At 32.9% G+C, this 115,343-nt stretch carries 103 protein-coding genes and 1 tRNA gene (2 of these 104 only partly in view); 56 read left to right on the top strand and 48 right to left on the bottom strand.

Annotated elements, in window-relative coordinates:
• The 6 genes from LJY17_RS09390 to LJY17_RS09365 all read right to left on the bottom strand — a co-directional run.
• Positions 1 to 370: the beginning of a DUF4249 domain-containing protein gene (locus LJY17_RS09390; RefSeq protein ID WP_264543573.1), read on the bottom strand. The gene continues 860 nt to the left of window position 1, outside the view; 370 of the gene's 1,230 nt are visible here — the first part of the coding sequence; the start codon lies at positions 368 to 370; the stop codon falls past the left edge of the window.
• 2 nt (positions 371 to 372) lie between these two features.
• Positions 373 to 3,126, bottom strand: a complete 2,754-nt coding sequence (locus LJY17_RS09385) for a TonB-dependent receptor (RefSeq protein WP_264543572.1) — start codon at positions 3,124 to 3,126, stop codon at positions 373 to 375.
• Positions 3,127 to 3,358: 232 nt separating this feature from the next.
• Entirely contained in the window at positions 3,359 to 3,829 is a 471-nt protein-coding gene (locus LJY17_RS09380; protein WP_264543571.1) for a hypothetical protein, read from the bottom strand.
• A gap of 234 nt (positions 3,830 to 4,063) precedes the next feature.
• Positions 4,064 to 6,232, bottom strand: a complete 2,169-nt coding sequence (locus tag LJY17_RS09375) for a polyribonucleotide nucleotidyltransferase (protein WP_264543570.1) — start codon at positions 6,230 to 6,232, stop codon at positions 4,064 to 4,066.
• A gap of 146 nt (positions 6,233 to 6,378) precedes the next feature.
• Positions 6,379 to 6,648: a 30S ribosomal protein S15 gene (gene rpsO / locus LJY17_RS09370; RefSeq protein ID WP_073310129.1), complete on the bottom strand. Its 270-nt coding sequence runs from the start codon at positions 6,646 to 6,648 to the stop codon at positions 6,379 to 6,381.
• Between the two features lie 99 nt (positions 6,649 to 6,747).
• The gene (locus LJY17_RS09365) at positions 6,748 to 7,200 is read right to left on the bottom strand and encodes a GAF domain-containing protein (RefSeq protein ID WP_264543569.1); all 453 of its coding nucleotides are present in this window, start codon (positions 7,198 to 7,200) and stop codon (positions 6,748 to 6,750) included.
• A 71-nt stretch (positions 7,201 to 7,271) separates the two neighbouring features.
• On the opposite strand from LJY17_RS09365, the gene xrtF reads away from it, so the two are divergent.
• From xrtF to LJY17_RS09300, 13 genes are all read left to right on the top strand, one after another.
• Positions 7,272 to 7,820, top strand: coding sequence for an exosortase family protein XrtF (gene xrtF, locus LJY17_RS09360; RefSeq protein WP_264543568.1), 549 nt, complete (start codon positions 7,272 to 7,274; stop codon positions 7,818 to 7,820).
• Complete coding sequence (locus tag LJY17_RS09355) at positions 7,798 to 8,241, top strand: exosortase F system-associated membrane protein (protein WP_264543567.1); 444 nt, start codon at positions 7,798 to 7,800, stop codon at positions 8,239 to 8,241. The genes xrtF and LJY17_RS09355 overlap by 23 nt, the downstream gene beginning before the upstream one ends.
• A 36-nt stretch (positions 8,242 to 8,277) precedes the next feature.
• Positions 8,278 to 9,102, top strand: coding sequence for an ATP cone domain-containing protein (locus tag LJY17_RS09350; protein WP_264543566.1), 825 nt, complete (start codon positions 8,278 to 8,280; stop codon positions 9,100 to 9,102).
• A 12-nt stretch (positions 9,103 to 9,114) separates the two neighbouring features.
• Entirely contained in the window at positions 9,115 to 10,473 is a 1,359-nt protein-coding gene (locus LJY17_RS09345) for an MBL fold metallo-hydrolase (protein WP_264543565.1), read from the top strand.
• Positions 10,474 to 10,529: 56 nt separating this feature from the next.
• Positions 10,530 to 10,958 carry an HYC_CC_PP family protein gene (locus LJY17_RS09340; protein ID WP_264543564.1) on the top strand — a complete coding sequence of 143 codons (429 nt, stop codon included), beginning with the start codon at positions 10,530 to 10,532 and terminating at the stop codon, positions 10,956 to 10,958.
• 74 nt (positions 10,959 to 11,032) lie between these two features.
• A complete protein-coding gene (locus LJY17_RS09335) occupies positions 11,033 to 13,030 on the top strand; it encodes a TonB-dependent receptor plug domain-containing protein (protein ID WP_264543563.1) in 1,998 nt (665 codons plus the stop codon).
• A gap of 11 nt (positions 13,031 to 13,041) precedes the next feature.
• Positions 13,042 to 13,383 (top strand): heavy-metal-associated domain-containing protein, encoded by a 342-nt coding sequence (locus LJY17_RS09330; protein ID WP_264543562.1) that lies wholly within the window; start codon positions 13,042 to 13,044, stop codon positions 13,381 to 13,383.
• A gap of 93 nt (positions 13,384 to 13,476) precedes the next feature.
• On the top strand, positions 13,477 to 13,767 hold the full coding sequence (locus tag LJY17_RS09325; protein WP_264543561.1) for a hypothetical protein: 291 nt from the start codon (positions 13,477 to 13,479) through the stop codon (positions 13,765 to 13,767).
• Between the two features lie 61 nt (positions 13,768 to 13,828).
• A complete protein-coding gene (locus LJY17_RS09320; RefSeq protein WP_264543560.1) occupies positions 13,829 to 15,430 on the top strand; it encodes a SulP family inorganic anion transporter in 1,602 nt (533 codons plus the stop codon).
• Positions 15,431 to 15,434: 4 nt separating this feature from the next.
• On the top strand, positions 15,435 to 16,076 hold the full coding sequence (locus LJY17_RS09315; protein ID WP_264543559.1) for a carbonic anhydrase family protein: 642 nt from the start codon (positions 15,435 to 15,437) through the stop codon (positions 16,074 to 16,076).
• Between the two features lie 29 nt (positions 16,077 to 16,105).
• Complete coding sequence (gene can, locus LJY17_RS09310; RefSeq protein WP_264543558.1) at positions 16,106 to 16,741, top strand: carbonate dehydratase; 636 nt, start codon at positions 16,106 to 16,108, stop codon at positions 16,739 to 16,741.
• A 78-nt stretch (positions 16,742 to 16,819) separates the two neighbouring features.
• A complete protein-coding gene (locus LJY17_RS09305; protein WP_264543557.1) occupies positions 16,820 to 17,497 on the top strand; it encodes a DedA family protein in 678 nt (225 codons plus the stop codon).
• Between the two features lie 11 nt (positions 17,498 to 17,508).
• Positions 17,509 to 18,270: a DUF2490 domain-containing protein gene (locus tag LJY17_RS09300; RefSeq protein WP_264543556.1), complete on the top strand. Its 762-nt coding sequence runs from the start codon at positions 17,509 to 17,511 to the stop codon at positions 18,268 to 18,270.
• A gap of 55 nt (positions 18,271 to 18,325) precedes the next feature.
• Here the strand turns inward: LJY17_RS09300 and LJY17_RS09295 are convergent, their stop codons facing one another.
• From LJY17_RS09295 to miaB, 11 genes are all read right to left on the bottom strand, one after another.
• A complete protein-coding gene (locus LJY17_RS09295) occupies positions 18,326 to 20,698 on the bottom strand; it encodes a hypothetical protein (RefSeq protein ID WP_264543555.1) in 2,373 nt (790 codons plus the stop codon).
• A gap of 136 nt (positions 20,699 to 20,834) precedes the next feature.
• Positions 20,835 to 21,128, bottom strand: coding sequence for a hypothetical protein (locus LJY17_RS09290; protein WP_264543554.1), 294 nt, complete (start codon positions 21,126 to 21,128; stop codon positions 20,835 to 20,837).
• Positions 21,129 to 21,392: 264 nt separating this feature from the next.
• Positions 21,393 to 21,887: an STM3941 family protein gene (locus tag LJY17_RS09285; protein WP_264543553.1), complete on the bottom strand. Its 495-nt coding sequence runs from the start codon at positions 21,885 to 21,887 to the stop codon at positions 21,393 to 21,395.
• A 109-nt stretch (positions 21,888 to 21,996) separates the two neighbouring features.
• A complete protein-coding gene (groL, locus tag LJY17_RS09280) occupies positions 21,997 to 23,625 on the bottom strand; it encodes a chaperonin GroEL (protein ID WP_264543552.1) in 1,629 nt (542 codons plus the stop codon).
• Between the two features lie 46 nt (positions 23,626 to 23,671).
• Positions 23,672 to 23,947, bottom strand: coding sequence for a co-chaperone GroES (locus LJY17_RS09275; protein ID WP_073310092.1), 276 nt, complete (start codon positions 23,945 to 23,947; stop codon positions 23,672 to 23,674).
• A 141-nt stretch (positions 23,948 to 24,088) separates the two neighbouring features.
• A complete protein-coding gene (secG, locus tag LJY17_RS09270) occupies positions 24,089 to 24,460 on the bottom strand; it encodes a preprotein translocase subunit SecG (RefSeq protein WP_264543551.1) in 372 nt (123 codons plus the stop codon).
• Between the two features lie 6 nt (positions 24,461 to 24,466).
• Entirely contained in the window at positions 24,467 to 25,489 is a 1,023-nt protein-coding gene (locus LJY17_RS09265; RefSeq protein ID WP_264543550.1) for a tetratricopeptide repeat protein, read from the bottom strand.
• 3 nt (positions 25,490 to 25,492) lie between these two features.
• The gene (locus LJY17_RS09260) at positions 25,493 to 25,996 is read right to left on the bottom strand and encodes an LptE family protein (RefSeq protein WP_264543549.1); all 504 of its coding nucleotides are present in this window, start codon (positions 25,994 to 25,996) and stop codon (positions 25,493 to 25,495) included.
• A gap of 29 nt (positions 25,997 to 26,025) precedes the next feature.
• Positions 26,026 to 27,285, bottom strand: coding sequence for a sigma-54 interaction domain-containing protein (locus LJY17_RS09255; RefSeq protein ID WP_264543548.1), 1,260 nt, complete (start codon positions 27,283 to 27,285; stop codon positions 26,026 to 26,028).
• A gap of 16 nt (positions 27,286 to 27,301) precedes the next feature.
• Positions 27,302 to 27,826, bottom strand: coding sequence for a YcxB family protein (locus tag LJY17_RS09250; protein WP_264543547.1), 525 nt, complete (start codon positions 27,824 to 27,826; stop codon positions 27,302 to 27,304).
• Between the two features lie 32 nt (positions 27,827 to 27,858).
• Positions 27,859 to 29,313 carry a tRNA (N6-isopentenyl adenosine(37)-C2)-methylthiotransferase MiaB gene (gene miaB / locus LJY17_RS09245; protein ID WP_264543546.1) on the bottom strand — a complete coding sequence of 485 codons (1,455 nt, stop codon included), beginning with the start codon at positions 29,311 to 29,313 and terminating at the stop codon, positions 27,859 to 27,861.
• A 210-nt stretch (positions 29,314 to 29,523) separates the two neighbouring features.
• On the opposite strand from miaB, the gene topA reads away from it, so the two are divergent.
• The 7 genes from topA (at position 29,524) to LJY17_RS09210 (ending at position 39,162) form a co-directional block, all read left to right on the top strand.
• Entirely contained in the window at positions 29,524 to 32,010 is a 2,487-nt protein-coding gene (gene topA, locus LJY17_RS09240; protein ID WP_264543545.1) for a type I DNA topoisomerase, read from the top strand.
• A 3-nt stretch (positions 32,011 to 32,013) separates the two neighbouring features.
• Positions 32,014 to 33,159, top strand: a complete 1,146-nt coding sequence (locus LJY17_RS09235; protein ID WP_264543544.1) for a formimidoylglutamase — start codon at positions 32,014 to 32,016, stop codon at positions 33,157 to 33,159.
• 146 nt (positions 33,160 to 33,305) lie between these two features.
• Positions 33,306 to 34,694, top strand: a complete 1,389-nt coding sequence (gene gldK / locus LJY17_RS09230; protein ID WP_264543543.1) for a gliding motility lipoprotein GldK — start codon at positions 33,306 to 33,308, stop codon at positions 34,692 to 34,694.
• A gap of 50 nt (positions 34,695 to 34,744) precedes the next feature.
• Positions 34,745 to 35,392, top strand: coding sequence for a gliding motility protein GldL (gene gldL, locus LJY17_RS09225; protein ID WP_264543542.1), 648 nt, complete (start codon positions 34,745 to 34,747; stop codon positions 35,390 to 35,392).
• A 56-nt stretch (positions 35,393 to 35,448) separates the two neighbouring features.
• Positions 35,449 to 36,981, top strand: a complete 1,533-nt coding sequence (gene gldM, locus LJY17_RS09220; RefSeq protein ID WP_264543541.1) for a gliding motility protein GldM — start codon at positions 35,449 to 35,451, stop codon at positions 36,979 to 36,981.
• Between the two features lie 48 nt (positions 36,982 to 37,029).
• Positions 37,030 to 38,055: a gliding motility protein GldN gene (gene gldN / locus LJY17_RS09215; RefSeq protein WP_264543540.1), complete on the top strand. Its 1,026-nt coding sequence runs from the start codon at positions 37,030 to 37,032 to the stop codon at positions 38,053 to 38,055.
• Positions 38,056 to 38,121: 66 nt separating this feature from the next.
• Entirely contained in the window at positions 38,122 to 39,162 is a 1,041-nt protein-coding gene (locus LJY17_RS09210; RefSeq protein ID WP_264544896.1) for an NAD(P)/FAD-dependent oxidoreductase, read from the top strand.
• 5 nt (positions 39,163 to 39,167) lie between these two features.
• On the opposite strand, the gene LJY17_RS09205 is transcribed toward LJY17_RS09210, so the two are convergent.
• On the bottom strand, positions 39,168 to 39,557 hold the full coding sequence (locus tag LJY17_RS09205; protein WP_264543539.1) for a DUF983 domain-containing protein: 390 nt from the start codon (positions 39,555 to 39,557) through the stop codon (positions 39,168 to 39,170).
• Positions 39,558 to 39,621: 64 nt separating this feature from the next.
• Here LJY17_RS09205 and LJY17_RS09200 point away from each other — a divergent pair, with 64 nt between their 5' ends.
• Positions 39,622 to 41,526 carry an ABC-F family ATP-binding cassette domain-containing protein gene (locus tag LJY17_RS09200; RefSeq protein ID WP_264543538.1) on the top strand — a complete coding sequence of 635 codons (1,905 nt, stop codon included), beginning with the start codon at positions 39,622 to 39,624 and terminating at the stop codon, positions 41,524 to 41,526.
• A gap of 31 nt (positions 41,527 to 41,557) precedes the next feature.
• Here LJY17_RS09200 and LJY17_RS09195 read toward each other — a convergent pair whose 3' ends face one another.
• The 5 genes from LJY17_RS09195 to LJY17_RS09175 form a co-directional block, all read right to left on the bottom strand.
• Positions 41,558 to 42,703 carry a GNAT family N-acetyltransferase gene (locus LJY17_RS09195; protein ID WP_264543537.1) on the bottom strand — a complete coding sequence of 382 codons (1,146 nt, stop codon included), beginning with the start codon at positions 42,701 to 42,703 and terminating at the stop codon, positions 41,558 to 41,560.
• A 60-nt stretch (positions 42,704 to 42,763) separates the two neighbouring features.
• Positions 42,764 to 43,240 (bottom strand): DUF1761 domain-containing protein, encoded by a 477-nt coding sequence (locus tag LJY17_RS09190; protein ID WP_264543536.1) that lies wholly within the window; start codon positions 43,238 to 43,240, stop codon positions 42,764 to 42,766.
• Between the two features lie 99 nt (positions 43,241 to 43,339).
• A complete protein-coding gene (locus LJY17_RS09185) occupies positions 43,340 to 43,786 on the bottom strand; it encodes a KTSC domain-containing protein (protein WP_264543535.1) in 447 nt (148 codons plus the stop codon).
• Positions 43,787 to 43,908: 122 nt separating this feature from the next.
• On the bottom strand, positions 43,909 to 45,522 hold the full coding sequence (locus tag LJY17_RS09180; RefSeq protein ID WP_264543534.1) for a S8 family peptidase: 1,614 nt from the start codon (positions 45,520 to 45,522) through the stop codon (positions 43,909 to 43,911).
• Positions 45,523 to 45,657: 135 nt separating this feature from the next.
• On the bottom strand, positions 45,658 to 46,086 hold the full coding sequence (locus tag LJY17_RS09175) for a MarR family winged helix-turn-helix transcriptional regulator (protein WP_264543533.1): 429 nt from the start codon (positions 46,084 to 46,086) through the stop codon (positions 45,658 to 45,660).
• 123 nt (positions 46,087 to 46,209) lie between these two features.
• On the opposite strand from LJY17_RS09175, the gene LJY17_RS09170 reads away from it, so the two are divergent.
• The 3 genes from LJY17_RS09170 (at position 46,210) to der (ending at position 48,589) form a co-directional block, all read left to right on the top strand.
• Positions 46,210 to 46,282, top strand: a tRNA-Met gene (locus LJY17_RS09170).
• A gap of 60 nt (positions 46,283 to 46,342) precedes the next feature.
• Positions 46,343 to 47,227 (top strand): GTPase Era, encoded by an 885-nt coding sequence (gene era, locus LJY17_RS09165; protein ID WP_264543532.1) that lies wholly within the window; start codon positions 46,343 to 46,345, stop codon positions 47,225 to 47,227.
• A gap of 51 nt (positions 47,228 to 47,278) precedes the next feature.
• Positions 47,279 to 48,589 carry a ribosome biogenesis GTPase Der gene (gene der, locus LJY17_RS09160; protein WP_264543531.1) on the top strand — a complete coding sequence of 437 codons (1,311 nt, stop codon included), beginning with the start codon at positions 47,279 to 47,281 and terminating at the stop codon, positions 48,587 to 48,589.
• A gap of 38 nt (positions 48,590 to 48,627) precedes the next feature.
• Here the strand turns inward: der and LJY17_RS09155 are convergent, their stop codons facing one another.
• Together LJY17_RS09155 and LJY17_RS09150 are read right to left on the bottom strand one after the other, a co-directional pair.
• Positions 48,628 to 49,158 (bottom strand): hypothetical protein, encoded by a 531-nt coding sequence (locus LJY17_RS09155; RefSeq protein ID WP_264543530.1) that lies wholly within the window; start codon positions 49,156 to 49,158, stop codon positions 48,628 to 48,630.
• 205 nt (positions 49,159 to 49,363) lie between these two features.
• Positions 49,364 to 51,241 carry a transthyretin-like family protein gene (locus tag LJY17_RS09150; RefSeq protein WP_264543529.1) on the bottom strand — a complete coding sequence of 626 codons (1,878 nt, stop codon included), beginning with the start codon at positions 51,239 to 51,241 and terminating at the stop codon, positions 49,364 to 49,366.
• 172 nt (positions 51,242 to 51,413) lie between these two features.
• Between LJY17_RS09150 and LJY17_RS09145 the strand changes: the two genes are divergently transcribed.
• The gene (locus LJY17_RS09145) at positions 51,414 to 52,199 is read left to right on the top strand and encodes an SDR family oxidoreductase (RefSeq protein ID WP_264543528.1); all 786 of its coding nucleotides are present in this window, start codon (positions 51,414 to 51,416) and stop codon (positions 52,197 to 52,199) included.
• Positions 52,200 to 52,210: 11 nt separating this feature from the next.
• Here the strand turns inward: LJY17_RS09145 and LJY17_RS09140 are convergent, their stop codons facing one another.
• The 6 genes from LJY17_RS09140 to LJY17_RS09115 form a co-directional block, all read right to left on the bottom strand.
• Positions 52,211 to 52,699 (bottom strand): TPM domain-containing protein, encoded by a 489-nt coding sequence (locus LJY17_RS09140; protein WP_264543527.1) that lies wholly within the window; start codon positions 52,697 to 52,699, stop codon positions 52,211 to 52,213.
• Between the two features lie 16 nt (positions 52,700 to 52,715).
• Positions 52,716 to 53,519, bottom strand: a complete 804-nt coding sequence (locus LJY17_RS09135) for a TPM domain-containing protein (RefSeq protein WP_264543526.1) — start codon at positions 53,517 to 53,519, stop codon at positions 52,716 to 52,718.
• Positions 53,520 to 53,957 (bottom strand): TPM domain-containing protein, encoded by a 438-nt coding sequence (locus LJY17_RS09130; RefSeq protein ID WP_264543525.1) that lies wholly within the window; start codon positions 53,955 to 53,957, stop codon positions 53,520 to 53,522.
• On the bottom strand, positions 53,957 to 54,574 hold the full coding sequence (locus LJY17_RS09125; RefSeq protein WP_264543524.1) for a LemA family protein: 618 nt from the start codon (positions 54,572 to 54,574) through the stop codon (positions 53,957 to 53,959). Before LJY17_RS09125 ends, LJY17_RS09130 begins: the two co-directional genes overlap by 1 nt.
• Before the next feature lie 64 nt (positions 54,575 to 54,638).
• Complete coding sequence (locus LJY17_RS09120) at positions 54,639 to 54,968, bottom strand: MerR family transcriptional regulator (RefSeq protein ID WP_264543523.1); 330 nt, start codon at positions 54,966 to 54,968, stop codon at positions 54,639 to 54,641.
• Entirely contained in the window at positions 54,968 to 55,939 is a 972-nt protein-coding gene (locus LJY17_RS09115) for a M23 family metallopeptidase (protein ID WP_264543522.1), read from the bottom strand. Before LJY17_RS09115 ends, LJY17_RS09120 begins: the two co-directional genes overlap by 1 nt.
• Positions 55,940 to 56,002: 63 nt before the next feature.
• Between LJY17_RS09115 and alaS the strand changes: the two genes are divergently transcribed.
• The 5 genes from alaS to LJY17_RS09090 all read left to right on the top strand — a co-directional run bounded on the left by alaS (position 56,003) and on the right by LJY17_RS09090 (position 61,340).
• Entirely contained in the window at positions 56,003 to 58,639 is a 2,637-nt protein-coding gene (alaS, locus tag LJY17_RS09110; protein WP_264543521.1) for an alanine--tRNA ligase, read from the top strand.
• Positions 58,640 to 58,657: 18 nt separating this feature from the next.
• The gene (locus LJY17_RS09105) at positions 58,658 to 59,158 is read left to right on the top strand and encodes a hypothetical protein (RefSeq protein WP_264543520.1); all 501 of its coding nucleotides are present in this window, start codon (positions 58,658 to 58,660) and stop codon (positions 59,156 to 59,158) included.
• Positions 59,159 to 59,296: 138 nt separating this feature from the next.
• The gene (locus LJY17_RS09100) at positions 59,297 to 59,503 is read left to right on the top strand and encodes a DHHA1 domain-containing protein (protein WP_319800139.1); all 207 of its coding nucleotides are present in this window, start codon (positions 59,297 to 59,299) and stop codon (positions 59,501 to 59,503) included.
• Between the two features lie 88 nt (positions 59,504 to 59,591).
• Positions 59,592 to 60,428, top strand: a complete 837-nt coding sequence (locus tag LJY17_RS09095) for a hypothetical protein (RefSeq protein ID WP_264543519.1) — start codon at positions 59,592 to 59,594, stop codon at positions 60,426 to 60,428.
• Between the two features lie 111 nt (positions 60,429 to 60,539).
• Entirely contained in the window at positions 60,540 to 61,340 is an 801-nt protein-coding gene (locus tag LJY17_RS09090; RefSeq protein WP_264543518.1) for a hypothetical protein, read from the top strand.
• Between the two features lie 52 nt (positions 61,341 to 61,392).
• Here the strand turns inward: LJY17_RS09090 and LJY17_RS09085 are convergent, their stop codons facing one another.
• Complete coding sequence (locus LJY17_RS09085) at positions 61,393 to 63,153, bottom strand: ABC transporter ATP-binding protein (protein WP_264543517.1); 1,761 nt, start codon at positions 63,151 to 63,153, stop codon at positions 61,393 to 61,395.
• A gap of 225 nt (positions 63,154 to 63,378) precedes the next feature.
• On the opposite strand from LJY17_RS09085, the gene LJY17_RS09080 reads away from it, so the two are divergent.
• The 11 genes from LJY17_RS09080 to LJY17_RS09030 all read left to right on the top strand — a co-directional run bounded on the left by LJY17_RS09080 (position 63,379) and on the right by LJY17_RS09030 (position 74,831).
• Positions 63,379 to 64,329, top strand: a complete 951-nt coding sequence (locus LJY17_RS09080) for a GSCFA domain-containing protein (RefSeq protein WP_264543516.1) — start codon at positions 63,379 to 63,381, stop codon at positions 64,327 to 64,329.
• Between the two features lie 10 nt (positions 64,330 to 64,339).
• Positions 64,340 to 64,954: a DUF4230 domain-containing protein gene (locus LJY17_RS09075; protein WP_264543515.1), complete on the top strand. Its 615-nt coding sequence runs from the start codon at positions 64,340 to 64,342 to the stop codon at positions 64,952 to 64,954.
• A 79-nt stretch (positions 64,955 to 65,033) separates the two neighbouring features.
• The gene (locus LJY17_RS09070) at positions 65,034 to 65,306 is read left to right on the top strand and encodes a hypothetical protein (protein WP_264543514.1); all 273 of its coding nucleotides are present in this window, start codon (positions 65,034 to 65,036) and stop codon (positions 65,304 to 65,306) included.
• Between the two features lie 39 nt (positions 65,307 to 65,345).
• Positions 65,346 to 67,265 carry a tetratricopeptide repeat-containing sensor histidine kinase gene (locus tag LJY17_RS09065; RefSeq protein WP_264543513.1) on the top strand — a complete coding sequence of 640 codons (1,920 nt, stop codon included), beginning with the start codon at positions 65,346 to 65,348 and terminating at the stop codon, positions 67,263 to 67,265.
• 3 nt (positions 67,266 to 67,268) lie between these two features.
• Positions 67,269 to 67,916, top strand: coding sequence for a response regulator (locus tag LJY17_RS09060; RefSeq protein WP_264543512.1), 648 nt, complete (start codon positions 67,269 to 67,271; stop codon positions 67,914 to 67,916).
• Positions 67,917 to 68,014: 98 nt separating this feature from the next.
• Positions 68,015 to 68,719, top strand: coding sequence for a hypothetical protein (locus LJY17_RS09055; protein WP_264543511.1), 705 nt, complete (start codon positions 68,015 to 68,017; stop codon positions 68,717 to 68,719).
• Between the two features lie 11 nt (positions 68,720 to 68,730).
• Positions 68,731 to 70,026, top strand: a complete 1,296-nt coding sequence (locus tag LJY17_RS09050; protein ID WP_264543510.1) for a hypothetical protein — start codon at positions 68,731 to 68,733, stop codon at positions 70,024 to 70,026.
• A 4-nt stretch (positions 70,027 to 70,030) separates the two neighbouring features.
• Positions 70,031 to 71,389: a hypothetical protein gene (locus LJY17_RS09045; protein WP_264543509.1), complete on the top strand. Its 1,359-nt coding sequence runs from the start codon at positions 70,031 to 70,033 to the stop codon at positions 71,387 to 71,389.
• 2 nt (positions 71,390 to 71,391) lie between these two features.
• On the top strand, positions 71,392 to 72,699 hold the full coding sequence (locus tag LJY17_RS09040; RefSeq protein WP_264543508.1) for a hypothetical protein: 1,308 nt from the start codon (positions 71,392 to 71,394) through the stop codon (positions 72,697 to 72,699).
• A complete protein-coding gene (locus tag LJY17_RS09035) occupies positions 72,699 to 74,021 on the top strand; it encodes a hypothetical protein (RefSeq protein ID WP_264543507.1) in 1,323 nt (440 codons plus the stop codon). Before LJY17_RS09040 ends, LJY17_RS09035 begins: the two co-directional genes overlap by 1 nt.
• 3 nt (positions 74,022 to 74,024) lie before the next feature.
• Entirely contained in the window at positions 74,025 to 74,831 is an 807-nt protein-coding gene (locus LJY17_RS09030) for a hypothetical protein (RefSeq protein WP_264543506.1), read from the top strand.
• A gap of 27 nt (positions 74,832 to 74,858) precedes the next feature.
• Here the strand turns inward: LJY17_RS09030 and LJY17_RS09025 are convergent, their stop codons facing one another.
• The 6 genes from LJY17_RS09025 to LJY17_RS09000 all read right to left on the bottom strand — a co-directional run bounded on the left by LJY17_RS09025 (position 74,859) and on the right by LJY17_RS09000 (position 81,217).
• Entirely contained in the window at positions 74,859 to 75,167 is a 309-nt protein-coding gene (locus LJY17_RS09025) for a rhodanese-like domain-containing protein (RefSeq protein ID WP_264543505.1), read from the bottom strand.
• A gap of 62 nt (positions 75,168 to 75,229) precedes the next feature.
• A complete protein-coding gene (locus LJY17_RS09020) occupies positions 75,230 to 76,987 on the bottom strand; it encodes an aromatic amino acid hydroxylase (protein WP_264543504.1) in 1,758 nt (585 codons plus the stop codon).
• 118 nt (positions 76,988 to 77,105) lie between these two features.
• Positions 77,106 to 78,149: a DUF6340 family protein gene (locus LJY17_RS09015; protein ID WP_264543503.1), complete on the bottom strand. Its 1,044-nt coding sequence runs from the start codon at positions 78,147 to 78,149 to the stop codon at positions 77,106 to 77,108.
• Between the two features lie 71 nt (positions 78,150 to 78,220).
• The gene (locus LJY17_RS09010) at positions 78,221 to 78,754 is read right to left on the bottom strand and encodes a DUF4136 domain-containing protein (protein ID WP_264543502.1); all 534 of its coding nucleotides are present in this window, start codon (positions 78,752 to 78,754) and stop codon (positions 78,221 to 78,223) included.
• A 77-nt stretch (positions 78,755 to 78,831) separates the two neighbouring features.
• Positions 78,832 to 80,823, bottom strand: coding sequence for a urocanate hydratase (locus tag LJY17_RS09005; protein ID WP_264543501.1), 1,992 nt, complete (start codon positions 80,821 to 80,823; stop codon positions 78,832 to 78,834).
• A gap of 211 nt (positions 80,824 to 81,034) precedes the next feature.
• Positions 81,035 to 81,217: a DUF5522 domain-containing protein gene (locus tag LJY17_RS09000; RefSeq protein WP_264543500.1), complete on the bottom strand. Its 183-nt coding sequence runs from the start codon at positions 81,215 to 81,217 to the stop codon at positions 81,035 to 81,037.
• A gap of 27 nt (positions 81,218 to 81,244) precedes the next feature.
• Between LJY17_RS09000 and LJY17_RS08995 the strand changes: the two genes are divergently transcribed.
• Positions 81,245 to 81,571, top strand: coding sequence for a hypothetical protein (locus LJY17_RS08995; protein WP_264543499.1), 327 nt, complete (start codon positions 81,245 to 81,247; stop codon positions 81,569 to 81,571).
• Here the strand turns inward: LJY17_RS08995 and LJY17_RS08990 are convergent.
• The 5 genes from LJY17_RS08990 to LJY17_RS08970 form a co-directional block, all read right to left on the bottom strand.
• The gene (locus LJY17_RS08990) at positions 81,568 to 86,796 is read right to left on the bottom strand and encodes a GEVED domain-containing protein (protein ID WP_264543498.1); all 5,229 of its coding nucleotides are present in this window, start codon (positions 86,794 to 86,796) and stop codon (positions 81,568 to 81,570) included. The two genes, LJY17_RS08995 and LJY17_RS08990, sit on opposite strands and share 4 nt — an antisense overlap.
• Before the next feature lie 1,329 nt (positions 86,797 to 88,125).
• Entirely contained in the window at positions 88,126 to 90,900 is a 2,775-nt protein-coding gene (locus tag LJY17_RS08985) for a T9SS sorting signal type C domain-containing protein (RefSeq protein WP_264543497.1), read from the bottom strand.
• Between the two features lie 485 nt (positions 90,901 to 91,385).
• Positions 91,386 to 91,574: a hypothetical protein gene (locus LJY17_RS08980; RefSeq protein WP_264543496.1), complete on the bottom strand. Its 189-nt coding sequence runs from the start codon at positions 91,572 to 91,574 to the stop codon at positions 91,386 to 91,388.
• A gap of 39 nt (positions 91,575 to 91,613) precedes the next feature.
• Positions 91,614 to 92,117 (bottom strand): hypothetical protein, encoded by a 504-nt coding sequence (locus tag LJY17_RS08975; protein ID WP_264543495.1) that lies wholly within the window; start codon positions 92,115 to 92,117, stop codon positions 91,614 to 91,616.
• Between the two features lie 964 nt (positions 92,118 to 93,081).
• Positions 93,082 to 97,863, bottom strand: a complete 4,782-nt coding sequence (locus LJY17_RS08970; protein WP_264543494.1) for a GEVED domain-containing protein — start codon at positions 97,861 to 97,863, stop codon at positions 93,082 to 93,084.
• A gap of 535 nt (positions 97,864 to 98,398) precedes the next feature.
• On the opposite strand from LJY17_RS08970, the gene LJY17_RS08965 reads away from it, so the two are divergent.
• The 3 genes from LJY17_RS08965 to hemL all read left to right on the top strand — a co-directional run bounded on the left by LJY17_RS08965 (position 98,399) and on the right by hemL (position 101,537).
• The gene (locus LJY17_RS08965) at positions 98,399 to 99,304 is read left to right on the top strand and encodes a 1-aminocyclopropane-1-carboxylate deaminase/D-cysteine desulfhydrase (RefSeq protein ID WP_264543493.1); all 906 of its coding nucleotides are present in this window, start codon (positions 98,399 to 98,401) and stop codon (positions 99,302 to 99,304) included.
• Complete coding sequence (locus LJY17_RS08960) at positions 99,297 to 100,184, top strand: glucosaminidase domain-containing protein (RefSeq protein WP_264543492.1); 888 nt, start codon at positions 99,297 to 99,299, stop codon at positions 100,182 to 100,184. Before LJY17_RS08965 ends, LJY17_RS08960 begins: the two co-directional genes overlap by 8 nt.
• Positions 100,185 to 100,247: 63 nt before the next feature.
• Entirely contained in the window at positions 100,248 to 101,537 is a 1,290-nt protein-coding gene (hemL, locus tag LJY17_RS08955; protein ID WP_264543491.1) for a glutamate-1-semialdehyde 2,1-aminomutase, read from the top strand.
• A gap of 51 nt (positions 101,538 to 101,588) precedes the next feature.
• Here hemL and LJY17_RS08950 read toward each other — a convergent pair whose 3' ends face one another.
• Together LJY17_RS08950 and LJY17_RS08945 are read right to left on the bottom strand one after the other, a co-directional pair.
• Positions 101,589 to 101,927, bottom strand: a complete 339-nt coding sequence (locus LJY17_RS08950; protein ID WP_264543490.1) for a hypothetical protein — start codon at positions 101,925 to 101,927, stop codon at positions 101,589 to 101,591.
• Positions 101,928 to 101,991: 64 nt separating this feature from the next.
• Positions 101,992 to 102,438, bottom strand: coding sequence for a hypothetical protein (locus LJY17_RS08945; RefSeq protein ID WP_264543489.1), 447 nt, complete (start codon positions 102,436 to 102,438; stop codon positions 101,992 to 101,994).
• Between the two features lie 148 nt (positions 102,439 to 102,586).
• Here LJY17_RS08945 and LJY17_RS08940 point away from each other — a divergent pair, with 148 nt between their 5' ends.
• From LJY17_RS08940 to LJY17_RS08905, 8 genes are all read left to right on the top strand, one after another.
• Complete coding sequence (locus LJY17_RS08940; protein WP_264543488.1) at positions 102,587 to 103,084, top strand: c-type cytochrome; 498 nt, start codon at positions 102,587 to 102,589, stop codon at positions 103,082 to 103,084.
• A 10-nt stretch (positions 103,085 to 103,094) separates the two neighbouring features.
• Positions 103,095 to 105,077 (top strand): Sec-dependent nitrous-oxide reductase, encoded by a 1,983-nt coding sequence (gene nosZ / locus LJY17_RS08935; protein ID WP_264543487.1) that lies wholly within the window; start codon positions 103,095 to 103,097, stop codon positions 105,075 to 105,077.
• 117 nt (positions 105,078 to 105,194) lie between these two features.
• Positions 105,195 to 105,788 carry a hypothetical protein gene (locus tag LJY17_RS08930; protein ID WP_264543486.1) on the top strand — a complete coding sequence of 198 codons (594 nt, stop codon included), beginning with the start codon at positions 105,195 to 105,197 and terminating at the stop codon, positions 105,786 to 105,788.
• Positions 105,789 to 105,820: 32 nt separating this feature from the next.
• Positions 105,821 to 106,246, top strand: coding sequence for a nitrous oxide reductase accessory protein NosL (locus LJY17_RS08925; protein WP_264543485.1), 426 nt, complete (start codon positions 105,821 to 105,823; stop codon positions 106,244 to 106,246).
• A 41-nt stretch (positions 106,247 to 106,287) separates the two neighbouring features.
• Entirely contained in the window at positions 106,288 to 107,478 is a 1,191-nt protein-coding gene (locus tag LJY17_RS08920; protein ID WP_264543484.1) for a nitrous oxide reductase family maturation protein NosD, read from the top strand.
• Positions 107,475 to 108,197 (top strand): ABC transporter ATP-binding protein, encoded by a 723-nt coding sequence (locus tag LJY17_RS08915; RefSeq protein WP_264543483.1) that lies wholly within the window; start codon positions 107,475 to 107,477, stop codon positions 108,195 to 108,197. Before LJY17_RS08920 ends, LJY17_RS08915 begins: the two co-directional genes overlap by 4 nt.
• Positions 108,181 to 108,948: an ABC transporter permease gene (locus LJY17_RS08910; protein ID WP_264543482.1), complete on the top strand. Its 768-nt coding sequence runs from the start codon at positions 108,181 to 108,183 to the stop codon at positions 108,946 to 108,948. Before LJY17_RS08915 ends, LJY17_RS08910 begins: the two co-directional genes overlap by 17 nt.
• Before the next feature lie 57 nt (positions 108,949 to 109,005).
• Entirely contained in the window at positions 109,006 to 109,380 is a 375-nt protein-coding gene (locus LJY17_RS08905) for a group III truncated hemoglobin (protein ID WP_264543481.1), read from the top strand.
• 65 nt (positions 109,381 to 109,445) lie between these two features.
• Here LJY17_RS08905 and LJY17_RS08900 read toward each other — a convergent pair whose 3' ends face one another.
• The 3 genes from LJY17_RS08900 to LJY17_RS08890 form a co-directional block, all read right to left on the bottom strand.
• Positions 109,446 to 110,000, bottom strand: a complete 555-nt coding sequence (locus LJY17_RS08900) for a fasciclin domain-containing protein (protein WP_264543480.1) — start codon at positions 109,998 to 110,000, stop codon at positions 109,446 to 109,448.
• A gap of 78 nt (positions 110,001 to 110,078) precedes the next feature.
• On the bottom strand, positions 110,079 to 111,284 hold the full coding sequence (locus LJY17_RS08895) for a hypothetical protein (protein WP_264543479.1): 1,206 nt from the start codon (positions 111,282 to 111,284) through the stop codon (positions 110,079 to 110,081).
• Complete coding sequence (locus LJY17_RS08890) at positions 111,284 to 111,874, bottom strand: Crp/Fnr family transcriptional regulator (RefSeq protein ID WP_264543478.1); 591 nt, start codon at positions 111,872 to 111,874, stop codon at positions 111,284 to 111,286. Before LJY17_RS08890 ends, LJY17_RS08895 begins: the two co-directional genes overlap by 1 nt.
• 127 nt (positions 111,875 to 112,001) lie before the next feature.
• Between LJY17_RS08890 and LJY17_RS08885 the strand changes: the two genes are divergently transcribed.
• From LJY17_RS08885 to LJY17_RS08875, 3 genes are all read left to right on the top strand, one after another.
• A complete protein-coding gene (locus LJY17_RS08885; protein WP_264543477.1) occupies positions 112,002 to 112,370 on the top strand; it encodes a hypothetical protein in 369 nt (122 codons plus the stop codon).
• Between the two features lie 94 nt (positions 112,371 to 112,464).
• Positions 112,465 to 114,600 carry a TonB-dependent receptor gene (locus tag LJY17_RS08880; protein ID WP_264543476.1) on the top strand — a complete coding sequence of 712 codons (2,136 nt, stop codon included), beginning with the start codon at positions 112,465 to 112,467 and terminating at the stop codon, positions 114,598 to 114,600.
• A 2-nt stretch (positions 114,601 to 114,602) separates the two neighbouring features.
• Positions 114,603 to 115,343, top strand: the beginning of a protein-coding gene (locus LJY17_RS08875) for a PepSY domain-containing protein (protein WP_264543475.1). Its footprint extends 828 nt past the window's final position; 741 of the gene's 1,569 nt are visible here — the first part of the coding sequence; it begins with the start codon at positions 114,603 to 114,605; its stop codon lies off the right edge, out of view.

The following is a 115,343-nucleotide window of genomic DNA, read 5'->3' as shown; positions in this document are numbered from 1 at the left end:
TAGATGTTATTTTTTCATCTCTTGATTTATAAGTTTTCCCGTCAGATGTAATTACAGTCAACTTGTAATTAACATTTTGTTGAGCTTCAAATTTGCTAGTGGAAATATAAACATTGTTGCTTTCTACAAAGTCATATTGAGTTCCATTACTATCTGTAACAAAAACTGTAGCACCTTTTTCAAATTTGGGTTCTGTTTCTTCTAAGCGAAATGTTCTTGAAATCTTAACTTCTTGATTCTTGTATTCATTAGTTAAGGTTGCTTCTACAACAATTATATCTTCAAAATTTTCTGTTTGTAAGGCATAAGGTTCAGTGCAACCTTGCATAATTACAACCAATAGCATTAAATAGAAATATATTTTTTTCATAATTAAAATTTGAAGTTATAGGTTACAGTTGGAACAGGAACATTGAAAATGGTTGTTTTATATCCTTTTATTTCACCATTTTTGGTTACAAAGTATACAGAATAAGGGTTGTTTCTTCCTAGAACATTGTAAACCGATATATTCCAGAAGCTATGTGCTAATTTTTTTATTTTATGATTTCCTTCAATGTTGATTCCTAGGTCAAGTCTATAATAATCAGGAATTCTGAATGCGTTTCTGTCGCTATAGACTGGGTATTCATTACCATTATAAGTATATTTTCCTACTGGATATGTAACTGGTCTTCCTGTTTGATATGTAAAGTTTCCAGAAAAACTATATCTCATTGTTAATTTATAATTTAAAATTAAATTTAAATCATGAGGTTTGTCAAAATTGGTTGGAAAAAATTTACCATTATTTACTTTTTCCTCATCAAATTGTCCGTCAAGCTTAATGAAAGATCTCGAGTAAGTGTAGCTTAACCATCCGTTTAATCGTCCTTCTTTTTTTTTAATTAATAATTCAGCTCCATATGATTTTCCATTGCCTTGTAGTAGTTCCGTTTCTAGGTATTCATTCATGACCAGATTAGCACCAACTTTATAATCTAAAATATTTTTAGATTTTTTATAATAAAACTCAGTACTTATTTCGATGTTATTTGGGTCTAGATTTTTAAATATTCCAACCGAAAACTGCTCTCCACTTTGAGGCTTTATATTATTGTTTGATAACTTCCATGTATCTGTAGGGGATTGGGTAGTATTTGTTGAAAGCAAATGGATATATTGGAATGTTTTGTCGTAACTTCCTTTAATAGATAGACTGCTATTTATAGAATATCTTAGGGCTAAACGAGGCTCAAAACCGTGGTATGTTTTAAAAAACTCATTGTTTTTGTATGTTGTCTCTCCTGTTTGGGTTCCTTGTCCTCTAGGTTGATCTTGGGCATAGCTTTTTTGGATACTTGGTCCAAGGGCATTATAAATCGAATATCTTACTCCTATATCAAAAAGTAATTTGTCGGATATTTTGTAATTGTCACTAATGTACAAAGCACTCTCAAGGCCTTTTTCAGTATTTATATTTTTAGATTGGATATTTGAATTTTCAGTATTTCCAAAAATATAACCAGGTTCTATTTTATATATTTTAGATTGGATGCCATAACTAAGCCTATTTTTTTCATTTAGTGTTTTTATTAGCTTAATCTGAAACTGCGTTTCATTATTAGTATATCCAAATTTAAATGAGTTTTGCGGAATACCTGAGTAATTAATTGTAAAGTTATACTTTGAATTTGTCAATGTGATTTCACTTGCATTTTTGTCATTAAATTTGTGCTTCCAGTTTAAAGTTACTAATCTGTTATTGTATGAAAATAATGAATCTGCAGTTATGTTAAATTTGTCATTACTGTAGTAAATTGTTGATTCAATAGAATTGTTGTCATTTATTTTATGAGAATATCTTGTTGAAAAATCATAGAAAGATGCTTTGCTATTTTTTAATTTTTCCTCATCTAAACTTTTAAGAATCCAACCAGAATACGTTCCTCGACCTCCAATTAAAAGACTTGCTTTGTTTTTGATGACTGGAATTGATACTGCTAAATTACTCGTTACCGGGCCAATACCTCCTTCGCCTGATAATTTTTCAACATTACCATTTTTAGAAGAAATGTCAAAAACTGATGATAAACGTCCTCCAAACTCAGTTGGTATACTCCCTTTGTAAATATCAACCTTTTTGACAATGTATGGGTTTAATGCAGAGAATAGGCCAAAGAAGTGTGAAGGATTGTATATAGTTCCTTTGTCAAGTATAAATAAATTTTGATCTTCTTTTCCTCCTCTTACATTATAACCTGCTGATCCTTCTCCAGCAGTTTTAATACCTGGTGTTGTTGTGGCTATTTTAAGAACATCTCTTTCTCCAAAAACTAACGGGACAGTTTTTACCCCTTCAGCTTCTATTGTGGTAACACCGGTAATAGCTGTACGTAACTTTTGTTTATTTTTTCCTTTTATTACAACCTCACTCAAAAGTGTGGCGCTTTCTGTCAAATTAATATTTAATTTACCGTTATTATAAACAATTATTTTCTTTGTGTTGGATTTAAAGCCTTGAATTGAAAATGAAACCGTGTGAATTCCAGGAGGGAGATTTAATTCGAAATTACCCTGATCATCTGAAATTGTATTTATGCCTAATTTTTTTATTGAAATATTTACGTCAGGGATGAATTCATTGCTTTTTTTGTTTTTTATAGTTCCAGTGAGTTTGAAATTCGATCCTTTTGAATAGTTGTCTTTAGATTCTTTGCCTATTAAAGAAATTGAATCTAGTTGAGTTTTTGAACTGTTATATTCTTGATAAAAAACGGGAGATGGTTTGCTAGATAACTGTTTGTCATTGTTTTCTTTTTTGTAGAATGAATCAGCTAATTTATCATGAATTAGAATTTTTTGAGTTAAAATAATTCTGTTTGAATCAATAAAGAAATTTATATCTGAGTCTTCAAAAATTTGATTTAAAATTTGATCTATAGATTTGTTTTTAAATTCGTTGCTAAAGTACTTAGTGTCGTCTATCCATCTATCGTCATAAAAAAACCTATAAGGGCTTGCTTGCTCTATTTTTTGAATTATACTTCTGTAGTTTTGATTTGAATATTCTAAAGAAATTTTATTTTCTTGTGAGTAAGTTAAATTGAAAAATAGAAGAATGAGTAAAAGCTGAAATTTATTCATGGTAATTATTTCTGTAGACTTTTTATTTTAAAAATTAGATTTTCCATGAATTTAATTTTTTCATCTTTTAGAAGATGATTATTCATTTTGTAAAAATCATTTATTTCGGTTTTTAATTCAGGAAATTGATTTACTATGCTTTTTTTGGAATCAATTTGTGAAATCTTTCCTTGTTTTTTTAAAAAAAATGATACTTCCTCTGTATAGAAAGGTTTTATGACATTGTCAGATATTATTTCTTTTTTCTTTTTTGGTATTTTATGTAGAAAGTAAATGAGGAAGAAATCAAATTTTCTTCACAATACCAATTTTCATTGTTGGGTAATTCAATTAGAACAAAGTTTTTATTTTCAATAGTGAAAGATTCGACTTCATTTTTACTAAGCTCCACAAATAATCTTTTTGATTGGTTGCTTGGATTTACAATAAGAATGTTTTGAAAAATGTCATACTTTACATTATTGTTATAATAAATTTGCTTGTTGTGTTTTATATTGGATATAAAGGTTGCATCATTAAATAAGTATCTATGGTTGTTTTTTACATTAACATCTTTATTAATGTAAATTTTTCCTTTTTCCAAATTCAAGTTTCCAATACTTAACTCTTTGTCAATTTTAGTATAAATATCCTTATAATCTTGTGTCTGTGAAATAAGTAGTGAAGAGTAAAGTATTCCCAATAATGTTAAAGCTGATTTCAATATTTTCTTTTTTTACGAAAATACATCATTTTTTCATTTTTATTCAATTCTAAGCAGTATTTTTTTTATTTGACTGAAGATATCTCATTGTATGGTCATTTTGGATGATTATTTATCAATAAAAAATAAGTAATGCTTTAATTTTCAATTTGTTATATGTGTAATCTTACAGTTTATAACAAAAAAACCCTGCTCTTAGAGCAGGGTTCAACCTATTGAATTAATTTGAATTAATTAACCTTGAGGATTTTCTTTTTTATCATCTTTCTTCTCTTCACGTGGTGGACGAGGAAGAAGTTGTTTTCTTGAAACTTTTTCTTTACGAGTTTTAGGGTCTAAACCTAAGTATTTAACCATAAATACGTCACCCATGTTAACTACGTCAGAAGGTTTTTCAGTACGTTCCCAAGCTAATTCAGAAACGTGTAATAATACTTCGTTTCCAGGAGCTTTAGTGTATTCAACTACTGCTCCAAAGTCAAGCATTTTGATTACTTTCACTTCATAAGATTCTCCTACCTGCGGTTTGAAAATTATAGAGTCGATTTTAGCTAAAACAGTGTCGATGCCTTCCGGACTTGTTCCTAGAATCTCAACAACACCCTGTTCGTCAACTTCGTTAATAACAATAGTTGTTCCTGTTGCTTTTTGTAATTCCTGAATTACTTTTCCGCCAGGGCCAATTAAGGCACCAATAAAGTTTCCAGGAATGGTAACAGTGATGATTTTTGGAGCTTTTGGTTTTACAGTTGCGTTTGGTTTGGCAATAGTTTCTGTTAATTTACCTAATATATGTAAACGTCCATCACGAGCTTGCTCTAACGCTTGCTCCATAATGTCGTAACGTAAACCATCAATTTTAATATCCATCTGACAAGCGGTGATACCATCGGCAGTTCCAGTTACTTTGAAGTCCATATCTCCTAAGTGATCTTCATCTCCTAAGATATCAGATAAAACTGCAAATTTTTCACCATCAGTGATTAATCCCATTGCAATTCCAGAAACTGGTTTGATCATTTGAACACCAGCATCCATTAAAGCTAAAGTTCCTGAACAAACAGTTGCCATAGACGATGAACCATTTGATTCTAATACTTCAGATACTATACGGATTGTGTAAGGGCAATCAGCAGGAATCATGTTTTTTAACGCTCTTTGCGCTAAGTTTCCATGTCCAACTTCTCTTCTTGAAGTTCCTCTTAAAGGTTTAGCTTCACCAGTTGAGAAAGGAGGGAAGTTGTAGTGTAAATAGAAACGCTCTTCACCTTGTTCAGAAGGTAAGTCAATTATGTTTGCTTCTCTTGAAGTTCCTAAAGTTACTGTAGCTAAAGCTTGAGTTTCCCCACGAGTAAAAATAGCTGAACCATGAGCAGATGGTAAATAATCAACTTCTGACCAAATTGGGCGAATTTCTGTTGTTTTACGACCATCTAAGCGAATTCCTTTTTCAAGAACAACGTTTCTTACAGCTTCTTTTTGTGTTTTGTAGATGTATTTAGAAACTAATTCAGCTAAATCTGGGTTTTCAGCATGCTCTTCTTCTGTGAACAATGCTTTTACTTCTTCTTTGATTTCGGCAAATTTCTCACCTCTTTCACTCTTAGCAGAAGCTTCTTGTGCAACTGCATAATATTTATCGTAAGATGCAGCTTTCACTTTTGCATAAACAGCTTCGTCTGATTTGTCGCCTTCGTATTCTCTGTAAGCAGGAGAGCCAACAGCAGCACGTAAACGCTCTTGAGCTTTAATTTGTATTTTGATTGCTTCGTGTGCAAACTTTATTGCTTCAATCATTTCGGCTTCTGAAATTTCTTTCATTTCACCTTCAACCATACAAACTGAATCATCAGAAGCACCAATCATCATGTCGATGTCTGATTGCTCTAATTGTTCTTTACTTGGGTTGATTACTAATTTTCCGTCAACGCGACCTACGCGTACTTCAGAAATTAAGTTGTAAAAAGGAATGTCAGATACAGCAAGACACGCAGAGGCTGCTAGTCCTGCTAATGCATCAGGCATTACATTTTCGTCATGAGACATTAACTGAATCATAACTTGTGTCTCTGCGTGATAGTCATCTGGGAATAGTGGACGCAATACACGGTCAACTAAACGCATTGTTAATACTTCGCTGTCGCTTGGACGTGCTTCTCTTTTAAAGAAACCTCCAGGGAAACGACCTGCTGCTGCAAATTTTTCGCGATAATCTACTGTTAATGGTAAAAAATCTACGCCAGGGTTTGCAGTTCTTGCAGATACTGCGGTTGCTAAAAGCATTGCATCGCCCATTCTAACAACCACAGATCCGTCAGCTTGTTTGGCTAATTTTCCAGTCTCGATTGTGATACTTCTTCCGTCACCTAAATCGATAACTTCTTGGAACACTTTTGGAATCATAAAAATCTAATTCTAAATTAAACAAAGGGTTTTAGTTGTGTTGTTGTGTGTTGTGTAGTTGTCTGAAACCCAATGAAAAACCAAACTTTTTCTGTAACAAATATATAAAACAAAAAGAGGCGCGCAGGCACCTCTTTTTATCTTGATTATTTTCTGATGTTTAATTCTTTGATAATCGCACGGTATCTGTTGATTTCCGTATTTTTCAAGTAGTCAAGAAGACTTCTTCTTTTACCTACTAATTTCACTAACGAACGCTCAGTGTTGTAATCGTGACGATTTCTTTTCAAGTGCTCAGTTAAGTGGTTGATTCTGAAAGTGAATAAAGCGATTTGCCCTTCAGCAGAACCAGTGTTTTCAGCTTTTCCTCCGTGTTGAGCGAAGATTTCAGCCTTTTTTTCTTTTGATAAATACATTCTAATATTATTTAAATGATTATTATGTAGATTGAGGTTTTCTCAATACGAGTGCAAAGGTAAACTTATTTTTTGAAGTAGCAAACTTTTATTCTTGTATTAAAATAATTTGGCAACTTCTTGATTTACAAATTCTAAAAAACGTTCGTCTGCTTCTGTAAACGGATCAATTACATGGCTATCAATGTCAATTTGTCCAATGTTTATTCCGTTTACAAATAAAGGAACGACAATTTCAGACTTTACAGTAAAGCTGCAAGCAATATAATTGTCTTGAGCAGAAACATCTGGCACAACAAAGTTTGCATTAGATTCAGCTACTTGACCACATATTCCTTTGCCAAATGGAATCACCGTGTGGTCTGTTTCTGCGCCTACATAGGGCCCTAGGTGTAATGTTTTTGTTTCGTGATTAGCAAAATAAAATCCTACCCAGTTGTAATAACTTATATTGTTTTGTAAAAGTTGACAGATATTTAATAATTTTTCATCTCTCGTTAAAGATGATTTTACTATTTCGGTAACTTTAGGTTGTAAGTCGTTAAAATTCATTTTTAATGTGTTTTGTGCAAAAGTAACTAACGCTAATTTTAATTTTTATATAAATTTGTTAAAAAACTGTTTTGAATAATTATATCCAGCAATACAAACCTTTCTTGCTTTTTCTTGCAAAATTTTTTCTGACTTATTTAGTGTTGACTGTAATTTATCAATTGTATCTTAAAAGTTATGAAGGTAATAGTGTAGATGGAATTACTTCTAACGTTTCTGTGCTTTCAGAGAAATTACTTCAAGTATCTGATGAAAATGCTAAAACGGTAAAGGATGAAAGAGGGGAGTATTACCTTGTTATTTATAACAACAACTACGTAGGTAGAATAATTGAAGGTTGTAATGCAGTTAGTGTTATAATATTGTTCGTTTCCTTTATTGTTGCTTTTTCTACTACTATAAAACCAACTTTGTTATATGTTTTAGCAGGAAGTGTTCTGATTTATGTGCTCAATATTTTGCGAATTGGTTTTATAATAATGATTTTGAATAAGTTTCCAGAGCAAGAACATATAATTCACGGAGTTGTTTTTCCTCTAATCATTTATGGAATTGTTTTTTTGCTTTGGTTTTTATGGATTTATAAATTTTATAAATATGCTTCGGAAGAAACTAAATAGAAGAGCACAAATTACACTCTTTGTTTTTTTGCTGGGTCTTTTGGTTTCGGTGAGAGCTTTTGAAAATGAGTGGTTCTATGATCCTTTTATAAATTATTTCCAATCTGAATTTTCACATTTAAAGTATCCCAATTATAACGAAGTGCTTTTATTTGCAAACTGGATATTTCGTTATTTTTTAAACTCAGTGTTTTCTATTGCAATTATCTACGTGATTTTTCAAGAGATGCAAATGGTTAAATTTTCTGTGGTGCTTTTAATTATATTCTTAATCTTTTTGTTATTAGGAATGTTTGTGTTGCTTCATTTTTTTGATGAAGAACAGAAAATGATTTTATTCTATGTAAGAAGATTTCTTATTCAGCCGTTGTTTTTACTTCTTTTTATCCCAGGATTCCTTTATCAGAAAAAAACTTTATAAATATTTTCTTAACTTTATATAATTAGTCTGTTTAAGATGAAAATTATAAAGCATTCAGGAGATATTGTAAATTTTGAAAAATCCAAGTTGGAAAAGTCTCTCCTTAAATCTGGAGCAAGTAAAGACGTAGTCGAAAATGTATTAAGTCAAATAGACGGAAAACTTTTTGAAGGAATTACGACAAAGAAAATTTATAAAATAGCTTTTGATTTGCTTAAAAAGGGATCAAAAGCAAATGCGGCAAGGTATAATTTAAGAGCCTCTTTAGAATTATTAGGGCCAGCTGGATTTTATTTTGAAAAATATATTTCGTATTTGTTTAGAGAAGAAGGATACACTACCCAAATCAATTTGAATTTGGAAGGAAAATGTGTATCACATGAAGTGGATTTAATTATTCAAAAAGGCAACGAAGTAAAAATGATAGAATGTAAATTTCACGCCAATCGTGATATTGTTTCTGATGTGAAAGTGCCCATGTACATTCTTTCTAGGTTTAATGATCTGAAAAGTCAAACGCATTCCGTTTTTGATCAATCAATATTTATAAACAACTGTCTTATTGCTACAAATAATAGGTTTTCTGATGATGCGGTGAAATTTGCCATTTGCTCAGGTATTGAATTGTTAAGTTGGGAATTCCCTAAAGGAAACAATCTTAGAAATAAAATTGAAAACTCTCATTTGTATCCAATAACTTGTTTAACGACACTTTCTTCTGTAGAAAAAGAGCAATTACTCATGCTTGACATTATAGTTGTAAAACAATTAAAAGAAAATACTGATAGTTTATCATTTATAGGTTTAAGTCAAAATAGAATTAAAAATATCACTAAAGAGGTTTCAGAATTGTGCATTTAAAATAAAGTACTTATGAAAATACAGTTTTTTGGAGGAGTTGGGACTGTTACTGGTTCCAAAACATTAATAGAGTCTAACGGCATCCGAATCCTTATAGATTGTGGATTGTTTCAAGGAAATAAAGAAACAAGACAATTCAATTGGGAGCCATTAGATGTATTGCCGTCAACAATAGATTATGTTTTGCTTACTCACGGTCATTTGGATCATTGTGGTTGGTTACCTCGATTAGTGAACCAAGGTTTTGAAGGTAAAATTTATTGCACAAGCCCTACAAAAGACATTTCGAGGTTGATTTTATTAGATTCTGCTAAAATTCAAGAAGAAGAGGCTGAAAAAGCAAATAAAGAGCATTATTCTAGACATAATCCAGCCGAACCTTTATATACAGTTGAGCAAGCAGAACGTGTTTTGCCTTTTTTTAAAATTATTTCTTTGGATAAAGAATTTAATTTAGATGCTGAAATTTCTGCTAGATATTTTTATGCAGGTCATATTTTAGGTGCTTGTTCAATAGAATTGAAACTTGAAGGAAAAACATTGGTTTTCTCTGGAGATATTGGTCGGGATAATGATGATTTGCTTTTTGAACCAATAAAACCTAAAAAAGCCGATTATGTTTTTTTAGAAAGTACTTATGGTGATCGTTTACATCCAGATAATGACCCAATGGAAGATTTAGAAAAATGTATCAATGAAACTATTTCCAGAGGAGGGAACGTAATTATACCAAGTTTTGCCGTTGAAAGAGCACAAACTATTATGTATCTTATTTGGAAATTGAAAAAACAAGGTAGAATTCCCGAGATACCTTATATTATAGATACCCCAATGGGAATAAAAGTCATTGATTTGTTTACAGAAAATCATTCCTGGCATAAACTTAAATTAAATGAATGTGAGGCTATGTGTGATATGTTTCAACTTATAACCAATTTTGAGGAAACAATAGAGACTATTTATGACGATAGACCCAAAGTGGTTATTGCTGCAAGTGGAATGGTTACTGGAGGAAGAGTTTTGAGTTATTTGGAAAGATATATTATTGATTCTAAAAATACAGTTATTATCGTTGGTTATCAGGCAGAAGGTACTCGCGGACGCAAGTTGATTGAAGGTGCTGATGAAATTAAAATGTATGGAAATTATTATCCGGTAAATGCCCAAATTATAGAAATAGAAGGGCTTTCTGCTCATGGAGATCAAGAAGATTTACTACAATGGTTATCAGAATTAGAAGAAAAACCAAAAACCATTTTCTTGGTTCATGGAGAAACAAAAGCTTTTATTGAACTTAAAACTCAAATTGAATCTAGATACCAAATAACATGTGAAATTCCGTACTTGAAACAAATTATCGAAATCAATTAACAAGATTTTATAATACTTTTTTTAAAAAATGTCTACTTTTGGAGCTCGATAGCATTATGAAAATAAAAGCACACATAGCCATTCTTTTGTCTACGCTTATATTGGTTTCCAATGTAGGATTGGCTTTCAACGTGCATTATTGTGAAGGCAAAATTTCTGGAGTATCATTCAATTATAAAACTGAAGAGCCTTGTGTTGATGAAAAACCAAGTGTAGTTGAAAAATCATGTTGCGCAAAGCAAGATACTCATGATGAATGTTGTAAAAATAACAAAGTAGACATCAAGAAGACTACTTCTGAAAATGTTTTAGTTAAAAACTTCCAATTAGATTTAGCATCATTTATTCCTACTCAGGAATATAATTTTTCTCAATTTGTAGCGTCAAAAGAAGTTATAGTAAAAAGTGAAAATCCTTCTTTTTACTGTGATACTAATGCTCCGCCGCTTTACAAACTTTATTCACAGTATATTTTCTACGCCTAATTTATTTGTTCAATGCAATTAGTCCTAATTGACTATTGTAGAAAGAAGTATTTCTAACAAATAAATTAAATTCAATGAAAAATATAATCATGTTTTTTGTTGTTTTCCTTTCAATCAAGGCTTCTGCACAAGTACAAGATACTTTACAGACAGTAAAAGTAGAAGCAAAACGAGGAAAAGTACAAAAATCATTACTTAAAGCAACAAACACTACAGTTTTAACAAGCAAAGAACTCTTAAAAGCAGCTTGTTGTAATTTGGCCGAAAGTTTTGAAACTAATCCATCAATCGATGTGAATTTTTCTGATGCTTTAACTGGTGCCAAACAAATAAAAATGCTTGGACTTACAAGTCCATACTTATTAATTGCCGAAGAAAACATACCATCTGTACGAGGAGCTTCGCAAGCTTTTGGTTTGTCTTTTACACCCGGAACTTGGGTTGAAAGTATTCAAATCACTAAAGGTGCAGGAAGTGTTATAAATGGTTACGAAAGTATTTCGGGTCAAATTAATACTGAACTTTTAAAACCGCTTAAAGAAATCCCTTTCTATCTTAATGTTTATGGTTCTACCGACTCTCGTTTCGAAGTTAATACACATGTAACTCAAAAAGTGAATGATAAATGGGCTACAAGTTTGTTACTTCATGGAAATATGCGTGTATCAAAAAACGACATGAATAATGATGGTTTTTTGGATAATCCGCTAGGAAATCAAATCAATGTAATGAATCGTTGGCAGTATGCTAACCCTGAAAAAGGTTGGGTGAGTTTTTTGAATTTCAGATATATGAATGACGAAAAACAAACGGGTCAATTAGGGTTTGATCCTAATAAACATAAATTTTCTAATGCATTTTGGGGTTCAGAGATAAATACTCAGCGTTTCGATTTTTCATCAAAAATTGGATACGTTTGGGCAGATATGCCTTATCAAAGTATTGGCTTTCAAAATGCTTTTACATCGCATGAGCAAGATTCTTATTTTGGATTAAGAATGTATGATATTAAGCAAAAGAGTTTTTATTCTAATTTGATTTTCAATTCGATTATCAATAACACGATGAATAAATTCGCAACTGGTTTAAATTTTACTTCAGATGTGTACCAAGAAGTTGTTGACGCTTCAGATGTGGGTAGAAAAGACACTTCTTTAGGAGCTTTTTTTGAGTATACTTATGATAATTCAGATAATTTTAGTTTCATCTTGGGAGGGCGTGCAGATTATCACAATCGTTTAGGTTTTTTTGTAACTCCGCGATTGCATGCTCGTTATAATCCTTGGACTGATGGTGTACTTCGTTTCTCTGTTGGAAGAGGAAAAAGATCAGCCAACATATTTGCAGAAAATCAGCAATTCTTTGGGAGTTCAAGAGCTTTTAATGTTCTAGATAATTCAGGAAAGATTTATGGTTTAGATCCTGAAATTGCTTGGAATTATGGGTTTGGATTTTTACAAAAGTTCGATTTATTTGGAATGAAGTCAGATGCTTCAGTAGATTTTTATAGAACAGATTTCCAAAATCAAGTCGTAGTAGATGCTTTTCAGTCCAATAATCAGGTAAGTTTTTATAATTTAAATGGAAAATCCTTTGCAAATAGCTTGCAAGTTGAATTTAATACCGAAATTATAAAACATCTTAATTTCCGATCTGCTTATAAATATTATGACATTATGACGAGTTATAATTCTGGAGATTTTCAAAGACCTTTACAAGCAAAGCATCGCTTCTTTACAAATTTAGAATTTGAAACTCATATAAAAGAAAAAGGACAACAGTGGCGTTTTGATTATACATTGAACTGGATAGGAAAACAACAATTGCCAAATACAGCTGGAGAATTTTCTCAGTTTTCTCCATCATTTATTGTAATGAATTCGCAAATTACTCGTACTTTTTCATCAGTATTTGAGATGTATGTGGGAGCTGAGAATTTAGGTAATTACAAGCAAGATAAAGCTATTGTTGGTATAGGGAATCCTTTTGGAACAACTTTTGATACTTCTGTAGTATATGCGCCAATTTTTGGTAAAATGTTTTATGCAGGTTTACGATTTAAAGTGAAATAATTATTATAGATATGAAAAATATAATTTTAGTAGTGATGTTGATGATTGGTTTGACATCATTTGCACAAGAGAAAAAAAATAAAAATGCTAAGTATAACATTGAAGTAAATGGGAACTGTGAAATGTGTAAAAAACGTATTGAAAAAGCTGCTTTTTCTGTACCTGGAGTAAAAAGTGCTACATGGCATAATGATGATCATATGCTTCATTTGATTGTTAATGAAGAAAAATGCGACATAAGCAATATAGAAAAAGCTATTGCAAAAGTAGGTCACGATACAAAAAATGTAAAAGCGACAAATGAAGATTATGATAAGCTTCACGGTTGTTGCCAATACGAAAGAATCAAATAGATTTCTGTAAAATCCTCGTGTAGTAACGAGGATTTTTTTTAATAAAATGTTAATCCTTCTTTTTTAAGTGTCATATTTGACTATATTCGCGCCATGAAGTTTTTTACTAAAATAGTATTAGCGGTATTTATTTTCTTCCAGTTTTCAACGGTTATTACTTGTGTAATCAATGAGGCTAGCGGAGCAAAATTCTCTTATACTATTACTGAGGAAGAAGAACATCATCAAAAGACAAAACAGATTATTTCGGAATATATAATAGGACATGAAAATTTCGGAGGCTTATTTGCCGAATCACTATTAAAAGAAATTCCAGACTTTTATTTACTCAAAAACTATCGAGTAAATAAACACATAGACCTTTTGCCACCAGAGCAAGTTTAAAATATTTATGATAGCCATAGGAGTATCTTGTGGTAAAATACTGTTTTAAATTTTTAAGGTTATGACAAAAAAGATAAATATTTTTGGAAACCTAGGTTCTGATTTACCTTCAGGATTAGTGGTTTTCCTTGTAGCTTTGCCTTTATGTTTAGGCATTGCATTGGCGTCTGGGGCGCCTTTATTCGCCGGAATTATTTCAGGAGTTGTAGGAGGAATTGTGGTTGGTTACTTAAGTAAATCACATCTCTCAGTTTCTGGTCCAGCTGCTGGTTTAACAGCAATTGTATTAACAGCTATTACTGATTTAGGAGGCTTTAACGTTTTCTTACTTGCAGTTTTAATTGCGGGCTTATTACAAATTGCTTTAGGATTTTTAAGAGCAGGATCTATTTCAAATTATTTTCCTAATAATGTGATTGAAGGAATGCTTGCAGGTATTGGGGTTATTATATTCCTAAAACAAGTTCCGCACGCTTTTGGTTATGATAAGGATTATGAAGGAGATTTAGCCTTCTTGCAACCTGATGGACAAAATACGTTTTCTGAAATCTTTTCAGTATTAGGAAACATTCACCTGGGAGCGACTATTATTACTATAATTTCTTTGACAATATTAATTGGCTGGAACAAAGTTCCTTTCTTAAAGAATTTGAAGTTAGTTCCTGCTGCATTAGTTGCTGTAATAGTAGGTATTGTTGTTAACCAAATTTTTATAGCTTCTGGATCTTCATTGGCAGTACTCCAAGATCATTTGGTTAAACTACCTGTGCCAACATCTTTCGATGAATTTAAACAAAGTTTTACTCTGCCTGATTTTACAGCTTTCACTAATCAAAAAGTTTGGATTGTTGGAATTACTATTGCTGTAGTGGCATCTATCGAAACATTACTTTGTATTGAAGCAGCAGATAGAATGGACAAATACAAACGCTATACTGATACTAATGTAGAATTAAAAGCACAAGGTATAGGGAATATGGTGAGTGCTTTGTTAGGAGGATTGCCAATGACTTCTGTAGTAGTAAGAACAACTGCAAATGCAAATGCAGGTGCCGAAACTAAAATGTCAGCTATTTTTCATGGTATTTTATTGATAGTTTGTGCTGTGGCAATTCCGTCAATTTTAAATATGATTCCATTGGCAACTCTTGCGGCCGTGCTTTTATTGGTTGGTTATAAATTAGCAAACCCTAGCGTGATTAAGCATTTTTATGGAAGAGGTAAATATCAATTCATTCCTTTCATTGCAACTATGCTGGCAGTAGTTTTTACCGATTTATTAAAAGGAGTTGCTTTAGGATTAATCATCAGTGTGATTTTTATTTTGAAAGGAAACATGCAACGTGCTTATAATTTTAGAAAAGAAGAGTATCAAGATGGTGATGTAATTCATATTGATTTAGCACAAGAAGTTTCTTTCTTGAACAAATCAGCTATCAAAGCAACTTTGGCATCAATTCCAGAAAATTCAAAAGTAATTATAAATGCTTCAGATACAGTGTATATAGCTCATGATGTTCTAGATTTGATAAAAGAATTTAAAAAGATTCGTGCCAAAGAAGAGAATATAAAGATTAAATTAGTGGGCTTTAAAGAGGCTTACGAATTAGAAAATACTGGAGAAGAAGAAAAGCACATTTACGTACAACACACAACAAAATAATAATATGAGAACTTTAAATAAAGAATTACAATCACAAATAACTCCAAAAAAAGCTTTAGAAATCTTAAAAGAAGGAAATCATCGCTTTGTTAATAATCTAAAATTACACAGGGATTTATTAGAGCAAGTGAATGCAACAAGTGAAGGGCAGTGGCCATTTGCTACAATTTTAAGCTGTATTGATAGCCGTACATCAGCAGAATTAATTTTCGATCAGGGATTAGGAGATGTTTTTTCAATTCGTATTGCCGGAAATGTTGTAAATACAGATATCTTAGGAAGTATGGAATTTGCTTGTAAAGTGGCAGGTTCTAAATTAATTGTGGTTTTAGGACATACAAAATGTGGAGCTGTAAAAGGAGCTTGTGATCATGTAGAAATGGGTAACTTAACAGAACTTTTATCTAAATTACAACCTGCTGTTTATGAAGAACAACAAACAAAACAGGAGAGAAGTTCTAAAAATCCAGAATTTGTGGAAAATGTTGCTCAAATTAACGTGAAGAGAACTGTTAAATCTATATTGCAAAGAAGTCATATCTTGGCTGAGATGATAGAAAATGGTGAAATTGGTATCATCGGAGCGATGTATAATGTCGAAACTGGAGATGTTGAATTTTATAACGACACAGAATTTGTAAAATAGGATTTTCAGTTAAAGGTAATAGTAAAAGTATGAGTGATTTTTATAAAAAAATATTAGAAAATAATAAAAAGTGGGTAGAGGATCAATTGGCTATTGATAAAGATTATTTCAAAGATTTATCAAAAGGTCAAACCCCACCTCTTTTATGGATTGGTTGTTCGGACAGCCGTGTTCCAGCAAATGAAATAATTGGAGCTAAACCGGGAGAAGTTTTTGTACATCGCAATATTGCCAACATGGTAGTGCATAGTGACATGAATATGTTGAGCGTTTTAGATTATGCTGTAAATGTTCTAAAAGTTACACATGTTATCGTTTGCGGACATTATGGCTGTGGAGGTGTTAAAGCAGCTATGGGAAATACTTCTTATGGAGTAATTGACAATTGGATTCGTCATATAAAAGATATTTTTAGATTCAATAAAGAAAAATTAACACCTATTGAAAACGAAGAAGAACGTTTTAATAAATTCGTAGAATTGAATGTTAAAGAACAAGTTCTAAATTTGGCTAAAACATCTATCGTACAAACAGCTTGGAAAAACGGGCAAGAGTTGTATTTACACGGATGGGTTTACGGATTAAATTCTGGTTATGTAACAGATTTAGAAGTAAATTTTTCTAAAAACGAAGATTTACACGAACTATATCAGTTAGATATTTAAGAATTATTTATTATTTAAAAAATAAGGCGATTGTGCTAAATGTAGTACCTTCGCCTTTTATAAAATTACATATCACTGATGAACGATTTCAATTGGTTACAATTACTTAATCCAGAGTTTTATATCTTATTAGAATTTGGAGGAATTAAAATAGGTTTACTAGTTGTTTTATTTATAGTTTTTGCCGAAACAGGATTGCTTGCCGGATTCTTTTTACCTGGAGACAGTTTATTGTTTTTAGCTGGAATTTACAGCGAGACTTTAATGCAACAAATTTCTTTAGGAAATGATTTCTTAAATGTTACTGTGTTTGCACTAATGGTTTCAATCATGGGGATTTTAGGTAATATGGCTGGGTACTGGTTTGGAGCTAAAAGCGGGACTTATCTTTATAATCGAAAAGATTCGTTTTTGTTTAAAAAGAAGTATTTATATCAAGCGAAAGAGTTCTTTGAAAAGTACGGTAATAGAGCTATTGTTTTTGCCCGATTTTTACCTATCGTAAGAACATTTGCACCAGTTATCGCTGGGATTGTATCAATGGACAAAAAGAAATTCATGTTCTATAATATTATAGGTTCTTTTTTATGGTCATATTCCATGATTTTTTCTGGTCACTATTTGCACCAATTCTTTTTAGATCAGTATAATATCGATTTAAAACACTATATCGAGTATATTGTTTTAATTATTGTGGCATTTACTACGTTTCCAGTACTTTGGAAAATTTTTAAAAAACGAGTACACATCGAATAAAATTTTAAAATATGTATAAGATTATTAGATTAAGAGCAATAGTTCTTTTTTTAATGATGTTCAGTTCTAGTTATTCTCAACAAATTTCAAATAATACTAATGTTTGGCTACATTATTCAGGAAAGAATAAATTTTCTGAAAAGTTATCACTTACATTAGAAGCCTCATTGAGGTTTGCCAATGGTTTTTCAGAAAAGCAACAATGGTTTATACGGCCATCGTTAGATTATCAGTTTTCAAAATCATTTGTAGCAAGTATAGGGTATACGTATTATGATACCTATGTTTATGGAGAAATTCCAATGAATAAATTAACTACGCCTGAGCATCATGCTTGGATTCAAGGAGTATTTACTCATAATTTGAGGGATTTTAAATTAACGCACCGATTAAGAGACGAAAGTAGATTTGTTGGTATTGCAACAGTAAACAACCAAGGTGATTTAGAAATTTCAAATTTTGAATATAGAAATCGCCTTCGTTATATGTTTTTGGTTAATCATCCATTAATCAAAAAAAATGATAAGACGAAGCTGTTTGCTTTAGCAGGGGATGAAGTTTTTGTGAATTTAGGGGTAAAAGATGCTAAAACAGCAGTACAACAAAACAGAATTATTGCCGGTTTTGGATATAATTTTAATCCAAATCATCAGATTCAGTTGAGTTACATTCATCAAAACATTTGGAATTTAAAAAATACTTTAGTAGAGGATAACCTAACAATTAGAATATCATACATCACCAATTTTGATTGGTACAAGAAGGAAGAATAAAAAAAGAAACCCCGATTATGAAATCGGGGTTTCTTTTTTTAATGTTGTATAATTATTATGGCTTAATCTCAATTGATTTAGATAAAAGCAATCCAGAACTATCAATTCCTTCTATTATTAGTGTTATGTTTTCATCAGTCACTCTCGGTAGTGTAACTTCAAAAGCTCCATTTTCATTAGTATTAGTTTTAGGATTCCAGAAAAATGTACCAAAATCAATAAAACTTTTATTGGTGAAGTTTACAGGTATTGTATTTTTAAACAATAGAGATGGTGTAAATCCACTATCACAAATGAAGTTTTTTGATACAGATTTTTGTGATCCTTTACCCATAAAAGATTTTTTAGTAAAGATGTGTATTACACCGCTAGCACCATTACTTCCCGTTCCATATCCTCTTTTATTAATGTAAATTTCATCAACTTCTTCTAAGCTCATGCCGTAAAGTATGCTTAAATCTATAATAGGGGAATTGTTCATCATTATTGTTGGTTGGTTGTCATTTCTAAAACTTAAATTGGTTCTTGATCTAATGCTTACGTCTGTTCCTGAGGTGTTTATATCATATCCTTTGCTTCTTAAAAAAGTAATTACATCGTTATAGCTTTTTATAATGTCGCTATTAATTTTATAGCCATCGGAAAAGCCGTTCAAATAAGGGGATTTTCTATTATTTACAAGCTTTTGCTTTCTTACTTCTGTTTTATTGATGTGAATTGAATCAAGTAAATGACTGTTTTTGTTTAAAATAGGTAGATTTATTGCGTTTAAATCTTCTTTTTTGAGTATGTTTTCTGGACAATATGACTTTATGTTGATAGGTTTAAAGAATGTGCTTTTTGGTTTAACTAAATTGTAAACAGCAGAAAACTCTTTAGTTTTACCATTTTTATTATACATTGTCAGATGCACAGAAGTAGAATCATCAACAATAAGATTTTTAAAGCTAAACTCATTTTTCTCATTAATATCTGAGAGTATACTTTTTCCAGTTAAAATACTTAAAAGTTGTATTTTATGATCTTTATTGTCAATTTGGGTATTGATTTTTCCATTAAGAGTTAATCCATTTTCTGCTTCGAATTTTTCTACAGGGAAATTCATGTTGTTTATAAAATTGTATTTATACTTTACGGTTTGTAATGCATTGTCAAGCTCAAAATGTCTTAGTCTATTATAATCATTTAAATAGTAAGAGATATTATTTAACTCTTTATTTAAACAATTATTGATTTTTAAGCTAGAATAAATACTGTTTTTTTCTGGTTTTGAAATAGACTTAGATGGTAAAATGCTATAACTAACTTCTCCTAATTTAAAATTACTTTTAAAGGTATATTTAATAGAATCTTTGGTAATTCTTTTGTTAATAATTTCAATACTGTTATTAGAATTTGAATTATGATTGTAGTATAATCTTTCGGATAATATTTCCTTTTTTTCGTTAGTAATTACAAAATTGTTTATTCCGTAATTAAGATCTTTTTTAAAAAAAGCTAATCTTTTTGACGAGTTTCCTTCGTCAAAATTTATTTTAATCAATTCTATATTACCTAAATGCTGTATTCCGAACCAAATTTTTTCTTTTTTGGTTAAAGTTGATGAGTTTGACTTTATTTCAATAAATAATGTTCCAGAATTATAATTGTCGTTAATACTAATAATATATCCTTCTTTAGTAGGTTTTCGTATTGTTTTTTCAGATATAACAGAATTGTTTTTTTGTATTTTTATTTTGTAGTTCGAATCTTTAGTGTTTAAAAGATTAAACTTGCCAATACCTTCTTTATTTGTTGAAAAAGAAGTTATAGTTTTATTTTGATTGTTTTGAACTTGGATGTTTTCAATTACACCTCCTAATCCATTGCAGTCTTTAATATCTACTATAATCGAATTGTCGGTGTCCTCTAGTAATATTCCTGATTCAGGGAAGTAATTAATGTTAACTTTATTAATATCAAATTTAGGTAGTAAATTACTAACGTAGTTCGAAGGATTAATAATGGTGATTTCGTAGGTAGAAGATTCGTCCTCACTAAAATTATTCATATGATTAGTAAAAAAGCGAAAATAATATTTCCCAGATTCGGTTATTTTTTCAGTTTTGTAATGACCAAAAAAAGTGCTGTTTTCAGAATAAAGCAACTTCGAATCTATTTTTTCTTTTTTAGAATTATACAATTCCATTATTATATTCGAAGATTTAATATTTGGTAAGTTACTAACCTTATCTATTACATAGCCTTTGAACCAAATTATTTCTGTTGTTGGGTATACAGTTTTGTCAAATTGAACATGTATGTTTTCTCTTTCTAACTTGAAGTAATTTGCATTGTTTTCAATAATTGATTTCTCATCAAAAGATTCTTGCGCACGAATAGTTACAAAAGACGACAGAAATATTAGGCAAAGTAGGATTTTATTCATTTTTTTGATTTTTTGCAAAAATAAAGATCTTATTATTTCTAGTAGAGTTTTTTATACGAAATTTCGTAAAAGCATTTAATTCGTTTAAGAAAAAGTATTTAGGAAATAGGAGATTTAGACTAACAGAGGTAAAATATTAGTCTACTTTAATACTATAATTATTTGAGGCTATGTTGTCACACATTTCTGTAGAACCGTCAGTACTATAATTTGGCCGAGCTTTTATTTTTACAGTAAATGAATATGTTCCAGTAGTATTAGGAGCTCCATAAAAATTAATTCCGTTACTATTGAATTTCTTATAGTTTATTCCTGGAGGTAAGTTTCCTTCTATTAAAATATCAGATATATAGTAATTATCTGTACTCGTGTTTTCCATCTCGAAAGTAATGTTGTCATTATATTGTTGAAAAGCTACTGCTGTGTTCATTTCTTTTGAAATTAGTTTAGGCCTTATTCCAAGTAGGCAATCCGTTGAGTTTTTATCACAATTGGTAACAGTAATAAGTAGGAATAAAAGATATAATGATCTAAATATTGTTTGTGTTTTCATTGTAATCTATAGATGCTTGAAAATTTTTGTTTTATTAAAACTCGGTTCACTTTTTTATGAAATAAGGATGAGTCTTGTTTGTGACGAGGATTAAAAATTCCCGCTATCTGTTATATAAAAAGAAAAATCTTTTACGTTTTTTTATTTAAACTTAGATAATGTTTCGAGAAGCTCTTTTGGATTAATATCAATTTGATTTAAGTCTATGGCTATTGGGCTACCTTTGTCTTTATTCATTTGAGTTACCATCCCTTTTGTAAACCAAGGTTTGTTTTTAATGAATTTTTCAGGATTTTTGACAAATATGAATAGATGTGGAGAGCCACCACTTTTTAAAACTTCAAAATTTGTTATTTCATTCCATGTAATTAGACCAGCATTAGCAAGGCTAATATTGTCTATTAATCCATCATTGTTAATTATCAAAGCTGGTGATGTTTTGTTGGTTTTTTTTAAAGCATTTATGAAGAATAAAATCATTAATATACAATAAAGAAAAAGTAAAATTGATATAATAATATTTGTTTCTGTATTCTTGATTGCAACTCTTACTACAGGTATAAATGTTAATGGAATAAGTAGTAATAATTTATTAAAAGATTTTTTGTTTCTGGGGATGTTTATGTTTGATGTCATTATTTGAGACTTTCATGGATTTGAATAAAAATACATTAAATAAATTAATGATAGTAAAAAAAGCCGCTCTTGCGAACGGCTTTAAAAATATTTTGGTCAATCTCTTTGATTACATCATTCCTGGCATTCCGCCACCCATTGGCATTCCTGCAGGAGCATCTTCTTTAATGTCGATTAAAGCACACTCTGTAGTTAGAATCATCCCAGAAACTGATGCAGCATTTTCTAAAGCTACACGCGTTACTTTTTTAGGATCAATGATTCCCGCTTCAAGCATGTCTACATACTCATCCGTTTTGGCGTTGTAACCAAAGTTGTCTTTGCCTTCCGCTACTTTTGCCACTACTACAGAACCTTCTAAACCAGCATTTTCAACAATAGTTCTCAAAGGAGATTCGATAGCGCGAGAAACGATTTGTACTCCAGTAGCTTCGTCTGCATTTTCAGTTTTGATATTGGCTAAAGCAGATTTGGCGCGTAATAAAGCGACACCGCCACCAGCAACGATACCTTCTTCAACCGCTGCGCGAGTAGCATGTAAAGCATCATCTACACGGTCTTTTTTCTCTTTCATTTCCACTTCAGAAGCAGCACCAACATAAAGAACAGCAACACCACCAGCTAGTTTAGCCAAACGTTCTTGTAGTTTTTCACGGTCATAATCTGAAGTAGTTGACTCCATTTGTGCTTTGATTTGGTTTACACGATTTTTGATCATTTCGTTTTCACCAGCGCCATTTACTAGAGTTGTATTGTCTTTGTCGATAGCAACTTTTTCAGCAGTTCCTAACATTTCTAATGTAGCGTTTTCAAGAGTGTAACCGCTTTCTTCAGAAATTACAGTACCACCAGTCAAAATAGCGATGTCTTCTAGCATAGCTTTTCTTCTATCACCAAAGCCTGGTGCTTTAACCGCAGCAATTTTTAAGGCACCACGTAATTTGTTTACTACTAAGGTAGATAATGCTTCACCATCAACATCTTCAGCAATAATTAATAGTGGTTTGCTTGATTGTGCAACTGGTTCAAGAATTGGTAATAATTCTTTTAACGAAGACACTTTTTTGTCGTATAATAAAATGTAAGGTCTTTCTAATTCAACCTCCATTTTTTCAGTATTAGTAACGAAGTAAGGAGATAAATATCCTCTGTCAAACTGCATGCCTTCAACAACGTCAACGTAAGTATCTGTACCTTTTGCTTCTTCCACAGTGATTACCCCTTCTTTTCCTACTTTACCAAAAGCAGTAGCAATTAAATCACCAATTACATCATCGTTATTAGCAGAAATTGAAGCTACTTGTTTGATCTTATCGGTAGAAGAACCTACTTCTTTAGCTTGTTTGCCAAGATCTGTAACGATAGCCTCAACAGCTTTGTCGATACCACGTTTTAGATCCATTGGATTTGCACCAGCGGCAACATTTTTCAATCCTTCTTTAACAATAGCTTGTGCTAAAACAGTAGCCGTTGTAGTTCCGTCACCCGCTAAATCGTTGGTTTTTGACGCTACTTCTTTTACCATTTGCGCACCCATGTTTTCAAGAGTGTCTTTCAATTCTACTTCTTTAGCCACAGAAACACCATCTTTAGTTACATGAGGTGCTCCAAAAGATTTAGAGATAATAACGTTACGTCCTTTAGGTCCTAATGTTACTTTTACTGCATTAGCTAATGCATCTACACCGCGTTTTAATCCGTCACGTGCTTCAATATCAAATTTTATATCTTTTGCCATTTTCTTGTTTATTTTTGTGTTTGTTGATTCATTAATTTGTTTTCGATTAGATGATTGCTAAAATATCTTCCTCACGCATAATTAAATAATCTTTTCCTTCAAATTTTAAATCAGTTCCAGCATATTTTCCGTATAAAACAGTGTCGCCAACCTGAACCGTCATAGGTTGGTCTTTTTTTCCGTTTCCTACAGCTACCACAGTTCCTTTTTGAGGTTTTTCTTTGGCTGTATCAGGGATAATAATTCCAGAAGCTGTTTGAGTTTCTGCAGCTGCCGGTTCCACAATAACGCGGTCTGAAAGTGGTTTAATGTTTAATGCCATAATTGTATTATTTATGTTATTATTATTTTGATGTTTGGATTGTTTCAGAAATTATGCCAAGGCAAAAAATCTGTCAAATTTACCAAATAAAAATGCCAGCACTGACAGGCTGGCATTTTTTATCTTTAAATCTAAAAAAAATTATTTTTTCTCTTCGGTTGCTGGTTTAGTAGCATCTGTAGCTGGAGCAGTTTTGTTGTCTGAAGCAGCTGGAGCAGAAGAAGGGATAGCAGGAGCAGTTACAGCGCTCTCATCAATTACTTTTGAACCAGTGTCGCTAGAACTTCCATTGAAGCTTAAGCTTGATAATAAAATTAAAGCAATTAATGCAGCTCCTAAATACCAAGTACTTTTATCTAAGAAGTCAGTTGTTTTTTGTACTCCACCCATCATTTGTGAACTTCCAAAAGTTGAAGATAATCCTCCTCCTTTAGGGTTTTGAACCATAATTACCACGACTAGTAAAAAACAAACTATAGTGATTAAAACTAAAAAAATCGAAAATGTACTCATTGTTAACTATTTGTTATTTTGTTGTAATTCTTTAATGTCTAAAATTCGGTTTGCAAATAAACTACTTTTTTCTGGATATTTCAAAATTAATATTTCATATGCTTGGATTGCTTTTGAATATTTTTTTTGCTCTAAATATATTTTCGCTAAAGTTTCAGTCATTAAATAAGGAGTCTCCTCTTTTTTCGTCAGATAACCTGGTAATGGAAGATTGTCTTTAGGTGCAGGGATTTTAGGGTTTGACTCTATGAACCTATCAATCAAATCCATTTTAGAATTTGATTTTTCTGACTTTTCTTCTTTTTTATCAGTTGTAGAGTTTGTTTCGATAACATTTGAAGTTTCTTCAGCAGTTTCTTCTCTCTCTATAGGTTTAGCTTTAGATAATTGAAGCCATTCTTGAAAAGAATGTGTTTCGTTTTTGCTAAAAGTAACTGGTGTTGGTTGAACTTCTTCAACTTCGACAGTGTCTTCTAACCACGAAATTTTTTCTTTCATTTCCATTAACTCGTTATCTGTTACTTCTAATTCTTCTGGTAAAGCCTCTTTTATTGATTGTAAAATTGATTTTTCTAATATTGATTCTGGTTTCTCTTGCTTTTCTTCGTTGATTATGTTGTCTCTAGTATTTGCTGTTGCAATTTCTATTGATTCTAAAACGGATTGCTCAAGTTTATTTATTGTTGATTCAGATTTTTTTTCTGTTTTTTCAATTGTAATTTCCTTTTCTTCAACCTCTATAGGCTTGATTTGTTCGTCATTTACTTTATTGATTTCTTTTTGAATACTGATAAATTCTTCAGAGGTAATAAAGTTAAAAAGTACAGTTCTGTCAGTTGTGTGTGCTGCCGTTGTTTTTAAAGCTGAATTGTACTTAAAGCTGTCTTGTTTAAAAAGACCTTTTAAATATATGCTCCTTGCACTCTGAAAATAAGGAAACTCATCAAGAATTTTACTTAAATCTTGCGTTTGATTTTCATTGATTGCATCAGGTTTGCTAAGCAAATATGTAAATTCAGCAACGTTCATAATTTACCATTTGGCTAAAGTGTCGTTGAACATGTCTTGAGTAATTCGCTCAAAAATTTCATCTAATGCAGTTCTTAGTTGAGACCCAGTAAGTTGTTGCTCGCCCGGATAATCATAGAAGAACGAAAAACGTTTTTCGAAATCGTCTTCAGATTTGTTTTTATTTGAAAACCTAAGGTTTACAGTTATTGTTAATCTGTTTTGGGCGGCTGTTAAATTGGCAGTAGAGGTCATTGGACTTATTCTGTAATCTACAATTTCTCCTTCATAGACTAGATCCCCGTCTGTGTTTGTAAGGGTTAAATTGGTTTGATTTTGAATTAAATCCTGTAAACGTAATGTAAAGGTTCTTTCAATTCCTGGTTCTATTAACTCAGAAACATTTTGAAAGTAATTTACCTGAAAAGTTTTAGCGTCAATTTTTCCAGTTCCTGTAAAGTTGTAAACAGAACAACCACTCAAAAGGAAAGAAATAGAGGCAAATATTATGTAATAGATTTTTCTCATGTTAAAGCACCAAAGATATTAAAATGGAATTACAAATCGAATTGTTTAATTTTTCTATACAGCGTTCTTTCTGAAATTCCCAATTCATCCGCAGCCGCTTTACGTTTTCCTTTATTACGTTCTAATGCTTTTTTGATGAGCTCGATTTCTTTTTGGTCTAAACGTAATGAATCTTCTTCTTCAATTGTATCGGCAAAAATATAGTTGTCATCGTCATCAATATATTCTTCGTCTACTTGATTGTTTGTACTAGGAATTACAGATACAATTGGTTGTTCCTCGAAAAGAATTCCAGTTTCACTTTCTTTAGTATTTCCGTATACTTTTTGAATCAAGCTTGGATTTATATCCTGTACTTTCGAACCACTTTTCATTAGTTCCAAAGTAAGTTTCTTTAAATCGTTTAAGTCGCTTTTCATGTCAAAAAGGACTTTGTAAAGAATATCTCTTTCGGTAGAAAAATCACTTTCTGGTTTTTTCCCAATTACAGAAGGTAAATTACTTCCTTCGACAGGTAAATATGATGTCAATGTTTGAAGCGAAATATCTCTATTGGTTTCTAATACGGAAATTTGTTCAGCAACATTTCGCAATTGACGAATATTTCCGCTCCAACGGTATTTTAGTAAATATTGTACAGCCTGATCTTCTAATTTGATAGGAGGCATTTTGTATTTATGGGCAAAATCGGAAGCAAACTTTCTGAACAATAAGTGGATGTCCTCTCTGCGTTCACGAAGTGGTGGTAAGCCTATTTCTACTGTACTTAAACGGTAATATAAGTCTTCGCGAAATTTCCCTTTTTCTATCGCTTCAGCCATATTTACGTTAGTAGCAGCTACGATTCTAACATTAGTTTTTTGTACTTGTGATGAACCAACTTTGATGAATTCGCCATTTTCAAGAACACGCAATAAACGTACTTGTGTGGTTAAAGGAAGTTCGCCAACTTCATCAAGGAAGATGGTTCCGCCATCAGCCACTTCAAAATATCCTTCGCGAGTTGCAGTTGCTCCTGTAAATGATCCTTTCTCATGACCAAACAATTCGCTGTCTATTGTTCCTTCTGGAATTGCTCCACAGTTTACCGCAATGTATTTGCCATGCTTACGATGTGATAAAGAATGAATTATTTTTGGAATACTTTCTTTACCAACACCACTTTCACCAGTAACTAATACCGAAATATCTGTAGGAGCTACTTGAATGGCTTTTTCAATAGCACGGTTTAGTTTGGGATCATTACCAATAATCTCAAATTTTTGTTTTGTGGCTTGAACGTTTTCCATTTGTCTTAGTTTAAGTTTATTTTAAACTTTTTTGGATATTTAAAGAATTAAGGAACTTTTTCAGTTCTTCAATTTTTTCTTTTTTTTGTTGGTTTTTGTCTAAAGCGACTGCCTGATAATCGTTTGTAAATATCAAAAACCAATTTTTGGTTTCCTTTATTTTTTTTAACTCATTCCAATTGTATACGTTATTGAAATTTTCGCCTTCTATTTTGAATTCAGTAGTGTCAAAAATGTAATTTACATTTTCAAAAAACCTTCTTTTTTCTAAATGAGCTTTTTGAGCAGATTTTTTTAAAGAGTTCCAAATAAAATATGGGACGAGTATAAGAATTAGTATAGGGAGAAATTCCTTTAAATCTATTTGAGAACTTTCTTTAACACCAAAGGGATTCATTATGTTTACTATCAAGTTAAAAATGATTGCTACCGAAACTAAAATCATGAAGTATTTTAATTTGCTGGTAATAAGAACCAAAATGTTTGCTTTTGCAATTTGATTCGAATCTAAACTTTGATTTATAACTATTCCTTCATTCATATTTGTTAAAGCTTCTAACTCAAAATCTTAAATTAATTTGTTTGCATGTTACTATACCCAATAGCTTCACCTATTAAAGTAGCGGTTGTGCAATCAGTTACTTTTACTAATACGAAATCTCCTGCTTTGTAGTTTTCTTTAGGGAAAACGGTTACCACATTTTCTGAATTTCTTCCTGACCAATGTGTATTTGATTTTTTAGACTCTTTCTCAATCAAGACTTCTACAATTTGATCTTTAAAACGAGCAGTTCGTTTTGCGCTTAATTCTTGTTGTAAATCAACAACTTCTTGTAAGCGACGCATTTTGTCAGATTCAGGAACATCATCTTCCATTTTACGAGCTGCTAAAGTTCCTGGTCTTTCAGAATAAGCAAACATATAACCAAAGTCATATTCTACATATTCCATCAAGCTTAAAGTGTCTTTGTGATCTTCTTCAGTTTCTGTAGGGAAACCAGTAATCATATCTTGCGAAATTGAACAGCCTGGAATAATGCGTTTGATTTTATCAACCAATTCCATATATTCTTCACGTGTGTGTTGACGGTTCATTTCTTTTAAGATTCTCGTGCTTCCAGATTGTACTGGTAAGTGAATGTAGTTACAAACATTGTTATATTTAGCAATTACATGTAACACTTCTTCGTGCATATCCTGAGGATTCGATGTCGAAAAACGGAAACGCATTTTAGGGAATTGAATCGCACACATTTCCAATAATTGAGCAAAGTCAACTGCAGTAGCTTTTTGCATTTCGGTAGCTTTTTCGAAATCTTTTTTCAAGCCACCACCATACCAAAGGTAACTGTCTACATTTTGTCCTAAAAGGCAAATTTCTTTGAAACCTCTATCCCATAAATCCTGAATTTCTTCAATGATAGATTGTGGTTCACGACTACGCTCACGACCTCTTGTAAAAGGTACGACGCAAAATGTACACATATTGTCGCAACCCCTTGTGATAGATACAAAGGCATTAATTCCGTTTGAATTTAAACGCACTGGTGAAATATCTCCATATGTTTCATCTTTTGAAAGAATAACATTAATAGCATCACGACCTTCTTCGACTTCTTTTAAAAGATTTGGTAAATCTTTGTAAGCATCAGGGCCTACTACCATGTCAACAATTTTTTCCTCTTCAAGAAACTGGCTTTTCAAACGTTCTGCCATACAACCTAGAACTCCCACTTTCATTCCAGGATTAATACTGCGTTTTACTGCATTGTATTTTTCTAAACGTTTACGTACGGTTTGTTCTGCTTTATCACGGATTGAACAAGTATTTACTAATACTAAATCGGCTTCTTCCAGTTTTTGTGTAGTATTGTAACCTTGTTCAGTCAAGATTGAAGCTACGATTTCACTATCCGAAAAATTCATAGCACAACCATAACTTTCTATAAAAAGTTTTTTTGTATTTCCTTCTTTTTCCTGTAAAACTAGGCTAGTACCTTGTTTCTTTTCATCAATTTCCTTTTCCATAAATTTCCTTTGCGTAAAATGTGAGTGCAAAGATAATACTAAATTTTATTTTCTGACAAGATGTCAGATTTCTTTAACATTATTTAGGGGCGTTATTGTATATATAATAGGTATGATATCGATAAAACGCTATCTTTTGACCTAAATATTTTTTCAAAAAGGCAATATTTAAAAAAAACCCATACTTTTGCCGGAGAAATAAAATTGTAAATGGCAAAGAATTTAGTCATCGTTGAGTCGCCTGCAAAGGCAAAAACTATTGAAAAATTTTTAGGAAAAGAATTTCAGGTTGAATCAAGTTATGGTCATATCGCTGATTTACCTTCTAAAGAAATAGGAGTAGATGTGGATAATAACTTTAAACCAAAGTATGAAGTCTCTCCTGACAAAAAAGCATTGGTTAAAAAACTCAAGGACTTATCTAAAAATGCCGAAATGGTTTGGTTGGCATCCGATGAAGACCGCGAAGGGGAAGCTATTTCTTGGCACCTAGCGGAAGAATTAAAATTAGATCCTAAAAAAACCAAACGTATTGTTTTTCACGAAATTACTAAATCGGCTATCCAAAAAGCAATTGAAAATCCAAGAGGAATCAATTATGATTTGGTAAATGCTCAACAAGCAAGACGCGTATTAGATCGTTTGGTAGGTTATGAATTATCCCCAGTACTTTGGAAAAAAGTAAAAGGCGGTTTGTCTGCTGGACGTGTGCAATCAGTTTCTGTTCGTTTGATTGTTGAACGTGAGCGTGAAATTCAAAATTTTAAAGCGGAAGCATCTTATAGTATTACTGCCGAATTTACAAATGAAGCAGGGAAAGCATTCAAGGCAAAATTGCCTAAAAACTTTGCAACAAAAGCAGAAGCTGAAAAATTCTTGCAACAAAATATTGGTTCTATATATAAGGTAGCAGATTTAGAAACTAAACCGACTAAAAAATCACCTGCTGCACCTTTTACAACATCTACACTACAACAGGAAGCCGCTCGTAAATTGTATTTGCCAGTTGGAATTACAATGCAAATTGCACAGCGTTTGTATGAGGCCGGATTAATTACTTATATGAGAACAGATAGTGTGAATCTTTCTCAAGAAGCAATGGCTGCTGCTCAAGCAGAAATTACAAGTTACTATGGAGCTGAATATAGTAAGCCAAGAAATTTCAATACAAAATCTAAAGGAGCACAAGAAGCACACGAAGCGATTCGTCCTACTGATATGTCGCGTCATACAATTGATATTGATAGAGATCAAGCTCGTTTATATGATTTGATTTGGAAAAGAACATTGGCTTCGCAAATGAGCGATGCGCAATTAGAGCGTACTAACGTAAAAATAGAAGCAAATAATCATAAAGAAACGTTTACTGCAACAGGTGAGGTTATCAAATTTGAAGGATTTTTAAAAGTATATCTTGAAGGAAATGATGACGATGAAGAGCAAGAAGAAGGAATGTTACCTACATTAAAAGTAAACGAAAATTTAAAAAATAATTATATTACAGCTACTGAGCGTTTTTCAAGAGCTGCTGCACGATACACTGAGGCTTCTTTGGTGAAAAAATTAGAGGAATTGGGAATTGGACGTCCATCTACATACGCACCAACCATTTCTACTATCATCAACAGAAACTATGTTGAAAAAGGAAACTTCGAAGGTCAAGAACGTAAGTATAATCAAATTACTTTAAAAGGTTCTGATGTTACTGCGCAGGTTTTAAAAGAAAACGTAGGTTCTGATAAAGGTAAATTAGTGCCAACAGATATCGGAATCATTGTAAATGATTTCTTAGTTAAAAATTTTGAAACCATTTTAGATTATAATTTCACGGCTAAAGTAGAACAAGATTTTGACGAAATCGCCGAAGGAAATATCGAATGGGCAAAAATGATGAATGATTTTTACAATCATTTCCATCCAAATGTTCAGGATGTTGAGAAAAATGCCGAAAGAGAAAGTGGTGAGCGTATATTAGGAATTGATCCAAAGTCTGGAAAACAAGTTTCTGTTCGTTTAGGTAAATTTGGACCTATGGTGCAAATTGGTGATGCTGATGATGAGAATAAGCAATTTGCTAGTTTGCGTGCAGAGCAAAATATTAGTACAGTTACTTTAGAGGATGCTTTGAACTTATTTTTATTGCCTAAAAATTTAGGTATGTATAAAGGAGAAGAAGTAGAAGTGAATAATGGTCGTTTTGGGCCTTATGTTCGTTTCGGGAAAACTTTTATTTCATTGCCAAAAGGTGAGGAGCCTTTGGATGTTACTCTTGAAAGAGCGCAAGAATTAATTGATGAGAAAAATCAGGCTGATGCTCCTATAGGACAATATAAAAATATGGATGTCCAAAAAGGTGTCGGACGTTTTGGTCCGTTTATCAAATGGAACGGAATTTTCATCAACGTAAATAAAAAATACAATTTCGATAAATTATCGACTTCAGATATTGCTGAACTAATTGAAGATAAATTACAAAAAGATATTGATAAGGTTATTCATAATTGGGAAGAAGAAGGTATTCGCGTAGAAAAAGCACGTTGGGGACGTTCGGTAATCTTAAAAGGAAAAACTAAAATCGAATTAAATAAAGATATCGACGCTACTGCTCTTACCTTAGATAAGGTAAGAGAAATGATTGAAGCAAAAGCTCCAGCAAAAAAAACAGCTGCTAAAAAATCAACTGCTAAAAAGAAATAAGAAATGGTTTTTGATTTTTTTCAACCTCATGATGCTGATTTCTTAAATTTTATCAATGGCTTGCATAATCAAGCATTGGGTAAAAAAGTTGTTTTTAATACAGAATATGAATTCCCAAGTTTTAGTGAAGTTTCTATTGCTATAATAGGAGTTTTAGAAAATAGGGGTAATGAAGAATATAATAATGTGGTTGACTTAACTCATATTAGAAAGGAGTTTTATAGTCTTTTCCCAGGAAACTGGCAAGCTCAAATCATAGATTTAGGAAATATTCTTTCTGGTGATTCTATTGAAGATACATACTATGTGGTTAAGAGTGCTGTTTCACATTTAGTGAAAAATAAAATCATACCTATTATAATAGGAGGTTCTCAAGATTTGACTTATGCCATATATAGAGGCTATGATCAACTAGAACAAATGGTAAATTTAGTAGCTGTTGATAGCAAGTTTGATTTTGCTAAAGAAGTAAGTTCTTTGTCGGATTCTTATTTGACAAAAATGATTGTTGAGGAGCCTAATAATTTATTTAATTATAGTAATGTAGGATATCAAACATATTTCAATTCACAAGAGGAGATAGATTTGATTGAGAAATTATATTTTGATGCATATCGTTTGGGCGAAATTTCAAATGATTCGACAATTGCAGAGCCAGTTTTTAGAGATGCCGATTTAGTAAGTATTGATATGCGATCTGTAAAGTCGTCAAATTCTGCTAACTTTGTAGATTTTACACCAAACGGGTTTTCAGGAAAAGAAATATGTGTTTTGTCAAGATATGCAGGGATAAGCGATAAAGTCTCTTCTTTCGGAATATTTAATCATAACAGTACAAAAAATGAATCTGTTCTTATTGCGCAGATTATTTGGTATTTTATAGAAGGGTTTCATTATAGGTCAAATGAGTATCCATTTGGAACAAAAGAAAACTATATTAAGTATATAGTTACTCTTGAAGAAGAAGTAATATTCTATAAAAGCGATAAAACTGACCGTTGGTGGATAGAAATTCCACTTATATCGGGAGTGCACAATAAATTAAAAAAGTCTACGTTGTTGCCATGTACACACAAAGAGTATTTAGCCGCATGTAGTGGTGAAGTTCCTGAAAGATGGTGGAAAGCACAGCGAAAAAATTTAATATAAATCAATTTTTTAACAAGCATATCAATCTAAAAATAGTCTAAATAGAATTTTTTAAGATTTTTTTATGATTAGCTATTGTTTTTTTAGAAAATAATAAATAGGTTTACGCCCTTAAAACTATGAATACATACATAACCCAAATTTATATGAAGAAGTACATTTTATTAGCAGTATTGATTTCATTTTTATACAGCTGCGGATCAAAAGATAATGGTCAGCTAGTTGGTGTAAAAGGAAAAGCATGGCATCCTGAGAAGCCTTATGGGATGACATTGATTCCTGGTGGAGCTTTTATTATGGGTAAATCAGATGATGATTTAGCTAGTGTACAAGATGCGCCTACTAAAACCGTTACTGTTCGTTCGTTTTATATGGATGAAACAGAAATTACTAACAGTGAGTACAGACAGTATGTTCACTGGGTAAGAGATTCTATTGTTAGAATGCGTTTAGCTATTGCTGCTGATGAGCAAGGTCAAGGTGCTGGTGCTGATGCTAAATCTTCTAAAAAAGGTGGTAGTATTGGTGATTATGCATTCTTGGATTCTGATACTACTAATATGAGTGTATATGACAAGTATATGTATGATAACTATACAAGTATGGGTTCAGGTAACGATCCTTATGCTGGTAGAAAGTTAAATAAAAAAGTTCCTTTAAAATGGAAAACTAGCGAATATCCTGATGCTAGTTATACAGAAGTAATGGATTCTATGTATATTCCTGCTGAGGAAGCTTATAATGGATTGAGAACTATTGATGTGAATAAATTGGTTTTCAAATATAAGTGGATGGATATTCAAGCTGCTGCTAAAGCTAAGGTAGGTAAGAGAAAACAATTTATTCGTCAAGACTCTTCAATGGTATATCCTGATACTACAGTTTGGATTAAAGACTTCGCTTATTCATATAATGAGCCAATGCATAATGATTATTTCTGGCACCAAGCTTACGGTGAATATCCAGTAGTTGGTGTTACTTGGAAACAAGCTAAAGCATTTTGTGCATGGAGAACTTTATATCACAATGCTGAAAGAAAAAGACGTCATCAAAATTTTGTAAGTACTTACAGACTTCCAACAGAAGCTGAGTGGGAATATGCTGCTCGTGGTGGTTTAGAGTCTGGAACTTACCCTTGGGGAGGTCCTTATGCTAAAAATGACAGAGGATGTTATTTAGCTAACTTCAAACCAGTTCGTGGAGATTATGCAGCTGATCAAGCATTGTATACAGTTGAAGCTAATGCTTATGAGGCTAATGACTATGGTCTATATAATATGGCTGGTAACGTTTCTGAGTGGACTGAAACTTCATATGATCCTACAGCGTATGAGTTTGTCTCTACAATGAACCCTAACGTTTCTGATCAAAAGAACATGCGTAAAGTAATCCGTGGAGGATCTTGGAAAGACGTAGCTTACTATTTACAAGTGGGTACACGTGATTTTGAATATGCAGATTCAGCTAGAAGTTACATTGGTTTCCGTACTATTCAAGATTATATGGGCACAGACGTTACAGGTAACGCAAAATAATTTAACCAACTTTATTTTTTATATATTAACTTAACTTAAATTTATTTATTATGGCATTATTATCACCAAAAGTTATGAACTTCGCTTACGGTATGGGAGCGGCAGTAGTTATTATCGGGGCATTATTTAAAATCGCTCACTTTGAGATCGGACCTTTAACAGGTACAGTGATGTTAACTATTGGGTTAGTAACAGAAGCGGCTATTTTTGCAATTTCAGCATTTGAAGAGCCTGCAAAAGAATTGGATTGGTCTTTGGTTTATCCAGAATTAGCTGGTGGTGAAACGACTGGTAAAAAAGAAAAAAAGGAAGATCCTAAAGAAGCTCAAGGATTATTATCTCAAAAATTAGATGCTATGTTAAAAGAAGCTAAAATCGACGGTGAGTTAATGTCGAGCTTAGGAAATAGTATTAAAAATTTCGAAGGAGCTGCAAAAAGTATTTCTCCTACTGTAGATGCTATGGCTGGTCAAAAGAAATATGCTGATGAAATGATGGCAGCTGCAAGCAATATGGAGTCTTTAAATAGCTTATACAAAGCGCAATTGGATAGCGCTTCTCGCAATGCTGAGGCTAACAAAGAAATCGCCGAAAATGCTGCTAAATTAAAAGAGCAAATGCAATCAATGACTGCTAATATTGCATCATTAAACAACGTATATGGTGGAATGCTTTCTGCTATGAGTAACAGAGGATAATTAGTTTTTTAACTATATATAATTATTTATTTAACACAAAAAACTAATTTGAAAAAATGGCAGGAGGAAAACTAACCCCTAGACAGAAGATGATTAACCTAATGTACTTGGTTTTCATCGCGATGTTGGCAATGAATATGTCAAAAGAAGTGTTATCGGCTTTTGGTTTGATGAACGAAAAGTTTGATGCTTCAAATTCTTCGGCAGAGCAAACAAATGCTGGAATGCTTGCAGCATTAGATAAAAAAGCTGGTGAAGATGCGCACTTCGTTCAAGCTGCAACTGACGCAAAAAAAATCGCTAATATATCTAAAGAGTTTTATGCTTATATTGCTAATGTAAAGTCTGAAATTACTAAAGGTATAGAAGTAAATAAAGAAACTGGGAAATTACCTTACGAAGCAATGGATAAAGCAGATGCTATTGATCATGCTTTTTTCTCAGGTGAGGGATATACTCCTAAAGGAAAAGAATTTGTTGATAAATTCAATAAGTATGTTGCTGATATGAAGTCTGTAATTGGTAATAATTCAAAATTACAAGGTGTAGTGTCTGAAATTACTTCAAAATTTAAAACAGATGATGTTAAAAATAAAGAAGGAATTAAGGTTAAATTCTTAGATTACCATTTTAAGGGTTTTCCGGCTATTGCTTCTTTAGCAAAAATGACTTCGTACCAAAATGATGTTAAAAAAGCTGAAGCTGATATTTTTAGTATATTGTTAGGAAAAGCAGCTGTTGAGGCTTCTTCTATGAAAAATTTCACAGCATTAGTGGTTCTTGACAAAAATGCTTATTTTCAAGGTGAAAAAGTTACTGGTAAAGTAGTTTTAGGAAAGTATGATGCAAATACAAAGCCTACTGCTTTCAAAGGACCTGGTAAAATTGTTAATGGGCAAGCTCTTATTGATATGACAGCTGGTGGAGTAGGTGAACAAACGATTAATGGAGAATTTACTTTTACTGAAGATGGGCAAAGTATTCCATTAAAATTCGAAGGAAAATATGTTGTAGTTCCTCGCCCTAATTCAGCTACTATTTCAGCTGATAAAATGAATGTTGTTTACCGTGGTGTTCCTAACCCAATGTCAATTTCATTTGCTGGTGTAGCTGATAACAATGTGAATGCATCAGCTCCTGGAATGTCTAAAACTGGAAATGGTAAGTATGTTTTACGTGCTGGTGCTGGAACTTCTGTAATGATTAATGTTTCTGCTAAACTACCTGATGGTAAAGTAGTTTCTGATAAGAAAGAATTCCGTATCAAAGGTTTACCAGCTCCAACTGGAAAAATCCGTGGAGAGGTTGCTGCAAAAGGACCAAAATCTAACTTAGAAAACTGTACAATTTCAGCGGTTATGGAAGATTTCGACTTCCCTGTAGATGTAAATGTAACTCAGTTTAATATTAAAGTCCCTGGACAACCAACAATTGTTGTTTCTGGAAGCAAAATGGACGGTAGAGCTAGAGCTGCTATTCAAAAAGCTGGTCGTGGTGACGTAGTAGTTATCTCTGAAATTAAAGCTAGCTTCTCAGGAATTGACCAAGTAGCTAAGAGAGTTTCTACTTGTACTTTTGAAGTACAATAAATAAAAATAAATCTCGTTTAATTTATTAAACGCCTCAAATAGAATATTATGAATTGGAGAAATTTATTATCAGTTGTTATATTTGTTGCTGGAAGTACTACTTCTTTCGCTCAATCTAACTTGTTGAATGCTAAGGTTCCTTCTGATATCGGAAAGAAATCTGCAGCTCAACAATTAAAAGATAATGACAAGCCGTTAGAGTATGGTTATGTAGATGACCGAGATATTTTAATGTCTAAAAAAGTTTGGGAAATCATTGACCTTGATGAGAGAATCAATTTCCCTTTATATTATCCTATTGATACTGCTTCAATAGGGAAAGATCGTCGTTCTTTGTATGATGTTCTTGTTACAGGTATTAAGTCAGGAAGAATTACTGAAGTATATGATGATAGTTATTTTAGAGTTAAAAAAACATTAAAAGACATCAATGCTTCATTAACTAAGACTGATACCAGTGATGCAGGAAGAGAGCAAATGAATGAGGATCCAGCTGCTTTTAGATTTCAAATCAAAAAAGTACCTGTATATGAAACAAAGCAGGTTCCTGGTAAAAAAGGAAAAATGATTACCAAAAAGGTTAAAGTTGGTGAGAAAATGGATACTATTCCAGCTTCTAGAAAAATTTCTGAAGAGTACATAGTAAAAAGAGATTTAGCATCTATTGATGTTTCTGATTACAAAATTGTTGGGCTTTGGTATTTTGATAAAAGACAAGCTGACTTACGTTACAGAATTTTAGGTATTTGCCCTGTTATTCCTGATGTTTATACAATTGATAAATCAGATGAAGAGAAGGATTATATCGAATTATTTTGGGTATTCTATCCTGGTGCTCGTGAAATTTTGCATGAGTGGAAAGCTTTCAATGATGAAAATTCGTCAATGCCGATTTCATTTGATCATTTATTAAATTCACGTCGTTTTAATGCGTTGACTTATAAAGAAGAAAATGTTTATAATGATAGATTAATATCTGATTACATGAAAGATAATTCCTTAATGCAGTTATTAGAATCAGAAAGAGTGAAGGATAAAATTCGTAACTTCGAACAAGATATGTGGAATTACTAATAATTAATTTCTCCAATTTCATAAAAAACTCTTACCGTTATGGTAAGAGTTTTTTATTTTTGCTATATGTTAGATTATATCATTGTCGGTACTGGAATTGCAGGAATTTGCTTTTCTGAAATTTGTTTGCAAAACAACAAGCCCTTTTTGGTTTTTGAAGATTACTCGACTTCTTCTTCTAGAATTGCAGGAGGATTGTATAACCCTGTAATTCTTAAAAGATTTAGCGAGGTTTGGAAAGCCAAAGAACAATTGGAATTTGGATTGCCTTTTTATAAGCAAATTTCCAATAGAATCCAAGTTGAATTTGATTTTAAAATTCCAATTTTTAGAAAGTTCGCATCTGTTGAGGAGCAAAATAATTGGTTTCAAGCTGCAGATAAGCCTAATCTTTCTCCTTTTTTATCTACAACAATTGTTCATCAAAATTATCAATCTATTGATTCTAAATTTGGGTTTGGTGAGGTTTTGCAAACTGGATATGTTGATACGTCATCATTACTCGATAACTATGTGGCTTGTCTAAAAAGCAATAATTATTTAAAAGAAGAAAAATTTGACTACGCTCAAATTCAGATTTTTGAGGATAGAATTGGTTATAAAGATATTGAGGCAAAAAATATCGTTTTTGCGGAAGGTTTTGGACTCCAGTATAACCCTTATTTCAATGAACTTCCACTAGATGGAACTAAAGGGGAATTACTTATTATTAAAGCACCTAAATTGGATTTAGATGTAGTGCTTAAGTCTAGTATTTTCATTCTCCCTATTGGTGATAATTTGTTTAAAGTAGGTGCGACTTACAATTGGGAAGATAAAACAAATACACCTACTGAAGCTGGAAAACAAGAGCTTATCGATAATTTAAAGGAACTTATAGGCTGTGACTTTGAAATTATTGAACATTTTGCAGGTGTTAGACCTACAGTAAAAGACCGTAGGCCTTTGGTTGGAACACATAATGAACATAAAAGGCTACATGTTTTAAACGGATTAGGCACAAGAGGGGTAATGTTTGGCCCTTGGTTGGCAAAAGCATTGTATGAAAATATCGAATATAACGTACCTCTTGATATTCAAATCGATATTAAAAGACTGAATAAGTAGAAAAATTAATTTTTGTTTTCTTTCCAATTTTTATCATAACTGATAAAAAAGTTTATCCAAATGTTTCTTGATAAACGCATGATTATAGGCATAAAAGCTAGTAATGTTCCACAAATTCCTATGAAAGCTACTTTTAAATTTGTTTTTAAGAAAAAATAGAAAACAATAAAAGCAGCAACGCCAAATGCTACACCCACTGCATAGCTTACATACATCGAGCCGTAAAAAAAAGAAGGTTCAATTTTATATCTAGTTCCGCAATGACTACACTGTTCGTTCATTTTGATGGTGTACTGGGGGTTGAACATGTTTTTTCCCTTATACATACTTTCTTCTTGGCATTTAGGACAACTTCCTGTTAAAATGCTATTTAGTTTCGATCCTTTTTTTAACATTTGCAAAAATTTTCTCAAAGGTACAAGTTTTTAGAGTTTACCTTTGTAACCTTAGTCACAAAATATGCTTAATATTCATAATTTATCGGTTTCTTTTGGTGGTACATATCTTTTCGAAGAAGTAACTTTTCGTTTAGGAGCTGGTGACCGTGTTGGTCTTGTTGGAAAAAATGGAGCTGGAAAGTCAACTATGCTTAAAATGCTTGCAGGAGATTTTAAACCAGACAGCGGGACAATTGCTACTGAGAAAGAGGTGAAGATAGGTTTTCTTCGTCAGGATATTGATTTTGTGAAAGGCAGAACTGTTTTAGATGAGGCATATCAGGCATTTGAAGAAATTAAAAGAGCTGAATTAAAAATTGATGAAATAAACCATCAGTTGGCCACTCGCACAGATTATGAAAGTGAATCGTATTCTGAATTAATTGAGCAATTGAGTGATGTACAACATCATTATGAAATATTAGGCGGGTATAACTATGTTGGTGATACCGAAAAAATTCTTTTAGGTTTAGGATTTAAACGTGAAGAATTCAATAATCAAACCGATACATTTTCAGGAGGATGGCGTATGCGTATCGAATTAGCTAAATTATTATTACAATCCAATGATATTTTGCTTCTGGATGAGCCTACAAACCATTTGGATATTGAGAGTATCATTTGGCTGGAAAGTTTCTTAAAGTCGTTCCCAGGAGTTGTGGTGATAGTTTCACACGATAAAATGTTTTTGGATAACGTAACCAACAGAACAATTGAGATTTCTTTAGGTAAAGCTTATGATTTCAACAAACCTTATACTGAATATTTGGTTTTAAGAGAAGAAATTCGTGAAAAGCAATTGGCTACACAAAAAAATCAAGCAAAAAAAATTGAAGAAACTCAAAAGTTAATAGATAGGTTTAGATATAGTGCGACCAAATCATCAATGGCACAATCACTAATCAAAAAACTTGATAAAGTTGAACGTATTGAGGTTGATGAAGATGATAATTCAGTAATGAATATTTCGTTTCCAGTTTCTATTACTCCGGGTAGAGTGGTGGTTGAAGCAGAGCATGTGACAAAAGCTTACGGTGACAAAACTATTTTAAAAGATATTTCTCTTTTGGTTGAAAGAGGTAGTAAAATTGCCTTTGTAGGTCAGAACGGCCAAGGTAAATCAACATTTATTAAAGCGATTGTAAACGAATTTGAATTTGAAGGAAATATAAAACTTGGACATAATGTGCAATTGGGTTATTTTGCTCAGAATCAGGCCGAATATCTGGATGGCGAAAAAACATTACTAGACACCATGCTTGAAGCGGCTACAGATTCTAATCGTTCAAAAGTTCGCGACATGTTAGGATCTTTCTTATTTAGAGGTGATGATGTAGACAAGAAGGTGAAAGTGCTTTCGGGAGGAGAGCGTAACCGTTTGGCTTTGTGTAAGTTGTTATTACAGCCAATAAATGTTCTGTTAATGGATGAGCCTACCAATCACTTGGATATTAAATCTAAAAATGTATTAAAGGCTGCTTTACAGAAATACGAAGGGACATTACTTTTGGTTTCGCACGATCGTGACTTTTTACAAGGTATGGCTAATACCGTTTATGAGTTCAAAGATCAAAAAATAAAAGAATATTTAGGTGATATAAATTTCTTTTTAGAGCAAAGAAATGTTGATAATTTCCGCGAAGTAGAAAAGAAAGATGTAGTAGTAAAAGAAGCTCCTAAGCAAGTAAAAAACCTTTCTTATGAAGAACAAAAAGCTCAAAAAACACTTCAAAATAAGTTGTCAAAAATTGAAAGTCAGATTCAACAATTAGAAAAAGATATTCAAAAAGACGATAAAGCATTAGCCGAGAATTATGAAAAATTAATGCAAGATGCTTCTTTCTTCTCAGCATATGAAAAGAAAAAGAAAGATTTAGAACAATTGTTAGAAGATTGGGAAGTAGTTCAAATGGAACTGGAAAGTTAGTAGTTTAACCTTCCTTTTTGTACTTTATTAATTATTTAAACGGATGTCTTTGTTGCCATTCAACACTTGGTTCAAGACGTATAAAAATTTTGTCCATAAAGTGATTAATAAATTTGTTAGTATGGTAAATAAAGCCAGACATTAATACAGGCTTGGCACCTATTGAACTTTTTATTTCTAAAGCGGTTCTTCCGAAAATAATTTTTTTGAAGCCATTTTCAATTCCAAATTTGGTCATGTTGTACAACATATTCAAATAGAGCATTCTTTCTTTTTGAATATGTTCGTCATAACCTAAAAAATAGGTTTCTAATGTCTCCCCATTTAAAAGTATAGTATGAAAACCTACCAATTTTTCATCAATAAAGTAACCAGCTACGCGTAGTTGTTCACCAAGTTGTTTTTTAAAAGTAGAAAAGTGATTTTTTGCTAAAAAGAATGTATTAAAAGGAGCATTCTTGGCAACATGATGATAAAGGTCATAAATCCTTTCTTCGTTAACTATAATTTCTTGATAATTTAATTCTTTTACTGTTACTCCTTCGCATTTTTTGTGTGATCTCTTGTACTGGTCACGGTATTTTTTAGAAAATGCAGCCACATAATCAGATTCGGTTTTCCATTCAGGATTCAGTTCAAAAATCATGTTTGGCTGAATATTGAAATCGTACATTTCTGCAAAATCATACTTTTTTAATTCATCCGAACAATGCTGATAAAAATCTTTAAAAGAAACAATGTGAATTTTAATTCCTTTATTTTTAAAATACTGAATAATGGCTTCAGAACATTGAATAAGCAGTTCGCTTATATGTTTAAAATCCATTTCTTTATTAAAAACATAACCATTTTGTCCAGTAATCATGTTGTTTCCTAAAAACAGGACATGTGACGCAAAATTTTTAAAAACAAAATTACGGACAGTAGTTTTTATACACTTATCTCTTTCTCCAAATGATTCCAGTTTTTGGACATTAAGGTATTGCGCAAGTGCAACTCCTATGAGGTTGTTTTCTTCAAAAATACCAATATAAAAGCATTGCATGTTTGTAGGTGCCGATTCCTCTAGAACTTTTAAATAAGATGTTTGAAGAAAAACATTACTTTCTGCAACTTGGTCCCAAGATGCAGGTAGTTCGTCAATGGCAGAATAAACTTTAAATGTAGTAGTGTTCAAAATTTTAAAAAAAATCGCTCCACAAATGTAGAGCGATGTTATTATAAATAAATGTTAATATTATTGCCATCCACAAAGAATTGCACCCATAATAGCAAAAGATACAATCCAATAGCCAGCAGTTATTAAAATATATTTCCAAGATTTTTGTTCAAATAAGCTATTTATTGCTGTTATTGGTAACACAAAAAATATTCCAAATAAAATACCATGTAATGCTCCGTGTTTAAAAGATAAGAATTTGCCGTGATGTACTTTAAGAAATTCGATTAGTGCTGGGTCTTGGGCGTTTCCTCCGGCAGCTTGTACAGCTCCTATTTCATGATTAACAATTGTTGGAATCATAAAAGCTAAGATTAATGAATAAAAGATAGTTAATCCAAACACTTTAATCATATTACTGTTTTTTGCTTTTTCTTCAGTCATTCCAGTTTCATTCATCCAAATTGTTCCGAAAACTTTAGGATTATACCAGATAAATCCAACAACTAATGTTGATAATGCTGATAGTAGCAGTGCTAAATAATTAATTTCCATAGTTTAATTTGTTTTATTTTGTTACTCAAATATAAAAAAAATAAATAAAAAAGACTTCCGTTAAATGGAAGTCTTTAGTATGGAGTTTTTTCTAATCTTTTAAATTTCAACGGCTTCTGCTGATTTTCTGTAAATGTAGTTCCCGTAAATATGACGTTTTGCGAAACGGTTAGGCGAATCTGCATTTATCATTTTGATGTACACATTTTTTGGAACACCAATGTACTCATATGAAGCGCCATTTAAATGGGTTACCAATAGAGTTTGTTTTTCCAAATAGAAATCTGCAATAGCTGAATTATTGATTGTTTCCTGATATTCTGGAAGATTTTTCTCAATGGTTTCAGATGCAATACTTACTAAAAAGTGATAAGCACTAATGATTGATTTACTTTTTTCTTCAGCAGCTTGTTTACCTTCGTCGTCATTTACAAATTTGTCAGGATGCGTTTCTTTCATACTGTTTCTGTAAATGGTTTTTAATTCTTTTAAGGTAACATTTTTGTCAACTTCTAATAATTTTCTGTACTCAACAACTCTTTTCATAAATGATATAAAATGTGTAAACCAAAATGGGTTTATTTTTAAGGGTGCAAAAGTATAGAAATCAATTAGATAATTGAGTGTTATTCGGTTTTAAATTAGAAATATTTAACTTTTACTGTGATTTAGTTTTTAAGAGTTTTATTCTTTTTATGGAATTTTTTTGCTTTCATCTTTTCTGTGCTCATTTTTTCTGCCAAAGTCATTGCTGTAAAACCATTTACAATTTTTCCAGATTTAGAAAGTGAGTTAAATGGGCGTACATCTTTTGGATTCCCACCAACTACAACATCATTAGAAACTGTTGTTCCAGAATTCATAATAATACCCTTGATTTCTTTTGCAGATAAATTTGGATAATATGAACGAATCATAGCAGCTACTCCAGCTACATTTGGTGATGCCATAGACGTTCCTTGTAAGTATTGATATTCGCCATTAGGTGTTGTAGCATATATTTTTACACCAGGTGCATAAACATCAACATTTAGTTTTCCATAGTTAGAGAAATTTGCAACTATTTTTTTTCCGTTTTCAAAATTTAATGCGCCAACAGTAATTACATTATCAGCAAATTCAGTTTTTTTATCATCAGAGTCATTAGGAAAATTTGGTTCCACATCAATATCTTTTGAATCATTACCAGCAGCGTGAACAATAAGGACGTCTTTGCTTTCAGCATATTTTATGGCATCATAAACCCATTGTTTGTGTGGGGAAAAATCTTTTCCAAAACTTGCATTGATTACTTTAGCACCATTATCTACAGCGTATTTAATTGCTAAAGCAACGTCTTTGTCGTACTCGTCACCATTTGGAACTGCACGAACGGACATGATTTCTACATTATCTGCAATACCGTCACCACCAATGTTGTTGTTGCGTGACTGCGCTATGATTCCTGCAACGTGCGTACCATGTAAAGCGCCTTCTTTGGTTGGGCCATATACAATATTGTTTCCATAAAATTTATCATTTATATCTTCAGGATTGTCACCTACTAATTTTCGTGCATCGAATTCTAAATTGTAATTGTAGTTTAATTGGTTGTAAACTTGTGTTTTAAACTTATTTACGTTTGCCATTAATACTGGTCCTGCCTTTCCAATTTTTGTAAACACTTCGATGTTTTTCTTTAATTCTGTATCTTCTGTTGTGATCGCTTTTACTTCATCTATATTGAAGTCCTCTTTTTTCAGATACTCACTTAAAGCTTTATTGGCATTGTAAATGTTGTCAATTTGCTGTTTGTTGGCTAAAAGCGCTTCCATTTTTTTGTCATAAGCTGCTTTTGCTTCTTTGTAAGCTTGAGAACCATCATCTCCTTTTTTCAAAAGACGCGTTAATTCTAAGTTTTCGTTCTCGATGTTTCCTAAAAAATTCCATCCGTGAATGTCGTCAATGTATCCGTTTTTGTCATCATCAATGCCATTACCTGGTATTTCCTTTTTGTTTACCCAAATAACAGATTTTAAATCTTCATGATCGATATCTACTCCTGAATCCACAACCCCAACAATAACTTTAGCTCCTTTTTTACCTTTGAGTAACTCAGCATAAACACGGTCTATACTCATTCCAGGGATACTATCTTTTTCTAAATCTAAATGACTCCAACGCTTTAGTTGATTTTCAGTTAACTTTTGCTTCTTTGTTAGAGTTGGGTTAGCTCCTTGAGCAGATGCAACAGTTGAAAGAATTAATCCAACAAAAAGAAGTGTTAATTTTTTATTTCTCATAGATTTAATGATTAAATTTTGAATTGATTGATTGAAACTTGACATATCAAATAAATATTTAAAGGTAGGTATTCGTTCTTTTAAAATTGTTACATGTTAAATGTGTTTTAGTAAAAAATTAACTTTTCTTTTGGGTTATGAGCAGTTGATTATGATTTTTTGTAGGGCAATATTCATGTTGTCAAGTTCCTCTTTTGAAACTCCATCAAGAGCAACTTTTCTGTTGTCAAGAACTAAATTCTGCACTTTTTCAATAATATCTTTGCCTTCTTGAGTAACGGTTAAAACTGATTTTCTTCTGTCATTAGAGTCAACTTCTCGTTTTAGATAATTAGATTTTACCAGTAATTCAATTATTCTAGTGACTGATGCATTGTCTTTAAAAACATTTTTAGCAAGTTCTTGTTGATTGATTTTGGGTTTTTCTAATATTGATTTTATTATGAGCCATTGGTCAATTGTAATTTTGTAACCGCTTTTACGAATTTGTTTCATGGCATACATTCTGTAGCTTCGTATTGCCTTGTCGATATTGTAAAAGATTATATTGTCAAGTTTTTCCATTTCAAATTTTTAAAAGTCAAAGGTATAAAACCTGAAAATAAGGAGGTTGAAAAATAAAATTATTATTTTTTTAAAATAAGCTTGTATTTGTAAATAATGGTTGTATATTTGCACTCGAAACAGCGCGGGATAGAGCAGTAGGCAGCTCGTCGGGCTCATAACCCGAAGGTCACAGGTTCGAGTCCTGTTCCCGCTACTAGGTAAGCCACTCAATTGAGTGGCTTTTTTTATGTACCTTTGTCAAAAATTTTGCAATATGTCACACAAAGCTGGTTATGTAAACATTATCGGGAACCCAAATGTGGGTAAATCAACATTGATGAATGCCTTGGTAGGAGAGCGTCTTTCGATTATTACATCAAAAGCACAAACAACTCGTCATCGTATTTTAGGAATCGTGAATGGAGATGATTTTCAGGTTCTGTTTTCAGATACTCCTGGAATCATAAAACCAGCTTATGATTTGCAGTCTTCCATGATGGATTTTGTGAAATCTGCGTTTGAAGATGCTGATATATTGATCTACATGGTAGAAATTGGTGAAAAGGAATTGAAAGACGAAGCATTCTTCAATAAAATAATTCATTCTAAAATTCCAGTTTTATTATTGTTGAATAAAATTGACAAATCGAATCAAGAACAATTGGAAGAACAAGTTGCGCTTTGGAAAGAAAAAGTTCCAAATGCTGAAATTTTCCCGATATCTGCTTTGGAAAACTTTAATGTACAGGCAGTTTTTGATCGTATTTTAGAATTATTGCCAGAATCACCAGCTTTTTATCCAAAGGATGCTCTGACAGATAAGCCAGAACGTTTTTTTGTGAATGAAACTATTCGTGAGAAGATTTTACTACATTATGAAAAGGAAATTCCGTATGCAGTTGAAATTGAAACGGAAGAGTTTATTGAAGAAGAAGATATTATCAGAATACGTGCAGTTATCATGGTGGAACGTGATACACAAAAAGGAATCATTATAGGTCATAAAGGAGCTGCAATAAAAAGAGTAGGAGTTGAAGCACGTCAGGATTTAGAGAAGTTTTTCGGGAAGCAAATTCATATAGAAATGTTTGTGAAAGTTAATAAGGACTGGAGAAACAACGCATATCAATTAAGAAGATTTGGATACAATCAGAAGTAAACCAGCTTCTAAAAATAAAATTGTACCTTTGCAAACTTTAAAAAATTAAGAATGAACAATATCGTAGCCATTGTAGGAAGACCTAATGTAGGAAAATCTACTTTTTTTAACCGTTTGATTCAGCGAAGAGAAGCTATTGTAGATTCTGTTTCGGGAGTAACTCGTGACCGTAACTATGGTAAAAGTGAGTGGAATGGTAAAGAATTTTCTGTAATTGATACAGGAGGTTATATTAAAGGTTCAGATGATATTTTTGAAGGAGAAATTCGTAAGCAGGTTGAATTAGCAATTGATGAAGCCGATGCTATCATCTTTGTTGTAGATGTTGAAGAAGGAATTACTCCAATGGATGAAGAAGTTGCTAAGTTGCTAAGAAAAGTAACTAAACCAATCCTTTTAGCAGTAAATAAAGTTGATAACGGAAAGAGGGAACAAGACGCTTTAGAGTTCTATAATCTTGGTTTAGGGGAGTATTTTACGATTGCAGGTATGAGCGGAAGCGGTACAGGTGAACTTTTAGATAAATTAGTTGAAGTGTTACCAGAATTACCTGAAGCTACTGAAGAAGAAAACCCATTACCTCGTTTTTGTGTTGTTGGACGTCCAAATGCAGGAAAATCATCTTTTATTAATGCATTAATTGGTGAAGATCGCTTTGTGGTAACTGATATTGCTGGAACTACTCGTGATGCAATTGATACTAAATACAATCGTTTTGGATTTGAGTTCAACTTAGTTGATACAGCTGGTATACGCCGTAAAGCTAAAGTAAAAGAAGATTTAGAATTCTATTCGGTAATGCGTTCTGTTCGTGCTATCGAGCATAGTGACGTATGTATCTTAATGATTGATGCTACTCGTGGTTTTGAAGGTCAAGATCAAAACATTTTTTGGTTGGCCGAAAAAAACAGAAAAGGAATTGTAATTCTTGTAAATAAATGGGACTTGGTAGAAAAAGATACCATGTCAACTCGTGATTACGAAGCTAAAATTAGAAAAGAAATAGAACCTTTTACTGATGTGCCTATTCTATTCGTTTCAGCCCTTACAAAACAACGTTTATTGAAAGCACTTGAAACAGCTGTTCAAGTTTATGAAAGTAGAAAACAACGTATTCCTACGTCTAAATTTAACGAACATATGCTGGCAATTATTGAGCACATGCCACCACCAGCACTTAAAGGAAAATATATCAAAATTAAATACTGTATGCAATTGCCTACGCCAATGCCTCAGTTTGTGTTTTTTGCTAACTTACCTCAGTATGTAAAAGATCCATATAAACGATTTTTAGAGAATAAAATTAGAGAAAAATGGGACTTTTCAGGAGTGCCAATCGATATTTATATAAGAGAGAAATAATAGAACCAAAAAGAGCAGCTTACAGCTGCTCTTTTCATTTATAATGAAGACAAACTAAAATGTTTATCTGAACTTTTCTTAATAACTATATTATCTATTTCCATTTCAATTCTTGCTCCTCCATTATCGTTTGCATTAGCAGTCATTAATGGATATAACCATAATTGTAAGTTGTTGTAAGTAGGAGTAAAATAAATTTTCTTTTGTTGCCACTGATTGAATTTTTCTCCTGCTTTTTGTGACCAAACTACTTCGCTGTATTCTGTGAAATTAGGCAGCGTATATTCGAATTTATCATAAGATGTATTCGAAGCAGTTCTGATGTTAATTGTAGATTGTAACACTTTTTTGTTTGGTTTTGAAACATTTGAAGACGTTTTTACCCAAAATGTGATTTCATAGGTTTGGTCTTTTTCAAAAAAATAATTCAAACTTAATCCGCTTCCTAAATTAGAGTGTGACCAAGCCCATTTTTTAGTTTCATTTTCTTTCGCTTGATCGAAATTAGTTTGTGCATATAATAATTCCCCAATTAATATAAATGCAGCTGTTAATAAAAAATTTTTCATAGCTATAGTTCGTTTTTTGTTTCTTATTGTCTTATGCAAAGATGGTGTGAGTATTAAAAAATTAGTCAGGGAATTAAGCTCATTTTGATAGGGTGATTTTCCTCTTTATCATCTAACGGTTTTTGGTGATATAAGACTAATGAAATTTATATGGCATAAAAAAAGCAGCTGTTAAGCTGCTTTTAAAGTTTCAAAATTCTTCTGACTAAACATCATAGAAGAAAATTTGTTCAATGGGTCCGCTATCAGACATGGCGACATCTCCATTGTGCATTCTGGCTCTTGCATACAATTTTAAAATGTATGTACATCGAGTCATATCGTTAGGTGGATTGTTTAATTGACTACTATTGCTGGTTCTTTCGTCAATTGCAGGATTTGTATTGCCGCTTAAGGGAACAATTCCGTCCGATATTGCTCTATTCACCGTATTACTATTATTTCTTAAATGCAATGAAGAAGAAGATAAATGCGGATGATAAACAGTGTACTTAGCATGTAAAGTACCATTTATTGGTGTACATAGTCCATTTGCTTCTAACTCTGCAATTGATAGTTTTAAAATAACAGCATTGTTATTCATAATAACTGAATTAAGTGTTTTTCCGTTGCCAGGAACAATGTTAAACTGATTCAATGGTTTATTAATAACTTCTCTAATTTCAAATCGGATCGCAAATTTCTCTATCGGAATTTTATTTGCAGCAGGAATTGCTTGACCTGGATTTATACTTCCAGGAACATCTGGAGCGTTTGTTAAAGCAGCTGTGTTTAATGAAATTAAAGTGTCTTCTTCAATGATATTGTAGGAAGATAAATCAGCTAAGGTTAATCCTGTATTAATCAAGGCTCTCTCAATAGCATGATTAACATCAAACCAACCTTGTGAGTCAAAATCACTTTGATCACTGGTTACAAAAATTTCATTGTTTATGGGTGAATATACTTTTCGAGTTAATTTGGATACAACACTAGGAACGAACAAGTTAGGTGTTACGCCAATAATTTTTGAGAAGTTTCCAATCGCTGGAGCTGGACTCCCGTTAGGCGTAGTAGTGTCACTAATTAAAAAACGATATTCGATTGGATTTCCTGATGCCGATTTTAAAGCTGCTTGACCAGTTAAACGAATGGTTCCAAACAGAGCATTTTTTCCAGAACCTGCATAGCCATCAATATCAAAATCATAACTGTTTGTGCCGTAAGAAGCGCTGAAAGTATTTCCAATTCCAGTCCATGCACTTGGGAAGTTAGGATCTTCTGGATTTACAACATTTACTTCAGAACATAATTTTACACAAAGACAATATCCAGCATTTTTTCGGGCATTAGCTCTTGTTTCATTAATTAGGGTTGTGCCTGCTATTTCTGCTTTAAAGTAAACATCTGGACCACTTTGAAAAGTTAATGGTAAGCTGGGATCTGTTTCGACATTAATAAGAGGAGATAGGAAAGTCTGTTTAAATTTGATTGAAGAATAATCGATTCTAAAATGCCCATTGCTATCAGTTGTTGCAGTACCTAAGTTATCATCAGTCAAAAAATCGGCATCAAAAGCAGTGACTTTTGCGTTGGCAATAGGAGTATTTGTTTTACAGTTTACCAAGTGACCACAAATAACCCATGCATCAAAGTAATATCCTCGAATGTAACACCAGAATTTATATGAAATTTCATGCGTCCAATTAAAGAAATTGAACTCTTCAAACTCATTTCTTCTCCACTCCATTACTAATGTAGTGATTTGAAATTGAAGTGGTTCTATTCTCTTTGGTTTTGGAATTTTAGGCGGAACGGTACCGCAAATAAAGTCGATGTCGAATGCTGAATTAGCATATTTTTCATCAATACTAAATTGAAAATTTCCGTTTTCATCAGTGAAAGTTTTAGCAATTAAAAGATTTTCCCTTTGTTTAGCTTCTTCTTTAGTTACTAAATGAAACGTTTCCTTCGCATCTGCAACTGCAGTGCTAAAAACTTCTTTTCTGTATGGGAGATATAATAGTACCTCCACATTGGCAATATATTCCAGACAATCATCGCACAATTGCCCTTTTAATGTGCCTTTAAAAATGTTTTTCATAATCTTAAAAATTTTAGTTTGTAATTATTTGATTCATAATGTGTTGAAATACAAATTTTATTCTTTTAAAGGATTGGGTTTCAAGTTAAACAACTGATTTTATACAGGAAAAAGACTCTATTTTTTAAGGTATTTAACGATATCCTTAGGGTTAATATAGTTATATTGCGTTATGGATATCAGAGACAAAATTGTTTGGATAACGGGAGCTTCTTCGGGAATAGGAGAGGGCTTGGCTTATGAATTAGCAAAAAAGAATTGCAGACTTATTCTTTCTGGGCGTAATGTTACAGAGCTTGAAAGAGTAAAAGGAAACTGTAATGTGACAACTGAAATTTTGTCTTTTGATTTAGCCGATTTTGATAATACTAAAAATAATGTCGCCAAAGCAATTTCGTTATTCGGAAAGATAGATGTACTAATATGTAATGGAGGTGTGAGCCAACGTTCCTTGATTGTAGAAACTAGTTTTGAAGTAGACAAAAAACTTATTGAAGTAGATTATTTGGCCAATGTCGCTCTAGCAAAAGCCATCCTTCCACATTTTATTGAGAATCAGTCCGGACATTTTGCTGTCGTAACCAGTTTGATGGGGAAATTTGGTTCACCTTATCGTTCTGGTTATTGTGGAGCAAAGCACGCTTTGCATGGTTTTTTTGATGTGTTGCGAATGGAGCATCAAAAAGACGGAATTAGTGTAACAATGATTTGTCCTGGGTTTATTCAGACCAATGTGGCTAAAAATGCCTTAACTGCAGATGGCTCAAAACAAATAACCGATGATGAAGCGACAAAAAATGGATTGTCAGTTTCTGCTTTTGCTCAAAAAATGGTTAAAGCTATTGAAAAGCAAAAATTTGAAGTTTACATAGGAAGAAAAGAAACGCTTGGTATATATTTTAAGCGTTTCTTTCCAACTTTACTGCATTATTTTGTTATGAGGAGTAAAGTGAGATGAGTTATTTATCTTTAATTCTTCCAAACTTTTATAAGATTTTCGATACCTTTTTTAACTCCATTATAATAACTGCCTTTTTTAAATTCAGGAATGATTGTCTGCTGTAGAATGTTGTTACAAATTGAGTCAGTCAGAATGTTTTGGGTTTGTGTTCCAGTGTTAATTCGGATTAGCTTTTCTTTGGAACTGATTGAAATTGTCAAGCCATTATCTTTATTTTGTTTTCCAACAGCCCAATGATTAGAAAGATTTAAGGTATAAGTCTTAAATTCTTCCTGACTTCCATCAAAATCGATGCTAATTATTACAATTTCATTTGATGATTTTTTTTCATAATCAGAAATTATATTCTCCAAATCATTTTTTTCATCTTCATTAAAGATATTTTGAAAGTCATTTACATATCCAATTTGCTTTGGAAATTCTTTTTCTTGTGAAAATGAATTACAATTGTTTAATAGAATTAATAAAAAAACAGTGAAAACTTGAATGTATTTCATAGTGTAATTTTAAGAATTACCAGCTTCCGCCAGCTCCACCACCAGAGAAACCTCCGCCGCCAAAGCCTCCGCCAAAGCCTCCAGATCCTCCTCCAAAACCGCCGCCTGATGACCAGCCACCTCCTGATGAGCTACGCCCTAGACTACTTAAAATGATTATGTCGGCTAAATCTGGTCCAGAAAAACGTCCTCCGTTTCCACCTCCACCTCTTCGGTTGCGATTGGATAAAATTATAATTATAATTATAAATATTAAAATGATAATAAATACTCCAGCACTTCCATCGTCATTGTCTTTTTTTCTTTCGCCTTTGTATTTTCCTTTTAAAACATCAAAAATAGCATCGACTCCTTTATCAAGACCATTATAATAACTACCTGCTTTAAATTCAGGAACTATAACATTGCGTATAATTTCGCCAGTTATTCCAGCAGTCATTCGATCTTCAACACCATATCCGTTTACAATGTGTATTTTTCTGTCATTTTTAGAAAGTAGAATTAAAATTCCATTATCTTCTTTAGCTTGACCAATTCCCCAAGTATGTGCCCATTTTGTAGCGAGTTGACTAATATCTTCGCCTTTTAAATCATCAATAGTAATGGCAACTATTTGAGTTGTAGTAGAGTCGGAATATTTGACTAATTTGTTTTCAAGTTGCTGTTTTTCGTTTTCTTGAAGCAAATTAGCATAATCATAAACACTGGTTTGAAATTTAGGAACTTCAGGTATTGTGTACTGGGAAAATCCAACGTAATGCAACAATAAAATAGTTAACATTACTATTAGTTTTACCATTCTTAATACAAATTGTATCATTTATGATTTAGAAATTTCGTTAGATAATTCGTTTGTGTCATCAGGATGAAATGGGAAATAAGTTTTTAGTCTTTCTCCAGCTCTAAGTATTCCAGCTACTAATCCATCCTTAAACTTTTTCTCTTTAAAATGTTGGAGAACGATGTCTTTAGTACAGTCCCAAAAATCATCTTCAACGACAGTATTAATACCTTCGTCACCTAAAATAACAAACGATTTATTAGAGACATTTACATAGAAAAGGACTCCGTTTCTAGCTAAAGTAGCATTCATGTTAAGGGTAAAGAAAACCTCCTTGGCTCTATCGAACGGAGGTTTCTCATTTTTTGCTTCTATATGAACTCTAATTTCGCCAGAAGTATTTTTTTCGGCCGTGTGTATAGCATCAACAATGGCTTGTTCCTCTTGGCTTGTTAGAAAATCTTCTGTAACAGACATTATTTTTTATCTTCTTTGTTGTCAAAGTTGAATTCTACTTCGGGAGCTTTTTCAGCACCTGCAACAGCATCAAAATATGCTTTTTCTGTAAATCCAAACATACCTGCTAACAAGCTGTTAGGGAAAGTTTTGATGTGAGTGTTGTATGGTTTCACAGCTTCGTTAAAACGTGTACGAGCTGTTAAAATTTGATTTTCAGTACTTGCCAATTCATCTTGTAATTTTAAGAAGTTTTGGTTTGCTTTTAAATCAGGATATTGCTCAACTGTAACAAGTAATCTGGATAAAGAGCTGTTTAAATTTCCTTGTGCTTGATTGAATTGTGCTAATTGTTCAGGTGTAATATTAGCTGGATCAATTTTTACTGATGTAGCTTCAGATCTAGCCTTGATAACAGCTTCTAAAGTTGATTTTTCAAAATCAGCAGCACCTTTTACCGTTTTAACCAAGTTACCTATAAGGTCATTTCTTCTTTGATATGAAGTTTCTACATTCCCCCAAGACTCTTTAATTCCTTCACTTAAAGTTACGGCAGTATTGTTTACTCCTTTTGCCCAGCTGTATAATGCAAATACAGCAACTAAAATTATTCCAACAGGAATTAACCATTTTCTCATATTCGTTTTGTTTTTTAAGTTAATTTATAGTAATTAAACGTAATTTGTTTTAAAAAGTTACAAATTATAGTTCATTTTTAATGTTTATGAGTTGGATTTTGATATTTTCAAGCTTACTTACAATATCAAATTTGTCTAAAGTTTTTTTCTGACCTTCTTTTAAATGAATTTTAGCCCCTTCAAGAGTAAAGCCACGTTCTTTTACCAAATGATAAATTAATTGAAGATTTTTTACATCTTCAGGAGTGAACATGCGGTTTCCTTTAGCGTTTTTCTTTGGCTTTAAAATATCAAATTCTTTATCCCAAAAACGAATTAACGATTGGTTTACGTTAAAAGCCTTAGCAATTTCGCCCATGCTGTAGTATAATTTTTCTGGAAGATTAATATGCATTAGTCTAAAGATTGATTTTCTTGCGTAGCAAGTTTAGCAATTGCAGTATATTCCACTGCCGAAATATTTCCGTAATAAAAGTTGATTGGGTTTACAACACTTCCTCCTTTGTGTACTTCATAATGTAAATGTGGTGCTTGACTACGACCTGTACTGCCTACAAACCCAATGACATCACCTCGTTTAACTCTTTTTCCTGGTCTGCAATTGTATCGGCTCAAATGTGCATATAGTGTTTCATAGCCAAATCCATGAGTAATCACAATATGATTTCCAAATCCTGAAGCTCCAGCATCGGCTCTACGAACAACTCCGTCACCAGTAGCATAAACAGGTGTTCCTGTTGGAGAGGTGAAATCCATTCCTTTATGCATTTTTCTAGCTTTAGTAAAAGGGTCGCTTCGGTAACCAAAACCAGAAGCCATATGTTTTAAATGCTCATTTTTTACAGGTTGAATAGCAGGTATGGAAGAAAGAAATTTTTCTTTTCTCTTAGCTAACTTTAGAATTTCGTCAAGAGATTTCGATTGTGTTGCTAACTCTTTTGAAATTTGTGCAACACGCCCATTTGTTTTTTCAATAATTTGCTCATTATTGAGTTTTAACAATTCTCTAAAAGTGATTTTGCTGTTAATGCTATCTTTCTCTATTTGAGTAGGAGTGGCATTAAAGTAAACTTTGTAAATATTTTTATCACGCTCTTGAACATTTCCAAGCACCTCGTCTAGTTCGTTGATTTTTTGGTTAAGAATTGTGTAGTTTAGCTTTAGGTTTTCTATTTCTCGAGCTTGGATTTTGTCTTTTGGAGTTTCAAAATATTTTGTGTTTGAAAGCACAAAAAAACATAGGAAACCAAAAAGAGCCGAAGCCAATAAGAAAAGTGCAGCGAAGCCTAAGTTTCTTCCTTTTTTCGGTTTAATTTTTCGATAGGCTAAACTTTCAGTGTCGAAATAATATTTTACTTTCCCCATTCTTTAAAAAATGTACTATTTTTGCACACAATTATCACAAAGTAACAAAATATTAGCCAAATAATGAAATCACAAGACATTCGTAAGGCATACCTTAATTTTTTTGAATCTAAAGGACATTTAATTGTTCCTTCTGCGCCAATCGTTTTAAAAGACGACCCAACTTTGATGTTCAACAACTCGGGAATGGCCCAATTCAAAGAATATTTTTTAGGTAATGGAACTCCAAAAAGTCCTAGAATCGCCGATACGCAAAAATGTCTTCGTGTTTCTGGTAAACACAATGATTTAGAAGATGTAGGTTTTGACACCTATCACCACACCATGTTTGAAATGCTAGGGAACTGGTCTTTTGGCGATTATTTCAAGAAAGAAGCATTGGCTTGGGCTTGGGAATTCTTAACTGAAGTGTTGAAATTAGACAAAGACCGTTTGTATGTTTCTGTTTTTGAAGGAAATCCAGCAGAGAACGTTCCATTTGACCAAGAAGCGTTTGATATTTGGAAACAATACGTTTCGGAAGACCGTATCATTTTAGGAAATAAAAAAGACAATTTCTGGGAAATGGGCGACCAAGGTCCGTGTGGTCCATGTTCGGAAATTCATATCGATTTAAGAACTGATGCTGAAAGAAATGCTGTTTCAGGAAGAGAATTAGTGAATGCTGATCATCCGCAAGTAGTGGAAATTTGGAACAACGTATTTATGGAATTCAACCGTAAAGCGGATGGTTCGTTAGAAAAATTACCAGCACAACACGTAGATACCGGAATGGGATTTGAGCGTTTGTGTATGGCGATGCAAAATGTAACTTCAAATTACGATACGGATGTTTTCACGCCGCTTATCGCGAAAGTTGAGGAAATTACAGGATTAAAATATACTTCAAACGAAGTTAAAAATATATCAGAAGAACAAAACAAAACCAATATTGCGATTCGTGTAATTGTAGACCACGTTCGTGCGGTAGCTTTTGCTATTGCTGACGGTCAATTACCTTCGAATACAGGTGCTGGTTATGTAATTCGTAGAATTTTACGTCGTGCGATTCGTTACGGATTTACGTTTTTAGGGACGAAAGAACCTTTCATCAATAAATTAGTGGAAGTTTTAGCGAATCAAATGGGCGAATTTTTCCCTGAGATTAAATCGCAACAACAATTGGTTACCAATGTAATTCGCGAAGAAGAAGCGTCTTTCTTAAGAACTTTGGAACAAGGATTACAATTATTAGATAAAGTAGTTGCTGAAACATCTGGAAAAGAAGTTTCGGGTGAAAAAGTTTTCGAATTGTACGATACGTTTGGTTTCCCGAAAGACTTAACGGCTTTAATTTTAAAAGAAAAAGGCTATTCGTTTAACGAAACCGAATTCGAAACTGAATTACAAAAACAAAAAGCGCGTTCTCGTGCGGCTTCAGAAGTAACTACTGACGACTGGAAGGTTTTAATAGACGGAAATGTGGAAACATTTGTTGGCTATGACCAAACCGAAAACAACGTTAAAATCACACGTATTCGTAAAGTAGATTCTAAAAAAGATGGTGTTTTGTACCAAATTGTTTTAGATGCAACGCCGTTCTATCCAGAAGGTGGTGGACAAGTGGGTGATAAAGGAACATTAGTTTCGGCAAACGAAACCATCGAAATTATCGACACGAAAAAAGAAAACAACCTAATATTACATTTCGCAAAACAACTTCCAGAAAACGTGGAAGCTGAATTTGTAGCCAAAGTAAATACCGATTTAAGAACTTCAACTTCTAAAAATCACTCGGCTACGCATTTGATGCATTTGGCTTTGAGAAGCATTTTAGGAACACATGTTGAACAAAAAGGTTCGTTAGTAAATCCAAATTACTTACGTTTTGACTTCTCGCATTTTGCTAAAGTTTCGGATGAAGAATTACGTCAAGTAGAAGCAAGTGTAAATCAACAAATCGAAGCGCAATTACAATTGGTAGAACACAGAAATATTCCAATCAAAGAAGCGTTAGACAAAGGTGCGATGGCTTTATTTGGTGAGAAATATGGCGACAATGTTCGTATGATTGAATTTGGAGATAGTAAAGAATTATGTGGTGGAATTCACGTAAAAAACACGGCTGATATTTGGCATTTCAAAATTATTTCAGAAGGAGCTGTAGCGGCTGGAATTCGTCGTATTGAAGCGATTACAGGTGATGCGGTGAAAGATTTCTATAAAAATCAAGAAGATACTTTGGCAGAAATCAAAGAAGTATTGAAAAACCCACAAGATGTTTTAAAATCGGTGACTTCATTACAAGATGATAATGCGAAATTGAAAAAACAATTAGAGCAATTGGTAAAAGAAAAAATAGAAGGATTAAAAAATACGCTTGTTGCCGATTTCCAAGAAGTAAACGGAATTAACTTTTTAGCAAAACAAGTGGATTTATCTATGAGTTCGACTAAAGATTTAGCACAAGCTATTGGAACTTCAAAACCAAACGCGTTTGTATTCTTAGCTTCGATTGAAGATAATGCGCCAAACATTCACTGCTACATTTCAAAAGAATTAGTCGCTGAAAAAGGATTAAACGCTGGAAACGTAATCAGAGAATTAGGAAAACTAATCGACGGAAACGGTGGTGGACAACCTTTCTTCGCTTCAGGAAAAGGGAAAAATGTGAATGGAATTAAAGAGGCCTTGGAGAAAGCAATTGAATTTTTGAAATAAAGCTTTAAAAGTAGTTCTATGGATATAAAAGATGCTCTTTATGCTTTAGGTATTATTGCCACTTTAGTTTTTAGCTTACTTAATTATATCACTACATTAAAGAATAGAAGAAACTTTTTAAGAGAACATTTTTACAAAGAACAATTTAATGTTTTAGGAAGTCTTAATTCTGAATTTCATATTTTGAATTCTTTTTTAATAAGAGCATTGAAATCTGAATCTGATTTAGATGTAATTAATAATAAAGTTGAAGAGATTGAAAATATTTTTTATTCAAATAGTCATTTATTATCATCAAAAGTTTTGTCAGAATGTAAAGAGGCAATTATAATTGTTGAAAAATTTACTGACTTTATTAATAAAAAGGAATTAGATTTATTAGACGATTGTTATTCCGAGTTTAATGAAAAATATTATAGTATTTTAAAAATAATTATTTCTGATTTAGGTGTTTTCGAATTATTTATGGAGAATAAATCTTTAGTTAGAAATGTTAAAAGAAAAACGATAAACCTTTAAGAGGGTTTTATTGGCTTCTCAAATACAAGACTTAATGACTTTGATTTCTTGGCTTTACAAGTATATTTACATGAGAATAGTCCAAGCTTTGGCTTATGAATTACTGCAAATAAAACGATCTATTCTTGGTTCCTTTAGCTGTTACTGAAGATAAGCCAATATTCACTGCACATTTCAAAAGAATTAGTTGCTGAAAAAGGATTAAACGCTGGAAATGTTATCCGTGAATTAGGAAAACTAATCGACGGAAATGGTGGTGGACAATCTTTCTTTGCATCTGGAAAAGGAAAGAATGTTGGTGGAATTAAAGAAGCAATTGAGAAAGCTGTTGAATATGTGAAATAATAATAGATGATCAAAAAATATTAAAAGCTGAGAGTAACTAACCTTCAGCTTTTTTTGTTTCTTTGCGATTCTAAAAAAAAGCCTTTAAATGAAAAAAATTATCCTACTATTTAGTTTTTTACTATTTGCTCTTAATTCATGTTCGTCAAGTGATGATATTGACACTCAAGAACAAATAGATCTATCAGGAAATATATTACTAAAAAAGACCATTACAACAAAAGGAAGTGTTGTAACAACTGATACTTATTTTTATGTTGGATATAAAATCGACAAAATTCTTACTGCTGATGGTACAAATAATGATGAAACTAAATTTACATATACTGGAGATTTAATTACTAAAATAGAAAATTACTCAAATGCAATTTTAAAATCAAAAAAAGAATATACTTACCAAAATGATAAAATTACTCAGTGTATGAAGTATGAATATTCTGGAGGAACTCTTTCTGCTAAAAAAAAGACGGTATACAATCATCATCTTATTAATGGTAATGAACAGGTAGCAGATTATGAAGTGTTCAGTATTAACTTATCAAATAATCAGGAAACTATAATTTCAGATGGTACAGTTTATTTTTCAGGGACTACTGTATCTTCACAGATAAATACTGATTATCCAATAATCGCTGGAGGTAGATATAATGATAGATGGGAGGAGTATACATTCAATGTTAAGAAAAATCCAACCATTAATATAATAGGGTATGAGAAATTATTTGATAATGTAGAAATAACTTCTGATGGAAATCTATACAATATAAAGCGTACTGCTGATGAATATGTAAATGGATCTTGGACAACGGTTGTGTCAAGTTATAAAAGATTATTTACTTATAATGAGTTATTTTTTCCAATAGAAAGAAAAATATATGATAGAAATGAAGTGTTAGATAATACAACACAGTTTTTCTATGAATAACTTAATTGTTATATAAAAAACAAAAATACTTTGATTAATCATTTTTTAAAAGCTGAGAGTTTAACTTTCAGCTTTTTTTTGTTAATTCGCAAAAAAAATTCAAAATCTATTATGAAAAAAATTACCTATATCATAGGTGCTTTTGCACTTCTTTTAAATTCATGTTCTCATGATATTGAGCCTAACATGCCACCATCTGATAGTTCAACTAATCCTACAAATCCTTCGAATCCATCAAACCCCTCACCTAGTTCTATTTTGGTAAAGAAGATAATTAGTAATGAAACTGGAGCTACTATAACTTCAAATTTAACATACAATGGAAATAAAATTGTAACTATTATTGATGATAGTGCTGAGGTTGATTTGTTTTTTACATATACAGGTGATAATATTACAAAAATAGAATATAAGTTAAATGATGGAACAGTTGATCAGGTAGACAATTATTCATACGATGCTAGTGGTAGAATAATTTCTATGGTTTCTTTACAACCAAATGTTGATTGGGGCCAAAAAGAAGTTTACACTTATAATACAGATGGAACTGTTTCTGTAAATTATTATAGCGGAGATTTATTATCACAAACTAATTTAGATCAAATAGGTAAAATTTATTTTTCTAATGGAGAAGTTTCTAAAATTGAGTTATTTGATGATCTTGGTAACTCAGACGATGTTATTGTATATGGATATGATAATAAAATAAATCCTCTTAAAAACATTACAGGTTATAGCAAATTAAATTTCTGTTATAGTATAGCAAATGGTATTAATAATAATATTGTATCAGAGAATTCGACTGCTAATGGTTTGACTTCTTACACATTTGTTTACGAATCAAACAACTATCCTAAAATGGTAACTGAAACTCACGGAGGCACTTCGTCAACAACTCAATTTTTTTACTAGACATATAAAATTAAAATAAAAAAGCCCCAAAACTTATTGTTTGGGGCTTTTTTTATGCTGAAGCAGAACTTTTTCTTTCACCTATTTGCTGTCTCCACATCGCATAGTACAAGCCTTTTTCAGCTAATAAATCCTCGTGTTTTCCTTGTTCGATAATTTTTCCTTGTTCTAATACAAAAATCTTATCAGCATGCATAATTGTTGATAAACGGTGTGCTATCAATACAGTAATTCTATCCTCATCAGAAATATTTCTAATTGTTGAGGTAATTTCCTCTTCCGTTATAGAATCTAAGGCTGAGGTCGCTTCGTCAAAAATCAATAAGTTAGGGTGACGTAATATCGCACGGGCAATCGACAAACGTTGCTTTTCTCCACCCGATACTTTTATTCCACCTTCGCCAATAGTGGTGTCTATACCATTTTCGGCTCGTTTTAATAAATTCTGACAGCTGGCTTTGTATAAAGCATCTAATAATTCCTGATCGGTTGCGTCAGGTTTTACAAATAGTAAATTTTCTTTAATCGTTCCGGAAAATAATTGAGCATCTTGCGTTACAAATCCTAATTGCTGACGTAAATCTAATAAATCAATTTCTTTAGAATCAATATTGTTGTACAGGATATTACCTTCTGCGGGAGGATATAAACCTACTAAAAGTTTGACCAAAGTAGTTTTACCAGCCCCTGATGGCCCAACGAAAGCCACGGTCTCTCCTTGCTTAATAGTGAAATTGATGTTCTCGACTGCGGGTTGACTTGCGGTTTTATGTTGAAAATGTACATTGGAAAAAGTTAAGGATTGAATCGTTCCGAATTTTTTAGGTTGTTCTGGACGGAATTCAGAAGTAGCACTTAACAGTTTTTCAAAGTTTTCCATCGAAACCTTGGTCTCATTTTTAGCAATAATGAAAGCGCCGAGTTCTTGTAATGGATTAAAAATAAAGAAGGTGAAAAATACCATGGTCAATAAGTCGCCGACCACTATTTTGCTATTAAATAAAAAATAGTATAAAGTAAAAACAATGCAAGTACGCATAAAGTGAACAGTTGTTCCTTGGATAAAACTCAAACTTCGAATAAATCTAATTTTTTGCAATTCGAGTTGTAAAATTTTTAGGGTATTTGAGTTTAATCGGCCTTCTTCTTGTTGGGTTAAGCCTAAACTTTTTACCAATTCAATGTTGCGTAAGCTTTCGGTGGTAGAACCGGCCAAGGAATTGGTTTGTTGCACAATTTTTCTAGAAACAGCTTTGATTTTTTTACCTAAAAAAGAACTAATGTAAGCAATAATTGGAGCGGTTAAAATAAATACAATCGCAATTCTAAAATCAATTCTAGAGATGTATACCAAGACAAAAATGAACCCTATTATTGTTTGAAAAATCAAGGAAATAGAAAGTGTGATTAGTTTCTCAGAATCTAAACGTACTTTTTGAAGCATGCTTAACGTTTTACCACTTTGTTGGTCTTCAAACTCCATGTAAGGTAAGTCTAACGATTTTTTGATACCGTCGGTATACATTTCGGCACCAGTGCGTTGAATCACAATGTTGGTAAAGTAATCCTGAAAGTTTTTGGTAATACGCGAAATCATGGCAGCTCCCAGAGAAAGTCCCAACCAAAAGCCAACAGCTTTGATAAAGCCTAATTCATTTCCTTTGTATTTTGTAATTCCTACACCGCAATCTTGCATTAGTTTACCTGTGATAATTGAATCACTCAAACTAAAACAAATATTGACGGCTGCCATTAATAATGCGAAAAACAATAAGGCTTTGTGTTTTTTTAAATAACTATATAGTAGTTTCATATATGACTTTGTTTATTGTTTTTTAAAGGTATATATGCGATCGCATATTTTTATTGGTGTTTGCTTTTGCAAACTTTTTGGTAGTTGCGATGTCATAGAATTTTTAGAAGTAGCGCAGTGGTTTGTTTGGTGGAACAAAAATAAGGAATAAAAGAGTGAAGAAATCGTTAAAATTGTCCCGCTAATATTTTGTATTTTTATTTTTGATTAAAATTATCTGCTAATATGGAGTTTAGAACCTCAGTTCCCATTGCCAAAAGTGATTTTCCTTTCGATTATCAATCGAAAATCCTGTCGTTAGGTTCGTGTTTTGCGGAAAATATGGGGGAGAAGTTGGGATATTTTAAATTTCAATCGGTGGTGAATCCTTTTGGAATTATTTTTAATGCGGTTTCTTTAGAAAAAATTATTAGAAGAAGTATTCATAAAGACTATTTTACCTCCAACGATATTTTTTTCCATAACGAAGCTTGGCATTGTTTTGAGGTCCATTCCGAATTGAGTTCTTCAAACAATGAAGCCATTCTAATTAACCTCAATTCCATTCTCGAATCAGCGAATCAACAATTGCAGGAATCCACACATTTCATTATCACATTAGGAACTTCTTGGGTATATCGCGATAATATTTCAGGCGAAATTGTGGCCAATTGTCATAAAGTGCCTCAAAAACAGTTTGCCAAAGAGCTGCTTTCGGTTGAAGTTATTCAGCAAAGTCTCCAAAATATCATTTCTTTGATCACTTCGGTTAATCCGAATGCTAAATTCATTTTTACGGTTTCTCCAGTTCGTCATATCAAAGATGGATTTATAGAAAACAATGTTAGCAAGTCGCATTTAATAACGGCAGTAAATAGAGTTGTTGGGTCGAGTTTGTCGAAGTGTAATTATTTTCCCAGCTTCGAAATCATGATGGATGAGCTTCGGGACTATCGCTTTTATGCTGAGGATATGTTGCATCCCAATCAAACGGCGATTGATTATATTTGGATAAAATTCTTCGAAAATTATGTCAAAGAAGAGGAATTTGAATGGATGCAAAAAGTGTGCGACGTTCAAAAAGCAATGCATCACCGACCGTTCAATCCTAATTCGGAAAACCATCAAAAATTTCTAAATAATACCCGTCAAAAAATCGATACATTAGTACAACGTTTTCCTTTTATGCAATTCTAACGATTCTGGTATGATCAATCTTTATAAAAAACTATTTTACGGACTTTTAATTGTAATCCTGACTTTTTTTACCTTCAAGTATTTCACTTCTGATTCTGAAACTTCTAGCGAATACAATTCAAATCTCATTCAAGAACAGATTAAAAGTGTTGGAAAATTAGTAGTGACCGAAGGCCATTATTCGCAAGTACTGACCTTTAAAGATAAGGACAGTTATATGGGAGGCTTGGTTTCTTTCGATAAAAAAGCAATTGTTGTCGCTAATTCTGATGTTTCTGTAATGTATGATCTGCGTCAAATGAAGTATGAAATTGATGAAAAACACAAGACGATTCGAATCGTTTCCATACCAAAAGAAGAAATAAAAATTAGTCCAGATATTCAATATTACGATATTGAACAAAGTAAGTTTAATGAATTTACTGGCGATGATTTTAATGCTATTACCAAAAAAGTAAAAGCCGATTTGGCTAGAAAAATTGAAAAATCATCTTTAAAAACCAATGCCCAAAATCGATTGGTAAGTGAATTGTCTAAAATCCTTTTGGTAACCCATTCTGTAGGATGGAAAGTTGAATATAAAGGCAATGAAATTAATTCGGAAAAAGAGTTTCAGATAGATTAATCTAATAAATACGTATTTCGTCGTATTGAAATTGCGCAGTCATTAAGTCAAATTTGTATTAGATTTAATGACTTTTTTTATGGATAAATTGATTGTTGTCACTTTTGTTTTACTCTTTGTGATTATAGTAAAACTCATTTTGGTGAATAAAAGCCGTGATAAATCACATCGTCTAAAAATGATTCATCTAAAAAAAATGATGAAAACTTTAATTCAAAAGCAAAAAATATTGCAGCAAAAAACCAATATAATTGCTACCTATCAAATTCAGCACAAAACAGATATGAAAAAGTTAAGTGATGAAATTTTTGAGCTTCAAAAAAGAATATTTGAATCTCTTTCCAATAAATAATTTACTATTTTTAGCCTACAACGAATGCAAAATTCAAAAATGAGAAATTTTTTTTATCTATTGTTGCTGATAAACATGTCTTCTTTCGCACAAGATTTGCAACAATTAATAGGAGTTTTAAAGAAGGAATTAAAATCCAAGCCTAATTTAGAACGTACGACGCAAATTTATTCCGATTTAGGTTGGAATTACATGGATGTTTCGCTTGATTCGGCCTTAGTGTATGAGGAAAAAGCGTTATTACTGGCTCATAAGACTAAAAAACATCAATTGATTACTCAATGTTATTCAAATTTGGGAGGTATTTATTTGCGTAAAGAAAATTTCAAAAAATCAGAAGAAAATTATCGAAAAGCGATACAAATTAGAACGGTTAATAAAGATTTTGAAGGGGTCGCAAAAGCGAAAATTAACATAGGCAATGTATTTGCCAGCAAACAGGATTATGTTCCAGCCACTAGATATTTTATTGAGGCGATTCAATATTTTGAAGGGAAAAATGATACGATTGCAAGTTTGACAAAAGGCAATTTGGGGTTGATTTTCTTTGAAATGAAAAATTATGAAAAAGCCATCAAGTATCTTCAAGAATCGACTGATTTTCTCCAAAAAAATGACATGAAACAAGGATTGTGTCATACCTATCTTTCTCTTGGCGATGTATATCTAGATAAAAAGGATACCTTAAAAGCCCTGAATTCCTATAAAATAAGTCTTGAACATTGCAAATCTTGTCAAGACAATCTTGGGATTTCAACTTTAAACCAACGAATTGGTGCGGTTCATTCTGCCAAAGGGAATTCAGAAAATGCCAAGAAGTATTATCAAATTTCTGAAAAACTTTTAAAAGAATTAAATTCTGAAATAGAACAATCCAATGTATTATTATCCAAATCAGAGGATTTTATCCAACAGAAAAGGTATCGTGAAGCATATGAATTATTATTAAAGGTTAAAAAGATTCACCAACAATATGAATCCGACAGGTATTTAACGGAAACCTATAAAAAATTAACATTGGTTTGCCTGTATCAAAACATGAAAGACAGTAGCGCTTTTTATTTTAATGCATACAACCATTTAAAGGATGAAAAATTAAAATCAACCGTTTTAGAACAAACAGCGGAACTAGAAACTAAATATCAAACCGCAGAAAAAGAGAAACAACTCTTACAAAAAGAAGCCGAAGCCAAGAAAAAAACCACAACTATTATTATTCTCTCACTGCTTGCTTTTTTTATCGCTATTGTAGGCTTTTTGATTTATCGTCAACAACGTCTTAAAAATGTGCAACAAAAACAAGAATTTGAATTGCAAACGGCCATTGCCCAAATCGAAAATCAAAATAAATTGCACGAGCAACGATTGGCGATTTCAAGAGATTTGCACGATAATATTGGAGCACAATTGACATTTATTATTTCTTCGGTTGAGAATTTGAAATTTGGATTTCCATCAATGGAAATGTCCATTAAAAATCATTTGACTAAGATTAGTGATTTTACCAAAACAACCATTGTGGAACTTCGAGATACCATTTGGGCGATGAATGCTAATGAGTTTACGTTTGATGATTTAAGCTCTAGGATTTACAATTTTATTGAAAAAGCACAATCAGCAAAAGAAAATACCGCGTTTAAATTTACGGTGGATGATCGCTTGAAAAACTACAAATTTTCATCTTTAGAAGGGATTAATTTGTATAGAACCATTCAAGAAGCTGTTAATAATGCAATTAAATATGCTGATGCTAATGCGATTTCAATTCAGGTTCAGCCCAATAAAAGCGGCATCACAGTTGAAATTACAGATAATGGAAAAGGTTTTGATCTTGATGGAATTGATTTAGGAAATGGAATCGTAAACATGCAAAAGCGTATTGAAGAAATAGGAGGTGTTTTTCAAATTCATTCTGATTTAGGAAAAGGAACGCAAATTACAATTTCACTAAACAAATAACCCATGATTCGAATTGCCATTGTTGACGATAATACGTTTCTACAAAAAACCATTCAAGATAAATTGAGTTTTTTTGCTGATGTTGAAGTGCGCATGAAAGCTATTCATGGGCAAGACATTATTGAAAAATTAGAAAAAAATCACCATCTCGATTTGATTTTGATGGATATCGAAATGCCCAAAATGAATGGTATTGAAGCTACAGCAATCATCAAATCAAAGTTTCCACAAATCAAAATCATTATGCTAACGGTTTTTGATAACGATGAAAATATTTTCAAAGCCATAAAAGCAGGAGCTGATGGTTATTTTCTCAAAGAGGTAAATCCACAAGAATTGTACAATGGCATTCAAGAAACCTTATCCGGTGGCGCAGGAATGACACCTTCAATTGCGATGAAAACGCTTAAACTATTAAGAGAGCCACTAGTTTTTGATGATGTAATTGCAAAAGAAGAAATCAGTTTAACATCAAGGGAAGTAGAAGTCTTAGAGCAATTAAGTAAAGGATTAAAATACAATGCTATTGCTGAAAATCTATTTTTATCACCGGGGACAATTCGCAAGCATGTAGAGAATATCTATACCAAACTTCAAGTTCACAACAAATTAGAAGCCATTCAAAAGGCGAAAAATAATAAGTTGATTTAGTCAATATACGAATTTATACGTATTTCTTTACGTAGCACTTCATCATAATTTTACTTCATAATTAAAACAAAAATGTTTCACTAATTCTGAAGATTATTATGAAAAAACTACCATTATTTTCTATCCTTATTTTGACATTCGCATTTCAAAATGCAACGGCTCAATTAGACAAATTAGCCGTAAAATTCAATACGGGGATGTCGTTCTCAAAACCAGGAGACGATTTAGGCGAAGTTGCCGACAAAGGAAAAGCAATGCAATTATTTGCCAGTTTAGAAGCTTCGTATCATTTAAATTATGCCAAGAACACCAAATTCGGAATTAAAGGAGCAGCTGTTCTTGGTCAAGATTGGGCTAACTTTTTAGCTGCTGACAGAAGTACCGAATTAAAAGTTGGGGTTACAAGTGCAAAGTTAAGAGTTTATCCACTTTCTTATAATGGTCATATCGATGATGGTTTAGAACAATTACTTCCTGGCGATTTGCCATTGATGGTTCAAATTCCGGTTTATATTGGTATTTACTCGGTTTTTAATAGTTTACACTTTGATTATGGTGTTGGAGCTGGCAAAATTCTTGAAACTGCTTATGTAGATGAAGTTAATTTTCAAGATGCAACTGTAAAACGTACTATGAAATACTTTGGTTGGGGATTTCAGCCACAAATTTTTCAATCCGATTCAGAAAAATGGTCGTGTAATGCTGTTTTTGATTTCGGAAAATATTCTTGGAAAAATGCAAATGGTGGAACTTCCTCTTTTAAAAGTAACCATGTGGGGTTTGGTGTTCAATATAATTTTTAAAAGTAGTAATTATGAAAAATTTCAAATCCTATCTGTCTCTTGCTGTGCTACTATTTTTTACAGCATGTTCATCTTCTGAAGATGGTGAAGAAAATGGCGGAAGCACAATTGCACAAGAAATTAATCCTGCAAAAAGTTTTTATTCTAGTGCAGGAACCACCTTCAAGTTTAGATTGTATAATTATCCTCCAACGGAAGGCGATAATAACAATAATAACAATCATACCGCCGATATTCATAAAATCATTGAAAATAACGGGCAAATTTCGGTCATAGGAAGATATAGTGTTCCGGCTATTTCGCTTCAGTTTTCTGGAGCTGTGCTGAATGTTAACAGTGAAATTGTTTCGCCTCAATCTTCAAATGCCGTAAGCATACAAAATACAAACGTTTTTGATGATTTCGAGATGTTAGACAACACGCGATTGATTTCCTATAATTCTACAGGAGGCTCTCATGGTTCGTACGGATTTACCGGAGCAAGAGTGTATGTATATAATCCTGTTTTTTTCTCTGGAGCTATATCCTCAAGTTCCAATCAAGGATACATGCACACCTTAAACGACAGCAACTTTATGTTAAGTATGGGATTGAATTCGAATTATGGCAAACCAATGTTTTATCAATACATTCCGTCTACTTATTCGTGGAACGGATCGGTAGTTCCTGCCATGGATTATGTTCAGGGCAGCGGAATTAACATTCCTACCACAAACGATGCCTCCAAAGCTGGAAATTCCGATAAAGTGTTTTGGGCTTGGTTGAGTTATACGACTACGACAGACAACGGTAAAATCAACATCATAAGTTATAACGGTTCTTCATTCAGCACTGTAACTTCATTGGACGGCATCGGGAGCATCGGAACGACTTTTAGTATGGAATACAAACATGCCATTACCATTCATGAAAATCCAAACAATTTAAACAATCCGTATTTGGTGGTCAGACGTTACAATACCGATATTCTGGATATTTATAAGTTTACGGGTTCAAGCATTGAGATTGTGAAAACTGGCGTTACGCTACCAACGGCTATTCCGGTTATTTACGGAACTACCCGAACTTTTAAAGAGTTGAAATTCACCGGAAATAATGTGTACTTGATTACGGGCTCCGATAAAAACCTCTACAAATTATCAGGTTCAACATTTGTGGTCGACCGATCAGATTTGACGTTGGAAGGAGAACGAATTACAGCTATAGAAGGAACTTCCAACGGACTCCTGATGTCGATAGCGAAAACCTTAAATGCTTCTCCACAACCTAAAACGGTTTCTGACGTAATACTAATTCCAAATAATTAAAAACATGAAAAAGATAATAATTCTGGCATTATTGACAACCTTTTTTGCTAATGCCCAAGTTGTAAAATATAAAGCTGCCGATTACAAGCTTTCTTTCGATGTGACCAAATATGAAGAACAGGAATTCTATTATGATACTGCTCAAAAGAAATATCAGCTCTCCAGCAAACGCACTACTTTCTTGAAAGGCGGGTTGGTGACCAAAATCGAATCGGAAATGAACTATTTTATGTATGTCAAATCCACTATGGATTTTGTGTACAAGAACGGACAGCTTGATAAAATGACCATTGCAAGTTCTGGCACAGTCACCGAAGAAAAGTATGCGTACCAAAACGGTAAAATCGTCAGCAAAACGGTAACTGGAGATACGCCTTCCAAAACCGAATATGTGTATGATGCGAAAGGAAATCTAAGCAAGGAAACCGTATATGAAGATGGTGTTTTGGTAAAGAAAATAGCATATTCCAATTACACTGCGCCCACATCGTATTTCAAAAAAATAACGAATTGTTACAATGAAACCGTTCAAAGCACGTATGAGCAAACGTTTAAAGACAATTGTCTGATGATTGATAAAGTAGATGGCGAATATTATAAAGGGCAATCCACCTATGAATATGACAAATATGGTAACGAACTTTCGATTACCAGCGACGGGAAAACTACTAAAAATAGTTATGGGTATGATGCAAAGGGCAATGTAATTCAGTCTATGAAAATTCAGCAAGGGTTTGACGGGATGGCGGATACCAATTATTTTACGTTTGCCAAGGTTACGTTTGCCAATGGAAAAATCACAGGAAATACTAGTTTTGATGCAGGTTTTGTGAAGAAATATGAATCTTCATCGGCTTCCTACGACGTAAATTTTGCTTTTAATAGCGTTAGCGGCGAACAATTGACCAAAGCTATGAATGATCTTAAAGCGAGTTTGAATTCTAGTTATAAAATAAAAAAAAATCAAGATAATACATTTAATATCAAAGATGAAAACGGAGAAGAAATAACCAATTCTGTCGATGCGGTAAAAAGTAAAAATGATATTTTGGTTTACGATATCCTATACAGAAAATCACTTTTGTTAAAGAATTTTTATAATGACGCGATCAAAGTAGGCGAATGGTATAGTATGGAAGAATTGCCATCTCCATCAGGATTGTATTGGATTTTTTCTCAAACACCAGAGTTTTTTGTGATTCAAAATGGCGTTTTAGCGGATATGTCACTTTATAAGTTGGTGAAAACCCAAAAAGAAGACGACTTTATTGTTCAAGAGGCCGGAATTGATAAATATATCATTCGTAATTTGAATTCGAAAGGATATGAAACCTTTTATCCATTAGAATTTTTAAATAATTAGCTATGAAATTTGCATTTATTTTTAGCCTTTTATTTTCTTTTGGATTCGCTCAAGAAAAACAGTCAACGACTGATTTTCATCTGTCAAAAGACGTTGTAAAGTATGAATCAGTGGAATATGTTTACAATGCTGCAATTAAAAACTTCGAAGTTACCAAAACTCAGATTCTAGAATTTAAAGAGGGAAAGCTTATTCAAAAAACCTATAAAGAAAATAGTGCGTATGCATCTATTATGAATAGAGTTGAAAAATATATTTACAACGAAAAAGGACAATTGATTAAAATTGAAGCAGAAGGCAAACCTACGTACCAATATAATTATGATAAAAGTGGTAAGTTAATCAAGATTGTTTTGGATAGAAAATCTGAACCCAATTTCACAGAAGATTTTACCTATGATAAAAAAGGGAATTTGATTAAATGGGTGAAAAAAACGGGAGACTTTATAAATGAAGAAAAACTGTTCTCAGATTATCAATCAAAAAATAATTATAAATCCAAGTATAATTATTATAAATACCAAAATAACGAAATTCTTTTTACCGATGAAATGATAATTAAAAATGGATTAGAAATAAGCAATCATCATATTTCTTATGAACCAAAATTGGAACGAACTTCCACATTTTCTTATGATAATTATGGGAATTTGGTAGAACAAAAAGTGTCCGATGGCACTGTTTATGAATATATTTTGGCTTATGATGAAAAAGGGAATGTTATCAAAGAACGTAGTAAAGACGCTGCCGAATTATATTCTAAATTCTCAAAAGTAACATTCAAAGATGGCACTACTTCAGGAAGCACTGCTTTTGCGCCTTATTTTACAAAAGGAATTCAACAGCCTATTCTTTTAATGGCGATGAATAAAAATCCTAAGGAGAAATATAAGGTGATGAAAACTAGCGAAACTCATTATGAAGTAAAAAATAGTAAAGGAGAAATAATACCAATCAATCCAAAAGAAAGCATGATTTTTGAACAAAAAGACATGTTTTTCTATGATGCAAAAACAAATGAAACAGTGGCGTTATTTGGATTATTTACCGATACTTTTAAATCAAATGAATGGTATGAAACGGTTACATATAATTCTCCAACAGGAAAATACATTGTAGTAAATGCCGATTGGAATTTCTTTATTATAGAAAAAGGAAATGTGGTGGAATCGTCTCAATACAAACTTCATAAAGGGGTTGATGGAAATACATTAGTGATAGCAGAAAATGGTAAAGAAAAATATTTTGTTCCTTATTTAGATCAAATGCAAGCTTTAGTAATTTATCCACTTGAATTAATCTCGAAATAATGAAAAATCTAATCTTAATCTTTTTTTCGGTATGCAGTTTTGGCCAACAACAATTTAGAACTTCTGATTTTGGGTATACTGATGATGTGATAAAAGTGGAAGAATCGCTGTATAAATTCAACAAGGAAACAAAAGAATTTGTTAGAGAAAATGCCTATACAACTGAAATTAAAAACACCTATTTTCAAAAGCAAACCCTTGAGTCGTATTTTGGAGAAAATAGAGTATTTGGAGAATATTGGTATCGTTATAATCCGGATTTTACTATTAAAGAAATAGAATACAAACCAATGGAAGGAAAATTTGGTTATCCAATGAAGTTCTTGTTTCAACACGAAAAAGGGAAATTGAGAAAAATGATTGCTGAAGGCATACAAACTACTTTTTATGAATATAATAAAAACGGAAATCTGATTAAAGAAATTCAAAAAGACTCACGAAATGAAGTGGTAAAAACAATTTGGTATCAAGATTATACGAATAAGAATACTTATCAAAAAATCATTAAAAATAATGAAGTAACAGATGCGAGTACTACTAAAGAATTTTATGAAAATGGTATGTTGAAACGAAAAGAATTTGTTTCTGGCGATTTTAAATCACAAACAAATTATACTTATGATGCTTACAATAATGTGTTGAGTCAAGTTTATCATGATGGTTCTCGAATCGATTACAATTACGAGTTAGACGCTAAAAACAACCGAATCAAAATCGCAAAATTGAGTCAAGCTTTGCCAGAAGATAATTCGTTTACGTTTGTTAAAATTACGTATGCGGATGGAACAATTTCTGGAAGTGCAGAATTAGATTTAGACTTTGTTAAAAAACACGATAAAGTATTTAGAGAAAAAGATTCACTGATGCACCAATATCAAAAAGTTGCTTATTCGAGAAAAGATTATTTATCAGTTTTAAAAGATGATGAAGATAAAATTGAGATTCAAGATTCCTATGATAATAATTTTGAAAAAGTAGTGCAATTAGTCGACACGCCAGAACATTCCAGTTTATTGATTTTCAATGAAGTAGATCAATCCGTACATTTTGTGAAAGGATTTTATTTAGAAGATTTTGTAAAACACGAATGGCATGATGCCATAAAGCTAGAATCGCCAACAAGAATATTTTGGGTAAAAGATAACAAGTATAAAATTTCATTTTATCAAGATGGGAAATATTTACAAAGCAGTAATTTTTCTATCGAGGATGATGAAAATCCAAGTCATTTAGTAGTAAAAACAGTTAATGGAGAAATTTACCAAATTCAAAATGTTGATACTTCAGAATCAGGAAGATTATATCCACTATTTAAAAAATAGCGAATGAAAACTATATTTTTTTTAATCTTTAGTTTCTGGAGTCTAGGTTTACAAGCCCAAGAACAATTCATGACATCCCATTTTAATTGGTCGCCCAGAACAGCAACTCTTCAGAAAGAAATTTTTTATTTCAATCCAGAAACCAAAGCTAGAGAATGGTCAAAAAAGGAAGTTTATACGTTTTACAATCAATATTTAGATTCTGTAGTTGTGGATTTGGGAGATGCAAAAGAAATTACAAAATACAATTTCAATATTGATAATTGCTTGGTTTCAAAAATTACGGATTATAAATTAAGTGAAACACAAGACAAAACCTTATTTTTCTATGATAAAGAATTGCGATTAACCAAATCACAAGAATTTGTGCAAGGAAGATTGTTTTCGGAAACGAAATATTCCTACGATAAACAAAATCGTTTAATAAAATCGGTTTGTAAAGAAAAGGAAACGGTTTTTTCTGAAATTACGGAATATTCTAATTACACTTCAGATGATAGTTATACCAAAACTTCTTATTATAAAGATGCCAAGAAAGAAGCAAATTTGTCCATTGAAATCTATAAAAACGGTTTGCTAATGGAAGGAAATTATCAGATTTTCGATTTGAGAAGTAAAGTGGTATATCAGTACGACGAAAAGCGAAATATAATCTCCGAACAAAAAGATAACGAATCACCAACGTTATATCAATATGAATATGATGTCGAAGGGAATCCAATAAAAATCAGTATTTCAAATATTCAAAATCCGTATTTGAATTCAGGAATTATTATAAAAAGTACGTATTCTGATTTTAATTCAAATTAGAAAGTCCCGATTTATCGGGACTTTCTTTTATAATTTACTCTCTAAACTCTCCCAACCGCCTCCATTGATGCAATCGATTCCATGTTGTTGTAAAATCGAAGTCGCTTGACCACTTCGCATTCCAGAACGACAACAAGCAATAACTGGTTTGTTCAGTTTTTTAATCTCATTGATTTTGGTAGAAATTTGATCTAAAGGAATGTTTTTGGATCCTTTTATGTGTCCTGAAGCAAATTCACCTGTCGTTCTAACATCAATGATGACAGCTCCTTTTTCTGCAAATTCTTGAATAGCGTTGGTTTTGTTTCCAAAACCTAATAAATCTAAAATGCCCATACTCTTGATTTTTTTATCAAAAATAGGGGGCATTTAGTATTGTAAATTGTGACTTTTGTTACTTAGGCAGAAACTTTGTCAAAAATTAAATCTAAACCATTAGTGATTAGTTTAGCGACTTCTGGTCGGCGTAGTTTTACATCTTCTAGGTAACTAATTACTTTGTCTGTGAATTCGTGGTCGTTATTTTGGTGTGTCAATTCGGCAATTTCTACACACAATAACCAATCGTTATTATGATTGCTGGTCACCGCTCCAAATGCTTCTTTTAAAGTGATTTCGGCGGGTTTGTTTTCACGAATATGGCGTACGTTTTTGTATAAATTTTCCAGTTCTTCTCTTGCTGCCGACTTTTTTTGCTTAATCGTTTTAGAAGAAGGGACGTGGCTAATCATATCAAAACTATGCACATCGGCAGGGCCAGAAAAAGCTGAAATAACCTCTTTTCCTACCGCCATGTCATAAATTCCCCATTCTGGTTGGAAAAGTGTTTTTTCTCCGTGGGTAACCGTACAATTTTTGAATTTAATCAATACGATTTTTCCTTGTAGGTTTCTAGTACCGGTTACGATTTCACCTGTAATTTTTATATCTCCCTCAAATTCTAAAGTGATTTGCTTGCCTTCATAGATGTCATAGGCTTGTAAATCACGCGGACTCATGTCTTCTATGGCAAGGTTGATGCCTTTTAACTTTCCAATAGGAGAGCCAAAGCCATCAGCATGCGATTCGGTACCGTGACCTACCAATTCTTTTTCTCGGTAAGCCAATGCAGTTTTTCCAGTGGTTTGTATGTAAACAGGAGCACCCTCATGTTCAATTACATTGGTAAAAACTCCTGAAATTTGTAAGCCGGTACTTAACTCAATACTTCCTAACGCTTTAGAATTGATTAATTTTTGGATTCCGCTTAAACCTCCTGTGCGCAATGCCATTTTGTTGGCAAATTGTTCTAAAACTAAGCTTAGATGAGCAAAATCTGGCGTTACATAAAGTTGTGGTTGAGGTTTGGTAATATCAAAGCTTTGATCGGCGGCGCTAAGGTCATAAGGAATTTTCTTAACATTATCGGTCATGCACCAAGCGCTTTCTCCAATAGAAGAAAGTAAACCTGCACCATAAATTTTAGGGTCTTCAATAGTTCCTATTAAACCATATTCTACGGTCCACCAGTGTAAGTTTCTAATTTTTGACATTTCGGACAATTCGCCCATGTTGTTTTGAAGAAAATCGACTTGCTCTTCTGCTTTTTTGATATCGGCTTCGGGAGTGTCTTCTGCTTCTTTTAGTATTGAAAGTAATCGGATAGCCTCGTATAATTCATAATCTCTGGCTGATGAAATGGCTTTGCAACCAATCTCGCCAAAGCGACGCAAATATTCTGCATATTCCGGATTAGCAATAATAGGGGCGTGACCGGCACCTTCGTGAATGATATCAGGTGCTGGTGTATATTCAATATGTTCTAATTGTCGAATATCGGATGCAATAACTAATACATTGTAAGCCTGGAACTCCATAAAAGCACTTGGCGGAATAAATCCGTCAACGGCAACAGCAGCCCATCCAATTTCTTTTAGAATGCGGTTCATGCCATACATATTTGGAATAGAATCAATTTCTAATCCAGTCTTTTTTAAGCCATCCAAATATGAATCGTGAGCCACTTTGCCTAAATAATCGACATTTTTACGCATAACATAACGCCACACCGCTTGGTTAATGGGCGTGTAATCAGCATAATCCTGTGGTTTGATAAATTGTTTCAAATGCTCAGGGAGTCTGTCTATAAGCGGGTTACTTTCAAATTCGGTATTCATGATGTATGGGTGTTGTGTCTAAAGGGTAAAATTACAAAATGTTTGATGAGATTACAACGATTTTGACATTGTAAACTTGTATTTAACATCTGTAAAAATTAAAGAATATGTAAGAGAATTATTGTTTTTGGCTTTCGGATTCTAAAAGTTTTTGTTTTTGAACTCTGTTTTTTAACATATTAACATAACGAAGGCCAAGCTTATCACCATAATCGGCATATGATTTTGATGCCCATTGTATGGCAGTGTCTAAATTTCCGTTTATTTCATTAATAATTGCCATATTATAGCAAGCTCTACCAGCGATTTTTGAATCTGAATTGTTAGTTTCTTTTGCCCAAAGTTCTGCAGCGCCATCCCAATCACCTGTTTGCGCTCTTCTTTTTCCAATTTCGAAATTGTTGGTGCCCTTTACATAATAGTCTCTAGAAACGCGAGTATAGTAGGGTAGTAGTTTTACCGCATAATCTTGTCCAATTTTATCACTTATGTTCAAAACAGCTTCTTTTCTGCCTATTATTGCTTCAACTGCTCTCACAGGATTAATTCCTTTTCCAGATAGTGTTATGTTGTTGTTGACAAGATATTCATCTACCATAACTTTTTGTTGAGGATAATAAATTCGCCAACCCATTTTAATTAATGTGTTAATTGTTGCCTGATGTTCAATTGCAGGTATTTTTATTCCTAGTGGATTTGCTATTTGGGTTGTAGCTGTCTTGTAGTCTACTTTAGCATCAGTATCATAAAATGAGAGTTCATATAGTACATTTAGATTGTTTTCTTTGCAAAGTTTTTCCGCTTTATCCCATGAAATTGTTTCTGGAAAAACAGCTAAACCTGTATTTTTAAATTTCGAACTGTCTAAGATAATTACTCTTTTAACTTGCTCATTTTTTTTAAGTTCTGTTATTAATCCTTGTACAGATGAATTAGAGCCAAGTTTATCTAAGTTTTTTCCTTCTACTGAAAGGATTTTATCTATTGCATCAATGCTACTATTTTCTTTTGATGGAGCGGTTCTATTAATGATACCTATTTTTAAATCATCTTTAGTAATAAAAATGGGAGCGGGTTCGGTAACTCTTAAAGTCATTAAGTTTGTAGAACTACAAGATGAAATTAAAATAGCAAGAAGTAGAAATAAATAATTTTTTATCATATTGATTTGTTTTTTAAATAGTTGACCCGCACAAAAAAATGTACGGGTCAATAGTATAAATAAATTTTAAGCTATTTAATTTGAGGAGGAAATTGTTCTAATATCTTAGAAACAAATTCATTGGCTCTCTCGTCTTTTTTTTCAACACAGTTTGTTAAATAACCTGTTCCAACTCCCTGCCAAATTAATTCTTTGCTTTTAGCATCAATTAAATCAATGTATAAAGTTCCTTCTGTTGATGTTGTCACATATTGTCTTCCTCCCCAAAAATAAGGATTCCAACCATAGCCCCAACCGTATCCCCATCCAGAATAATATTGGTTTACATCTACTCGCTCTCTCTCTTTGGTAAAAATATTAACCAATAAATCCGGCGAATCACTCTTTGTGAAACCTTTGGCACTCATTTGTGTATCTATAGAACGAAGAATTCTTTTTTTATCTAAATCAGAAATTTCCGCCTTATCTATACCACTTTTGTGAAAAGCATAGGTTTTATATTGTCCAAAGTTAGCATTTTTGTCATAATCTGCATTAACCCTTACTGAACTACAAGAGGCGAGTAGAAATAGTAATGCTACTGACAATAGTTTTAAAGTTCTCATATTTTGACAGTTTAAATTGTTTTCTTCATTAAAATTACAAGAAATTAAGTTTAAACTATTTAAAATAATCATAAAACTTAAAAATCCAGTAATCCTTCTTCGACTATGTTAGGTAATGTTACTTTTAAAAGTGGTTGATTCTCCATGGCTCTTTTAATGGCAAAAATCGCTCCTTCATTTCTTGCCCAGCTTCTTCTTGATATTCCGTTGTTTACGTCCCAGAAAAGCATTGATTCTAAGCGTCTTGAAGCTTCTTTGCTGCCATCAAGAACCATACCAAACCCACCGTTGATTACTTCGCCCCATCCAACGCCACCACCATTGTGTATTGAGACCCAAGTTGCACCTCGGAAACTATCGCCAATAACGTTGTGAATAGCCATGTCGGCAGTAAAACGAGATCCATCATAAATATTTGAAGTTTCCCTGTATGGAGAATCTGTTCCTGAAACGTCGTGATGATCACGTCCTAAAACTACATAGCCAATTTCTTCTTTTGCGATGGCTTGGTTGAAAGCTTCTGCAATTTTAGTTCTGCCTTCAGCATCTGCATATAAAATTCGGGCTTGAGAGCCAACTACTAATTTGTTCTGTTGCGCACCTTTAATCCATTGAATATTATCGGCCATTTGTTGTTGAATTTCAGCAGGAGAATTTTTCATCATTTCCTCTAAAACATCACACGCAATTTTGTCTGTTTTTGCTAAATCTTCTGGATTTCCAGAACAACATACCCAACGGAACGGACCAAAGCCGTAATCGAAACACATTGGTCCCATAATATCCTGAACGTATGAAGGGTATTTAAATTCTCTTCCTAGAGTAGGATTTTCAGCCATTACATCGGCACCAGCTCTTGAAGCTTCTAATAAAAATGCATTTCCGTAATCAAAGAAATAAGTTCCTTTGGCAGTGTGTTTGTTTATAGCGTCAGCATGACGACGTAATGTTTTTTGAACCTCTGTTTTAAATTGTTCAGGATTGTTAGCCATCATTTCGTTAGCATCTTCAAATGAAATTCCAACAGGGTAATAACCACCAGCCCAAGGATTGTGTAAAGAAGTTTGATCTGAACCTAAATCGATATGTACGTTTTCTGCATCAAATTTTTCCCAAACATCGACTATATTTCCTAGATAGGCGATAGATACAATTTCTTTATTCTCTTGCGCTTTACGAACACGAGCTACTAATTTATCTAAATCTTCTATAATTTCATGAATCCAACCTTGTTCGTGACGAATTTTTGTGATTTTAGGATTTACTTCAGCACAAACTGTTACGCAACCAGCAATAGTTCCGGCTTTGGGTTGTGCGCCACTCATTCCTCCAAGACCTGATGTTACAAATAAATTTCCGGATGGATTTTTTCCAATTTTTCTAAAGCCATTCAATACTGTGATAGTTGTTCCGTGTACAATTCCTTGAGGGCCAATATACATGTAACTTCCAGCTGTCATTTGCCCATATTGAGAAACCCCTAAAGCGTTCATTCTTTCCCAATCGTCTGGTTTGGAGTAATTAGGAATTACCATTCCGTTTGTGACAACAACTCTTGGAGCTTCTTTGTGAGAGGGGAAAAGACCCATTGGATGACCAGAATACATGACAAGTGTTTGTTCATCTGTCATTTCTGACAAATACTTCATTGTTAAACGATATTGAGCCCAGTTGCTAAATACTGCTCCATTACCTCCGTAAGTAATTAACTCATGTGGGTGTTGTGCTACAGCATAATCCAAATTATTTTGAATCATTAGCATTATAGCTTTTGCTTGTTCAGATTTTCCTGGATATTCAGAAATTGGTCTGGCATACATGCGGTAATCTGGTCGAAGACGATACATGTAAATTCGGCCGTATCTTTCTAATTCTTCTTTGAATTCAGGGATTAGTTCAGCATGATGTTTTGATTCAAAATAACGTAGCGCATTTGTTATGGCTAATTTTTTTTCTTCAGCAGTTAATATTTCTTTACGCTTAGGTGCGTGATTTATATTGCTTTCGTAAGGTTTTTGTTGAGGTAAAACCGAAGGAATACCTTCTAATATTTGGTCTTGAAAAGTCATTTTTGTGTATTTTATTATTCGTTTCTTTTAGTATGTCATAGTATTTGTGATAACTATGGGTAACGAATGTCAGACCTGTGATAGGACTTGTGTATTTTGACTCTGTATTTTTGTGAATGGTGATCCATTTTTATGTTGTGTTGCGTGAGGGATGGGAGCGAAGTACCATGTACTGCGGACAGCCCGACCAGAACGAAGTGTAGGGCACGCCCTATTTTTTCTTTGTATTGATCCCCGTTTTTTTATCAAATCCGTAAGGACAATGTCTGCATCCGCTTTTACAACAATAACCTCTTTTTAGGTGATATTTTTCGGTAAAGCATTTGTATCCTTCGGGAGTGTAATAAAAATCTTCGCCCTCGATTAATTTATTTTCGTTATTTTGCCCAAACATGGACACAAATTTAAAACTTTCAGAGGTATGATTCTTATTGTTTTTAAATATTTTACACCAAAAGGGTTTAGAGGGATTACTTTTTTTCCTTTTGTCTTTTTGGTTGATAAAGATGATAAAAAGAATCCTGTTTTCGTGAATCATGAGCGAATTCATATCAAACAGCAGTTAGAAATGCTGATTTTGCCTTTTTTTGTTTGGTATTCTGTTGAGTTTATTTTTAGATGGATTCAGTATAAAGATAAGCATGTAGCTTATCGAAATATTTCTTTTGAACGGGAAGCCTATAAAAATGAAAAAGACCTTTGCTATTGTAAACAAAGGTCTTTTTGGGGATTTTTAAAATACGTTTAGTATATTACTTTTTTAACAACTTCTACGTCGTTTTCCAGTTTTACTTTTACAATTAGTACATTAGTTGCAGGTCTAACTTCTGTTATTGAAATTTCGTTATTGTCTATTTTCTTTTTAGTAACCAATGTTTTTCCAAGAACATCATAGACAGTTATTTCTTTAATTTTTTCTACAGATGATTTTACATTAATGCTGTTATCAGCAAAAATTGTAACTGCATTGTTGTAGTCAAAAGTACTGTTGCCTAATGTTTGGTTTGTATAACGTAATACAAATCTATCTATAATTTCGCCTTGAGTCCCAGTAAACGGATATGGTGCAGTGCGTAAATCATGAATTAAGTTTAATTGTTTGTCTTCAAGATAAATGTTTTGGCTTTGATTACTAAACAATCCATCAACTCCTTGTATTGCAATTGTGTAGCTACCTGTTGTTGGTAGTTTAACTGCAAGTGGGACCTGATCATTTTGATCAAATGGCAGACTTCTACCTTGAATAACGTTTCTGTCATACCCATCTAGTAAAGAATATATGCTAAAATTAGCTTTCAGATCTGCCTGTGCATCATACATTTGATCTTTACTATTTGTAGCGCCGTCTACATATGCTACTAGTGTTGAATTGCTTGCTGTTGGAGAAACTAAATCTAACCAAATTCTTCCTTCAGGATTAGTGTTAGAATTTGTGTTTGAGTTTCTGAAAAATTGATCATTTCTAAATGTGTTGCTTCTCATCGTGTTGTTAAACACTGCGTTTGCAGATGTAGAAGCACTGCTGTGAAGCATTTTAGTTATAAAACTTTGTCCAGCACCAATATAGCCATCAAATCCATTTTGAGTTTGAGCTCCTGACAGGTTATAAGTCAAATAGTCTGTAACTTCATAATTATATCCATAATTGTTATAGAATGGGTCTGGAGCAGCTGCGTTAGGCGCAATTCCGTGAGTCCAAATTCTGATAAAGCCATCAAGATTAGCTGCATTGGCTGTTAAGAAAGCTTTTGCATTGATTGCAGATGGGTATGGATTACCAATTAGATTCCAATTATCATCATCTTGAGTTGCATTAGTTGGAGAATAAGGTGAAGCATATGTGCTCACGGTATTGTAAGTACCTCTTGAGATTGGGGTTGTAATATTTCCGTTATTAGGTACTCCTGTAAATGTAGCGGTAAAAGTTGCAGGTGAATTCAATGGAGCATTATTTAATCCTCTTTCAATGTATCCTTTTCCTATTACCATTGTTTCTGTGCCATTATACCAATTCCCAAAATTACCTACTCCATTTCCAGCAACAGTAGGCGTCCATTTGTATAGATTAGTATTGTTTGAAAAAGTTGAAATATTCCCTGAATTAAATCCTGCTACAGGACTTGACCAATATACATAATCTCGATAATCAACAAAAGCATTTCTTAACATGTTAATATTACCTGTGTTGCTTACGTTGTTTGTTTGGATAAGATTAGCTGAGTTGTTTATTGTGAAAATACCTCCTGTATTCACTGTAATTTTGTCTGTAATGGTTAAGCTTGTTCTGTTAGGAGCTGTTGGTGAAGCAATACTTAAATTTCCACCATTTTGAACTGTTAAGTTATGACCAAGACCATTGTAATTTGTTCCAGATACAATTGGGTTTCTAGGTGCTGTAGGAATAACTACACAATCAGCTGCAGTAGGAACTCCAGACGGTGTCCAGTTATTAGCAGTGTTCCAGTCAGTACTTACTGATCCATTCCATGTTTTTGCTCCAGTTACCGTTACGGTAATATTATCCTGTGCGTAGAATAAACCTCCATCATTACAGAATCTGTATTCAACTTGTGAGTAGTAGGTTGTTGTTGTTGTTGGTTGGACAGCGATAGTATCACCAGTTCCAATTTCATTGGCAGCAGTAATGCTATTTTGAAACCAATGAACAATAGGGGCATAATCATCACCAACAGGGATAAAACGCCAAGCTTCATTTGTAGCTGTCCAATCTGTATCTAAACCATTTCTGCCTGGGGCTACAGCGGCTTGTGTTCCAGTAGCATTCTGTATTCCTACAATGGCATTGTTTCCATTCCAAGGGCTTCCATCTGTATTGTCTAATGGTTTATTTTTGATATACACTTCGATTACGTTTGTGTTTTCATATAAAACCATCATGCCTGTATATAGTTTGGTATTATCTCCAAATAAAGGCACATTGTTGTAAGCTACTACTAAAGCTCTACATCCGCTTGGTAGTGTTTTTAATTCCCAGCCAACAGTTCCTCCAACAGAAGGGTCGATATCATGAAAAACACCAAATATTGAATTTTTAAGTAAAACACTATCACTGCTTTGAGGAATGTTATTACTAAAAGCATATCCACTAGATGGGTTAGTGCCAGTTAGAGCTATTGTGGCAGGATCAAAAGTAATAATACTATTAGAACCTACACGACAACTTGTGTATGTGTTTCCCCAAAAACAGAAATTAAAAGGTAAATTAATTACTGGTGACCAAACATCATCTATACCTACACTAATAGGATTTGCTAAGCCTGTAAAAGAACTAGGCGGGTTATATGCAATTCGCTCTATTGAGTAGCTTGATGTACTTCCTAGTGGAAGATAATTTGCTGCTAGTGTAGTAACGCTAGAACTTGTACATGTACTTGTTGGTGGTGATGTTGTATAGCTGATAGTACCATTTAAAGGGTCTTGCCAACCTGAATCTGCTGAAGGGCAGCCAGTTGCTACATTACTAATAGGGCCAAGTTGCGTTGTGAACGGATCTGAACTTACAATGCTATTTGTTGCTCCACAGTTTGTAATTACAAAAACATAATATGTTGTATAGCTGTTTAATCCTGTAAATGTAGCTGAGGTGGCTGTAGTAGCTGTCCAAGCTCCTCCTGGGTAAGTTGGTGCTGTTGATGAAGTACTTATAGCATAAAAGTAGCCTGTTGGTGAGCCATAAGCTGAGGCTGTCCAAGTAGCACTACCTGTTGTACTGCCTGTTTCGATAGCTGTTACTGTAGGACGACCACATGCTGGAGGTGTGCACGGACCGTTGTAATTTACAGATAAAGCAAAACCAGAATAGTTTGCAGAACTATCAGACGTAAATCGAATAGAGTACGTTTGTCCAGGGTTACCTGTAAAATTTATTGTTCCTGTTCCTCCATAAGTGGCAACAAGGGTACCGCCAGTGCCAGAACCTTGGTAAATTCTAATAGGATCTAATGTTGACGATTCAGTATTGTAATTGCCTGTAATTGTTATATATGATTCAGAAGTTGCGTTAACGTTTATTACTGTATATCCATCACTACTATCAGCGTAATTGGATAAAGATCCTCCGTTGTCATATATCATTATATTCGTGCCACAAGCAACAGAATTGTTTCCTGATGCTGGAACATTTTGTATTGAAGTAGAATTAAATGTTCCGTTGGTTGAAGTTGCAGACTGTCCTGAAGCAGAACATGTAATAATTAAATGCCATTGTACTACTGTTCCAGTAGGTGATGGTGCAGTAGCGGTATAGTCTGAATAAGTTGAAGAAGCAGATCCAACATTGATCCAACCAGCGCCATTTGTGTTTGATTGCCATTGATATGTCATACCTGAAGCATTGGTGAAACCTGAAGCAGAGATAATATAGGTTGAGCCAGGTGCTGCAGTAACTGGATTGATTGTAGTTGCTCCTGCTATTGGTGTTCCTGAGCATGTTGGTAAAGATGGTACATTTAGGGTGTAATCAACATAGTTTCCATACGGAGCTGGTCCACATGATGTTAAAGCTCCCAAATAGCTCACTCCAAAACGTACTCTATAATTTCCAGTAGCTTGCCCTGTTGGAACAGCAATGGTTCCTGTATATGTTGCAGTATAAGAGGTTGTTGAAAAAATGGTTTCTCCCGAATCAGCGAAATCGCCGTCATTGTTCCAATCTATCCAACAATAAAAGTAATAACTGCTCGATCCAGAAGCTCCCATATTGACACTTAATGAAGAACCAGCGTATTGTGAAAAAGAAGTAGCTGAGTTATTGACGTATGCTGAATAAGAAGCGGCAGTATAGTTGATATTAGTTAATCCTCCATTTGTTGTTGTTGGATTTAAATAATATGAAGTACTGCTAGAACCTCCAGTTGGAGTACAATAGCTAGCACTTACGGTAGTAAATGTTGTAGTTGATGAATTTGAAGATAGTCCAGAAGCAGTACAAGAAACTACTAATCGCCATTGGACAATAGTTCCAACTGTAGCTGGTGCTGTTGCACTATAGTTAGCATAAGCTGATGAAGATGCTCCAATATTTGCCCAGCCAGCACCATTTGTGTTTGATTGCCATTGATATGTTATACCTGAGCCAGTTGTATATCCAGTTGCTGATACAACATATCCACTGCTTACATTTCCAGTTGAAGGAGATACTGAAGCAGTTCCTCCAACAGGTGTTCCAGAACAAGCAACAGAATAAGTAATAATTACTTGTCCATTAGCTCCAGCCCCACCGCTTCTTGAACTTCCACCTCCTCTTTCGCCTCCGCCTCCGCCTCCGCCTGGTATTGTTCCATTAATTCCGTCTCCATTACTTATTCCATTTCCTCCAGTAGCTGTTGAATTTCCACCATTTCCACCATTTCCGCCACTTGCTCCATTAACACCTGTTGATTCTCCGTTAACGCCGCTTTGTCCAGTTGTATTTGTGGTACCTCCAGTTGCTGTTCCACCAGCACCGCCAATTCCCCCGGCTGTATCTGTTTCTTTGAGTCCTCTTCCTCCTCCATTGGCAGTTATACTGGTCGAAGAGTTGGTATGGGATAAAGTCGTATTTCCACCTGTGTTCCCATTAGCAATAGTTGTTGCTGCAGCACCAGCTCCAATATTGTAATTTATAGTTTGCCCAGCTAATACCGAAAATGTTTTGGTAGAATATCCTCCACCTCCAGCACCTCCACCTCCATAACCATTTGAGTCAGAGCCTCCTCCAGAGCCTCCTGCTCCCCATACTTGTACGGTTACAGAAGTTACTCCGGCAGGAACTGTCCATGTTTCGTTCCCGTTAGCAGTGTTATCTGTAAAAGTCTGTGAATATGAACTAACAGTAATAAATAGTAAGAATAGAGAAAGAAAAGATAAAAAGCTAAACTTTTTTAGAGGGTCATCAGATGTACTGATTTTACAAGGCTTTTGTTCTGTAAAATCACTAATTAAGGAATCTACAGATGAGTAATTTTTTTTCACGTGGTATTTTAGTTAAGTTAGTTGTTTTTTGAAAAATTTTTGTTAAAATATTAAAAAAACGTTAAGAAGTTTGTTAATATCGATAAAAGGCTTATTTATTCGATAAAAAACAAATTTTATCGATGAAATGCAAAATGTTAATGCTTAAATTGCTTTGTATCAAAAAAGTACAAAAAAATCTCAACTGAGGTTTTTTGGAAAAGATCAAGATTTCGTTTATTTAAAATAGAATTTTTTTGATAATTTCATTTTCGTTATTTAATATTATTTTAACGATTACTAAACTTGAAGTTGTTTAAGTTCGTTAAAAATCAATTCTTTTAAATTGATATTGTTCTTAATTAATATCAATTTTCCTAGAACATCATAAGTTTTTTATATTCTCTATGGTGTACTTAATGCTAATTGCTTTTGTAGTATAAAAAGTAATTGAATTGTTATAATCAAAATCATTATTGTTTAATGTTTGATTTGTATAACGTAACATAATCTATTTATGTTTTCTCCTTGTGTTGTAACAAAATGATACAGTGCAGATCGTTAAACTTTGAATCATATCAAGTTGTTTGTCTTTCAAAAAGATATTTTTGGTTTAGATTAGTTAATACTCCATCAAGATAATTTATTGCAAGTGTGTAATTTCCATTTGTTGGGACATTGAAAGCAAAATTTATTCTGTCTTCTTTATTAAAAGGAGTTTTTTTACCTTGAATTAAAAGTCTTTCACAATTGAGGCGTGTGTTAATTCTGAAAATTTGATTTTAGATTTGCTGTTGTATCATATAATTTATTCTCTTTCATTAATTGGATTATTTACAGATATAATTAATGTTGTTGTGCTAGCTGATTGGGATGTCAAATCTAACCAAATACAACCTTCTTCTTTTGTGTTGGTTTTTGAGAAATTTTAGTTCTAAAAAACTCATTATTTTGTATAAGATGTATTTTTCATCCTATTGTTAAAAACTGCATTGTTGCTTGTATTTGTATGAAGCATTTTGGTAAAAAAAATCTTAGTTCAGGAGCTATATGTCATGTGAATCTAGTAATGCTAGCCAGATAAAGTACAGGTTTTTTAGAATAACGTTTCTGCTAGTTAGACTACATGTTGGTTGTGTAATGACACCAAATGAAATTGTTGAAGGACGAGTATTGATAAGTAATGAAATTATTTCATATTAACTATTAAAACTGTATTTGTGTATAATCTAAAATCAAACACTTAATCGATTATAGTTCATTCTATAAGAAAAAAATATAAATATTTTTCAGTAAATAAAAAAACCACCCTTTTTAGAGTGGTTTTACATTTTAAGGATAAAAATATTTTTAGAAAATCACTTTTTTAGTGACTTCATTTCCATTTTCTAGGATAACTTTAACAATTATAACAGATGAATTTGCTTTAAGTTCTGTTAAACTAATTTCGTTTTTGCCAATTTTGTTTTTGCTAAGAATTGTTTTTCCAAGCACATCAAATACTTTTATGTCTGTTATATTTTCTGATGAGGATTTGATGTTAAGATATTGGTTAGCATATACAGAAACAGAATTAGAAAACACAAAAGTATCATTGCTTAATGTTTGGTTTGTATATCTTAATACAAAACGGTTTGTGTTCTCTCCTTGATTTGTAGTGAATTGATAAGGAGTAGATCGTAAATTATGAATTATATTAAGTTGTTTGTCTTCCAGATAAATGTTTTGACTTAGGTCTGTAAATAATCCATCTACAGCCCCAATAGCAATGCTGTAAGTTCCGTTTGTAGGTGCACTGTAAGCTATAAAAACTTGATCGTTTGAGTCAAAAGGTACTTTTTTACCTTGAATTATTAATCTTTCAGGGCCTAATAATGAGTTGATTCTGAAATTTGATTTCATGTCTGCTTGTGCGTCATACATTTGGTCTTTTTCATCTGTAGCTCCATTAACATAAGCAACCAAAGCTCTTGTACTTGCAGAAGACGAAACAAGATCAATCCAAATGTGTCCTTCCTCGATGTTTGAAGATTTTTGATTATTGGCAGATTTATAAAATTGGTTGTTTGTATAAGATGCGTTTCTCATGCTATTGTTAAATTGCGCAGTCGAAGTAGTTGTAGGACTTGTATGTTTCATTTTTGTAATGAATCCTTGTCCAGCAGCAATATATCCGTTAAATCCTGGTGTTGAAGCTCCTGAAAGATTCCAAGTGATGTAATCATTAGGATCATAGTTATATACATAATTGTTGTAGAATGGATCGGGAGCAGTTGTGCTTGGAGCCATTCCATGTGTCCAAATTTTAACAAAACCATCAAGGTTTGTAGCGTTTGCGTTCAAGAAATCAGCAGCTGAAATTGCAGATGGGTAAGGATTTCCTAATAAGTTCCAGTTGTCATCATCGTCAGTAGCAGGGGTTGTAGATACTCCCGTGTTGTAGTTTACACCAGTGTAAGTTCCTCTAGCTATAGGTGTTGTTATGTTGCCGTTATTTGGTATACCTGTAAAAGTGGCTGTGAAATTAACTGGAGAGTTTAAAGGAGCATTGTTTAATCCTCTTTCAATATAACCTTTTCCAAGAACCATTGTTTCTACGCCATTAGCCCAGTTTCCAAAACCATTTGTGGCACCGGTTGTTGGATTCCATTTGTAAAGATAAGCGTTGTTTGAATACGCAGATATGTTTGCTGAATTAAATCCTGCAACAGGAGAAGACCAGTATACATAATCTCTAAAATCAATAAAAGCTGTTCTTTCCATATTTATGTTTCCATTATTAGAAACATTGTTTATTTGGATTAAACTTGCATTGTTTTTTATGTTAAATGTTGCGCCTGTCGAAACGGTTAATGTGTTTTGAAGTGTAAAAGTAGCGTTTGATTTTACAATAACTTTAGCAGGAGAATTAATAGTTAGGCTGCAGGCGTTTATATTAGCTAAGGCAGAGTTATTAACCATGTCATAGTCTGCATTGATTATAGCATTTTTAGTCAAATCTGGATTGCCATTACTCCATGTGCTGCCATTCCAAGTAGTAGAAGAATTATCAACTATTACAAAAGATGATGAGGTGTTAGATGTACAACTTCCGTTGTTTGCTTGTACAGTATATGATGTGCCTGTAACCATGCCGTTAATGATACCACCAGCACTTACCGTTGGACCTGTTGGAACAAACGTATATGTATTTAATGCATTATAATTTGTGATTGTTGCAGTTCCAGAAGTTGCACAAGTAATAGAAGTTGTATTTACCGTTGGAGTTGCAGGGATAGGAAGTGCTGCAGTAATGCTAAAACTGTTTGAATTAGCTGAATTACAACCACCATTGCTTGCTCTTACAGTATATGATGTGCCAGTAACCATACTATTAATTGTTCCTCCAGCACTTACTGTAGGTCCAGTAGGAGTAAAAGTATAGGAGTTTCCTGCGCTATAGTTTGTAATTGTAGCAGTTCCAGCTGCTCCACAAGTTGCTGCTGTTGTACTAACTATTGGTGTAGTTATATTTGAATTTACTGAACCATTAGTGAAACTGTAATCATTTATTCCAAAATTATTATTAGAGTTTGAGCTGTTACCCCCCCAAGCATAGATTCTGAATTTTATATTTCCACTAATATTTGTTAATGAAGTAATATCTATACTAGCAACCCAAGCATGATTTATAGTTGTTATACTATATGTATATAAATCTGAAGTGTAATTATCTGAACTACATCTGATAGCTACACGTGTAGGACCTATATTGTTAGAATTTTGGTCATTAATTTTAAAAGAAATGTCTAGTGTATTGAAATTTATTTGATAACACGATTTTGGACTTAAAGAGATTTCGAAATATTTAGTTAGATTAATATTGTTACTTGTCCAGTTGTATGCAAAATAGGCATTGTTCGCAGTCATACTAGTGCTTGGTGAACTAATGTAACGTATTCCATCGACATTTATGTTTGCGTTAGTTGTTGTACCTGTTGCTGATTTAAAATATGTATTTCCAGAAGTTATAGAACCATTTAATGGATCTGTAAATATTTGTGCATATCCTTGGTAACCTATCAAAAATAAAAATAATAATAAGGTTTTGTGAAAAAAGATGGTTTTGGAGTAGAATAGTTTCATAGACTCTGTCCTGTTTAGTGTGTTATAAATTTTTATGTTTTTTGAATACAATTTTTTAACAATTTGTACGGAAAAACCGTAATGATTATTTTTTAAAAGACTATAAATTTGTCATTATAATATCTTAAAGAAATTACGAGAGTGTTTTTTGAATAAAATTATTCTCGCGATTTTCGACGTGCAAAATTAATTCATAACATAGTTGATTTCAAGCATTTTAACTATCTGTTTTTCAGTTAAAATTTGAGATTTGTTTTTAGTTTGCAAATAAAGTGTAAGCACTTGATTTTCAATTATTTAAATTATTTTTGAATTTTATTTAATTTAATTTGTAAGAATTTTATTTACAAAAAACATATCCTTTTTAGAGTGGTTTTACATTTTAAGGATAAAATATTTTTAGAAAATCACTTTTTCAGTGACTTCATTTCCATTTTCTAGGATAACTTTAACAATTATAACAGATGAATTTGCTTTAAGTTCTGTTAAACTAATTTCGTTTTTACCAATTTTGTTTTTGCTAAGAATTGTTTTCCAAGCACATCGAATACTTTTACGTCTGTTATATTTTCTGATGAAGATTTGATGTTAAGATATTGGTTAGCATATACAGAAACAGAATCAGAAAACTCAAAAGTATCATTGCTTAAAGTTTGATTAGTGTATCGTAACACAAAGCGTTCCGTAAATTCACCATTAATGCTTGTAAAGTGCTAAGGAGTCGAATTTAAATCATGAGTGATGTTTGCTTGTATGTCTTTTAAGTAAATAGATTGACTTGGATTTGAAAAGAAACCATATATACTTTGAATAGCAATTGTGTAATTTCTGTTAGAAGGTACTTTTATAGCTAATGGGACTAAATCATTTTGATCAAAAGGAACGCTTCTGCCTTGAATTACATTTCTATCATATCCATCTAGTAATGAATAGAAATTGAAAGTGGCTTTTAAATCGGCTTGAGCATCATACATCTGGTCTTTACCATTAGTTGCAACATTCACATAGGCTGCGAGTATTGAATTACTAGCTGATGAAGATATTAAATCAATCCAAAGTCTACCTTCAGGAATATCAATAGTATTAGCGTTTTTTGAAGAGTGTGATTTTCCTAAATTGCATATTTCTCTAGATATTGGCATTGAAATATTTCCATTATTTGGAACTCCAGGTAAAATTGTTTTAGTCCCATATAATTCAACTTCCAAGATTTCCATACTATTATCAGCAAGAGTTGGAATCCATTTGTATAAATTATTGTTAGGGTTTTAGTTGCTACCGACCCAAGTATAGATTCTTAATTTTATATTTCCAGTTATATTTGTTAATGAGGTGATATTTATATTAGTAGTTCAGCTGTGAATTAAGTATCAGATATATGACGACTGTATGTGCTGCTTCTGATTACGACACTTGTAGAGTCTGTGTTGCTTGTATTTTGGTCGTTTGTTTTAAATGAAATGTCTAGTGTATTGAAATTTATTTGATAATAAGAGTTTATGGTTAAAGAAATTTCGAAATATTTATTAAATTAACATAATAATTTTTCTGTTTACAAGCTTTTTAGTGGTTTTTTGAATTATTACTTGATGGATTTACGTGTTTTATTCTATTTTTAGTTATATAAGTATTTGTTTGAGTACTTGTTGTGAACTTAAAATAAGTAGCCTGCCAGGGAAAGTGATAGGAGTTTTTCTCAAAGGGTTTGAAAATACTTGTTCGTATTCTTGAAGTCTTCTAAAATTTAAGAAAAGTAAGATTTTGTAAAAAATAGGCTTTGTGTGGATTTTTTTTACTTATACTTTTTATTTGGTTTAGAAAAATGCGTTATTCTATGTTTTTGAATTACAGTGTTTTGTTTGTAGAAATTTAACAAATTGTACGGAAAAACCGTAAATATTATTTCTTATAATGCTATAATTTAGTCAATGAGTTAAGGGTTAAAATGATTTAAAAAATGTTTTTAATTTTAATGCTTTTTTACACTGTTTAAGGTGTATAAAAGAAATTGTAATTAAGAACTGTAAGCAATTTCAATATTGATTTGTTGGTTGTTTGCTTTTGTATAGTTCTTTGAATTATTGGAAGTTTTATTGAGATGCTATTAATGTAATTATTTAATTTGTATAAAAAAACCACTCTAAAAGAGTGGTCTTTATTAGGGTCTTTGAATAGTATATTTTAGAAAATTACCTTTTTGGTAACTTCGGTTCCGTTATCAAGAATTACTTTAACAATCAATACTGTTGAAGATGATTTAAGTTCTGTTAGAACAATTTCATTTTTACCGATTTTATTTTTGTTTACAAGATTTTTTCCGAGTACATCATATATTTTTACATCTCTAATATTTTCTAATGCAGACTTAATAGTGATGTTTTCATTGGCATAAACAGAAACTGTATTACTATAATCAAATACTTCGTTGGCTAAAGTTTGATTAGTGTATCGTAACACAAAGCGTTCCGTAAATTCACCGTTAGTACTTGTAAAGTGGTAAGGAGCCGAACGTAAATCATGAATGATATTTGCTTGTTTGTCTTCTAAGTAAATAGATTGACTTGGATTTGAAAAGAAACCATCTACACCTTGAATAGCAATCGTGTAATTTCCGTTAGAAGGTACTTTTATAGCTAAAGGGACTAAATCATTTTGATCAAAAGGAACGCTTCTGCCTTGAATTACATTTCTATCATATCCATCTAGTAATGAATAGAAATTGAAAGTGGTTTTTAAATCGGCTTGAGCATCATACATTTGGTCTTTACCATTAGTTGCGCCATTCACATAGGCTACGAGTATTGAATTACTAGCTGAAGAAGATATTAAATCAATCCAAAGTCTACCTTCAGGAATATCACTAGTAGTAGCGTTTGTATTTGTATTTTTATAGAATTGATCGTTTCTGTAAGCGTTACTTCTCATGCTGTTATCGAATACAGCATTTGCTGAAGTTCCAGTACTTGTATGAAGCATTTTGGTAATAAATCCTTGTCCAGCACCAATATAGCCATCAAATCCATTTTGAGTTTGTGCTCCAGAGAGGTTATAGGTTAAATAATCATTTGCATCATAGTTGTATGCGTAATTATTATAAAACGGATCAGGAGCAGTTGAATTAGGGGCAATTCCGTGTGTCCAAATTTTCACAAATCCATCAAGATTAGCAGCGTTAGCTGTTAAGAATGCCTTTGCATTAATAGATGAAGGGTATGGGTTACCAAGTAAATTCCAATTGTCATCATCTTGTGTTGCATTTGTTGAAGAGTAAGGCGAAGGGTATGATGTTCCCAAATTGTATGTTCCTCTAGATATTGGCGTTGAAATATTTCCATTATTTGGAACTCCAGAAAAAGTAGCTGTAAAATTTACTGGAGAATTTAAAGGAGCATTGTTAAGTCCTCTTTCGATATATCCTTTACCAAGTGTCATTGTTTCAGTTCCATTAACCCAATTTCCAAAACCTCCTACACCATTACCAGCAACAGTTGGAATCCATTTGTATAAATTATTGTTGTTAGAATACGTAGAAATATTTGCTGAGTTAAAGTTTGCAACAGGAGAAGACCAGTACACATAGTCTCTGTAGTCTATAAAGGCAGTTCTTTGCATGTTTATATTTCCGCTATTCACAACGTTATTCACTTGAATTAAATTCGCCGAATTCCTTACATTAAATGTTCCGCCTGTTTTCACATCTATAAAATCCGTAACAGTTAAACTATTATTAGATTGTAATTCTAGGTTTCCAGTTGATTTTACTGTTAAATTTAATGCATAAGTATTATTTCCACTACCAGTAATTTGGGTATTACTAGGTATTACAACACAATGAGTAGCATTTGGTACTCCATTTGGAATCCAGTTTGTTGGATCATTCCATAGTTGAGATGATGCTCCAGACCATGTTTTTGTGTTGTTTGTAACATTTATATTTTTTACAACCGAACATCCATTCGATAATGTAGCAGTTGCAGTAAAATTCCATGAAGGTGAACTTAATTGAGTTGCATTTGGTAAAACATAGATAGTAGACAAACTTTGATTTGTATATGGAATTGTACAAGCAATATTAGTATACGCATCAACCCCTCCGCTCCAAGTAAAAGTAGTGTTTAAAGGCTTGATACCATATAGTCTAATGTTGTCAACAGCCCAACCATCATCAAACTGAGCAGTATAAACAAAACGAAACTGTAATTGAGTGTTTGCAGGTAATGCATAATCATTTAAGTTAATAGTTTGTGTTACAAAGTCACCAGCAGTTCCAATATCAGTTGTGTATGAAGCAGCTGTAGGGGTGACTGCAGTAAAAGCCCCTCCATTAATAGATACTTGTATTTCAGCACTATCTCCACTAAAATTTGAATAAAAATGATCAAAAGTAAGTGTTAGACTTGTATATGTTGAAGGATTTACAATAGGAGAAGTTAAAATAGTTACAATATTTGAACCATTATAATCAGATGTTGTTAAAGCAAATTTATTTCCAGTTGTAGCAATAGCCCCTGAGTTTATTGCTGGTTTCCATACAGATGTTCCAGAAGGTTGGTATGGACTAGTTTTTATGCTCCAATCTGAATCTGCACCCGGACTCGTCCAAGTTGTATGTGATATAGCCCAAGACCCTATTCCGCTTTCAAAATCTTGTGTTAATAAATCTTCTTCAGTAGTATCACCAGCAGCATTTATTGATATCGGTGTGTTTTCCCCACAAATAATAGGAGAAGAAGGTGTAACTACAATATTAGTTGTTGTTAATATAGTTGCTTTAACCGGAGTTCTATAAAGTGATTCACAAGTTCCGTTATATGCAGTTACCCAATATGTTGTTGTTGTAGCTATTGAAGGTGTTGTCCAGCTACCAGTTGCAGTTGTTGCTAATAGACTTCCTCCAGTTTTCGCACTATACCATCTAAATCCAGTGGCTCCAGTTGAAGTTACACTTAAATTAACCGTGTTTGGAGAGCCGCAAGCTGATCCGTCTGTCCAGCTAGTAATTTTTTGTGTACAATCTGTAACAACAGAAATTGTGTAATCTTCAGCCTCACCAGAACCTAAAACTGAACAAGGGTCGATTGTTGAATTTTGTCTAGTTCTAATTCTCATTCTATAATTTCCTGGAGTTTGTCCAGAAGGAACAACAATTCCGAATGTTGTTGTTCCTGTTAATGTTGTTGTTCCTGAAGAATAATATAATTCTCCTGGATCAGCAAAGACTCCGTCATTGTTCCAGTCAATGTATGTTCTTATTGCTTGACCAGTGCCTGCTAAATTTAAATTGAAGTTTATACCACCTCCAGGGATTTGTGAAGCAATGGTAATTCCTGAAAAATTCCCATAGCCACTTGCTGAATATCCACCACTAACATTTGAATTGTCTGCCAATGTACCAATTGATGAAACCGAATCGATGTAAGATGTGTTAAGTGTTGAAGAAGGAGTGCAATAACATGGTGCGTTATTAGTTAAAAATGACCAAGTAACTGGCGAACCAGTAGTTATTCCACATGTATTTCTTGGAACAATTTTCCAATAATAATTTGTACTAGCTAATAGAGTACCCATGTTGTATGTTGTTCCTGCTTGATTAGAGCTTACTAGTGGAGGAACCACAGTAGTACCAAAATAAACATCATATCCAGATGCTCCTGCTGCTGCAGTCCAATTTAAGCTAGATATTGCTCCAGATCCTGAATAACAAACATTTGTTGCTGAATTGGCAGGGGTTGGCGTTGATGCTGTTGTATTTATTGTATTGTTTACAACAACTGTGATGCTACCTGCTCCATTACTCCAACATCCTGTTACGTTATTTCTTGATCTTACATAGTATGTGTTTGATGTATTTACAACCCAAGGTGTAGAAGCATTATTTGCTGTTGAAGTTCCAGTTGCTGTTGTTTGCCAATACCAAGTTTCTCCAATTGGAGCACTTCCACTTTGTGTTATTGTTACTCCAGTAGGATTACATTGTGGTGAATTACTAGTTGGATTTGCAGGATTTGCAGGTGCTCCATACACTGTAAATACAGCGACGCTAGTTGCTGTTCCACCTGGAGTTGTAACTTGTACTGTTCCTGTAGTTGCTGTTCCTACAACAGCTACAATTTGTGTGGCTGTGTTTGATGTTATTGAGCTTACAGGTGTACCACCTATTGTGATATTTGACGCATTTAATAAATTAGTTCCATTAATAGTTATGCTACTCCCAGGACACGCTGGCGAGCCAGCTAAACTGGTTATTGTTGGAGCTGATACTCTTCTTAAAGAAAGCAAAATACCTGCATTTCGATCATTTCCACTATATGTAACTGTTCCATTGCCAGTTGCTCCAGCTGTGGCTTTAATTCCCCAAGCTGCACCAACTGAAGCTTCATTTGAAGTGTCGTATAACTCTGTTAGAGTTCCAGGAGATGTAGTTGACCATGGAGCATTGTATGTTCTGTTGTTTCTTCCTCCTACACCTAGCATAACAATACCCGCATTAGCTGTTGTCGTAGTTATTGAATTAGCGGTAACAGTATTGGCTGAGACTGCGTTAAATGTTCCATTTGTATCAAAAGGCGTTGCTGTGTTAATGCCATAAAAAGCTATAATTGCTCCAACGCTATTGTTAGTTGTACCACTTCCATTCGGTACATTAAATGTAAATGAGGTCCCTTCGGTTCCATCAGCAACTCTATATAGAACACTTCCTCTGTGGCCATTATTAACAATGGTAACGCTACTTTGAAGTGTCCATCCTGCAAGAGATGCGTTTGTGCCAGTAAGGGAGTTGTTGTCGTCAGAAGCAATTGAAACAATCATCAAGTCGCCAGCAATTACTCCTGTAGGTTTGTTGATAGTTATTGTATTACTGTTAGTCGAAGTGCCTATTGTAGCGGCTCCTCTTTGTGTAATTTGCCCATAAGAAAAACAAGATAGGGTCAAAAAGAACAGGAAGGACAAAAGGGTCTTCATGTTCAGTACTAGTTTAGGGTAATTCTTTAACATATGCATTTTGAGTTAAGGTTAGAAAAAATGACTACTTTGATTTTAAAATATATAATGGCAAAGCCGTCATCAAATTTGATGCCATATAATTTTAAATGCATATACGTAAAAAATTGGAAAGTAGTTTTTTTCTATTTCGTTAGCTGTTAATTCATTAAATAAAATCCATTTCATTGTAAAAGTAATTTAAGTACCTTTTTAATACAAATTTTGCCTATTAAATTTTGTAGTTTATCGTACAATTTTAATCCTAAAATGTTGTTTTTTTAATGTCTTTATTTGTTAGAAAACTCAGCTAACAGTAAGGTTTTAGTGTTTTTATAAAAATAAAATTGATTTGTCGATTTTATTTTTATAAAAGTAAGTTTTTTCTCAATCTTAAAAGATTTAAGGATTTGATTTAGAACTTTTTTGTAACAAAATGTTGTTCTTATTTTGTTTTTTTTCTTGTAATTTCTAGTGGTGTAGAAGGTTTAAAATCTTTATTTGTATTTTTGTGGTAATGGATTCTATAAATCAAAATATATCATCAATTACTGATAGACAAATTGTTTTGCAGGTAAAGAGAGAAGATTCGTTACATCCCTTTATTTCAGGTAATAAATTCAGAAAACTTAAGTATAATATTGACTTTTTTAAAGAAAGTTTATTTGATACATTGATTACTTTTGGAGGGGCGTATTCTAATCATATAGCTGCTACAGCTTATGCCTGTAAGGAAAATGGTTTGAATTGTGTTGGAGTTATAAGAGGAGATGAGCTTTGGAGAGAAATTAATAATAATCCAACATTATATTTTGCCCAGCAATGTGGGATGAAATTTGAGTTTGTAACAAGAGATCAGTATAGAAAAAAAGATTCGAATGAATTTTTAAATTACTTAAAAAATAAATACGGTAGCTGTTATGTTTTACCAGAAGGAGGAACTAATGATTTAGCTGTAAAAGGTTGTAAAGAAATTCTTAATCAAGGGGATGTAGAGTTTGATTATATATGTTGTGCTGTTGGGACTGGAGGAACTATTTCGGGAATTATAGATTCTTCTAAACCACATCAAAAAGTCATAGGTTTTCCTGCATTAAAAGGAGATTTTTTAAAAGATGAAATTCGTAAGTTTGCAAATAATAAAAATTGGGAATTAATAACTGATTATCATTTTGGAGGTTATGGAAAAGTGACTGAAGAATTAATTGATTTTATAAATAATTTTTATACAAAAACTTCTATTTTTTTAGATCCAATTTATACAGGAAAAATGTTTTTTGGTGTTTTAGATTTGATAAATAGGAATTATTTTCCAAAAAATGGAAAAATACTCTTGATTCATACTGGTGGATTACAAGGGATTGAAGGAATGAATAAATTGCTCGAAAAGAGAAAAATGAATAAAATAATTGTAAATGAATAAAGTAGTCTATATTTTATTTTTGTTGGTAATAATAGGTTGTGGTTCTTCAAAGTCAAAACTGCAATCAAAAAAAACTGTACAAACTACACATAAAAAGAAAGGCGTAACTCCTCCTGCTAAAAAAGTAGTTAATGAGCAGCCTGTTGTCCAAATAGATCAGCCTAAAACACAAAATGAAATTTTAGTTGCAACATCAAACATAAAAGTTACTAAAGAAGTTGTTTTGGCTTACATTAACGATTTTAAAGACGTAGCAAAAGAAGATATGCAAAAATATGGTGTGCCAGCCAGCATAACTTTAGCCCAAGGGATTCTTGAGTCAGGAGCAGGGACAGGAGTTTTATGCAGAACGGCAAACAATCATTTTGGAATAAAATGTCACAAGGAATGGACTGGAGAATATGTTCGTCATGATGATGATGCCGCACAAGAATGCTTTAGAAAATATGAAAAAGCGTATGAATCATATCGTGATCATTCGTTGTTTTTAACCACTAGACCTTGGTATCAGCCATTGTTTAAGTTAGAGAAGCATGATTACAAAGGTTGGGCTAGAGGATTAAAAAAATCAGGATATGCAACAGACCCTAAATATCCTGAAAAGCTCATTGGCTTAATTGAGAGATATAATTTGCATCAATATGATGCAGAAGTTTTAGGGATAGATTTTTTTCCTATTATGAGTTCACCAGTTTCAACTCCGTCAAAGCTCCAATCAGAAATAAAACTAGCATCAATGGATCAAACTCACGTAGTTGAACAAGGAGATACATTATACTCGATTTCAAGAAAATATAATTTATCAGTAGATTCACTAAAAGTAAAAAATAACTTAACTGATAATGCAATTTCTATTGGACAAACACTTATAGTTAAATAATTTTAGGCAAATAATAAACATAATTTCAGCTTCCATTGAAGCTAAATATAAATATCAGGATAAATGATTTATCAAAGAAGTAGTCAGCTATTCGCTGAAGCTGAGAAAGTAATTCCAGGCGGAGTAAATTCGCCAGTAAGAGCATTTAAATACGTAGGAGGAACACCAATATTTGTAAAAAGCGCTAAAGGAGCGTATCTTTTTGATGAAGATAGTAATCGACTTATAGATTATATCAACTCATGGGGGCCAATGATTTTAGGACATGCTTATGAGCCAGTAGTTAATGCAGTTGTCGAAAAAGCCAAGTTAGGAACATCATTTGGAATGCCGACAGAGATAGAAACAAAAATAGCTGAATTAGCAGTTTCTATGGTGCCAAATATTGATAAAATTCGCTTTGTCAATTCAGGTACAGAAGCTTGTATGAGTGCTATTCGTTTGGCGCGTGGATTTACTGGAAGAGATAAAATTATCAAGTTTGCAGGATGTTATCATGGTCATTCGGATTCTTTCTTAATCCAAGCAGGAAGTGGAGCTATAACTTTTGGTTCACCTAATAGTCCCGGAGTAACACAAGGTACAGCAAAAGATACGCTATTGGCTAATTATAATGATATTCAAAATATTAAGGAATTATTAGAAGCCAATAAAAACGAAATTGCTGCAATCATAATAGAACCAGTAGCGGGAAATATGGGTTGTATCCCTCCTAAAGAAGGTTTTTTAGAGTCGTTGCGCGAACTTTGTACAGCAAATGGAACTTTGTTAATTTTTGATGAAGTAATGACTGGTTTCCGTTTGGCAAAAGGAGGAGCACAAGAACTTTATAACATCAAAGCAGATATTGTTTGTTTTGGTAAAGTTATTGGAGGCGGATTACCAGTTGGTGCTTTCGCTGCTCGTAATGAAATTATGAATTATTTAGCGCCTCTTGGACCTGTGTATCAAGCAGGAACATTGTCAGGAAACCCTTTAGCAATGGCTGCAGGGTTAGCGATGTTAACTGAATTAAATCATGATACTGAAATTTTTAAAAGATTAGAACAAAAAACAGCTTATTTAGAAGTTGGAATCAGAAAAGTACTAACATTAAATAATATTGATTTTACTATAAATAGAGTAGGTTCGATGATTTCTGTTCATTTTGATAAAGATGAAGTTTATGATTTTAATACTTCAAAAAATGGAGATAATCAACGTTTCAAAGATTTCTTTCACGGATTAGTAAAAGAAGGAGTTTATATTGCACCTTCTGCTTATGAGACTTGGTTTATTACTGATGCATTGACTTATGAAGATCTTGATTTTACAATCGAAGCAATTGATAGAGTTTCTAAAACATTATCATAAAATAAAAAATCCGCTTTTAAGCGGATTTTTTATTTTATCTTATTAAGAAGTTTAGTTCTTAATCAATTTGTCATATAAACCAGGTTGTTGCATGATTTGTTTGATTTGATTTTCAGAGAAAGTTGCTCTCATTTTCATATCAATATTCTTATAAATCTCATTTTTTTCTCCTTCAGTAATTCCTTCTTTAGCTAAAGCTTCATGTTTAGCAAGAAATAAATTGTTCATGTTCACAAAAAATTGATCATCACCATTAGTATCAATTGCTTTTGATAATTCAAAAACATTTTGTTTAGCCTTTTCAGCAGGAGTTAATTGTCTTTTTTCTTGAGCATTTGCACTCATAGTGAAAGCAAATACAAAAAGTAATATTTGTAATAATTTTTTCATAATTAAATAAATAGATTAGTTTATAGAAATCAAATCTATACATTTTTTTTTAAAATCCAAAAAATTATTCAGTTACAGCTTTTTTCATTTTCTGTTTATGGACTCTTTTCATTCTTTTCATTTTGTCTTGTCTTTTTTCCTGATGTGCTTCCCATTTTTCAAACTGCTTGTCATTCAAAATCTTTTTCATCTTAGCCTTATGTTCAATTTGGGCATCTAGCATCTGGTTTTTCATTTTAAATTTTTCATCAGCAGTCAGCTCCTTTTTTGAATCTTTATTGGCTTTCATTTCCGCAATCTTAGCTTCTCTTTTAGCATTTTGCTCGGCAATGAGTTTGGCCATTTCTTTTTGCTGATTGTCGTTTAAATCCAAATCCATTGTCATTTTCTTCAATTGCAATTGATTGCGTTGTTCTACAGACAATTTTTCTCCTTTCGGTTCTCTTTCTTGTGCTATCCCTGAAAAGGTAAAAGTTACAATTGCCATTGCGGCTAGGGCTAAATTTTTCATGTTGTATTTTTTAAAGTTTAGAGTTTGGACTTTCAAAAAGTAAAAAGGTTTAATTAATGTGAAATTTCTTCTTTATTATGATTCAAGTCATACTTAATCGCTTAAAAATCAATGAAATTTGATGTGTAACTTTTAAAAAATTGATATCATGAAAAAATTATCATTGTTAATACTGGTTTCTGTATTGTTTTTCTCTTGCGGTAAAAAAGAAAAATCAGTTGAAGATACTTCAAACCCAACTAGTGAAGAAGGCTATGTAACCGAAGGAGCAGAATCTGAATCAGCTAATGCTTCAACCTATGATCCTCACCGTGGTGAAGGAAAATTCGATAAAGTTGAATTAGGAGCCTCTCTAGACCAAGCTATGGCTTCTCAAGGAGAAAAAGTGGTAGGGGTAAAATGTGCCTCTTGTCACAAACTTACCGATGAGAAATTGGTCGGTCCAGGTTGGAAAGGTGTTACAGAAAGAAGAAAACCAGAATGGATTATGAACTTTATCACAAATCCTGATCCAATGATTGACAAAGATCCTCAAGTACAAGCTCAGCTAGAAATTTGTTTGGTGCGTATGCCTAACCAAGGGTTAAATGATGATGAAGCTAGAAGTATTCTAGAGTACATGAGAAAAAATGACGGTGTAAAATAAATCAAATCAAATGAAAAATAGTTTTATAAAAATTGCAACCATTGTTGCAATAGGGAGTGCTTTTTTTACTTCTTGTAAACCAAAAGACTCTAGTAGTGCAGCAGAAGGGGATGCCGAAAAGGCATACGTAGCTCCAGGGAAATATGATGAATTCTATAATTTCGTGTCGGGCGGATTTAGCGGTCAGCTAAGTGTGTATGGTTTACCTAGCGGAAGATTGTTTCGCGTAATCCCAGTTTTTTCGGTAGATCCAGAAAAAGGATGGGGATACAGTGAGGAAACCAAGCCTATGTTAAATACTTCACAGGGATTTGTGCCTTGGGATGATTTACATCACACCGAAATGTCTCAAACTGATGGTGAGGTTGATGGACGTTGGGTTTTTGGAAATGCCAATAATACCCCGCGTATTGCCCGAATCGATTTGAAAACGTTTAAAACCGCTGAAATTATCGAGCTTCCTAATAGTGGAGGAAATCACTCTTCTCCTTTTATTACCGAAAATACAGAATATGTAGTAGCAGGAACCCGTTTCAGCGTCCCAGGTGATTATTCGAACGGAGATGTGCCAATTAATACCTATAAAGAAAATTTTAAAGGGCATATCAGTTTTGTAAAAGTCGGTAAAGAAGGACAAATGGATTTAGCATTCCAAATTGTAACGCCTGGAGTTAATTTCGACCTTTCACATGCAGGAAAAGGCAAATCACACGGATGGTTTTTCTTCTCTTGTTATAATACTGAACAGGCAAATACCTTGTTAGAAGTTAATGCTTCTCAAAGAGATAAAGACTTTATCATGGCGGTTAACTGGAAAAAAGCTGAAGAATATCTAAAAGCAGGTAAGGGAAAAAAACAAGTTGTAAAATATGCACACAACACTTGGAACGAAAAAACACACTCGGCTAGTTCAGAAATTAAAAATGAAGTGGTGGTATTAGATGCGGCGGCTTTAAAAGATATTTGTTATATGATTCCGTGTCCAAAATCGCCACATGGTTGTGACGTTGATCCAACAGGTGAATACATTGTTGGTTCTGGAAAATTAGCAGCTTTAATTCCTGTCTTTAGTTTTGATAAAATGATTAATGCTATCGATAAAAAACAATTTGAAGGAGATTACGGTGGAATTAATGTTATTAAATACGAAGCAGCGTTACACGGTGAAGTTCAAAAACCAGGCTTAGGCCCGCTTCATACGGAGTTTGACGGAAAAGGAAATGCATATACGACATTCTTCGTTTCGTCTGAAGTAGTAAAATGGGACATCAAATCTTTAAAAGTGTTAGACAGAGTACCTACCTATTATTCTGTGGGTCACTTGTGTATTCCTGGAGGAGACAGCAAAAAACCATTTGGTAAATATTTAATAGCTTACAACAAAATTACTAAAGATAGATATTTGCCTACTGGACCTGAATTAGCCCAATCTGCTCAGATATTTGATATCAGTGGTGACAAAATGAAAATGATTTTGGATTTTCCAACCATTGGGGAACCTCATTATGCTCAAGCCGCACCAGCCGATTTAATTAGAAATAATGGTCAGTTGAAATTCTACAAAATTGAAGACAACCACCATCCTTTTGCAACCAAAGGAGAAAAAGAAGCAAAAGTGATTCGTAAAGGCAATAGGGTAGATGTGTACATGACATCTGTTCGTTCTCACTTTGCGCCAGACAATATTGAAGGAATTAAATTAGGAGATGAAGTGTATTTCCATGTTACCAATTTAGAACAGGACTGGGATGTACCACACGGATTTGCTATTAAAGGAGCTGACAATGGTGAATTATTAATCATGCCAGGGGAAACCACTACTTTAAAATGGATTCCTAAAAAAGTAGGAATGTACCCAATGTATTGTACTGATTTTTGTAGTGCGCTACATCAAGAAATGCAAGGTTATGTGAGAGTATCTCCAGCAGGAAGTACTGTTCCTATATCATTTAGTGTTGGGACAAATTTTCCTAAACAAACTGCAACCAAATAATTTTTTTAAAGGGAACAATTTTGGTTGTTCCCTTTCTTTTCAAAGCATTTCGATGAAATGAAAAACAGATTTTAGTTTTTGGATTCAAAAGACTAATTAATCAAAAAAATAAGCCCAATGAAAAAAGCATCATTATCCTTACTATCGAAAGGGTTGTTATTGGTTACGGCACTCCTTTTCGCTGCTTCTTTGCTCGTTCCAATGTGGCAGATAGAATTAGAAGCGCCTCAATATCCTGAAGGATTGGTTTTAAAATTGCATGCCAACAAAATTGGTGGCGATGTCGATATTATTAACGGATTGAATCACTATATAGGAATGGCAACCTTGCATACCGAAAACTTTGTAGAGTTTAAGGTATTGCCTTATGTCTTCATTGGATTTGCCTTGATTTCCTTACTTTTAATATTTGTGTCTAAGCCTAAAGCAGTTTTGGGATTTTTAGGTGTGTATTTTTTATTTATCGTCTTGGCTGCCATAGATTTTTACCGATGGAATTATGAATACGGACACAATTTAAATCCTGATGCAGCGATAAAAGTACCAGGAATGGCCTATCAGCCTCCATTAATAGGATACAAACAGCTTTTGAATTTTGCGGCCTATTCTATTCCAGATATTGGAGGATGGATGCTAGCCTTAGCCTTTTTATTATTAGGATTCATAGTATTCAAAGAATTTAAAGCTGGAAAATCAAAACAGCAGAATTAAGCTTAGATTTATCATTAATCATATAAATTGGTATGAAAAAAGTTTTGCTTGCATTAGTAACTATTCTTCTAGGGTCTTGCCATCCTTCAGGTCCTCAACCGTTAAAGTTGAATATTGACAGTTGTGATTTTTGTAAAATGAACATTTCCAGCGGAAAACATGGTGCGGAGATTGTGACCCAAAAAGGAAGAGTTTACAAGTTTGACGATATTGGGTGTATGATTCGCTATGCCAAAGAAAATAATGAAACCAAAATAAAAGACTATTTTGTAAATGATTTTTCAAAAACAAATGAGCTTATTCGGGCGGAACAATCTGTTTTCTTGCAAGGAGGGACTATTCAAAGTCCAATGAATAGCAAAATAATTGCTTTTGCAACATTGGAAGAAGCAAAAACACAAAACAATTCGTTAAAAGCGACTATCGTTTCTTGGAACGATTTAAAAGACTCTTATTAATGCGGCTATTTTTAATACTATTTTTTGCTTTTTGTTTTCAAATGGTCTCTTGTAGAACCATTCATGTTGGAAAAAAACAGGAGATCCAATCGATAAAACAAGGAATTGCCCTTGCCAAAAATAACGATACGCTTTATGTACATCCAGGAATCTATAAAGAAGGAAATATTATTATCGATAAATCAATAGTTTTCTTAGGAATTGGTTATCCTATTTTAGATGGACAAAAAAAATTCGAAGTTCTTTCCGTCAAGGCGAGCAATGTAATGGTTCAAGGATTTAAACTTGTCAATTCAGGTCATGCAGCTCTTGATGATCCTTGTGCTGTAAAAGTTTACAATCAGTCAAACGTGCAGATTATAAATAATAAAGTGCTGGATAATTTTTTCGGAATTTACATTCAAAACGGAAATGATTGCATGGTAAAAGGAAATGTGATCGTATCTAATGGGACGCAGGAACAGCTAATAGGAAACGGAATTCACTGTTGGAAAAGTACTAACCTGAAAATTATCGGGAACAAAATTAAAGGCCATCGGGATGGAATCTATTTTGAGTTTGTGACCAATTCGGTTATCTGGAGGAATAGTTCTACACATAATGTTCGTTATGGTTTGCATTTTATGTTTTCCAATGACGATTCGTATATCACTAATATTTTTGCCCACAACGGGGCAGGAGTTGCGGTAATGTTTACAAAAAATGTCAAAATGTTTAATAATTACTTTCAGGAAAATTGGGGTGATTCTGCTTACGGATTGCTGTTAAAAGAAATTTCGGACAGTTATATTTTTAATAATAAATTTTCACAAAATACTTCCGGAATTTACATGGAAGGAACTACCAGAGTAAAGGTTGAAAAAAATGTTTTTGAAGCCAATGGTTGGGGTATGAAAATTCAGGCAAGTTGTATGGATAATGAAGTGACGGCCAATAATTTTGTTAAAAACACATTCGATATCAGTACCAACGGAAGTTTGGTTTTAAATACGTTCAATTCAAATTATTGGGATAAATATGAAGGTTATGACTTGAATAAAGACGGAATAGGAGATGTGCCTTATCATCCGCTGAGTCTTTTTGCGGTTTTAACCGAAAATACTCCTTCGGCCATGCTTTTGTACCGAAGTTTTATGATAACGCTTTTAGACAAATCAGAAAAAGTACTGCCCAGTATCACGCCTGATAATTTTGAAGACAAAACGCCCTTGATGAAGATAATGCCACTATGATAGAAATTAAGCAATTAAATAAAAAATTCGGGAAACAAGAAGTTTTAAAAGCAATCAATTTAACCTGTAACAAAGGGGAATGTATCGCTTTAATTGGTCCAAACGGATGTGGTAAGACCACTTTAATAAAATCGGTTTTAGGAATGGTGATACCAGACAAAGGAGAGATTTTGTTTGATAGTCAGTCGGTTGCTGGGCAGTTTTTATATCGGGATAAAATTGGTTATATGCCGCAAATAGGGCGCTATCCTGATTATATGACCATTGGACAGATTATCGAAATGATTAAAAAAGTAAGAAACCATGACGCTTCTTTGGATACCGATTTGATTGAACAATTTGGATTGGAGAAAATGTTCGATAAACCCATGCGGACTTTGTCAGGAGGTACTACTCAAAAAGTAAGTGCGGTTTTGGCTTTTTTGTTCAATCCTGATGTGTTGATTTTGGACGAGCCAACAGCAGGACTCGATCCTCTTGCTTCGGAAGTTTTAAAGCAAAAAATTATAAAAGAAAAACAAAAAGGCAAACTGATTTTAATTACCTCGCACTTATTAAGCGAATTGGATGATTTAATCACCGAAATAATTTTTATGCAGGATGGAGAACTCATATTCCATAAAAAAATTGAAGAGTTGAAAGAAGAAACAAAAGAGCATAAAATCTCTAATGCAATAGCTAAAATTTTAAAAACAAACAGTAATGAACAAACTAATTAAAATCATACTTTTTGATATTTTGAAGAATAAAATTGTAGTGACTTATACTTTAATTTTAGCAGTTTTGTCATGGAGTTCTTTTTTGTTGGAAGACAACACCTCAAAAGGAATGTTGACGATTTTGAATGTGATTTTATTCACCATTCCTTTAGTAGCGGTTCTTTTTTCTACGATTTACATTTACAATAGTTTTGAGTTTATTGAACTCATGCTGAGTCAGCCCATTCAACGAAAAAAAATATGGCAGAGTTTGTTCGCTGCTTTATCCCTTTCGCTTGTGGTCGCATTTCTTATAGGTGCTGGTATTCCTCTATTTATCTATTCGTTTGACATGTTGGGATTCATGATGCTCGTCGTAGGATGCTTAGTGACAATCGTTTTTGTGGCTTTAGCTTTTCTGGCGTCTATCATGACAAGGGACAAAGCAAAAGGCATTGGAATCGCCATTATGATATGGTTGTATTTTGCACTGCTTTTTGACGGAATTGTACTCTTTTTATTATTCCAGTTATCCGAATATCCTATTGAAAACATGATGGTTGGTCTTTCTGCGTTGAGTCCCATTGATTTGGCACGGATTCAAATCCTTTTGCACATGGATGCTTCGGCTATGATGGGGTACACAGGAGCTATTTTTAAAGACTTTTTTGGCACGATGATGGGTTTGTTCGTTTCGTTTGCACTTTTGGCCTTATGGGGTATTTTGCCCTTTTTGATTTCTTTGCGAAAATTCAAGACAAAAGATTTGTAATGAAAAAGAAAGAGAGAAATAATTTGTGTTTGCTTTTTGAAAGTAAAAATAAAAAACATGAAAACAGATATTAAAAACCGCAACGATATTATCAAGCTAGTGGATGCTTTTTATAAAAAAGTGAAAATAGATGCGGTTATAGGTTATATTTTTACCGATGTTGCCCATGTAAATTGGGAGGTTCATCTGCCTAAAATGTATGATTTTTGGGAAAATATATTGTTTTACAAAGGTAACTATAACGGGAATCCAATGGTCGTTCATAAAGAACTTCACAAAAAAAGCCCGATGAACACCAAACATTTTCAACATTGGAATAAACTTTTTAATACTACTGTTGATGAGTTGTTCGTAGGGGAAAAAGCCGATTTAATAAAAGAAAGAGCTTTTAACATATCAGTAGCCATGATGCAAAAATCATTAGAAGCATAAAAAAAGCGTGATTAAGTAATTAATCACGCCTTTCCCCTTTTATAGAAAAATAAAATCAACAACTATTATTTTGGTAACAAAACATCGTTTATCACATGAATGATACCATTAGAAGTTTCTATAGATCCAGTAATTTCTGAACCATTTACAAAGGTTTTGTCTCCTTTTTTAGTAATTTTTACTTTGCCGCCAAAAACCATATCAAATTCTTGACCATCTTGCATATAATCTGTTTTTAGCGAACCTACATAAGTATGATAGCCTAAAATGTTTTTCAGATCCTCTTTTTTTTCTGGTTTTAATAAGCCTTCAACGTTACCAGCAGGCAATTTTTCAAAAGCGGCATTGGTTGGTGCAAAAACGGTAAAAGGACCAGCGTTGCTGAGAGCATCCACTAAATCGGCTGCTTTTACTGCTGTTACCAGTGTAGAATGGTCTTTACTTCCAATAGCTGTTTGTACAATATTGGGTGATGAGGTATCGTCAACCACTCCAGACTGACCAGCTGTTTCTGTAATCGTGCTTGAAGAGGAATCGCTAGAGCCTTCTTCATTTTTTTTGCAGTTGGTGGTTACTAATAACAACCCGGATAGTAACACAATGGGAAAAAATCGTTTCATAATGAACATTTTTAAAATACAAGGCTAAAGTATTGCTTTGTAAATCAAAAATTTATGACTTAAATCACAAAAAGGATTTTATTCTTCTTTGATTGAGGAAAATGCAGTTATTCCTATTCCGCTTACCAAAATAATAGCGGCTCCAAAAAGCATTTTGTCAACATACGGAATCAAGGTGTAGCTAAACGAAGCAATCCCTTGCACGGCAAGAATTAATTCGTTGACGATTACCCCAACAGTGAAAATAAGAATGCCCAATTTGATTGCTTTATTATTTCGGATTAATTGTGTAGAATACCCGTAGAACAAAATAGATAAACTAATAATTGCCAATAAAACCAAATGCAAATAAGCGATTACGATAGGTCTAAAACCGAAAGCAAGCTTGCTGACAGAAGGAACGGTAGAGCCTAGTTGCAAAAGTAATTTTACACTCATGGCAAAGCCTATAAAGAGTAAAATATAACGTAAGAAGAAAGGAATTTGATGTAAATCATTTCTTTTATCCTGAATGAAATAATAAACAAATCTAAACCAGGCATAGGTTTGAATAATGGCTCCCGCGATAGTTAAGCTATAAATCCAAATAGGAAGTTCAAGCCACAAGGTTGATAAAAAATAGGTTGGAATACAAGCGATACAAAACAACCAGAATATTTTTACATACTTCTGCTGATTTAGCTTAAAATAATCATGAAAAAGACCTAAGACAATAAATGAGAACCATCCGTTGTATTGAAAATGAAGGTAAAAATAGATGGAGGCCAAATATTGTTTTTCATGAATGTCTTTTGAAGCCATCATGTAAGCCAAATAAAAAGTGCCTAATGAGGATAAAACATTAAAAACCAAACCTGCTTTAAACCAATTTTTGACTATAGTATTGAATTCGACGGTTTTTACATTCTTCCAAAAGACATAAGCAAAAACGTAAGCAACGACTATAGATAAAGTTGAAAAGAGTATGGAAGCAAATGCATAGCCTTGAAAAGTAAAAAAAACTAACATGCCATAGGAGCACAACAAGTTTGAAATAATGATACGCTGGTATGTTTTTGGGTGTTTTAGAAGGTTGTTCTTTTCTAAAAAATAAATCATGAAACACATTAAGGAGTGACTAATCCATCCGGCAAAAGCAAAATGGGAATGGGCGTGTTGCAAATTTTTCTGATTCAAATACGGAAATTCAAACCCTATTTTGTAGCGCATTAATAATCCAAATAACGCTACAATAAGTAGATTTAACAGTGAAAATTTAATCCAGAATTGAATAGATTTTGTCATCAATAATAAATTTTATGGTCTATGATATCAATTATTTTTTCTTCTTTTAGTTTGCTACAAGATCTTATAACTGTTTCTACCCGTAAACCAGTGAAATTGGCAATTTCTTGTCGTGTAAAAGGAATGATTAATTTTTCTGTGCAATTTTTTTCAGACTTTACCGAATTTAAAAAAGACACAATGCGATGTTCCGGTTTCTGATTGACAATGTCTTTTGTAGTATTTGATTTGGATAAAATCCTCAAGCACATGAGTTTTAAAAACTCTTTTTGTAAATAAGGATAATCGTCCAGAATTTTTAAAAACTTATCTTTTGAAAGTTTTAAAATAGTACAATCCTGGATACAAATCGCTGTAGAAGGATATTTACAATCGGTAAACAATGGAGGCTCTCCAAAACTCTGACCAATAGAAAAATACCCCTGGGTGAATTCTTTGCCCTCCTCGTTAGCATTATACATTCGAACAGTTCCTTCAATTACTTGATAGTAAAAAAGAGCACTTTCACTCTCACAAAAAATAACTTCGTTTTTTTTGTATTTTTTGGCTACAGCACCCCAAGTAAATAAGATATCAATATCTATTTGCATTTTTTTAATTTAGTCCTGTTTGTTTGTAGAACCTAATTTAAGGAAAACAAATTTAATTGTTGTGAGTAAAATGTATTTATGATTAAAATCATATTTTTTTGACGTTAATAAAAGATATCTTTGTAGTGTGAAAAAGATACTATTCATAATCGCCTTACTGTTTTTTTTAAAGCCCTTATTTCCGGTTTTAGAATATGCTTTAAATTATGAATATATTTCAAAAGTGCTTTGTGAAAACAAAGACAAACCTGAAATGAAATGTAACGGTAAATGTCATTTGATGAAAGAAATGGCAAAAGCCGCTGAAGATGAAAAACCCATTTCATCAGACAAAAAGACGGTTCACACCGAATCGGAAATTTTATTTTTTCAACCCTTAGTTTCTTATGATTTAGAAAATGAGTATTGGCCAACTTCCAAAGAACCAATTTCTCATTATTCTAATTTATACCATTTCTGTCAACTTACTTCGGTATTTCACCCTCCCACAGTTTAGTTTTTGATTGCGTTTTTGAATCTGTTACAAAAACAGATTGATTTCTTGTTGACATAAGTCAATGAGCTATAATGTAATTGCTTAAACTTTACTAATGAAAAAAATATTCCTTGCCTTAATGGTGTTAGGGCAAATGTCCTATGGACAAAACAAAAAAACAGATTCGTTATGTGTCAAATTGCTGGATGATGTAGTAATTACTTCCAATCGTACTTTGACCCGAAAAACAGAAACTCCGGTCTCTATTACCAAGCTTTCTGAGAAGCAAATTAGCGAAACCAAAGCAGCTGCAGTTTATGAGATTGTGAATAAAACACCTGGAGTTTTAATGACCAATTTAGGAAACGAGCAGCACATGATGGCTATTCGCCAACCCATGACAACCAACTCGTATTATTTGTATTTGGAAGACGGATTGCCTATCCGCCCGATGGGGGTTTTTAACCACAATGCCCTGTTGGAAATCAACCAGTTTAATTTACAAAATATTGAAGTGGTTAAAGGACCGGTTTCTTCTTTATACGGACCCGAAGCAGTGGGTGGTGCCGTGAATTTAATTTCTAAAAAACCTTCTGATAGAAATCAAATCAAGATAGGATATCAAGCAGATCAGTGGGGATATCATCGTTTTCAAACGATGGCTTCGGGAACTGTCGGGAAATTTGGTTTTCATATGGCTGGTTTGACGTCTCTTCAGCGAAATTCATGGATGACTTTTTCCGATTATGATAAAAATAATATTAATGCCCGATTGGATTATACTTTTTCTGCGAATGATAAAATTGTCGCGACAGTTTTTTACGGGAAGTATTATTCGGACATGTCTGGTACTGTAAATGAAAACGATTTTAACAATAGATCTTATAAAAGTCAGACGGATTTCACTTACCGTAAGTCGGATGCGCTTAGAACCAAATTAATGTATGAGCATTGTTGGGGACAAGATAAGGCCACCTCGGTTACTGCTTTTTTGCGTGATAATAAATTGGGTCAAAATCCTTCTTATGCTATTAAATGGAAACCTGGTGAAAGCACTGCTACGGGAGAAATTAATTCGAATAACTTCAAAAGTTACGGCTTACTGGTACAGCACAATCAGAAATTCGATTTTTTAAATACTACTCTTGTAGCAGGCGGTTTGTTTGATCGTTCTCCCATTGATTATTGGGCGTATCAAATTGATTTGAAAGCGAATTTAAATCCTGGGGGACAAACGGTTAATTACTATGAACTACTGGCAGAAAGACCCGATATCAAATTATCGGAATATAATGGGACTATTTATAATTATGCAGGTTTTACCCAAGTGAGTGTGAAGCCTATAGAAAAGCTGGTTGTGACTGTGGGCGGACGATTTGATCAAATGAATATTGATTATAATAATACTTTGGCTAATTCGTCGGGTAAAAAAGATTTCGGTCAATTTACATTTAAAGCAGGTACTAATTATAATCCGTTTAAAACTGCAGGTTTTTATGCTAATTATGCACAAGGTTTCGCGCCGCCAGGAGTAACGTCTATTTTTCGATTAAAACCGGGAACTGGAGGGACAACAGGAGTTCCAGCCGAATTTTATTACAATCTTAAAGAGGCAACGTTTAACAATTATGAAGTGGGTGGATGGTTGTCCTTTTTTGATAGAAAATGGAATTTTGAATATGCTCTATATTACATGGATGGTGAAAATGAACTGTTGAACATCCGTCAGCCAGACAATTCTTTTGATTATCGTTCGGCGGGAAAAACGCGTCACAAAGGAGTTGAATTTGCGGTCAATTATAAACCGTCTCAACAATTTAATCTAAGAGTAGGAGGAACGGCTGCACAACATACTTTTATTGATTTTGAAATCTCCGAAAAGGCTAGCGATCCTGTTAAAAATTTAAACGGAAAAGAAATGCCTTCTGCTCCCAAATGGGTAGGTAATTCAGAAGTGAGTTACTATCCCAAATGGCTTCCTAATTTTAGAATTGCTGCCGAGTGGCAATATGTTTCCAGTTGGTATCAAGATCAGGTAAATATGGTGAAATATGAGGGTTATAATGTTTTTAATGGTAGGGTGGCTTACAAGATAAAAGGAATTGAAGCTTATTTGAATGTGATGAATTTTACCAATAAACTGTATGCCTATAACGTGACTCGAGGAAATACAAGTACTTCGCAACCTACTTACACAGCCGCAGCACCGAGAACTTTCGTTTTTGGGTTACAATATGATTTGACATTATGAGTATGAAAAAAGAAAAATCACTTTTAGAAAAAATAGAAAAAAAGACAAAACAAAGAGTGTATAAATGGCATAGATTCTTCGCCATGATAACGCTTGTGCCAGTTGTTTTATGGTGCTTGTCTGGAATTATGCATCCTTTTATGGCGCATTTTTTTAAACCGGAAATCAAAAAGGAATTTGTAGAGCCTAAAGTTGTCGATTCGGTCAAAGTTACCTTTTCCATTCAGGAGATTTTAAAAGTTAATAAAATAGATACTTTTAAAAATTTCCGATTGGTAGAAATGGATGGAAATTGGTTTTATCAAGTTAAATGGAGCAATGAAAAGATAGATTATTTTGATGCCTCAACCACCAAAAAAATAAATAACGGCGATGTCATCTATGCGCATTGGTTAGCGCGTTATTTTCTAGACGATCATCAAAGTAAAATTGTAAAAACCACTTTGTTGACTCAATTTGATTCACAATACAAATACATAAACCGTTATTTGCCGGTTTATAAAGTAGTATTTGACCGTCCAGACAAAATGCAGGTTTATGTAGAAACGGGTTCAAGTAAACTAGCGACTTTCAATCCGGTATCTAGACAAGCTTTTATTTGGTTTTTTGATACGTTTCACAATTGGTCTTTTTTAGATGCCATTGCTACTAATTCGGTACGGATTGTGATTCTGACGGTTTTGTTAGGAATTATTTTGCTGTCGGCCATTTCGGGATTACTCATTTATGGTTTTTTCTGGAAA

Origin of the sequence: Flavobacterium hankyongi, from assembly GCF_036840915.1 — a bacterium.
GTDB classification, from domain to species: Bacteria; Bacteroidota; Bacteroidia; order Flavobacteriales; family Flavobacteriaceae; genus Flavobacterium; species Flavobacterium hankyongi.
Note: the sequence above shows the minus strand (reverse complement) of the source record. Positions and strands in the feature narration are given on the sequence as shown.

What these genes read in the sequence shown, in the direction of transcription:
- LJY17_RS09015 (WP_264543503.1), bottom strand. Translation starts at nt 78,149, where the DNA reads ATGATAAAAAATTATTTATTTCTACTTCTTGCTATTTTAATTTCATCT.
- gldM (WP_264543541.1), top strand. Translation starts at nt 35,449, where the DNA reads ATGGCAGGAGGAAAACTAACCCCTAGACAGAAGATGATTAACCTAATG.
- LJY17_RS09040 (WP_264543508.1), top strand. Translation starts at nt 71,392, where the DNA reads ATGAAATTTGCATTTATTTTTAGCCTTTTATTTTCTTTTGGATTCGCT.
- LJY17_RS09385 (WP_264543572.1), bottom strand. Translation starts at nt 3,126, where the DNA reads ATGAATAAATTTCAGCTTTTACTCATTCTTCTATTTTTCAATTTAACT.
- LJY17_RS09125 (WP_264543524.1), bottom strand. Translation starts at nt 54,574, where the DNA reads ATGAGAAAATGGTTAATTCCTGTTGGAATAATTTTAGTTGCTGTATTT.
- der (WP_264543531.1), top strand. Translation starts at nt 47,279, where the DNA reads ATGAACAATATCGTAGCCATTGTAGGAAGACCTAATGTAGGAAAATCT.
- LJY17_RS09025 (WP_264543505.1), bottom strand. Translation starts at nt 75,167, where the DNA reads ATGGGCATTTTAGATTTATTAGGTTTTGGAAACAAAACCAACGCTATT.
- LJY17_RS09075 (WP_264543515.1), top strand. Translation starts at nt 64,340, where the DNA reads ATGATCAATCTTTATAAAAAACTATTTTACGGACTTTTAATTGTAATC.
- LJY17_RS09150 (WP_264543529.1), bottom strand. Translation starts at nt 51,241, where the DNA reads ATGAAAAACATTTTTAAAGGCACATTAAAAGGGCAATTGTGCGATGAT.
- LJY17_RS09285 (WP_264543553.1), bottom strand. Translation starts at nt 21,887, where the DNA reads ATGACATCAAACATAAACATCCCCAGAAACAAAAAATCTTTTAATAAA.
- LJY17_RS09320 (WP_264543560.1), top strand. Translation starts at nt 13,829, where the DNA reads ATGACAAAAAAGATAAATATTTTTGGAAACCTAGGTTCTGATTTACCT.
- LJY17_RS08975 (WP_264543495.1), bottom strand. Translation starts at nt 92,117, where the DNA reads ATGGAAATCTTGGAAGTTGAATTATATGGGACTAAAACAATTTTACCT.
- LJY17_RS09250 (WP_264543547.1), bottom strand. Translation starts at nt 27,826, where the DNA reads ATGAATGAAGGAATAGTTATAAATCAAAGTTTAGATTCGAATCAAATT.
- LJY17_RS08910 (WP_264543482.1), top strand. Translation starts at nt 108,181, where the DNA reads ATGAACAAACTAATTAAAATCATACTTTTTGATATTTTGAAGAATAAA.
- hemL (WP_264543491.1), top strand. Translation starts at nt 100,248, where the DNA reads ATGATTTATCAAAGAAGTAGTCAGCTATTCGCTGAAGCTGAGAAAGTA.
- LJY17_RS09145 (WP_264543528.1), top strand. Translation starts at nt 51,414, where the DNA reads ATGGATATCAGAGACAAAATTGTTTGGATAACGGGAGCTTCTTCGGGA.
- LJY17_RS08965 (WP_264543493.1), top strand. Translation starts at nt 98,399, where the DNA reads ATGGATTCTATAAATCAAAATATATCATCAATTACTGATAGACAAATT.
- LJY17_RS09190 (WP_264543536.1), bottom strand. Translation starts at nt 43,240, where the DNA reads ATGGAAATTAATTATTTAGCACTGCTACTATCAGCATTATCAACATTA.
- LJY17_RS09200 (WP_264543538.1), top strand. Translation starts at nt 39,622, where the DNA reads ATGCTTAATATTCATAATTTATCGGTTTCTTTTGGTGGTACATATCTT.
- LJY17_RS08995 (WP_264543499.1), top strand. Translation starts at nt 81,245, where the DNA reads ATGATTCTTATTGTTTTTAAATATTTTACACCAAAAGGGTTTAGAGGG.
- LJY17_RS09335 (WP_264543563.1), top strand. Translation starts at nt 11,033, where the DNA reads ATGAAAAATATAATCATGTTTTTTGTTGTTTTCCTTTCAATCAAGGCT.
- gldL (WP_264543542.1), top strand. Translation starts at nt 34,745, where the DNA reads ATGGCATTATTATCACCAAAAGTTATGAACTTCGCTTACGGTATGGGA.
- LJY17_RS09140 (WP_264543527.1), bottom strand. Translation starts at nt 52,699, where the DNA reads ATGAAATACATTCAAGTTTTCACTGTTTTTTTATTAATTCTATTAAAC.
- LJY17_RS09035 (WP_264543507.1), top strand. Translation starts at nt 72,699, where the DNA reads ATGAAAAATCTAATCTTAATCTTTTTTTCGGTATGCAGTTTTGGCCAA.
- secG (WP_264543551.1), bottom strand. Translation starts at nt 24,460, where the DNA reads ATGAGTACATTTTCGATTTTTTTAGTTTTAATCACTATAGTTTGTTTT.
- LJY17_RS08920 (WP_264543484.1), top strand. Translation starts at nt 106,288, where the DNA reads ATGGTCTCTTGTAGAACCATTCATGTTGGAAAAAAACAGGAGATCCAA.
- LJY17_RS09265 (WP_264543550.1), bottom strand. Translation starts at nt 25,489, where the DNA reads ATGAACGTTGCTGAATTTACATATTTGCTTAGCAAACCTGATGCAATC.
- groL (WP_264543552.1), bottom strand. Translation starts at nt 23,625, where the DNA reads ATGGCAAAAGATATAAAATTTGATATTGAAGCACGTGACGGATTAAAA.
- LJY17_RS09290 (WP_264543554.1), bottom strand. Translation starts at nt 21,128, where the DNA reads ATGAACACAGCAGTAGCTTTTCAACAATATAATGACAACATTACTTTC.
- LJY17_RS09105 (WP_264543520.1), top strand. Translation starts at nt 58,658, where the DNA reads ATGGATATAAAAGATGCTCTTTATGCTTTAGGTATTATTGCCACTTTA.
- LJY17_RS09135 (WP_264543526.1), bottom strand. Translation starts at nt 53,519, where the DNA reads ATGATACAATTTGTATTAAGAATGGTAAAACTAATAGTAATGTTAACT.
- LJY17_RS09210 (WP_264544896.1), top strand. Translation starts at nt 38,122, where the DNA reads ATGTTAGATTATATCATTGTCGGTACTGGAATTGCAGGAATTTGCTTT.
- LJY17_RS09300 (WP_264543556.1), top strand. Translation starts at nt 17,509, where the DNA reads ATGTATAAGATTATTAGATTAAGAGCAATAGTTCTTTTTTTAATGATG.
- LJY17_RS08950 (WP_264543490.1), bottom strand. Translation starts at nt 101,927, where the DNA reads ATGAAAAAATTATTACAAATATTACTTTTTGTATTTGCTTTCACTATG.
- LJY17_RS09325 (WP_264543561.1), top strand. Translation starts at nt 13,477, where the DNA reads ATGAAGTTTTTTACTAAAATAGTATTAGCGGTATTTATTTTCTTCCAG.
- LJY17_RS09355 (WP_264543567.1), top strand. Translation starts at nt 7,798, where the DNA reads ATGCTTCGGAAGAAACTAAATAGAAGAGCACAAATTACACTCTTTGTT.
- LJY17_RS08900 (WP_264543480.1), bottom strand. Translation starts at nt 110,000, where the DNA reads ATGAAACGATTTTTTCCCATTGTGTTACTATCCGGGTTGTTATTAGTA.
- LJY17_RS09045 (WP_264543509.1), top strand. Translation starts at nt 70,031, where the DNA reads ATGAAAAAGATAATAATTCTGGCATTATTGACAACCTTTTTTGCTAAT.
- LJY17_RS08895 (WP_264543479.1), bottom strand. Translation starts at nt 111,284, where the DNA reads ATGACAAAATCTATTCAATTCTGGATTAAATTTTCACTGTTAAATCTA.
- LJY17_RS09090 (WP_264543518.1), top strand. Translation starts at nt 60,540, where the DNA reads ATGAAAAAAATTACCTATATCATAGGTGCTTTTGCACTTCTTTTAAAT.
- LJY17_RS09155 (WP_264543530.1), bottom strand. Translation starts at nt 49,158, where the DNA reads ATGAAAAATTTTTTATTAACAGCTGCATTTATATTAATTGGGGAATTA.
- LJY17_RS08945 (WP_264543489.1), bottom strand. Translation starts at nt 102,438, where the DNA reads ATGAAAAATTTAGCCCTAGCCGCAATGGCAATTGTAACTTTTACCTTT.
- LJY17_RS09070 (WP_264543514.1), top strand. Translation starts at nt 65,034, where the DNA reads ATGGATAAATTGATTGTTGTCACTTTTGTTTTACTCTTTGTGATTATA.
- LJY17_RS09060 (WP_264543512.1), top strand. Translation starts at nt 67,269, where the DNA reads ATGATTCGAATTGCCATTGTTGACGATAATACGTTTCTACAAAAAACC.
- LJY17_RS09345 (WP_264543565.1), top strand. Translation starts at nt 9,115, where the DNA reads ATGAAAATACAGTTTTTTGGAGGAGTTGGGACTGTTACTGGTTCCAAA.
- LJY17_RS08915 (WP_264543483.1), top strand. Translation starts at nt 107,475, where the DNA reads ATGATAGAAATTAAGCAATTAAATAAAAAATTCGGGAAACAAGAAGTT.
- LJY17_RS09235 (WP_264543544.1), top strand. Translation starts at nt 32,014, where the DNA reads ATGGTTTTTGATTTTTTTCAACCTCATGATGCTGATTTCTTAAATTTT.
- LJY17_RS09080 (WP_264543516.1), top strand. Translation starts at nt 63,379, where the DNA reads ATGGAGTTTAGAACCTCAGTTCCCATTGCCAAAAGTGATTTTCCTTTC.
- LJY17_RS09330 (WP_264543562.1), top strand. Translation starts at nt 13,042, where the DNA reads ATGAAAAATATAATTTTAGTAGTGATGTTGATGATTGGTTTGACATCA.
- nosZ (WP_264543487.1), top strand. Translation starts at nt 103,095, where the DNA reads ATGAAAAATAGTTTTATAAAAATTGCAACCATTGTTGCAATAGGGAGT.
- LJY17_RS09130 (WP_264543525.1), bottom strand. Translation starts at nt 53,957, where the DNA reads ATGTCTGTTACAGAAGATTTTCTAACAAGCCAAGAGGAACAAGCCATT.
- LJY17_RS09255 (WP_264543548.1), bottom strand. Translation starts at nt 27,285, where the DNA reads ATGGAAAACGTTCAAGCCACAAAACAAAAATTTGAGATTATTGGTAAT.
- era (WP_264543532.1), top strand. Translation starts at nt 46,343, where the DNA reads ATGTCACACAAAGCTGGTTATGTAAACATTATCGGGAACCCAAATGTG.
- LJY17_RS09120 (WP_264543523.1), bottom strand. Translation starts at nt 54,968, where the DNA reads ATGCATATTAATCTTCCAGAAAAATTATACTACAGCATGGGCGAAATT.
- topA (WP_264543545.1), top strand. Translation starts at nt 29,524, where the DNA reads ATGGCAAAGAATTTAGTCATCGTTGAGTCGCCTGCAAAGGCAAAAACT.
- LJY17_RS09115 (WP_264543522.1), bottom strand. Translation starts at nt 55,939, where the DNA reads ATGGGGAAAGTAAAATATTATTTCGACACTGAAAGTTTAGCCTATCGA.
- LJY17_RS09175 (WP_264543533.1), bottom strand. Translation starts at nt 46,086, where the DNA reads ATGGAAAAACTTGACAATATAATCTTTTACAATATCGACAAGGCAATA.
- miaB (WP_264543546.1), bottom strand. Translation starts at nt 29,313, where the DNA reads ATGGAAAAGGAAATTGATGAAAAGAAACAAGGTACTAGCCTAGTTTTA.
- LJY17_RS09085 (WP_264543517.1), bottom strand. Translation starts at nt 63,153, where the DNA reads ATGAAACTACTATATAGTTATTTAAAAAAACACAAAGCCTTATTGTTT.
- LJY17_RS09305 (WP_264543557.1), top strand. Translation starts at nt 16,820, where the DNA reads ATGAACGATTTCAATTGGTTACAATTACTTAATCCAGAGTTTTATATC.
- LJY17_RS09005 (WP_264543501.1), bottom strand. Translation starts at nt 80,823, where the DNA reads ATGACTTTTCAAGACCAAATATTAGAAGGTATTCCTTCGGTTTTACCT.
- LJY17_RS08925 (WP_264543485.1), top strand. Translation starts at nt 105,821, where the DNA reads ATGAAAAAAGTTTTGCTTGCATTAGTAACTATTCTTCTAGGGTCTTGC.
- gldN (WP_264543540.1), top strand. Translation starts at nt 37,030, where the DNA reads ATGAATTGGAGAAATTTATTATCAGTTGTTATATTTGTTGCTGGAAGT.
- LJY17_RS09020 (WP_264543504.1), bottom strand. Translation starts at nt 76,987, where the DNA reads ATGAATACCGAATTTGAAAGTAACCCGCTTATAGACAGACTCCCTGAG.
- LJY17_RS09055 (WP_264543511.1), top strand. Translation starts at nt 68,015, where the DNA reads ATGAAAAAACTACCATTATTTTCTATCCTTATTTTGACATTCGCATTT.
- can (WP_264543558.1), top strand. Translation starts at nt 16,106, where the DNA reads ATGAGTGATTTTTATAAAAAAATATTAGAAAATAATAAAAAGTGGGTA.
- LJY17_RS08905 (WP_264543481.1), top strand. Translation starts at nt 109,006, where the DNA reads ATGAAAACAGATATTAAAAACCGCAACGATATTATCAAGCTAGTGGAT.
- LJY17_RS08970 (WP_264543494.1), bottom strand. Translation starts at nt 97,863, where the DNA reads ATGAAGACCCTTTTGTCCTTCCTGTTCTTTTTGACCCTATCTTGTTTT.
- LJY17_RS09185 (WP_264543535.1), bottom strand. Translation starts at nt 43,786, where the DNA reads ATGAAAAGAGTTGTTGAGTACAGAAAATTATTAGAAGTTGACAAAAAT.
- LJY17_RS09050 (WP_264543510.1), top strand. Translation starts at nt 68,731, where the DNA reads ATGAAAAATTTCAAATCCTATCTGTCTCTTGCTGTGCTACTATTTTTT.
- LJY17_RS09065 (WP_264543513.1), top strand. Translation starts at nt 65,346, where the DNA reads ATGAGAAATTTTTTTTATCTATTGTTGCTGATAAACATGTCTTCTTTC.
- LJY17_RS09180 (WP_264543534.1), bottom strand. Translation starts at nt 45,522, where the DNA reads ATGAGAAATAAAAAATTAACACTTCTTTTTGTTGGATTAATTCTTTCA.
- LJY17_RS09030 (WP_264543506.1), top strand. Translation starts at nt 74,025, where the DNA reads ATGAAAACTATATTTTTTTTAATCTTTAGTTTCTGGAGTCTAGGTTTA.
- LJY17_RS08930 (WP_264543486.1), top strand. Translation starts at nt 105,195, where the DNA reads ATGAAAAAAGCATCATTATCCTTACTATCGAAAGGGTTGTTATTGGTT.
- LJY17_RS08890 (WP_264543478.1), bottom strand. Translation starts at nt 111,874, where the DNA reads ATGCAAATAGATATTGATATCTTATTTACTTGGGGTGCTGTAGCCAAA.
- LJY17_RS09365 (WP_264543569.1), bottom strand. Translation starts at nt 7,200, where the DNA reads ATGAATTTTAACGACTTACAACCTAAAGTTACCGAAATAGTAAAATCA.
- LJY17_RS09260 (WP_264543549.1), bottom strand. Translation starts at nt 25,996, where the DNA reads ATGAGAAAAATCTATTACATAATATTTGCCTCTATTTCTTTCCTTTTG.
- LJY17_RS08940 (WP_264543488.1), top strand. Translation starts at nt 102,587, where the DNA reads ATGAAAAAATTATCATTGTTAATACTGGTTTCTGTATTGTTTTTCTCT.
- LJY17_RS09000 (WP_264543500.1), bottom strand. Translation starts at nt 81,217, where the DNA reads ATGTTTGGGCAAAATAACGAAAATAAATTAATCGAGGGCGAAGATTTT.
- LJY17_RS09095 (WP_264543519.1), top strand. Translation starts at nt 59,592, where the DNA reads ATGAAAAAAATTATCCTACTATTTAGTTTTTTACTATTTGCTCTTAAT.
- gldK (WP_264543543.1), top strand. Translation starts at nt 33,306, where the DNA reads ATGAAGAAGTACATTTTATTAGCAGTATTGATTTCATTTTTATACAGC.
- LJY17_RS09295 (WP_264543555.1), bottom strand. Translation starts at nt 20,698, where the DNA reads ATGAATAAAATCCTACTTTGCCTAATATTTCTGTCGTCTTTTGTAACT.
- alaS (WP_264543521.1), top strand. Translation starts at nt 56,003, where the DNA reads ATGAAATCACAAGACATTCGTAAGGCATACCTTAATTTTTTTGAATCT.
- LJY17_RS08985 (WP_264543497.1), bottom strand. Translation starts at nt 90,900, where the DNA reads ATGAAACTATTCTACTCCAAAACCATCTTTTTTCACAAAACCTTATTA.
- rpsO (WP_073310129.1), bottom strand. Translation starts at nt 6,648, where the DNA reads ATGTATTTATCAAAAGAAAAAAAGGCTGAAATCTTCGCTCAACACGGA.
- LJY17_RS08960 (WP_264543492.1), top strand. Translation starts at nt 99,297, where the DNA reads ATGAATAAAGTAGTCTATATTTTATTTTTGTTGGTAATAATAGGTTGT.
- LJY17_RS09205 (WP_264543539.1), bottom strand. Translation starts at nt 39,557, where the DNA reads ATGTTAAAAAAAGGATCGAAACTAAATAGCATTTTAACAGGAAGTTGT.
- LJY17_RS09375 (WP_264543570.1), bottom strand. Translation starts at nt 6,232, where the DNA reads ATGATTCCAAAAGTGTTCCAAGAAGTTATCGATTTAGGTGACGGAAGA.
- LJY17_RS09275 (WP_073310092.1), bottom strand. Translation starts at nt 23,947, where the DNA reads ATGGCATTAAACATTAAACCACTTTCAGACCGCGTTATTGTGGAACCG.
- LJY17_RS09340 (WP_264543564.1), top strand. Translation starts at nt 10,530, where the DNA reads ATGAAAATAAAAGCACACATAGCCATTCTTTTGTCTACGCTTATATTG.
- LJY17_RS09010 (WP_264543502.1), bottom strand. Translation starts at nt 78,754, where the DNA reads ATGAGAACTTTAAAACTATTGTCAGTAGCATTACTATTTCTACTCGCC.
- LJY17_RS09315 (WP_264543559.1), top strand. Translation starts at nt 15,435, where the DNA reads ATGAGAACTTTAAATAAAGAATTACAATCACAAATAACTCCAAAAAAA.
- LJY17_RS09350 (WP_264543566.1), top strand. Translation starts at nt 8,278, where the DNA reads ATGAAAATTATAAAGCATTCAGGAGATATTGTAAATTTTGAAAAATCC.
- LJY17_RS08880 (WP_264543476.1), top strand. Translation starts at nt 112,465, where the DNA reads ATGAAAAAAATATTCCTTGCCTTAATGGTGTTAGGGCAAATGTCCTAT.